General features: G+C 71.8%; 101 protein-coding genes, 1 tRNA gene and 1 pseudogene (1 of these 103 running past the window's edge). 41 read left to right on the plus strand and 62 right to left on the minus strand.

The window, feature by feature from the left end; genetic code table 11:
• The 6 genes from ABD841_RS09545 to ychF form a co-directional block, all read right to left on the minus strand.
• On the minus strand, positions 1-1,778 hold a 1,778-nt coding region (locus tag ABD841_RS09545; RefSeq protein ID WP_344969861.1), incomplete at its 3' end, for a type IV secretion system protein.
• A 56-nt stretch (positions 1,779-1,834) separates the two neighbouring features.
• On the minus strand, positions 1,835-4,327 hold the full coding sequence (locus ABD841_RS09550) for an ATP-binding protein (RefSeq protein WP_344969863.1): 2,493 nt from the start codon (positions 4,325-4,327) through the stop codon (positions 1,835-1,837).
• A 262-nt stretch (positions 4,328-4,589) separates the two neighbouring features.
• Complete coding sequence (locus ABD841_RS09555) at positions 4,590-7,397, minus strand: TcpE family conjugal transfer membrane protein (RefSeq protein WP_344969865.1); 2,808 nt, start codon at positions 7,395-7,397, stop codon at positions 4,590-4,592.
• A 47-nt stretch (positions 7,398-7,444) separates the two neighbouring features.
• Positions 7,445-7,720: a hypothetical protein gene (locus ABD841_RS09560; RefSeq protein WP_344970069.1), complete on the minus strand. Its 276-nt coding sequence runs from the start codon at positions 7,718-7,720 to the stop codon at positions 7,445-7,447.
• A gap of 151 nt (positions 7,721-7,871) precedes the next feature.
• Positions 7,872-8,903, minus strand: a complete 1,032-nt coding sequence (locus ABD841_RS09565) for a conjugal transfer protein (RefSeq protein ID WP_344969866.1) — start codon at positions 8,901-8,903, stop codon at positions 7,872-7,874.
• Between the two features lie 853 nt (positions 8,904-9,756).
• A complete protein-coding gene (gene ychF / locus ABD841_RS09570; RefSeq protein WP_344969868.1) occupies positions 9,757-10,845 on the minus strand; it encodes a redox-regulated ATPase YchF in 1,089 nt (362 codons plus the stop codon).
• Between the two features lie 227 nt (positions 10,846-11,072).
• Between ychF and ABD841_RS09575 the strand changes: the two genes are divergently transcribed.
• Positions 11,073-12,377, plus strand: coding sequence for a DNA recombination protein RmuC (locus ABD841_RS09575; RefSeq protein ID WP_344970071.1), 1,305 nt, complete (start codon positions 11,073-11,075; stop codon positions 12,375-12,377).
• Between the two features lie 121 nt (positions 12,378-12,498).
• Positions 12,499-13,023 carry a DUF6542 domain-containing protein gene (locus tag ABD841_RS09580; RefSeq protein ID WP_344969870.1) on the plus strand — a complete coding sequence of 175 codons (525 nt, stop codon included), beginning with the start codon at positions 12,499-12,501 and terminating at the stop codon, positions 13,021-13,023.
• A 216-nt stretch (positions 13,024-13,239) separates the two neighbouring features.
• On the opposite strand, the gene ABD841_RS09585 is transcribed toward ABD841_RS09580, so the two are convergent.
• On the minus strand, positions 13,240-14,211 hold the full coding sequence (locus ABD841_RS09585; protein WP_344969871.1) for a 4-hydroxy-3-methylbut-2-enyl diphosphate reductase: 972 nt from the start codon (positions 14,209-14,211) through the stop codon (positions 13,240-13,242).
• Positions 14,212-14,321: 110 nt separating this feature from the next.
• Here ABD841_RS09585 and ABD841_RS09590 point away from each other — a divergent pair, with 110 nt between their 5' ends.
• On the plus strand, positions 14,322-15,311 hold the full coding sequence (locus ABD841_RS09590; RefSeq protein ID WP_344969873.1) for a DUF8129 domain-containing protein: 990 nt from the start codon (positions 14,322-14,324) through the stop codon (positions 15,309-15,311).
• 26 nt (positions 15,312-15,337) lie between these two features.
• Entirely contained in the window at positions 15,338-16,546 is a 1,209-nt protein-coding gene (gene xseA / locus ABD841_RS09595) for an exodeoxyribonuclease VII large subunit (protein WP_344969874.1), read from the plus strand.
• Here the strand turns inward: xseA and ABD841_RS09600 are convergent.
• A complete protein-coding gene (locus ABD841_RS09600; RefSeq protein ID WP_344969876.1) occupies positions 16,524-16,994 on the minus strand; it encodes a GNAT family N-acetyltransferase in 471 nt (156 codons plus the stop codon). The genes xseA and ABD841_RS09600 overlap by 23 nt on opposite strands.
• 62 nt (positions 16,995-17,056) lie before the next feature.
• On the opposite strand from ABD841_RS09600, the gene ABD841_RS09605 reads away from it, so the two are divergent.
• Entirely contained in the window at positions 17,057-17,290 is a 234-nt protein-coding gene (locus tag ABD841_RS09605; RefSeq protein WP_344969878.1) for an exodeoxyribonuclease VII small subunit, read from the plus strand.
• 91 nt (positions 17,291-17,381) lie between these two features.
• Here the strand turns inward: ABD841_RS09605 and ABD841_RS09610 are convergent, their stop codons facing one another.
• Together ABD841_RS09610 and ABD841_RS09615 are read right to left on the minus strand one after the other, a co-directional pair.
• Entirely contained in the window at positions 17,382-17,930 is a 549-nt protein-coding gene (locus ABD841_RS09610; RefSeq protein WP_344969879.1) for a DUF4245 domain-containing protein, read from the minus strand.
• Between the two features lie 62 nt (positions 17,931-17,992).
• On the minus strand, positions 17,993-18,586 hold the full coding sequence (locus ABD841_RS09615) for a TetR/AcrR family transcriptional regulator (RefSeq protein ID WP_344969881.1): 594 nt from the start codon (positions 18,584-18,586) through the stop codon (positions 17,993-17,995).
• Positions 18,587-18,681: 95 nt separating this feature from the next.
• Between ABD841_RS09615 and glpX the strand changes: the two genes are divergently transcribed.
• Complete coding sequence (gene glpX / locus ABD841_RS09620) at positions 18,682-19,716, plus strand: class II fructose-bisphosphatase (protein ID WP_344969883.1); 1,035 nt, start codon at positions 18,682-18,684, stop codon at positions 19,714-19,716.
• Positions 19,717-19,829: 113 nt separating this feature from the next.
• Here glpX and ABD841_RS09625 read toward each other — a convergent pair whose 3' ends face one another.
• Positions 19,830-20,438: a DUF1707 SHOCT-like domain-containing protein gene (locus tag ABD841_RS09625; RefSeq protein WP_344969884.1), complete on the minus strand. Its 609-nt coding sequence runs from the start codon at positions 20,436-20,438 to the stop codon at positions 19,830-19,832.
• Between the two features lie 296 nt (positions 20,439-20,734).
• Here ABD841_RS09625 and ABD841_RS09630 point away from each other — a divergent pair, with 296 nt between their 5' ends.
• Positions 20,735-21,919: an MFS transporter gene (locus tag ABD841_RS09630; protein ID WP_344969886.1), complete on the plus strand. Its 1,185-nt coding sequence runs from the start codon at positions 20,735-20,737 to the stop codon at positions 21,917-21,919.
• 101 nt (positions 21,920-22,020) lie between these two features.
• On the opposite strand, the gene iolD is transcribed toward ABD841_RS09630, so the two are convergent.
• From iolD to ABD841_RS09665, 7 genes are all read right to left on the minus strand, one after another.
• A complete protein-coding gene (iolD, locus tag ABD841_RS09635) occupies positions 22,021-23,859 on the minus strand; it encodes a 3D-(3,5/4)-trihydroxycyclohexane-1,2-dione acylhydrolase (decyclizing) (RefSeq protein ID WP_344969887.1) in 1,839 nt (612 codons plus the stop codon).
• Positions 23,860-24,678, minus strand: a complete 819-nt coding sequence (iolB, locus tag ABD841_RS09640; RefSeq protein ID WP_344969889.1) for a 5-deoxy-glucuronate isomerase — start codon at positions 24,676-24,678, stop codon at positions 23,860-23,862.
• A 67-nt stretch (positions 24,679-24,745) separates the two neighbouring features.
• Positions 24,746-25,627 carry a Cgl0159 family (beta/alpha)8-fold protein gene (locus tag ABD841_RS09645; protein WP_344970072.1) on the minus strand — a complete coding sequence of 294 codons (882 nt, stop codon included), beginning with the start codon at positions 25,625-25,627 and terminating at the stop codon, positions 24,746-24,748.
• Between the two features lie 143 nt (positions 25,628-25,770).
• On the minus strand, positions 25,771-26,826 hold the full coding sequence (gene iolC / locus ABD841_RS09650) for a 5-dehydro-2-deoxygluconokinase (protein ID WP_344969891.1): 1,056 nt from the start codon (positions 26,824-26,826) through the stop codon (positions 25,771-25,773).
• Positions 26,823-27,833 carry a TIM barrel protein gene (locus ABD841_RS09655; protein WP_344969893.1) on the minus strand — a complete coding sequence of 337 codons (1,011 nt, stop codon included), beginning with the start codon at positions 27,831-27,833 and terminating at the stop codon, positions 26,823-26,825. Before ABD841_RS09655 ends, iolC begins: the two co-directional genes overlap by 4 nt.
• Positions 27,830-28,807 (minus strand): Gfo/Idh/MocA family protein, encoded by a 978-nt coding sequence (locus ABD841_RS09660; RefSeq protein WP_344969894.1) that lies wholly within the window; start codon positions 28,805-28,807, stop codon positions 27,830-27,832. Before ABD841_RS09660 ends, ABD841_RS09655 begins: the two co-directional genes overlap by 4 nt.
• A 90-nt stretch (positions 28,808-28,897) precedes the next feature.
• Positions 28,898-30,673 (minus strand): aminotransferase-like domain-containing protein, encoded by a 1,776-nt coding sequence (locus ABD841_RS09665; protein ID WP_344969896.1) that lies wholly within the window; start codon positions 30,671-30,673, stop codon positions 28,898-28,900.
• A gap of 67 nt (positions 30,674-30,740) precedes the next feature.
• On the opposite strand from ABD841_RS09665, the gene ABD841_RS09670 reads away from it, so the two are divergent.
• A complete protein-coding gene (locus tag ABD841_RS09670; protein ID WP_344969898.1) occupies positions 30,741-31,646 on the plus strand; it encodes a DMT family transporter in 906 nt (301 codons plus the stop codon).
• On the opposite strand, the gene ABD841_RS09675 is transcribed toward ABD841_RS09670, so the two are convergent.
• Complete coding sequence (locus ABD841_RS09675) at positions 31,603-31,890, minus strand: hypothetical protein (protein ID WP_344969899.1); 288 nt, start codon at positions 31,888-31,890, stop codon at positions 31,603-31,605. The two genes, ABD841_RS09670 and ABD841_RS09675, sit on opposite strands and share 44 nt — an antisense overlap.
• Positions 31,891-32,179: 289 nt before the next feature.
• Between ABD841_RS09675 and ABD841_RS09680 the strand changes: the two genes are divergently transcribed.
• The 7 genes from ABD841_RS09680 (at position 32,180) to ABD841_RS09710 (ending at position 42,389) form a co-directional block, all read left to right on the plus strand.
• Entirely contained in the window at positions 32,180-33,832 is a 1,653-nt protein-coding gene (locus ABD841_RS09680) for a fumarate hydratase (RefSeq protein ID WP_344969901.1), read from the plus strand.
• Positions 33,833-34,016: 184 nt separating this feature from the next.
• On the plus strand, positions 34,017-35,843 hold the full coding sequence (locus ABD841_RS09685; protein WP_344969902.1) for a serine/threonine-protein kinase: 1,827 nt from the start codon (positions 34,017-34,019) through the stop codon (positions 35,841-35,843).
• A 35-nt stretch (positions 35,844-35,878) separates the two neighbouring features.
• Complete coding sequence (locus ABD841_RS09690) at positions 35,879-37,558, plus strand: serine/threonine-protein kinase (RefSeq protein ID WP_344969904.1); 1,680 nt, start codon at positions 35,879-35,881, stop codon at positions 37,556-37,558.
• Between the two features lie 111 nt (positions 37,559-37,669).
• Positions 37,670-39,061 carry a class II fumarate hydratase gene (locus ABD841_RS09695; protein ID WP_344969906.1) on the plus strand — a complete coding sequence of 464 codons (1,392 nt, stop codon included), beginning with the start codon at positions 37,670-37,672 and terminating at the stop codon, positions 39,059-39,061.
• An 83-nt stretch (positions 39,062-39,144) separates the two neighbouring features.
• On the plus strand, positions 39,145-39,531 hold the full coding sequence (locus tag ABD841_RS09700) for a tautomerase family protein (protein WP_344969907.1): 387 nt from the start codon (positions 39,145-39,147) through the stop codon (positions 39,529-39,531).
• A 129-nt stretch (positions 39,532-39,660) separates the two neighbouring features.
• Positions 39,661-40,407 carry a 3-hydroxybutyrate dehydrogenase gene (locus tag ABD841_RS09705; protein ID WP_344969909.1) on the plus strand — a complete coding sequence of 249 codons (747 nt, stop codon included), beginning with the start codon at positions 39,661-39,663 and terminating at the stop codon, positions 40,405-40,407.
• Between the two features lie 35 nt (positions 40,408-40,442).
• Positions 40,443-42,389 (plus strand): helix-turn-helix domain-containing protein, encoded by a 1,947-nt coding sequence (locus tag ABD841_RS09710; protein WP_425581968.1) that lies wholly within the window; start codon positions 40,443-40,445, stop codon positions 42,387-42,389.
• Positions 42,390-42,626: 237 nt separating this feature from the next.
• Here ABD841_RS09710 and ABD841_RS09715 read toward each other — a convergent pair.
• Positions 42,627-42,839: pseudogene (locus ABD841_RS09715) on the minus strand (DNA-directed RNA polymerase subunit alpha C-terminal domain-containing protein); the annotation flags it as partial.
• A gap of 379 nt (positions 42,840-43,218) precedes the next feature.
• On the opposite strand from ABD841_RS09715, the gene ABD841_RS09720 reads away from it, so the two are divergent.
• From ABD841_RS09720 to ABD841_RS09730, 3 genes are read left to right on the plus strand one after another with little or no spacing between them, the layout of a single operon-like run.
• Entirely contained in the window at positions 43,219-44,538 is a 1,320-nt protein-coding gene (locus ABD841_RS09720) for an MFS transporter (RefSeq protein ID WP_344969913.1), read from the plus strand.
• A 21-nt stretch (positions 44,539-44,559) separates the two neighbouring features.
• Positions 44,560-45,588 carry an alpha/beta fold hydrolase gene (locus ABD841_RS09725; RefSeq protein WP_344969915.1) on the plus strand — a complete coding sequence of 343 codons (1,029 nt, stop codon included), beginning with the start codon at positions 44,560-44,562 and terminating at the stop codon, positions 45,586-45,588.
• Between the two features lie 11 nt (positions 45,589-45,599).
• Positions 45,600-46,982 carry a tannase/feruloyl esterase family alpha/beta hydrolase gene (locus tag ABD841_RS09730; protein ID WP_344969916.1) on the plus strand — a complete coding sequence of 461 codons (1,383 nt, stop codon included), beginning with the start codon at positions 45,600-45,602 and terminating at the stop codon, positions 46,980-46,982.
• On the opposite strand, the gene ABD841_RS09735 is transcribed toward ABD841_RS09730, so the two are convergent.
• Both ABD841_RS09735 and ABD841_RS09740 read right to left on the minus strand, forming a co-directional pair.
• The gene (locus ABD841_RS09735) at positions 46,967-48,943 is read right to left on the minus strand and encodes a glycosyltransferase family 2 protein (protein WP_344969918.1); all 1,977 of its coding nucleotides are present in this window, start codon (positions 48,941-48,943) and stop codon (positions 46,967-46,969) included. The two genes, ABD841_RS09730 and ABD841_RS09735, sit on opposite strands and share 16 nt — an antisense overlap.
• A gap of 60 nt (positions 48,944-49,003) precedes the next feature.
• A complete protein-coding gene (locus tag ABD841_RS09740; RefSeq protein ID WP_344969919.1) occupies positions 49,004-49,750 on the minus strand; it encodes an aggregation-promoting factor C-terminal-like domain-containing protein in 747 nt (248 codons plus the stop codon).
• 306 nt (positions 49,751-50,056) lie between these two features.
• Here ABD841_RS09740 and ABD841_RS09745 point away from each other — a divergent pair, with 306 nt between their 5' ends.
• From ABD841_RS09745 to ABD841_RS09755, 3 genes are read left to right on the plus strand one after another with little or no spacing between them, the layout of a single operon-like run.
• Entirely contained in the window at positions 50,057-50,731 is a 675-nt protein-coding gene (locus tag ABD841_RS09745) for a response regulator (protein ID WP_344969921.1), read from the plus strand.
• The gene (locus ABD841_RS09750; protein ID WP_344969923.1) at positions 50,728-52,224 is read left to right on the plus strand and encodes an ATP-binding protein; all 1,497 of its coding nucleotides are present in this window, start codon (positions 50,728-50,730) and stop codon (positions 52,222-52,224) included. Before ABD841_RS09745 ends, ABD841_RS09750 begins: the two co-directional genes overlap by 4 nt.
• Positions 52,221-52,769: a hypothetical protein gene (locus ABD841_RS09755; protein WP_344969924.1), complete on the plus strand. Its 549-nt coding sequence runs from the start codon at positions 52,221-52,223 to the stop codon at positions 52,767-52,769. Before ABD841_RS09750 ends, ABD841_RS09755 begins: the two co-directional genes overlap by 4 nt.
• Before the next feature lie 207 nt (positions 52,770-52,976).
• On the opposite strand, the gene phoH2 is transcribed toward ABD841_RS09755, so the two are convergent.
• The 14 genes from phoH2 to ABD841_RS09825 all read right to left on the minus strand — a co-directional run bounded on the left by phoH2 (position 52,977) and on the right by ABD841_RS09825 (position 67,069).
• Positions 52,977-54,299, minus strand: coding sequence for an RNA 5'-3' helicase PhoH2 (phoH2, locus tag ABD841_RS09760; RefSeq protein ID WP_344969926.1), 1,323 nt, complete (start codon positions 54,297-54,299; stop codon positions 52,977-52,979).
• Between the two features lie 248 nt (positions 54,300-54,547).
• Positions 54,548-55,315: an isoprenyl transferase gene (locus tag ABD841_RS09765; protein ID WP_344969928.1), complete on the minus strand. Its 768-nt coding sequence runs from the start codon at positions 55,313-55,315 to the stop codon at positions 54,548-54,550.
• An 82-nt stretch (positions 55,316-55,397) separates the two neighbouring features.
• The gene (locus ABD841_RS09770) at positions 55,398-55,922 is read right to left on the minus strand and encodes a hypothetical protein (RefSeq protein WP_344969929.1); all 525 of its coding nucleotides are present in this window, start codon (positions 55,920-55,922) and stop codon (positions 55,398-55,400) included.
• A gap of 40 nt (positions 55,923-55,962) precedes the next feature.
• The gene (locus tag ABD841_RS09775) at positions 55,963-56,919 is read right to left on the minus strand and encodes a DUF7064 domain-containing protein (RefSeq protein WP_344969931.1); all 957 of its coding nucleotides are present in this window, start codon (positions 56,917-56,919) and stop codon (positions 55,963-55,965) included.
• A 54-nt stretch (positions 56,920-56,973) separates the two neighbouring features.
• The gene (locus ABD841_RS09780) at positions 56,974-57,771 is read right to left on the minus strand and encodes a TIGR04222 domain-containing membrane protein (RefSeq protein WP_344969933.1); all 798 of its coding nucleotides are present in this window, start codon (positions 57,769-57,771) and stop codon (positions 56,974-56,976) included.
• Positions 57,772-57,893: 122 nt separating this feature from the next.
• On the minus strand, positions 57,894-58,415 hold the full coding sequence (locus ABD841_RS09785) for an SCO6045 C-terminal-like domain-containing protein (RefSeq protein ID WP_344969934.1): 522 nt from the start codon (positions 58,413-58,415) through the stop codon (positions 57,894-57,896).
• A gap of 13 nt (positions 58,416-58,428) precedes the next feature.
• The gene (locus ABD841_RS09790) at positions 58,429-59,244 is read right to left on the minus strand and encodes an MbnB/TglH/ChrH family RiPP precursor modification enzyme (RefSeq protein ID WP_344969935.1); all 816 of its coding nucleotides are present in this window, start codon (positions 59,242-59,244) and stop codon (positions 58,429-58,431) included.
• 106 nt (positions 59,245-59,350) lie between these two features.
• Positions 59,351-60,349: a TIGR04222 domain-containing membrane protein gene (locus ABD841_RS09795; RefSeq protein ID WP_344969937.1), complete on the minus strand. Its 999-nt coding sequence runs from the start codon at positions 60,347-60,349 to the stop codon at positions 59,351-59,353.
• Positions 60,350-60,564: 215 nt separating this feature from the next.
• Positions 60,565-61,527 carry a TIGR04222 domain-containing membrane protein gene (locus ABD841_RS09800; protein WP_344969938.1) on the minus strand — a complete coding sequence of 321 codons (963 nt, stop codon included), beginning with the start codon at positions 61,525-61,527 and terminating at the stop codon, positions 60,565-60,567.
• A gap of 234 nt (positions 61,528-61,761) precedes the next feature.
• A complete protein-coding gene (locus tag ABD841_RS09805; protein ID WP_344969940.1) occupies positions 61,762-63,561 on the minus strand; it encodes a phosphoenolpyruvate carboxykinase (GTP) in 1,800 nt (599 codons plus the stop codon).
• A 292-nt stretch (positions 63,562-63,853) separates the two neighbouring features.
• Positions 63,854-64,381, minus strand: a complete 528-nt coding sequence (locus ABD841_RS09810; protein WP_344969942.1) for a hypothetical protein — start codon at positions 64,379-64,381, stop codon at positions 63,854-63,856.
• Positions 64,382-64,559: 178 nt separating this feature from the next.
• The gene (locus ABD841_RS09815; RefSeq protein WP_344969943.1) at positions 64,560-65,837 is read right to left on the minus strand and encodes a C40 family peptidase; all 1,278 of its coding nucleotides are present in this window, start codon (positions 65,835-65,837) and stop codon (positions 64,560-64,562) included.
• Between the two features lie 197 nt (positions 65,838-66,034).
• Positions 66,035-66,535 (minus strand): transcription elongation factor GreA, encoded by a 501-nt coding sequence (gene greA / locus ABD841_RS09820; RefSeq protein ID WP_344969945.1) that lies wholly within the window; start codon positions 66,533-66,535, stop codon positions 66,035-66,037.
• Positions 66,536-66,640: 105 nt separating this feature from the next.
• On the minus strand, positions 66,641-67,069 hold the full coding sequence (locus tag ABD841_RS09825) for a DUF4307 domain-containing protein (RefSeq protein ID WP_344969946.1): 429 nt from the start codon (positions 67,067-67,069) through the stop codon (positions 66,641-66,643).
• Between the two features lie 226 nt (positions 67,070-67,295).
• Between ABD841_RS09825 and mca the strand changes: the two genes are divergently transcribed.
• The 3 genes from mca (at position 67,296) to ABD841_RS09840 (ending at position 68,817) form a co-directional block, all read left to right on the plus strand.
• Positions 67,296-68,180: a mycothiol conjugate amidase Mca gene (gene mca, locus ABD841_RS09830; RefSeq protein WP_344969947.1), complete on the plus strand. Its 885-nt coding sequence runs from the start codon at positions 67,296-67,298 to the stop codon at positions 68,178-68,180.
• A gap of 34 nt (positions 68,181-68,214) precedes the next feature.
• Positions 68,215-68,412: a hypothetical protein gene (locus ABD841_RS09835; protein ID WP_344969949.1), complete on the plus strand. Its 198-nt coding sequence runs from the start codon at positions 68,215-68,217 to the stop codon at positions 68,410-68,412.
• An 81-nt stretch (positions 68,413-68,493) separates the two neighbouring features.
• On the plus strand, positions 68,494-68,817 hold the full coding sequence (locus tag ABD841_RS09840) for a GNAT family N-acetyltransferase (protein WP_344969950.1): 324 nt from the start codon (positions 68,494-68,496) through the stop codon (positions 68,815-68,817).
• Between the two features lie 68 nt (positions 68,818-68,885).
• On the opposite strand, the gene ABD841_RS09845 is transcribed toward ABD841_RS09840, so the two are convergent.
• Positions 68,886-70,040 carry a hypothetical protein gene (locus ABD841_RS09845; protein ID WP_344969952.1) on the minus strand — a complete coding sequence of 385 codons (1,155 nt, stop codon included), beginning with the start codon at positions 70,038-70,040 and terminating at the stop codon, positions 68,886-68,888.
• A gap of 164 nt (positions 70,041-70,204) precedes the next feature.
• On the opposite strand from ABD841_RS09845, the gene ABD841_RS09850 reads away from it, so the two are divergent.
• The 3 genes from ABD841_RS09850 to ABD841_RS09860 are packed head-to-tail and all read left to right on the plus strand — an operon-like array spanning position 70,205 to position 72,818.
• Complete coding sequence (locus ABD841_RS09850; protein ID WP_344969953.1) at positions 70,205-70,498, plus strand: hypothetical protein; 294 nt, start codon at positions 70,205-70,207, stop codon at positions 70,496-70,498.
• A gap of 38 nt (positions 70,499-70,536) precedes the next feature.
• On the plus strand, positions 70,537-70,761 hold the full coding sequence (locus ABD841_RS09855) for a hypothetical protein (RefSeq protein WP_344969954.1): 225 nt from the start codon (positions 70,537-70,539) through the stop codon (positions 70,759-70,761).
• 20 nt (positions 70,762-70,781) lie between these two features.
• Positions 70,782-72,818 (plus strand): thioredoxin domain-containing protein, encoded by a 2,037-nt coding sequence (locus ABD841_RS09860; protein ID WP_344969956.1) that lies wholly within the window; start codon positions 70,782-70,784, stop codon positions 72,816-72,818.
• Positions 72,819-72,954: 136 nt separating this feature from the next.
• On the opposite strand, the gene ABD841_RS09865 is transcribed toward ABD841_RS09860, so the two are convergent.
• Both ABD841_RS09865 and ABD841_RS09870 read right to left on the minus strand, forming a co-directional pair.
• Complete coding sequence (locus ABD841_RS09865) at positions 72,955-75,108, minus strand: transglycosylase domain-containing protein (protein ID WP_344969957.1); 2,154 nt, start codon at positions 75,106-75,108, stop codon at positions 72,955-72,957.
• A 103-nt stretch (positions 75,109-75,211) separates the two neighbouring features.
• Positions 75,212-75,691, minus strand: coding sequence for an Lrp/AsnC family transcriptional regulator (locus ABD841_RS09870; protein WP_344969959.1), 480 nt, complete (start codon positions 75,689-75,691; stop codon positions 75,212-75,214).
• A 102-nt stretch (positions 75,692-75,793) separates the two neighbouring features.
• On the opposite strand from ABD841_RS09870, the gene hppD reads away from it, so the two are divergent.
• The 3 genes from hppD to ABD841_RS09885 all read left to right on the plus strand — a co-directional run bounded on the left by hppD (position 75,794) and on the right by ABD841_RS09885 (position 79,173).
• Entirely contained in the window at positions 75,794-76,903 is a 1,110-nt protein-coding gene (hppD, locus tag ABD841_RS09875; RefSeq protein ID WP_344969961.1) for a 4-hydroxyphenylpyruvate dioxygenase, read from the plus strand.
• 134 nt (positions 76,904-77,037) lie between these two features.
• A complete protein-coding gene (locus ABD841_RS09880; RefSeq protein WP_344969962.1) occupies positions 77,038-77,646 on the plus strand; it encodes an RDD family protein in 609 nt (202 codons plus the stop codon).
• Positions 77,647-77,724: 78 nt separating this feature from the next.
• Positions 77,725-79,173: a M1 family metallopeptidase gene (locus tag ABD841_RS09885; RefSeq protein ID WP_344969964.1), complete on the plus strand. Its 1,449-nt coding sequence runs from the start codon at positions 77,725-77,727 to the stop codon at positions 79,171-79,173.
• Positions 79,174-79,213: 40 nt separating this feature from the next.
• On the opposite strand, the gene ilvA is transcribed toward ABD841_RS09885, so the two are convergent.
• The gene (gene ilvA / locus ABD841_RS09890) at positions 79,214-80,422 is read right to left on the minus strand and encodes a threonine ammonia-lyase (protein ID WP_344969965.1); all 1,209 of its coding nucleotides are present in this window, start codon (positions 80,420-80,422) and stop codon (positions 79,214-79,216) included.
• 453 nt (positions 80,423-80,875) lie between these two features.
• Between ilvA and ABD841_RS09895 the strand changes: the two genes are divergently transcribed.
• Together ABD841_RS09895 and ABD841_RS09900 are read left to right on the plus strand one after the other, a co-directional pair.
• Entirely contained in the window at positions 80,876-81,253 is a 378-nt protein-coding gene (locus tag ABD841_RS09895; RefSeq protein WP_344969967.1) for a type II toxin-antitoxin system RelE/ParE family toxin, read from the plus strand.
• Positions 81,250-81,570 carry a helix-turn-helix domain-containing protein gene (locus ABD841_RS09900; RefSeq protein WP_344969969.1) on the plus strand — a complete coding sequence of 107 codons (321 nt, stop codon included), beginning with the start codon at positions 81,250-81,252 and terminating at the stop codon, positions 81,568-81,570. Before ABD841_RS09895 ends, ABD841_RS09900 begins: the two co-directional genes overlap by 4 nt.
• Positions 81,571-81,678: 108 nt before the next feature.
• Here the strand turns inward: ABD841_RS09900 and ABD841_RS09905 are convergent, their stop codons facing one another.
• Positions 81,679-82,860, minus strand: a complete 1,182-nt coding sequence (locus tag ABD841_RS09905; RefSeq protein WP_344969970.1) for an FIST signal transduction protein — start codon at positions 82,858-82,860, stop codon at positions 81,679-81,681.
• Positions 82,861-83,153: 293 nt separating this feature from the next.
• On the opposite strand from ABD841_RS09905, the gene ABD841_RS09910 reads away from it, so the two are divergent.
• Both ABD841_RS09910 and ABD841_RS09915 read left to right on the plus strand, forming a co-directional pair.
• Positions 83,154-84,551 carry a sigma 54-interacting transcriptional regulator gene (locus tag ABD841_RS09910; protein WP_344969972.1) on the plus strand — a complete coding sequence of 466 codons (1,398 nt, stop codon included), beginning with the start codon at positions 83,154-83,156 and terminating at the stop codon, positions 84,549-84,551.
• Positions 84,552-84,560: 9 nt separating this feature from the next.
• Positions 84,561-86,507, plus strand: a complete 1,947-nt coding sequence (locus ABD841_RS09915) for a hypothetical protein (RefSeq protein WP_344969973.1) — start codon at positions 84,561-84,563, stop codon at positions 86,505-86,507.
• Positions 86,508-86,685: 178 nt separating this feature from the next.
• On the opposite strand, the gene ABD841_RS09920 is transcribed toward ABD841_RS09915, so the two are convergent.
• Positions 86,686-87,108, minus strand: coding sequence for a DUF6292 family protein (locus tag ABD841_RS09920; RefSeq protein WP_344969975.1), 423 nt, complete (start codon positions 87,106-87,108; stop codon positions 86,686-86,688).
• Positions 87,109-87,668: 560 nt separating this feature from the next.
• Here ABD841_RS09920 and ABD841_RS09925 point away from each other — a divergent pair.
• Positions 87,669-88,094: a hypothetical protein gene (locus ABD841_RS09925; RefSeq protein ID WP_344969976.1), complete on the plus strand. Its 426-nt coding sequence runs from the start codon at positions 87,669-87,671 to the stop codon at positions 88,092-88,094.
• A gap of 16 nt (positions 88,095-88,110) precedes the next feature.
• Here ABD841_RS09925 and ABD841_RS09930 read toward each other — a convergent pair whose 3' ends face one another.
• Positions 88,111-89,250 (minus strand): cystathionine gamma-synthase, encoded by a 1,140-nt coding sequence (locus ABD841_RS09930; RefSeq protein ID WP_344969978.1) that lies wholly within the window; start codon positions 89,248-89,250, stop codon positions 88,111-88,113.
• A gap of 204 nt (positions 89,251-89,454) precedes the next feature.
• Positions 89,455-89,757 carry a hypothetical protein gene (locus ABD841_RS09935; protein ID WP_344969979.1) on the minus strand — a complete coding sequence of 101 codons (303 nt, stop codon included), beginning with the start codon at positions 89,755-89,757 and terminating at the stop codon, positions 89,455-89,457.
• Positions 89,758-89,895: 138 nt separating this feature from the next.
• Between ABD841_RS09935 and ABD841_RS09940 the strand changes: the two genes are divergently transcribed.
• Complete coding sequence (locus ABD841_RS09940) at positions 89,896-91,134, plus strand: histidine kinase (protein WP_344969981.1); 1,239 nt, start codon at positions 89,896-89,898, stop codon at positions 91,132-91,134.
• Between the two features lie 42 nt (positions 91,135-91,176).
• Here the strand turns inward: ABD841_RS09940 and ABD841_RS09945 are convergent, their stop codons facing one another.
• On the minus strand, positions 91,177-92,547 hold the full coding sequence (locus ABD841_RS09945) for a cystathionine beta-synthase (RefSeq protein ID WP_344969983.1): 1,371 nt from the start codon (positions 92,545-92,547) through the stop codon (positions 91,177-91,179).
• Positions 92,548-92,680: 133 nt separating this feature from the next.
• Between ABD841_RS09945 and ABD841_RS09950 the strand changes: the two genes are divergently transcribed.
• The 3 genes from ABD841_RS09950 (at position 92,681) to ABD841_RS09960 (ending at position 96,495) form a co-directional block, all read left to right on the plus strand.
• The gene (locus ABD841_RS09950) at positions 92,681-93,655 is read left to right on the plus strand and encodes an SGNH/GDSL hydrolase family protein (protein WP_344969984.1); all 975 of its coding nucleotides are present in this window, start codon (positions 92,681-92,683) and stop codon (positions 93,653-93,655) included.
• A 53-nt stretch (positions 93,656-93,708) separates the two neighbouring features.
• Entirely contained in the window at positions 93,709-95,058 is a 1,350-nt protein-coding gene (locus ABD841_RS09955; RefSeq protein ID WP_344969986.1) for an outer membrane protein assembly factor BamB family protein, read from the plus strand.
• Between the two features lie 216 nt (positions 95,059-95,274).
• On the plus strand, positions 95,275-96,495 hold the full coding sequence (locus ABD841_RS09960) for an acetyl-CoA C-acetyltransferase (protein WP_344969987.1): 1,221 nt from the start codon (positions 95,275-95,277) through the stop codon (positions 96,493-96,495).
• Positions 96,496-96,934: 439 nt separating this feature from the next.
• Here ABD841_RS09960 and ABD841_RS09965 read toward each other — a convergent pair whose 3' ends face one another.
• The 17 genes from ABD841_RS09965 to mfd all read right to left on the minus strand — a co-directional run bounded on the left by ABD841_RS09965 (position 96,935) and on the right by mfd (position 113,325).
• Positions 96,935-97,345: a PPOX class F420-dependent oxidoreductase gene (locus ABD841_RS09965; protein WP_344969989.1), complete on the minus strand. Its 411-nt coding sequence runs from the start codon at positions 97,343-97,345 to the stop codon at positions 96,935-96,937.
• Between the two features lie 70 nt (positions 97,346-97,415).
• Positions 97,416-97,643 (minus strand): DUF4287 domain-containing protein, encoded by a 228-nt coding sequence (locus tag ABD841_RS09970; protein WP_184545132.1) that lies wholly within the window; start codon positions 97,641-97,643, stop codon positions 97,416-97,418.
• A 185-nt stretch (positions 97,644-97,828) separates the two neighbouring features.
• The gene (locus ABD841_RS09975; protein ID WP_344969991.1) at positions 97,829-98,611 is read right to left on the minus strand and encodes a Bax inhibitor-1/YccA family protein; all 783 of its coding nucleotides are present in this window, start codon (positions 98,609-98,611) and stop codon (positions 97,829-97,831) included.
• 148 nt (positions 98,612-98,759) lie between these two features.
• Positions 98,760-99,143, minus strand: coding sequence for a winged helix-turn-helix transcriptional regulator (locus ABD841_RS09980; RefSeq protein WP_344969993.1), 384 nt, complete (start codon positions 99,141-99,143; stop codon positions 98,760-98,762).
• A 105-nt stretch (positions 99,144-99,248) separates the two neighbouring features.
• Positions 99,249-99,321 (minus strand) — tRNA-Leu (locus tag ABD841_RS09985).
• Positions 99,322-99,360: 39 nt separating this feature from the next.
• Complete coding sequence (gene def, locus ABD841_RS09990; RefSeq protein ID WP_344969994.1) at positions 99,361-99,921, minus strand: peptide deformylase; 561 nt, start codon at positions 99,919-99,921, stop codon at positions 99,361-99,363.
• On the minus strand, positions 99,918-100,454 hold the full coding sequence (locus ABD841_RS09995; protein WP_344969995.1) for a glycine cleavage system transcriptional repressor: 537 nt from the start codon (positions 100,452-100,454) through the stop codon (positions 99,918-99,920). Before ABD841_RS09995 ends, def begins: the two co-directional genes overlap by 4 nt.
• A gap of 103 nt (positions 100,455-100,557) precedes the next feature.
• Entirely contained in the window at positions 100,558-101,874 is a 1,317-nt protein-coding gene (locus ABD841_RS10000) for an NAD(P)/FAD-dependent oxidoreductase (protein WP_344969996.1), read from the minus strand.
• Positions 101,875-102,044: 170 nt separating this feature from the next.
• Entirely contained in the window at positions 102,045-102,845 is an 801-nt protein-coding gene (locus ABD841_RS10005; protein WP_344969998.1) for a uracil-DNA glycosylase, read from the minus strand.
• 312 nt (positions 102,846-103,157) lie between these two features.
• A complete protein-coding gene (locus ABD841_RS10010) occupies positions 103,158-104,252 on the minus strand; it encodes a hypothetical protein (protein WP_344969999.1) in 1,095 nt (364 codons plus the stop codon).
• A 234-nt stretch (positions 104,253-104,486) separates the two neighbouring features.
• The gene (locus ABD841_RS10015) at positions 104,487-105,446 is read right to left on the minus strand and encodes a Ppx/GppA phosphatase family protein (protein WP_344970000.1); all 960 of its coding nucleotides are present in this window, start codon (positions 105,444-105,446) and stop codon (positions 104,487-104,489) included.
• Entirely contained in the window at positions 105,443-105,997 is a 555-nt protein-coding gene (locus tag ABD841_RS10020) for a DUF501 domain-containing protein (protein WP_344970001.1), read from the minus strand. The genes ABD841_RS10015 and ABD841_RS10020 overlap by 4 nt, the downstream gene beginning before the upstream one ends.
• A 40-nt stretch (positions 105,998-106,037) precedes the next feature.
• Positions 106,038-106,451, minus strand: a complete 414-nt coding sequence (locus tag ABD841_RS10025) for an FtsB family cell division protein (protein WP_344970003.1) — start codon at positions 106,449-106,451, stop codon at positions 106,038-106,040.
• Between the two features lie 209 nt (positions 106,452-106,660).
• Positions 106,661-107,938 (minus strand): phosphopyruvate hydratase, encoded by a 1,278-nt coding sequence (eno, locus tag ABD841_RS10030; RefSeq protein ID WP_344970004.1) that lies wholly within the window; start codon positions 107,936-107,938, stop codon positions 106,661-106,663.
• 149 nt (positions 107,939-108,087) lie between these two features.
• Complete coding sequence (locus tag ABD841_RS10035; RefSeq protein WP_344970006.1) at positions 108,088-109,032, minus strand: nucleoside triphosphate pyrophosphohydrolase; 945 nt, start codon at positions 109,030-109,032, stop codon at positions 108,088-108,090.
• An 18-nt stretch (positions 109,033-109,050) separates the two neighbouring features.
• Positions 109,051-109,671: a SurA N-terminal domain-containing protein gene (locus tag ABD841_RS10040; RefSeq protein ID WP_344970008.1), complete on the minus strand. Its 621-nt coding sequence runs from the start codon at positions 109,669-109,671 to the stop codon at positions 109,051-109,053.
• Between the two features lie 27 nt (positions 109,672-109,698).
• The gene (gene mfd / locus ABD841_RS10045; protein ID WP_344970009.1) at positions 109,699-113,325 is read right to left on the minus strand and encodes a transcription-repair coupling factor; all 3,627 of its coding nucleotides are present in this window, start codon (positions 113,323-113,325) and stop codon (positions 109,699-109,701) included.
• Positions 113,326-113,468: 143 nt separating this feature from the next.
• Between mfd and ABD841_RS10050 the strand changes: the two genes are divergently transcribed.
• A complete protein-coding gene (locus tag ABD841_RS10050; RefSeq protein WP_344970010.1) occupies positions 113,469-114,197 on the plus strand; it encodes a class I SAM-dependent methyltransferase in 729 nt (242 codons plus the stop codon).
• A 74-nt stretch (positions 114,198-114,271) separates the two neighbouring features.
• On the plus strand, positions 114,272-115,343 hold the 5' portion of the coding sequence (gene cysC, locus ABD841_RS10055; protein WP_344970012.1) for an adenylyl-sulfate kinase. 158 nt of this gene lie beyond the right edge of the window; the window shows 1,072 of its 1,230 coding nt (coding positions 1-1,072); the start codon lies at positions 114,272-114,274; the stop codon falls past the right edge of the window.

Consider the following 115,343-nt stretch of genomic DNA (forward strand, 5'->3'; position numbering starts at 1 on the left):
CCGGCCTGCGCGTCGGTGTCGAGCGGCGCGGGCTGCGCGCCGGCCGGAACCCGGGCGCCCGAGGGCGTGGCCGGGGTGACACCGCCATCCTCGCCGCGGACCTTGCCCTGGGCGACCGCCGCGGCCGCCGTGGCGACGGAGGCTCCGCCGGCCATCGCGGCCGCCTGCAGGACCGGCTCCGCCTTGCGCATGCCCCAGCGGCCCGCCCTGACGGCCGCGACCGGCGGCAGCACGGACGCGGCCCGCTGCAGGGTCGGCGCGGTGGCCGCCTCGCCCAGCATCCTCGTGGTGATCGTGTGCCCGTCCATGGACGCGAACAGGTGCTGGAACGGCCGCCGGTAGAAGAACACCGCGATCGTCAGCAGCGCCATGAACATGACCTGCATGCCCCACGGCATCGCCGTGGAGATGATCAGCGCGTAGCCGTACACGAGCACGCCCAGGACGAGGGCCAGCACCGCCTGCCTGAGCAGCGTGCCGATCAGCATCTCCACCCAGCGCATGGCGATGATCCGCCCGGACCCGGGATGGACGCCGATCAGCAGGAAGACAGGCGCCAGGATCAGCAGCAGCAGGAAACCGACCTTGAGCACCAGCAGCGAGACCGCCACCAGGAAGATGAGCAACCCGGCGACCATGGCCGCCATGAAGGCGCCGATCGCGACCCCCAGGCGGTTGGTCCAGTCCTTACCCTGGAAGAGGAAGAAGATCGGCGTGTTCTGCAGCTTGTCGGCGACCTCCTCCTCGTATCGTTCCTGGTGCGCGCTCGTCGCGGCCGTCTGACCCGCCTTGAACTCGGCCGCGTCGGTCGTCTGGATCTCCAGCAGCTTGGCGCCGAAGTCCTTGATCACCGGGGCGTTGGGGTCGGCGGTGCCGAACTGGCCCATCAGCCACGGCTTGCAGACCAGGGTCGACCACAGCGCCTCGGAGTTCTGCTCGACGCCGGGCACGCCGTACTGGCCGTAGCCGCCACCCTTGACCTGCGGGTCGGGGTCGTTCCTGGTCGGCAGGCAGGAGGTGCCGCCCGCGCCGGGCAGCTCGGCGAAGGCGGAGTTGACCACCTCGCCGGTCTTGTCGGTGACGACCTTCCCCATCCCGGTGAAGTCGCCGGGCCGGCTGAAGAACCAGACCGCCACCGTGACCGCGAGAACCATCCAGATGACGCCCTCGGCGGTGGTGGTGGCGCGCTTGCGGATCAGCCCGTACCAGGCCAGCCAGACCGCGCCGAGGATGACCAGCGGACGCAGGTAGGGCCAGTACATCGCGTCGGCGAGGCTGATCACGATGTCGTCGACGACGTTCTTGATCGCATCCAGCGGGCCCTCGGTGGCCGCCGCCTGGTAGGTCGTGATGGTCAGCCGGTCCAGGGCCTTGGCCCAGGTGAAGACCGTGTTGGCCATGGCGTTGCCCATCACGGCCACGACGTCGTCGCAGCCGAGCTGGTGAGTGTGCCAGAACTGGCCGCTCATGCCGTAGGTGGCGTAGCTGCCCTTCTCCGCGGCGGCGGTCGCCGCCCCCGCCTGCCCCGCACCCGCCTGCCCCGCTCCCGGCTGGGCCGCCCCCGCCTGGGCCGCGTCCGGTGCCGACGGCTTGATCAGGCCGTCCAGGCCGCCGTCGACGACCTCCGGCGACAGGTCCGGCGACAGGTCGCACGGTGCCGCGGCGACGGCGGTGGACGTCTGCGCCGGGAACACCAGCGGCAGTGCGAGGAAGGCGGTCAACGCCACCAGCGAGATGGCGATCCGCCTGCGTAGTCGTCCCTTGCGGGAAGCCTTCACCTCACGGGAACCCCTCAGCCCCTGACGGGAACCTTTCAGCCCCTTGCGGGAGCCCTTCATGACCGCACCTCCAGCGCCGCAGTCCCCGGCCTACTGCCTCTGTCGCCCCCAGAAAGATCATGCACGTTCTCGTTGGGTTTGTCGTGTGTCGGATTCGTGTCCAGCCACTGCAGGAGCTCGTCCGAGATCAGGTCCACCCCGATACGGCCGGCACGGCCGTCCAGATCCCGGAAAATGCACTCACCGTTGCCCAGCGAGCGCAGCACCGCCTTGTGCTCCTCGGAGGGCTCCACCCCGAGAAGCGACATCACGTGCTCCACCTCGACCCGTTCGGTGGAGCGGAACGCGAACACCGACGACAGGCAGTTCGTCACCTGCTCGTTCAGTAGGTCGCCCGCGTTCTGTGAGACCAGCACCAGCGCCGTGTTGCGGGAGCGGCCCATCCGGCTGACCTCGGGCACCAGCTTGGCGCCCTCCGGCGTGGACGTGATCGCCCATGCCTCGTCCAGGAAGATCGCCTTGGGCGCCCGCCGGTCGAGGCCGTTCATCAGGCCCCGCGCGAACTGGGCGACCAGGTAGAGCAGCGCCACCGACAGCCGCTGCTCGTAGGAGTAGTCGTCACGGCCGGTGGAGGCGTCGGGCAGGGTCAGGCCGCCCAGGGTGAAGACCGTGGTCCAGCCCTCGGTGTCGATCTTGTCACCGCCCGACGGGTCGAAGCAGAGCCGCGCCAGGTGCATCTCCGACATGGAACGGAGCACCGCGCCCAGGTTCTTGGACGCGGCGTCGTCGGCCTGCTCCAGGAATTCGACGACCTTGCCCAGCGACGGATCGTCGGCGTTGGCGACCGCCGCGACCGCCTGGATCATCGCCGACTCCCGCTCCTCCGACATGCGCGGCAGCAGCAGGCGCAGCGTCTCGGTGGCCATCGTCTTCCTGGCCGCGATGTCGTCGCCGAACGAGAACGGGTCGAGCAGGCCCGGCGCCGCCGAGCCCAGCGGGATGATCCGCGCCTTCCTGCCCCGCTTCCGCAGGAGCTGGACCAGCGAGTCGGCGTCGCCCTTGGGGTCGATGACGGCGACCGTCACACCGCGCAGCGCCATCTGGTAGATCATCAGGAGCGCCAGCGTGGTCTTGCCACCGCCCGGCTCCCCGGTGATCGCGATGGCCGTCGGCCGGTTGCGCGTCGCCGCCACCAGCGGGTCGAAGTGCACGATGCTGCGGGCGCGGCCCAGGGTCTCCCCGATGTAGGGCCCCATCCAGCCCGAGCCGCTCTCGTCCGTACGGTCGCCCAGATCGACGGTGGCGGTCGCCATGCCGCCGGCGATGGTGCGCAGCGGCTGCCGCTGGGCGTAGGCGTTGACCCGGACCCGCTCGCCCGGCAGCGTCTCGCAGAACAGCGAGAACTGGTCGCCGGTGGAGTTGACGATGTCGATACCCATGTCACGGTAGTGCTCCACGACCGCCTCGACCCGCTGCACGCAGATCTCCTCGGTCGGGGCGGACACGATCAGCCGGTGCCAGCCGTAGACGAAGGGCAGGCGTTCCTTGGTGATGCCGTGTTCGAGCATCCGGGCCGCGTCGATCTGCTCGGCCAGCGCCAGCGGCGCCTCCGCCCCCGCCTCACGGATGTGGATGTCCATGTCACGGGCGTGGGCGAGCTTGCGCGCCACGTCCTTGCTGGCCTTCACCGGGGGGATCAACCGCATCCTGGAGCTGATCTCCACGGGGAAGGGAAGCTGGTCGGCGAAGTGCATCCAGGGCTCGCCGTCCGGGAAGGGCATCAGATCGGGGAAACGGGCGAAGGACAGGTACGCCACGTAGGAGTCACCCTGCGGCTGCTCGATCCGGAGCAGCGACCTGCCGTTGTGGATCTGGCCCTCGACCAACGACTCGATCTCGCCCTTGCCCCACCGCCGCTTGGGGCTGGCCGAGGCGGGCGGGTCACCGAGGGAGCCGGTCGCCGCGTGCTGGAACAGCCAGGCGATCTCGGTGGAGGTGGCGTGCCTGGCGTACAGGGCGCTGGCGGCCAGCGCCCTGCCCAGCCGCTCCGCCTGCTCGGACCACTTGGCGATCTCGGCCTTGGGAACGTGGTCGTCCTCGATGCCCAGGGCCTTCTCGCTGCGCTGGTAGATGCCGAAGAGCTGGGAGAGGACCCCGGCGCCGAGCTGCCGTCCCCGCGCACCGAGCCGCACGCCGAGGTAGACCTCCTTGGTCCAGAAGTCCTTGGCCCAGACGTGCCGGTACATGTCCTCCAGGTAGTCACGCCAGCCGGGCCCCTCGTCGGAGGTGGCGTTCAGTGCCATCGCCCACTCGGCGGCCGGGTAGGTCCGGTGCGCCACCCGCAGGTGCACCTCGGCGTCGGGCATCCGGATCGCGGCCAGCGCGATCGTGATGTTGGTGGCCAGGGCCTCCCGCTCCTCGGGCGTGATGAACTCGTAGCTCACGGTGGGGAGCCGGAAGTAGGCCCAGACCGACGAGTCGGTCAGCAGGATCCGGTCGTCGAAGTATCGGACGGCGAGGCGGCTGCGCGCCCGCGACGCGCGGCTCACCGGCGCTCCCCGGACGGCCGGGCACCCCGGGGGACGGCTCGGCGGGCGACCCGGCGGCCGGTCCGGCACGCGGCCTGCCGCCCGGCTCCCCGCCCGGCCGGGCACGTGGTCTGCCGCCCGGCCCGCCGTGCGGCCGGCCCGCCGTGACCGCGGGCTCGCCCGTCCGGCCCGGCCCCGTCCCGTCCTGCGCTGACCTCGTCGTCCCGCCCGCTCACCTGCACTTCGTCACGCCCGCTCACCGCGTCTCCTCGCGCCCGGGGGATCACTGGGCCAGTTCCTCCTCGCTGGGTAGACCCGCCTGCACTGCTCCGAATCCCGCCACGACGACTCCGGCCAGCGCCAGGTACGCCCGGCGGCCCGGCGCCCTCAGGTGGGACGGCTCCACCCGGCCGGCCCTGCCGGGGGCCAGCTCGTCTTCCCAGGGGACCCGCACGATCGCCCGGCACCTGCCCCGCGCGACCGCCTCGGCCTGCTCCACGTCGGCCATGCTCCGGCGACTGACCCCGTTGACGACCATGATCGCCCGTTGGCGGAGGTCGGCGCAGCCGTGCCCGTCGAGCCACTCGTAGGTCATGGCCACCGCGTCCGGCCCGTCCTCGCTGGCCGGGACGACCAGGACCAGTTGGTCGGCGTAGGGCAGGACCCGTGCGGCCAGCGCCGCCGCCGGGTCCATGACGATCAGCTTGTAGTGCCGGTCGAGCACGTCCATCGCCTGGGCGAGCCTCCGGTCGGAGAAGAGCGTGCGATCGGACAGGCGCTGCTCGGCGCCGGCGTCGCTGTCTCCGGCGAGGACCTCCAGCCCGGAGGCGCAGCGGCTGGTGTAGGAACGCATGCTCAGATAGCCGTTGACGTTGTCGAGACCGGCCAGCAGGGAGCTCAACGTCTCGGGCGACTCGCCCTGCACCCGGCGGGACAGCGCGTGGGTGCCGGTGCTGGCGTCGACCGCGAGCACCCGGTCCTCGCGGTAACGGGCGAGGGTGTGGCCGAGCATGAGCGCCGTCGTGGTCTGCCCGGCGCCGCCGGTGCAGCCGAGCACCACCACCCGGCGACTGCCGCTGAAGACCGCCCTGGTCCGCGCCTCATCCACCTCCGAGCCGTCCGTACGGCCTCCGCCGCCGGGCCCGATGACCACCTGGGCCAGTCGTCGCCAGCCGCCGGAGGAGTCGCGTCCGACCACCGACTCCACCCGGCGGACCTTGGCCTCGCCGTGGGACGGCCTGGGCACGGGCACCGCGGGCGTCACGGGATCGGCCTTGGCCGCCCCCGCGGGGACGGCGCGGATCGACATGCCGCCCGGCAGCCCCCCGCTCCTGGGGGTGCCGGTGCCCCGCTGCGCGCCCGCCGGCGGCTCGGGCGACCACGCCTTCGGCGTGTCGGCCTGCCGTCCGATCGGTGCGGGCTGCCCCCTGCGGTGCCGGCTCCGCGCGCCCTCCTCCACCTCCGCCGCCTCCTCGGCACGCCGCCCGACCGGGGCGGGCCCGACGAACCTCGGCACGAAGGAGGGGACGGCCGGAGCCGGGGGCCGCTCGGCGGGGTCGGGCACGACCGTGGGCCTGCCCACCGGGGCCACCCGGGTGGGCGCCGCCGGCTCGACCGGCTCCCGGTCCGCCGGGGTCTCGGCCACGGCCGGAGTCCGGGCCGGAGGTCCGGCGGCGGCCGGAGTCAGGACCGGTGGCTCGGCCGTCGGAGGCTCGGCCGCGGCCGGGGTCTCGGCCGCACGGTCCGGAACCACGGGCTCGGCCGGGGGCCGTACGGGGGTGACGGGTCGTGCGGGAGCCCGCCGTTCACGTGGCGGCAGTAGGCGTGACGGCTCGGCGGCCTCCGAGGGCGCGGCCCGGTCGGGCTGCGCGGCGGCGGAAGCACGCTGGGCCTCGGCGGAGGCGGCGAGCCTGCGCAGGCGCCGCAACGCCTCGGTGTCGATGGGCGCGACCGGAGTCTCGGCCGCCGGCGCCTGCTCCCGCGCGGGAGCGGCACCGGACACGGGAGCGGCACCGGACACGGAGATGGACCCGGTCGAGGCGGCGGGTGCCTGGCCGGCCGATACACCGGGCGATGTGGCGGGGTCTCGCCGGGACGAGCCCTCGACCGGCGCTTCCGGCGCGGGCGCGCCGGACTCGACGGGCGCGCCGGGCTTGGCGGAGGCGGCGGGGGCCACGGATGCCGGTGACGCCGCGGGGGCCGGGGTGACGGGCGTGGGAACTCCGGGTGCCGGGGTGACGGCCTCGGAAGCGCCGGGCACGGAAGGAGAGCGCACGGGCCCCGCAGACGAGGTGGGGACGGTCGCCGGAGGCACGACGGGCCCGGCCGCCACGGGCGCCACCGGGCCGACCGTCGCGGGCGCCACCGGCACAGCGGGTTCAGCCGTCGCAGGCGCCACCGGCGCAGCGGGCGCCACCGGAACGACCGCCGCGGGGATCGCGGTCTCAGCCGCCGCGGGCACGGCGGCCGGAGGGGCGGGGGAAACCGCGGCCTGGGGCTCGGCGGCGGGAACGGGACGGACGAGAGCCGGGGCGGTGCCCCGGCGAGAAGCACGGGCCCTGCCCCAGGTGGCGCGCTCGCGGGCGACCGGAGCCGTGGCGGCCGCCGCCGCGGCGGCGGCCACGGCCGGACGGACCTCACGGGAGCGCGAGGCGGATCCGCGCCGCGGCTGGGCGTGGCGAGCCTTGCGCGAGGACTTGACCCGGACCTCCGCCGCGTGTTGCGGCGCGGCCCGCCAGACCCGGGCGGTCAGCGCGATCTCGGCGGGTTCGGAGACGGGAGCCATCCGGCACCAGGTGCGCGGCTCACCCATGTAGCGCACCTGCGACTGCAGCAGCTCGGTCAGCCTCTTGCTCTCGATCACCGGCCGGGTGGAGAGCCACGTGACGACACCCGGCGGCACCAGGTAGACCACGTGCCACGGAGCCTCGAACGGCAGGCCGAGCAGGTAGAGCAGGAACGACCACGGGGCCAGCACTCCCACGAACCCACCGACCCAGACGATCGGGAGCGGCATCGGCAGCCGTAGGTCGTACAGCTTGTAGAGCCGCTTCTCGATCCTCCAGATATTGGTATACGTGGGCAGATCCACGTGATCCTCCTCTCAGCCTCTCCTAACGTGACCGTCCGGACGCGGTCTCAACCCCCCGAGATGCCCAGCGCGCCGGCGATCGCCTTGGCCGTCACCTCGATGATGTTCGGCACGTAGAAGATCACGCCGATGGCGATCGCGAGGATGATGAACTGGACGAACCGGGTGATCTCACGGGTGAAGAGGAAGAAGAGCGCCACCACCGAGACGATGGCGAGGAAGAGCGGCGCGAAGAAGCTGCGGAGGAAGTCGGCCAGACCTTCGGTGTTGACACCTTCCGGAGGAGCTGAGGGCTGAGCGAGCTCGAAAGCGCTCAGCAGCATGGTCTTGAGAATCACTTCTTGTCCTCCGTACTCACGATCGTGCTCGCCGGACGGCGACGGGCCCGCGGCGCGCACGTGGACGGCCGCACGACGGCGGCTCGTCGGTCAGGGGGGGTCTGCTCACTGTGGACCGGCACCGTTCGATCATGTGTTACCCCACAGACCGGTGTGCGCCGCGGATGTCCTTGACGAACCACTTGTCACCCTGCTTGACCATGGTGAGCAGGTAGGCCTGCTCCAGCTTGCCCCCCACCTGGCCGGGGTCCGGAGCGGTCGAGTCGGGGGACGGCGTCGGCCCCGAGGGCACGCCCCACACGACGGTGGCGGTCACCTCGCGGGTGGTGCCCCCGGCGAGCGGCACGACGAGCTCCTTGAGCGCCATGAAGGTGAACGCGCCGTCCAGTCCTTCGAGGGTGACCCCCGCGTCGGCGTAACGCTGCAGGGAGGCGGTGTCACCCGCGGCGTAGGCCTTGAAGAAGTCTTCCAGGGGGGTGCGGAGCTCCCGCTCGGCGGTGCCGTCGCGGTCGGGCGCGGCCTTGGGCGGCAGGTTGGCCGGCTCCGGCGCCGGCAGGATGCCCGGACGGCCGGAGACCACGAATCTCTCGGCGGCCCGGTCGTAGTAGACCGGCACGGACAGCAACTGCCGACGGTCCGAGGACTGGTAGGTGAGGGTGACGACGGCGTTGTCGGCGTCGACCACCTCGACCCCGTACGGTTGTACCGCTCCAGCGCTCATCCGGCCGAAGCCGTCCCACCCGAACTGGGCCTCGGCGCCCTCGGGGAGGTAGGGGGCCAGCCTGCCCGCCCTCTCCTGGGGGCGGGCGCCGTCGAAGTTGAGGTAGACCGCGGCGAACTGGATGGCGAAGGACGTGCCCTGGGTGGTGGGGAACCCGCTCTCGGAGACGGCGGGGGCGGTGCCGGCGGGGGCGCTCTGCCGGGTGAAGCGCTCGAACGGGGCGCGGACCCCGTTCACCACGATGACGACGATCAACGCCCAGAGGACGGCGCGGCCGGCCCACACCAGCCAGCGACCGCCACCGCCGGACCAGCGGTTGCGCGGCGCGCCCCGCCCGCGGGAGGAGGGCCGGTCGGGATCGAGATCGTCGGGGATGTCGGGGTATGCCGAAAGCTCGGGGTCTCCAGCGATCCGAGGATCACGCTGGACCGTCGACCTTCGAGCCATCACGCCTCCGCTCGCGCCAATCCCCCGGCTGGCGCGGTGTCGTATTGCTGCCGATCCCGTTAGCCATGGTGAAGACTTACTCTAGCCGCCTCACCGATTCTTCCAGGAAAGCCACGCCTATGCTGCAGGCATCGTGGTGACTGAGCAAACCAGGTCTGGATCCCCGGCGGGGCCGTCGATGTCGCCCCCGGGTGACGAAAAGCGCATTATCCCTGGCCAACGCGTGGGCCCATTACTCAAACGCCACCCATTGCTAACTAAACAGCCCCGGGACTGTCGCGACCAGCGCATTTAACGCGAAATCCATCACGTAGCGTCACAAGACGACAGAACGGTTCAGACCCCTCCTGTCGCGCGCCCCGCCCCATGCGGAAGGCCCTGTCCAGGGCCATGCGGAAGGCCCTGTCCAGGCCGGCACGGCGCCGTCCCGGTCGGCCGGAGGCTCCCCCGGGTGATGGCCTCCGGGGGCGGCGTCCGGGATCGGTCGGCCTTCCCCGGACGGATGACCACGCCCCCGAGTGGACGGCCCGCCACCCCGGGGTCCGGCGAAACGTCGGAGCCGTCCTCCGGATGCCGGGTGAGTGCGCGGGCCGTGGGACGGAGTTCACGGAGACGGCGCCGGCCAGGATCCAGCCGGCGTGGGCATGCTCGTCCGGCCCGACGTCGACGGGCTCGTCCGGCCGCTCGCGTACGGCGAAGACCCGCCGCCGGGATATCGGTGCGCGCCCGGCCGCTCGCGTACGGCGAAGACGACCGCCGGGAATCGCGGGATGCCCGGCCTCCCGGTTCACGGACGCCGACAGGACCGCCCGACCGGCTCCGTCACGGGTCAGGCGGCCTTCGCCGAGGGCGTTCAGACGTTGAAGCGGAACTCCACCACGTCGCCGTCGCGCATCACGTAGTCCTTGCCCTCGATGCGGGCCTTGCCCGCCTGGCGGGCGGCGGCAATGGAACCGGCCTCCACCAGCTCGTCGAAGGAGACGATCTCGGCCTTGATGAAGCCGCGCTGGAAGTCGGTGTGGATGACCCCGGCCGCCTCCGGGGCGGTGGCGCCCTTGCGGATCGTCCAGGCCCGGGTCTCCTTGGGGCCGGCGGTCAGGTAGGTCTGCAGGCCGAGGGTCTCGAACCCGACCCGGGCCAGCTGGGACAGCCCCGACTCCTCCTGGCCGACGGATTGCAGGAGCTCCAGCGCCTCGTCGTCGGGAAGCTCGACGAGCTCGGACTCGATCTTGGCGTCCAGGAAGACGGCCTCGGCCGGCGCGACGAGCGCGGACAGCCGGGCCCGCAGCTCCTCGTCGACCAGTTCGTCGGCGTCGAGGTTGAACACGTACAGGAACGGCTTGGCCGTCAGCAGGTGCAGGTCGCGCAGGTCCTTCGGGTCGATCCCCGCGCCCGCGGCCCCGGCGTACAGGGTCGTGCCGCCGTCGAGGAGCTTGACCGCGGCCTCCGCGGCGTCGAGCACGGCCTTGCGCTCCTTGTTGTTCTTGGCTTCCTTCTGCAGGCGGGGAATCGCCTTCTCCAGCGTCTGCAGGTCGGCCAGGATCAGCTCGGTGTTGATCGTCTCGATGTCGCGCTCGGGGGAGACGCCGCCGTCGACGTGGGTCACGTCGGGGTCGCTGAAGACCCGGATGACCTGGCAGACGGCGTCGGTCTCGCGGATGTTGGCGAGGAACTGGTTGCCCCGCCCCTGCCCCTCCGAGGCGCCGCGGACCAGCCCGGCGATGTCGACGAACTCGACCTTCGCCGGCAGGATCTTCGCCGACCCGAAGATCTCGGCCAGCTTCTCAAGACGCGGGTCGGGAACGCCGACGATGCCCACGTTGGGCTCGATGGTGGCGAACGGATAGTTCGCCGCCAGGGCGTTGGCGGTCTTCGTCAGCGCGTTGAAAAGCGTTGACTTGCCGACGTTGGGCAGTCCGACGATGCCGATGCTCAAGCTCACGTGAGCCGAGTTTACGCGGAATGACCCACTGCTACCCGCCGCGGCCAGGTCACAGAGCGGTACACCTCGCAGCCCGCGCCCCCTCACCCGGCCGTCGTCTCCCTGCCCGCGGCGGACGTGTTCCCCCAGGAGGGGACGCGTTCCACAGGGGGAAGGCCCGACCGGCCGCGAAGGCGTGTCGGCGCGCCGGAAGCGGCCGGGCCTGGAATCATGCCGGGGTGGACATCATGGCACTCGCCTTCCAGCTCGCCGTGGGACTCGCGGCGGGACTCGTGATCGGGTTCCTCCTCGGCCGGGCGCGTGCCTCCTCCGGAGCCACGGATGTCACCGCGCGCCTGGCCGACGCCGAGGCCCGCGCGAAGATCGCCGAGGAGAGGGCCGCCTACATCGAAGGTCAACTCTCCGACCGGTTCCAGGCCCTGTCGAGCAAGGCACTCGACGTCAACAACCTGCGCTTCCTGGAGCTGGCCGAGACGAAGCTGGCCGCCGGGCGGGCCGAGGCCGCCGGCGAGCTGGAGCGGCGCAAGCAGGCCGTCGAGCACCTGCTGGAACCGCTGAAGGACACCCTGGCCCGCGTCGAGGCACAGCTGCGTGACACCCAGCTCGGGCAGCGGGCCGCCCACGCCGAGCTGGCCAAGCACATCGACATCGTCCGCGAGAGCAACGAGCAGCTCCGCGCGCAGACGGACGTGCTGGTGCGAGCCCTGCAGCGGCCGGAGGCCCGGGGCCGGTGGGGGGAGCTCCAGCTGCGCAGGGTCGCCGAGATCGCCGGCATGCAGCGGTTCTGCGACTTCGACGAGCAGGCGAGCGTCACCACCGCCGACGGCGCGCTACGGCCCGACATGGTCGTGCGGCTCGCGGGCGGCAAGAACATCGTGGTCGACTCCAAGGTCTCCCTGGCCGCGTACCTGGAGGCCGCCGAGTCCGGCGATCCCGACCACCGGTCGAGCCGGCTCGACGCCCACGCCCGGCACGTGCGCGAGCACGTGGACCGGCTGGCCGCCAAGTCCTACTGGCAGGCGTTCAGCCCGGCCCCGGAGTTCATGGTGCTGTTCATCCCCGGTGAGGCCTTCCTCGCCCCGGCCCTGGAGCGCGATCCCGGCCTGCTGGAGTACGCCATGCGGCGGCGGGTCCACATCGCCACGCCCACCACGCTGATCACCATGCTCCGCACCGCGCAGTACGCCTGGCAGCAGGCCGCGCTCAGCGAGAACGCGCGGGCGGTCTTCGAGGTGGGCAAGGAGCTCTACGAGCGGCTGGGCAGCATGGGGCGGAACATGGAGGCGATGGGCCGCTCGCTGGGCCGGGCGGTGGAGGCCTACAACCGGACCGTCGGCTCCCTGGAGACGCGGGTCCTGGTGAGCGCCCGGAAGCTGAACGACCTGGGACTGGTCGACGCCGATCTGGACACGCCGCAGACGGTCGAGGACCTGCCCCGGGCGCTCACCTCACCCGAACTGCTGGCAGAAGAGGAGCCAAGCCCGTCTCTCGTACCACGGCAGAACGGTAAGTTGGCCAACGACCTGCCCTAGAAACTGTTCCCTGCCGACGCCGACGGCCGGACACTGGGGGCGGAGGGCGTTGGCGACGAGGGGCCGGGGGGCGACTGGTGGACGAGCGGGCCGGCGGGAAGCCGGTTGGCGGGGTGATCGCATGAATGGGCACTACCGGGGCACCGGCGTCCGGCTGACCGTCCGGGGTGCGGTGGCCCTCGTGCTGACGTCCACGCTCCTGGGCTACGTCCTGCAGGCGGTGTTCGGGCCGGCGACGCTGACCGGGCTGGCGTTCGCGGTCGGCTGCGTGGCCGCGGTGATGCTCGTGAACCGCCGTGATCTGCTCTCGCTGGTGGTCTCCCCACCGTTGATCTTCTTCGCGGCCACCGTGGCCGCCCAGGCGGTCCGCTCGCTGTTCGCGCCCACCCCGATCCAGGCCTTCGGCCTGGGCATGTTCACCGCCCTGTCCGGCCAGGCCCCGTGGTTGTTCGGGGGCTCGCTGCTGGTGTTGGTCATCGCCTGGCGGCGCGGCCTGACCCGGTGCGTACGCGAACTGCGTGACGAGCTGCGGGCGCCCAGAGCCGAGGTTCCCCGGCCCAGGAGCGGCGAGAGCGCCGCGTTCGCCCCCGAGCCGGAAGGCTACTTCGAGCCCAGGGTGTACGGCACGCCGCGCGAGGGCCAGTAGCCCGGGTACCCGCCGTCCGAGCCGGGGCCGGGCCGGACGCCGCGGGCACGGCCGGGGTCGTACGCCGACGACCGGAGCGTCCACGGTACGGGGTGGCGGCCCGTGCCGTCCCGAAGTGCAGGGCACGGTGCGCGATATGACGTCCCGGGACGTCCCGGGACGCGTGGCGACGGCACGAGACGTCCCGGGACGGTGGCCCGGGGCGCGGGGCGACGGTCAGACGGCGGTGACGCGCAGATCCTTGCGCAGCTCGTGCGGGAGGGCGAAGCGGACGCTCTCGTGGACGGACTCGACCTCCTCGACGTCCTCGAAGCCGTGCCGGGCCAGGCGGGCCAGGACTCCGGCGACGAGTTCCTCGGGGACCGAGGCGCCGCTGGTCACGCCGACCGTGGTGACGCCGTCGAGCCACTCGTCCTTGATGAGGGAGGCGTCGTCGACCAGATAGGCGGCGTCGGCCCCGTGGTCACGGGCGACCTCGACCAGCCGCTTGGAGTTGGAGGAGTTCTCCGAGCCGACGACGATGACGAGCTCGGCCTGGGCGGCGATCTCCTTGACGGCGACCTGACGGTTCTGGGTGGCGTAGCAGATGTCGTCGCTCGGCGGGTCGATCAGGTTGGGGAAACGCGCCTTGAGCCGGGAGACCGTCTCGGTGGTCTCGTCCACCGACAGCGTGGTCTGGGATAGCCACACCAGCCGCTCGGGGTCCTTGACCTGGACGGTGTCGACCGCCTGCAGGCCGTCGACGAGCTGGATGTGGTCGGGCGCCTCACCGGCGGTGCCTTCGACCTCCTCGTGGCCTTCGTGGCCGATGAGCAGGATGTCGTAATCCTGCGAGGCGAAGCGCTTGGCCTCGTTGTGCACCTTGGTGACCAGGGGGCAGGTGGCGTCGATCGTCTTCAGGCTGCGCCGGGCGGCCTCCTGGTGGACCGCCGGGGAGACTCCGTGGGCGGAGAAGACGACGATGGCGCCCTCGGGCACCTGCTCGGTCTCCTCGACGAAGATAGCTCCTCGCTCCTCCAGCGTCTTGACCACGTGGGTGTTGTGGACGATCTGCTTGCGGACGTAAACGGGGGCGCCGTACTGCTCCAGGGCCTTCTCCACGGTCTGCACCGCACGGTCGACCCCCGCGCAGTAGCCGCGGGGCTTCGCCACAAGTACTCGTCGGGTCGCGGGGGTCTTCGAAGTCATGCTCTTATGCTACGTGGAACGCTCACACAGGCTGCCCATATGTCCTATGAGCTCATACGGCACAGTCTTGGCACACTAGCCTTCTCATACAGACCTCCCAGGGAGACGACATGTCAGTCCCCGACATGATTCGCAATGTCACACAAAAGGCGAAGGACCTGCCGCTCCACATGCTGCAGACCGCGTTGAGCGGGGTCGGCCAGGCCCTGTCACTCGGCGGCAAAGTGCGGGACAAGATCAAGGGCCTCGCCGGCCAGGAGGAGGGACTCGACGAGTCCCATGAGAAGGCGGCCGACCAGTCGGTGGAGACCGCGGAGAAGGCCGAGGAGAAGCCCGCCCGCCGCGAGCCGATCATCTTCGCGCCGCGTCCCGAGAAGGCCGCGGACACGACCTCCTCCGCTGAGGGCAACGGCGTCAAGACCGCTCCCGAGCCGATCATCTTCAGCCCCGCCAAGCCCAAGCCCGCCGAGACCGCGACCGAGACCAAGCCCGCCGAGGTCAAGACCGAGACCGCCGAGACCACGGCCAAGCCCGAGCCCAAGGCCGCCGAGGCCAAGCCGGAAACCTCCCAGACGCCCGCCGGAACTGCCGAAACTCAGGTCGCCGAACCCGCCGCCAAGACCGCCGAGGTCGAACCCGAGCCCGAGACCAAGCCCGCCGAGGCCGCCGCCAAGCCGGAGACCAAGGCCCCGGAGACCGGGACCGCCGAGACCTCCGCCGTCGAGACCACGCCCGTCACCGCTGAGGTCCCCGCTCCCGAGGCCGCCGAGGTCCCCGCTCCCGGGGCCGAGGCGCCCGCGGGGGTGAAGGTGGAGGTCGCGCAGGTCGAGGTGGCGAAGCCGGAGAGCACGGACGCCGCCGCGGTCGAGGTGACCGAGACCCGGGTGGCCGGTCCCGAGGGCGCGCCGCCGGCCGACGTCCCGGCCGAGCCGATGCCCGGCTACGCGGGGCTGACCGTCGCCTCCCTGCGGGCCCGGATGCGCGGCAAGTCCGCCGAGCAGATCCGGGAGCTCCTGGCCTACGAGCGGGCCACCTCCGCCCGGGAAGCCGTCGTGCGCATGTACGAGAACCGCCTGGCCAAGCTGGAAGCCGCCGAATAGTCACGCCCGGCGCGTAGGCTCCGGCCATGACCTCGAAGACCACCCCCGAGCAGCCCCTCCCCGTCCGCACGGTGTTGCAGATGGTCGGCGGCTGGATCGGCAAGCTCGGCACCGTCTGGGTGGAAGGGCAGATCACCGAGCTGACCGCCCGCGGCGGCACGGTGTTCCTGACGTTGCGTGACCCGGTGGCCAACGTGTCCGCCCGGGTCACGTGCCCGCGCGGCGTCTACGAGGCGACCGTGCCACGGCCCGTGGACGGGGCCCGGGTCGTGATGCACCTGAAGCCGGACTTCTGGGTCAACAGGGGTTCCTTCGCGTTCACCGCGCTGGAGATGCGGCCGGTCGGGGTCGGCGAGTTGCTGGCGCGGCTGGAGCGGCTGCGCCGGCTTCTCGCCTCCGAGGGACTGTTCGGGGTCGACAGGAAGCGGCGGCTGCCGTTCCTGCCGGGCACGATCGGGCTGGTCTGCGGTCGCGACTCGGCCGCCGAACGCGACGTGCTGGAGAACTCGCGGCGCCGCTGGCCCGCGGTGCGCTTCAAGGTCGAGCAGGTGGCCGTGCAGGGCCCGTACGCCGTGGGCGAGGTCATCGAGGCGGTGCGGAAGTTCGACGCGGACGGCGAGATCGACGTGATCGTGATCGCGCGGGGCGGCGGCTCGATGGAGGACCTGCTGCCCTTCTCCGACGAGGCGCTGGTCCGGGCGGTGGCGGCGTGCCGCACGCCCGTGGTCAGCGCGATCGGCCACGAGCAGGACAACCCGCTGCTCGACCTGGTCGCCGACGTGCGGGCGTCGACGCCCACGGACGCGGCGAAGAAGGTCGTGCCGGATGTCGGCGAGCAGCTGGCTCTGATCCGGCAGCTCCGCGACCGGGGCCGCAGGGTGGTCGGCGGCTGGGTGGACCGCGAGACGGCCTGGCTGACCGCGGTCCGCTCCCGGCCCGCCCTCGCCGACCCGGTCCGTGAGATCGAGCGCCGGGCGGAGCAGGCCGAGCAGCTCAGGGACCGGGCCAGACGTGCCCTCACCGGTTCCCTCGACCGCGCCCAGGACTCGCTGGGGCACCTGCGTGCCCGCCTGGTGTCGCTCTCACCCGCCGCGACCCTGGAGCGGGGGTACGCGATCGTGCAGCGCCCCTCGGGCGAGGTCGTGCGGCTGGCGAGCGAGGTCGCCCCGGGCGACGAGCTGACGGTGCGCTTCGCCGACGACCGGATCACGGTCAGGAGCGATCCCGCCACGTGAGCGGGGGATAGCCGTCCTCGACGAAGCCGAGCGCCCGGTAGAGCGGCTCCCCGTCGGAGGTCGCGTGCAGGTCGACCTTGCCGATCCCCCTGTCGCGGTACCACCCCAGCAGGGCCAGCAGGATGGCCCTGCTGTGCCCCCGGCGCCGGTGGCGGGGGTCGGTGGTCATGCCCTGGACGTAGCCGTGGCGGCCGTCGGGCAGGGCGGGACCGGGGAACCGCTGGAAGATCAGGCCGATCCCGCAGGCGGCCAGGCCGTCCCCGGGGGCGTCCACCACGTAGACGGCCGTGTCGGGGTCGTCCAGGCGCAGGGCGAGGCTGTCGGCGTACGCCTCCTGCCACCCGCCGCTGACCGGGGCACCGCCGTCGCGGGCCATGCGGTCGGCGAGGATCTCGCGGAGGCGGACGAGCTCGGGGATGTCCTCGGGGGTCGCACCACGCACGCTCATCCGCACAGTTTCCCAGACGTGGGCTGGGTCACCGGCGGGCGGACGACCTCTAGGGTGGGGATGTGGCCGATGAGAAGACGACACCGTCATACGAGCAGGCGCGCGAGGAGCTGGCCGAGGTGGTCCGCCGCCTGGAGGCGGGCGGGCTGACGCTGGAGCAGTCGATCGAGCTGTGGGAGCGCGGCGAGAAGCTCGCGGCGCTGTGCGAGGAGTGGCTCCAGGGCGCCCGGGTGAAGCTCGCCGCCGCGATGGCCCAGCGCAAACAGCCCGACCTGTCGGGCGACAGCCCGTTCTGACCCGGCCCTTCGCGATCTCCCGGCCTGTCCCTGCGCGCCTTCCCCGGTTTCCGGCTGCTCCGGGAGGAGCGGACGGAAACCGGGGCCGGGGTCAGGGAGTGACCTTTTCCTGCTGTCTGAGGGAGCCGGCCAGGGTGGACAGTTCCTCCCAGGAGGCGGTGCCGGTGACGACGAGCGTCACGTCGGGGAGGAAACGGACGAGGGACCGCTGGTTCTTGTCCTCGCGGACGCGCTGCTCCCAGCTCACGCCGCCGATCCGGACGGTGCCGGTGACCGTGGAGGTGTTGGCCAGGCGGTTGGCGAACTCGGCCGCCGGCTTCTCGTTGCTCTCGGCGAGCATGGCGTGGGCGCGCTTGTCGTCGGGGCCCTTGGCCGTGGCGAAGCCGAGCCGCCAGGTGGCCGTGCCCTTCTCGTCGGTCGCCCTGGAACTGGTGGGCACCCACCCCGCGGGAACCCGCTCCGGCGCCCACACCTGGTAGGACGCGGCACGGCGCAGGTTGGCGAGGGAGATCGAGTAGTCGACCTCGGGGATGTGCTCCGTCCTGCTCTGCGGTGTGATCAGCAGGAAGACGCCGACGGCTGCCAGGCATACGGCCATGGCGAACGCGTAGGCGTAGAACCCCTGGGTGAACCTCTTCACGACTGTCGAGACTATCCGTTCGGGGAGGCAGTCCGGTCCGAAGGGCCGGTGCCGGGGCGCCCTCAGGGGCGGCGGATCTGCCCGATGATGGCGAGCACGTTCTCGACGAGCGCCCGGGAGGCGTCCTCGTCGTCGGAGAGGGCGACCTCGGAGACGGCGGCGGCCAGCGCGCCGGTGAGGACCACGACCAGCGCGCCCTCGTCGTCCTCGAAGAGGGCGGCGTTGCGCTTGGCCCACTGGCGCAGCCGGTCACGCATGATGACCTCGAAACCGGGAGGCCCGTCGCCGCGCAGGAACAGCGCCGAGATCTCCCGCTCGACCAGGCAGCCCTCCAGGTAGGCGCGGGCCCCGGCGACGAACAGCCGCATCGGGTCGGTCTCGCCCTCGGCGCGGGCCTCCTGGACGGCCTGTTTGGTCCGCTGGGTCTGCCGCGCCTGGAACTCCTCGAAAAGCGTGAGGTAGAGGTCGGCCTTGCCGGAGAAGTGGTGGTAGAGGCTGCCGACGCTCGCCCCGGCGCGGGCGACCACGTCGGTGACGCCGGCCTCGGCGAAACCGCTTGTGACGAAGATCTCCCTGGCGGCGGCCAGGAGCGCGACGCGTGTGGCGGCGCCTCGCTCCGAGGTCCGTGCTGTCACGCCTCTCACCAGCCATTCCATGTCGCTGCCCGTGGTGGGGACATTATCCTCCGCCGACCGGTCATCAGGGGGACAACTACGATCGTTGTATTAATCCACGAGAGGGGTTTCCCGCCATGTCCGATCAGACGTCCGTTCCCGCCGCCCTCGCCACGGGTGAGCACGCACCTGATCGCAACCTCGCCCTCGAACTGGTCCGGGTCACCGAGGCGGCCGCGATGGCCGCGGCCCGCTGGGTGGGGCGCGGCGACAAGAACGGCGCGGACGGCGCCGCGGTGAACGCGATGCGCCAGTTGATCAACACGGTGTCGATGAACGGCGTGGTCGTCATCGGTGAGGGGGAGAAGGACAACGCGCCGATGCTCTACAACGGCGAGTCCGTCGGTGACGGCAGCGGCGCCGAGTGCGACGTGGCCGTGGACCCGATCGACGGCACCCGGCTCACCGCGCTGGGCATGCCGAACGGCATCTCGGTCATCGCCGTCAGCGAGCGCGGCTCGATGTACGACCCGTCGGCCGTCTTCTACATGGACAAGCTGGTCACCGGCCCCGAGGCGGCGTCCTCGGTCGACATCAACGCGCCGGTGGCCGACAACATCGCCGCGGTGGCACGGGCCAAGGGCTGCTCCTCCTCGGACGTGACCGTGGTCATCCTCGACCGCCCCCGCCACGAGAAGATGATCCAGGAGATCCGGGAGGCCGGAGCGCGGATCAAGCTCATCACCGACGGCGACGTCGCCGGTGCCATCATGGCGGCCCGCGCGGGCACCGGCATCGACCTGATGCTCGGCATCGGCGGCACCCCGGAGGGCATCATCGCGGCCTGCGCCCTCAAGTGCCTGGGCGGCGTCATCCAGGGCAGGCTCTGGCCGCAGGACGACGCCGAACGGCGCCGGGCGCTGGACGCGGGCCTCGACCTCGACGCGACGCTCACCACCGACGACCTGGTCAGGTCGGACGACGTGTTCTTCGCGGCCACCGGGATCACCGACGGCGAACTCATGCAGGGCGTCCGCTACCGCGGTGGCCGGGCCGTCACCAACTCCCTGGTCATGCGCGGCCGGTCCGGCACGATCCGGAAGATCGAGAGCGAGCACCAGCTCTGGAAGCTGCGCGCCTACAGCGCGATCAACTTCGACAGCGCCGGCTGACCCGCGCAGCCCGGCGGCCCGGCCGGTCGCCGGAGCCGCGCGGCCGGGCCGCCGGTGACGGGCCGGGACCGGTCGGCGGCCGAAGCGAGAGCGGCCGGCGACAGACCGGGAGGTCAACGGCGGAACCAGGAGCGCCGGGGGCGTTTGGGCGCCTTGGCGACGATGCCGCCCAGCGCCACCAGGCCGGTGATCTCGATGATCGGACCATCGGGCGAGGCCGGGACCTGGTTCTTCTTCCCGCCCATGAAGGCCGAGGCGGGCATCTCGATCCGGACGCCCTCCGGGACGATGAGCGTGAGGGTCCCGGCCAGCACGGTGACCTGAAGGGTCACGTGGCGGGACTGCAGGAGCGCCTCGCGCAGGTCGAGCGTGACGTTGGCGCAGACGGCGGTGGCGGTGAACCGGGTGGGCACCACCCAGCGTCCCGAGCGCTCCTCGGAGCTGAAGAACGCCGCCACCGGCCGGACGTCGGTGCGCAGCGGCCGGGCCTCCGGTGGGAGCAGATCGGTGATGAGGGCTTCGAGCTCCCCGAACGTGCGGGCCCGGTAGAGGGCGTCGGTGCGTTCCTCGTGCTCGGTGTGGTCGAGCCGCCCGTCGGCGAGCGCGTCGCCCAGCACGGCGGCCACCTTCTCACGGTCGGCGTCTCCGGCCCGCAGGTCGGCGGGACGGATCTCGCGGTCGTTGCGGCGGACGGCGGGGGGACGGGGGCGGGGACTCTCCACCCTTCGACAATAATCGCCGCCGGTGCTTCGGAGGCGCGACCCGGTGCCTTGCCGCCCGGTCACGGCCGCCCCCATCACGGCCGCCCCCATCACGGCCGATCCGATCACAGAGCCGCCCCCGTCACGGCCGATCCGATCACGGCCGATCCAGTCACAGAGCCGCCCCCGTCACGGCCGACCCGGCAGCGGCGGCGGTCACCCGGCGGAATCGCAAGGTGATCACCCATTGACCCCCGGGTGGACCACCCATACCCTGGCGGGAACTTGAACCCCCCTCATGTTTCCTGGAGGTCGTCGTGCCGACCCCACGTGACCGGCGGGCGCGGGTGGCCACCTGGGCCGCGTTCTTCGTCCAGGGCCTCTGCTTCGCCACCCTGCTCACCCATGTGATCGACCTCCAGCACAAGTTCGAACTGAGTGACGGTGACCTCACCCTCGTCCTGCTCCTGGTGCCGGTGATCGCCGGTGTCGGGAGCGGCGCCGCGGGCCTGCTCACGAGCAGGTACGGCAGCGCCGCGATCCTGCGGGTCTCCCAGGTGGGCGTCTGCGCCGTCGTGGTCCTGTCGGGCTGGAACGACCGGCTCGCCGGTCTCTACGCGCTCAGCGCCCTGTTCGGCCTGCTGGTGGGGGCGGTCGACGCGGCGATGAACATGCAGGCGGTCGCGGTCGAGCGCCGGTACGGCATGAGCGTGCTGACCGGCTTCCACGCCGTGTGGAGCGTCGGCTCGATGCTGGGCGCCGGGATCAACTCGGCCTTCAGCGCCCTCGGCGTGGAGTTGGGCTGGGCCTTCACCGTCCCGGCGGCGATAGGCGCGGTGGTCTCGGTGGTCATGCTCCCCCGCCTGTACGGGCGGGACGAGGAGAATGTGCCCGAGCGGGCCACGGGGACGGCGCGGGCGGCCCGGGTGCCGTGGCGGCCGATCATCCCGCTCTGCCTGGCGATGGCGTTCCTGTACGTCGGCGACGCGGCGGTCTCCAACTACGGCACGGTCTACATGGAGAAGGCGCTGCACGCCGGCGGATGGCTGGTGCCGTTCGGCTACCTCGTCTACCAGGCGACCATGCTCCTGGCGCGGGTCCCCGGCGACCTCGCCGTGCGCAGGTACGGCCCGGCGCCCGTGGTCCGCGCGGGCGCGATCATCGCGGCGGCGGGCACGGTCGGCATCGTCGTCGCGCCGGGCGTCCCGGTGGCCGTGGTGGCGTTCGGGCTGGTCGGCATCGGTCTGTCGATCATCGCCCCCCAGTCGTTCTCCGCCGCGGGCCGCCTCAGCGCCGGGGCGGAGACCGCGATCGCGCGGGTCAACATGTTCAACTACGTCGGCTTCCTGGTCGGCGCCGCGGTGGTGGGCACCGTCAACGACGTCGTGAGCGCGCGTGCGGCGTTCATCCCGGCCGCGATCCTGGTCGGCCTGGTCGTCTTCCTCGCCGGAGGCTTCCGGCCCGCCCCGGAGCCCACCGCCCGCGGTGCCGCCCCGGCCTGAGACGGGAGGCCCGCAGACCTTCCCCGCCTGAGACGGAGGCGCGGAGACCTTCCCCGCCTGAGACGGAGGCCCGGAGGCCGTCCCGGGCGGGCGGAGACCGGTCAAGGACAAGGACGCTGGTCCCGTTTGGCCTCCTCGTAGGCGGCGCGGGCCGCGCGGACCTCCGGCAGGTCCGAGACCTCGGCGACCGGCACGTCCCACCAGGCGGTGGTGTCGGGGCCGGGGCCGGGAACCGTCTCGACGTACACGACGGTGGTCCCCGACGCCTCGCGGGCCTTGAGCAGGGCGGCCCGCAGCGTCGGAGGGTCGGCGGCGCGCAGCACCTCGGCCCCCAGGCTGGCCGCGTTGGCGGCCAGGTCCACCGGTAGCGGCGGGCCGTCCAGGTCACCCGAGGGGCCACGCATCCGGTAGGCCGTGCCCAGACGCCCGGCACCGACCGATTCCGACAGGTTGCCGATGGAGGCGAAGCCGTGGTTGTCGACCAGGACGATGACGAGCTTGACGCGCTCCTGCACGGCGGTGGCGATCTCCTGGGCCATCATCAGGTAGGAGCCGTCGCCGACCAGCACGAACACCTCGCGCTCCGGCGCGGCCAGCTTCACGCCGAGCCCGCCGGCGATCTCGTAGCCCATGCACGAGTAGCCGTATTCCACGTGGTACTGCCCGGGGTCCGAGGCGCGCCACAATTTGTGCAGGTCCCCGGGCATCGACCCGGCCGCGTTGACCACCACGCCGCCTTCGGCGACGTCGTTGAGCATGCCGAGCACGACCGGCTGGGTGAGCGCGTCACCGGTGGTGACCCGGGAGACGTGCCGCTGCCAGTCGCGGGTCAGCCTCGCCGCCCGGGCGGTCCAGCCGGGGTCGGCCCGCCAGCCGCCCGGGGCCAGCGCCCGCAGTGCCTGGCGGGCGTCGGCGACGAGCATCCCGCCCGCGTGCTTGGCCGCGTCGAAGGCGGCGATGTTGACGGTGAGGAAGGCCGCCTGGCCGAACAGGGTGCGGGAGGCGGTGGTGAAGTCGCTGTAGCGGGTGCCGATCCCCAGGACCAGGTCGGCCTCGCGGGCCAGCGCGTTGGCCGCCGCGGTGCCGGTGTGCCCGACGGCGCCGACCGCGCACGGGTGGTCGTGTGGCAGGACGCCCTTGCCCGCCTGGGTTTCGGCGACCGGGACGCCGTGCTCGTGGGCGAAAACGGCCAGCTCGGTCCAGGCCTGGCTGTACTTCACCCCGCCGCCGGCCACGATGAGCGGCCGGTGCGAGCCGCGCAGCAGCGCGTGCGCCCGCTCCAGCGCGGCCGGCTCGGGGAGGGGCCGGGGGATGTGCCAGACACGGCGGGCGAACAGCGCCTCGGGCCAGTCGTACGCCTCCGCCTGCACGTCCTGGGGCAGGGCGAGGGTGACCGCGCCGGTCTCGGCCGGGTCGGCCAGCACCCGCATCGCGCCCAGCAGCGCCGCGGGCAGTTGTTCGGGCCGGTCGACGCGGTCGAAGAACCGGGAGACCGGGCGCAGCGTGTCGTTGACGCTCGCCCCGGGCAGGCGGGGGTCTTCCAGCTGTTGCAGGACCGGGTCGGCGACGCGGGTGGCGAAGATGTCGCCGGGCAGCAGCAGCACCGGCAGGCGGTTGACGGTGGCCAGGGCCGCGCCGGTGACCAGGTTGGTGGCGCCCGGCCCGATCGAGGTGGTGCAGGCCAGGGTGGACAGCCGGTTGCGGGTGCGTGCGTAGCCGACCGCGATGTGCACCATGGCCTGTTCGTTGCGGGCCGGGTAGTAGGGCAGGGCGGCGCTCGTGCCGGCGCCCTGTTCGGCCAGGGCCTGGCCGATGCCGGCGACGTTGCCGTGGCCGAAGATGCCCAGACAGCCGGCCACCAGCCGGTGCTGTTCGCCGTCGCGCTCGGTCCACTGGTTGGCGAGGAACCGCACCAGTGCCTGAGCCACCGTGAGTCTCATTCACAACGCCTTCGTCATCGGAACCCTGGGGTCGATCGGCTGCTCCGCCCAGGAGGTGCGGACCCACGCGTGCCGGGGGTCGTCGCAGCAGGCCATCGACCGTTGCCCGGCGGGCCCGGCCAGCACGTTCAGGTAGTACAGGTCGTAGCCGGGGGCCGCCATCGACGGGCCGTGGTAGCCGTGCGGGACCAGGACCACGTCACCGCTGCAGACCTCGGCGAGGACGTCGTGGGTGCCGTAGACCCGCTGGTAGCCGGGGCCGCCCTCGAAGTAGTAGATCTCCTCCAGCACGGCCTCGTGCTCGGAGAGGGTGTCGTGCTTGTGCGGTGGGTAGGACGACCAGTTGCCGCCGGGGGTGAGCACCTCCACCGCGACGAGTTTGTCGCAGTCGAAGGCGTCCGGGGCGCAGAAGTTGTTGACCTGCCGCGTGGCCTGCCCCGCCCCTCGTACCTCGACCGGGACCTCGTGCGCCGGACCGTACCGGACCGGGAAACGGTGGGTCGCGCGGGCCGAGGGGAACGCGAAGCGGCCCTCGCCGGTGATCCGGACGATCGCGCCGATCGGCAGGTACGCGAAGTCGGTCACCGCGTGGAAGACCGAGGTCCTGCCGTCCAGCACGAGCCGCACGCCGTCGCACTCGATCACGCACGCGCCCGACAACGGCAGGACGAGCATCTCCTCGTCCTCGGTGGCGAACTCGACGCTCTCACCGGACAGGCAGAGCAGGCGGAGCCCGGCGTAGGTCCATCCGGCCGACTCGGGAGTGATCGACAGCGCCCAGGGCGCCCGCACGGTGCTTCCTGCCGGGATGAAGGTCATGGCTGCTCCTCGCATGGCGGCTCGCCGTGGCACGACCCACCGGCGCCGTACCGGCCTGCTCGCTCGGTCATGCCACCTCCAGCATGGCCACGGCGGTGTCGACGGCCGCGGCCACGTCGTCATCGGAGGGGTACAACAACGCGCGGCCCACCACAAGACCCCGGACCCCGGGAAGTCGCAGAGCCTTGCGCCAGGCGGCGTAAGCCTGCTCCGGCGTGTCGCCGGGATCACCGCCGAGGAGCAGTGTGGGAAGCGTGGTGGCGCGCATCACCCGTTCCATGTCCTCGACCACGGGGATCTTCAGCCACGTGTGCGCGGAGGTGGCGCCGAGCCCCTGGGCGACGTGCACGGACCGGATGACGCCCTCGGGTGACAGGTCGTGGGCGACCGCGCCGCTCACCCGGCGGGACCAGAACGGTTCGACCATCGCGACCAGGCCGTGCCCGGCCAGCTCGGTGATCGCCTGGGCGCACGACTCCAGGGTGCGGGCGGTGGCGGGGTCGTCCAGGCCGATCCGGCAGAGCATCTTGCCGCCGTCCAGGCGTCCCCGGACGATCGAGGACGTGTCGTAGGCGGTGAACCGGTCGTCGAACTCGAAGGTGGAGCCCTGCAGGCCGCCCCGGTTCATCGAGCCGATGACGATCTTGTCGTCCAGTGCGCCGAGCAGCATGAGGTCCTCGACGACGTCGGGGGTGGCGAGCAGCCCGTCCACACCGGGCCTGGCCAGGGCGATCATGAGCCGGTCCAGCAGTTCGACCCGGTCGCCCATGGCGAAGGGGCGACCGCCGACGCCGACGGCACCCCTGGCCGCGTGGTCGGCGGCGATGACGAGGATCCGGTCACGTCTCTCCAGCAGCCCTCTGCGCCGCCGCGCCGCCGCGGCCTCCGCGATCCGCTCGGGGAAGCGCGCCCGCGTCTCCAGCAGCATCCGGTGGTCCTCCTCCCGCATGACCCCGGCCGCCCGCACGCCACCATCCGGTCGCACGCCGCCATCCGGTCGCACGGCACCGCCAGGTCGCACGGCACCACCCGCCCGCGCGCCACCGCCCGGACGTACGGCGCCGCCCGCCCGGACGTCGCCGTCCGCCCCGCTCACCGCGCGCCCCCGGTGTCCGGCTCCGCCGCGCGCCCGGCGGGCGAGAGCACGTCGCGCGGTGGTTCGCCGGGTGCGGAGCCGTCCGCCGGAGAACCGCCAGGGGAGAGCTCGTCGACGGGGCGCCCGTCGAGGACGGCTTCGATCTCGGCGAGTACGGGCATGGCCGGGGCGCAGGCCAGGCGACCGGCGACGATCGCGCCGGCCGCGTTGGCCAGCCGCAGCGTCCGCTCGAGCGGCAGCCCGGCCAGCAGACCGTGACACAGCGCCCCGCCGAAGGCGTCACCCGCGCCCAGCCCGTTGACCACCCGCACCGGCACCGGCGCCACCTCCACCGTCTCGCGCGCGGTCATCCCCAGCACTCCGCCGCTGCCCTGCTTGATCACCGCCAGCTCCACCCCGGCCGCCAGCAAGGCCTCCCCGGCCGCGTGCGGCTCGGCGCGCCCGGTGGCCACCGCCGCCTCCTGCACGTTGCCCACCGCCACCGTGACCTGCCCCAGCGCCGCCCGCACCTGCTCTGCCGCCTGCTGCTCACCCGCCCAGAACATCGGCCGGTAGTCCAGATCCAGCACGGTCAACGGCGCCCGGCCCCGGGCCCGCCAGGCCGCGAAATGCGCTGCCCGGGACGGCTCCTGCGACAGTCCCGTCACCGTCGCCCAGAACACCCCGGCCCCGGCGACGGCCGCCAGATCCAGTTCCTCGGCCCGGATCTGCAGATCCGGCGCCGTGGGAGACCGGTAGAAGAACAGCGGGAAATCCTCCGGCGGCCGGATCTCGCAGAACGTCACCGGGGTGGGCAGGTGCGCCACCGCACTGACATACCGGTCGTCGACCCCGTAACCGCGCAACGCGTCGAGGATGAACAGGCCGAACGGATCGTCCCCGACCCGGGTGATCACCGCGCTGGCCCGGCCCAGCCGGGCCGCGGCCACCGCCACGTTGGTCGGGCTGCCGCCCAGATACTTGCCGAAGGTCTCCACCCGCCGCAGCGAGACCCCCACCTGCAGCGGGTAGACGTCCACCCCGACCCGCCCCATCGTCAGCACCTCGATCATGCCGTCCCCTCGCCCGTCCCCTCGCCCGTCTCCCGGCCGGGTCCGGCGGGCCCGCCCGGCCCGGCGGAGCCGTCCGGTCCGGCCGGTGCTCCCGGTCCGGCCGGTGCTCCCGGTCCGGCCGGTGCTCCCGGTCCGGCGGGCCCGCTCAGCCCGGCGGAGACAGTGGGCAGGGCCCGGAGGTAGGCCAGGCCGGTGCGGACGTCCCGCCCGGGATCGGCGTGCTCGCCGGTCACGATGACGTCCTGCTCCAGCACGTACCAGCCGTCGTAGCCGGCCGCCGTCAGGGTCGCGACGATGCCGGCCACGTCCACGTCGCCGTGGCCCAGCGGGCGGTACAGGCCCCGGGCCACGGCCCGGGTGTAGCTCAGGGCTCCGGCGCGCACCCGGCCCGCCAGGGCGGCGTCGACGTCCTTGAGGTGCACGTGCGCGATCCGGCCGGCCGCGCGCGCGGCCAACGCGCCCGGATCGGTGCCGCCGATGAGCAGGTGACCGGTGTCCAGGCACAGCGGCACGGTGCTGCCGGCCAGCACCCGGTCGACCTCCTCGCCGGTCTCGACCATGGTCCCGACATGCGGGTGCACCACGAGCAGGCGGCCCGCCTCCTCGGCCTGGCGCCCGATCCGGTCCAGGTTGCCCAGCAGGGTCCGCCAGCCGTCCGCGTCCAGCGACGGCCTGCCGTCGTAGCCGTCCACGCCGGTCGCGGCGGCCACGACCACCGCGGTGTCCTCGTCGGAGGCGGCCAGCGCGGCCCGGATCCGCGGCGACGGGTCGCGGGCGGGGTCGTGCAGGACGACCGGGACGAACCCGCCGACCGCCCGCAGCCCGTAGCCGGCCAGCAGTGCCCGACGGCGCTCGGGCTCCGGTGGCAGGAACCCGTCCGGGCCCAGCTCGGTGGCCGTCAGGCCCAGCCCGCGCATCTCGGCCAGGACCCGGTGCGGGGGGAACTGGTACCCCCACCCCGGCACCTCGCACACCCCCCAGGAGATCGGCGCTCCGGCGACCCTCACCCGGACACCTCCTCCAGGCGCACCGGCCGCCCCGCACGCCGGGACAGCTCCGCCGCCTCGGCGACGTAGAGCGCGGCCAGGGCGTCCTCGACGGTGCACGGGCTCTCGCGCTCGCCCCGCGCCGCCGCCAGGAACGCGCCGAGTTCGGCGATGTAGGCCGCCTCGAACCTCGTGGCGAAGTCCGGCCAGGGCTCGCCCGGCGGTTGCAGTCCTTCCGCGCCGGTCAGCGGAGCGCGCGGGTCGAGGCCGACGACCTGGGTCCGCAGGGTGCCCGCCAGCTCCATCCTGACGTCGTACCCCCCGCCGTTGTAGCGCGAGCCCTGCAGGGTGACGAGCGTGTCGTCGTCCAGGGTGAGCAGCGCGGCGCTGTTGTCCACGTCGCCGGCCTCGGCGAAGAAGGCCGCGCCGCGGTTGGCGCCGGTCGCGTAGACGCTCTCCACCTCGCGGCCGGTGACCCAGCGCAGGATGTCGAAGTCATGGATGTGGCAGTCGCGGAAGATGCCGCCCGACAGCGGGACGTAGCCGGGGGCGGGCGGGCCCGGGTCGGCGGTGACCATGTGCACCCGGTGCAGCGCGCCCAGCTCGCCACCGTGCAGCGCCTCGCGCGCGGCCGTGTAGCCCGCGTCGAAGCGCCGCTGGAAGCCGATGTGCACGACCGTGCCGCTCTGCCTGACCGCCTCCAGCACCTGCAGGGTCTCCGTCACGCTCGGCGCCACCGGCTTCTCGCAGAGCACCGGCACCCCCTTGGCGCAGGCGCGCATGACCAGCCCGGCGTGGGTCGCGGTGGGGGTGGCGATGACCACCGCGTCGGCGTCGAACGCGTCTCCCACCTGGGCTCCGAACCGCGCGGCCACCTGCGCCGCGCGCTCTTCGTCCGCGTCGCTCACCACCAGCTCGCCGACCCGGGGATGCGCGGCCAGGGTCGCGGCGTGGAACGCCCCAATCCGCCCCAGGCCCATCAAACCAACACGCATATCGCCTCCGAGGGAGAAAGCGGTCGATCTCCAGTTCTAGGCGAACACGTCTGCGGCGTCAAGAATTTGTCAGGACATTCTGATGATCTATCAACCCGTATGACACCACGCGTGGGACCGTACCCGCAGGCGAGCGCCGGACACGGCCCCGCCGACCGGCGCCGGACCGGGCGGACCGGGCGGCGGTCGGCGGGCCGGGCCGGGTGACGGTCGGCGGGCCGGGCCGGGTGACGGTCGGCGGGCCGGGGCCGTGCCGACGGAACCGCGGTGCCCGGCGGGCGGACCGGGCGGCGGTCGGCGGGCCGGGGCCCTCGCGAAGGAGCGGATCACCTCGTCGGCGCGGTGCACGGGAAGGCGGGCGAAGCCGATGACCAGGGCGGGCGGGCCCGGGGCGTGCCGTGTGGCGCTCACCGGCTCGGCCGCCAGGCCGCAGGCCCGGGCCGCGTCGACGGCGCGGCGCTCCTCCCAGCCGCCCGGCAGTTCGGCGAACAGGTGAAGCCCGGCCGAGACGCCGTGCACGGCGACCTCGGGGAGGTGCTCGCCCAGGGCCCGAACCAGGGCGTCCCTGCGGGCGCGGTACTCCCGGCGCATCTTCCTCAGATGCCGGTCGTAGCCGCCGGTCCTGATGAAGTCCGCCAGGACGTACTGGTCCAGCACCGGTGATCCCAGATCCAGCTCCCCGCGGGCCACCCGCACCGCCTCGGCGACCTCGGGCGGGGCGGCCACCCAGCCCAGGCGGAGTCCGGGCGCCAGAGCCTTGCTGACGCTCCCGACCAGGACCACCCGGTCCGGGGCGAGCCCCTGCAGGCAGCCCACCGGATCGCGGTCGAAGCGGAACTCGGCGTCGTAGTCGTCCTCCAGGATCGTCGCACCGGTCTCGGCGGCCCACGCGATCAGTTCGGCGCGGCGGGCGGGTGAGAGCACGACCCCGGTCGGGTACTGATGCGCGGGCGTGAGCAGCACCGCCCGGGCCCCGGTCAGGGAGAGGGCCCGCGTGTCGACGCCCTCGCCGTCCACCGGGACCGCGACCAGGTCGCCGCCGGCGGCGCGGAGCAGCGGGAGCTGGCGCAGGCTGGTCGGGTCCTCGACCGCCAGCAGGATCCGGCCGGGACGAGGAGCGGGGTGCGCGTTGCGCAGCACGAACCAGTCGAGATCGTGGCGGGCCCGGCCCGGCGGGAAACGTCCGGCCAGCGCCTGGACGGTGAGGCTCAGCCCCTGGGCCACCCCGCCCACGATCACCAGGTTGCCCGGGTCGACGTCGGCCGCGCGGACTCTCCCGAGGTAGGCGGCCAGTTCCCGCCGCAGGTCCGGTACGCCCCCCGGGTCGCCGTAGTCCAGCGCGTCGGCGGGCAACGTGGCGAGCGTGCGCCGCAGCGAGGCCAGCCACCGCTCCCGGGGGAAGGAGCCCAGGTCGGGTGAGGTGGCCCGGCGCCCGTAGTACGGCTCGCGGGCCTCGGGAGCGCCGGCGCCGTACGCCGGGCGGGGGTGGGACGGCGCGCCACTCGGTGAGCTGGGATCACCGCGGGGTGGTGACGCGCCGTCCGACGGCTGGGGCGAGCCGCCGGGGCCGGTGAAGCTGGACGGTTCGGACGGGCCCGGCACGTGGGAGGGGAGGCGGCTCACGGCCGGGGCCACGACGGTGCCCGCGCCGACCCGCGAGATCAGGAAGCCTTCGGCCACGAGCTGCTCGTAGGCCTCCACGACCACGCCCCGGGAGAGCCCGAGGTCCCTGGCCAGCTCCCTGCTGGCGGGGAGCCGGACCCCGGCGGCCAAGCGACCTCGTCGTACGGCCTCCCGGAGTTCGCGGGCGATCTGGGCGGCGATTCCGCCTGCCGCCCGGTCGACGGTGAGATGCAGGTCGGCCAATTGGTCCTCTGTTCCGTCGGGTCATTGGACCCGGCAAGGGAGCCATTGGCTTCCTAGCATCCCCCATATGAGGGTAGATGTCAGTATCACCTCCTCTTGCCGATGGGATGTTCGCGGCCTGGGCGAGGCTGCGGGGGCGATGTTCCTGGTGGGCACTCTGGCGGGAGTGTCGGGGGTGATCCAGGACTATCCGGTCTACGGTGGCCAGGCCCTGCGCTACTTTCTGGCCGCCGTGATCCTGATCGCCCTCGCCCAGGCCGGGGGGCTGCGACCGGTGCCGCTCACCCTCCGGGAGACGGCGCTGCTCGTGGCGCTGTCCCTGACCGGACTGGTGTTGTTCAACGTCTGCGTCATCGAGGCCACCCGGCACGGCGGCCCGGCCTTGGTGGGGACCGTCCTCGGGACCGTCCCACTGGCGCTGGCCCTGCTCGGCGGCCGCCCGTCCCCGCGAATCGCCGGGGCGGCCGCGGTGGTGGTCGCCGGGGCCACGGTCGCCACCGGGCTCGGCAGCGGCGGCCCGGCCGCCCTGCTCTGGTCGCTGGGCGCGCTGGCCTGCGAGGTCTGCTTCTCCCTGCTGGCCATCCCGCTGCTGCCGAAGCTGGGCGCGGTCCGCGTCTCGGCGTACTCGGCGGCACTGGCCGTGCCGCTGCTGGCGGTCGGCGGCCTGCTCGCGGACGGTGCCGCGATGCTCCGGCCGCCGACCGCCGCCGAGGCGCTGGGGCTGGGGTACCAGGCGGTGGTCGTCACCTGCGTGGCCTTCTTCCTCTGGTACGACGCCCTGCCCAGGCTCGGCCCGGGAGTCGCGGGGCTGTTCGCGGGGCTGATCCCGGTCGGCGCCGTCGCCACCGGGGCGGTCCTCGGGCTCGGTACGCCGACCGCGCCCGATCTGCTGGGAGCCGCCCTGGTGGTCACCGGCATCGTCATCGGCCTCAGCGCGGGGTCTCCGCGGGCGGCTGCGCCGCCTGGTCCGTGATCGCGGTGGACGCGGCGGGCTGCGCCGCCTGGTCCGTGATCGCGTCGAGTGCGGGCGACGGCATCTGCTCCGGCACCAGGGGAGGCAGCTCCGGCGCCCCGCCGGTGATCACATTGAGCGCGGCGGGCCACTGCGGCGTCTGGCCGTGGATCCCGGTGAGGACGAGCGTTATCAGTGACACCGCCAGTCCGGTGATGATGATCACCCCGATTATCGCGAGCATCACGACATGTGAAGTCTCCATGATCGCCTCCGGATGGTCGCCACCGTGCTTTCGCCGGATGGCTCCGCCCGACATTTCATCTGCTCCTACCTGTCATCTTCGGACTCCCCGTGACGGCGGACGCCATGGTGGTCCAATGCTTGGGTCAAGCTGATTTGCCCTTCCATGCCGCCCGGAGGCCCGGGGGAAACCCCGGGGACAGGCCCCCGGGAAGCCCCGCCGTCCTCCTGGAGACCCCCGCCGGGAGGCGCGACGGGAGGCCGTACCCTCTAGGAGGACTGGAGAAGGCTCCCACGGAGGATCGACGACGATGCCCGAGTTCGACTACACCGACCTGCTTCCCATGGGACCGGATGAGACGGAGTACCGTCTCATCACCACCGAGGGGGTGCGCGTCGTCGAGGCGGCGGGGCGCAGGTTCCTGGAGGTCGAGCCCGAGGCGCTGCGGCTGCTGACCGAGACGGCGATCCATGACATCTCCCACTACCTGCGCTCGTCCCACCTCGCCCAGCTGCGGAAGATCATCGATGACCCCGAGGCGAGCGGGAACGACCGCTTCGTCGCCCTCGACCTGCTGAAGAACGCCTCGATCTCGGCCGGTGGCGTGCTCCCGATGTGCCAGGACACCGGTACGGCCATCGTCATGGGCAAGCGCGGGCGGCACGTGCTCACCGACGGCGCCGACGCCGAGCACATCTCCCGCGGTGTCTACGACGCCTACACCAAGCTGAACCTGCGCTACTCCCAGATGGCCCCGCTCACCATGTGGGAGGAGAAGAACACCGGCTCCAACCTGCCCGCGCAGATCGAGCTCTACGCCGAGGACCCGGGCGGCCACGCCGACGAGTACAAGCTGCTGTTCATGGCCAAGGGCGGCGGCAGCGCCAACAAGTCGTTCCTGTACCAGGAGACCAAGGCCGTGCTGAACGAGAGGCGGATGCTCCAGTTCCTGGAGGAGAAGATCCGCTCGCTCGGCACCGCGGCCTGCCCGCCGTACCACCTGGCGATCGTCGTCGGCGGCACGTCCGCCGAGTTCGCGCTGAAGACGGCGAAGTACGCCAGCGCCCGCTACCTGGACGCCATCCCCACCGAGGGCTCCCCCACCGGTCACGGCTTCCGCGACGTCGAGATGGAGGCCAAGGTCTTCGAGCTCACTCAGAAGCTCGGCATCGGCGCCCAGTTCGGCGGCAAGTACTTCTGCCACGACGTCCGCGTCATCCGCCTCCCCCGGCACGGCGCCTCCTGCCCCGTCGCCATCGCGGTCTCCTGCAGCGCCGACCGGCAGGCGCTGGCCAAGATCACCCCCGAGGGCGTCTTCCTGGAGCAGCTGGAGACCGACCCCGCGAGGTTCCTCCCGGAGACCACCGACGAGCACCTGTCGGACGACGTGGTCAAGATCGACCTCAACCGCCCGATGCCGGAGATCCTGGCCGAGCTGACCAAGTACCCCGTCAAGACCCGCCTGTCGCTGACGGGCCCGCTCGTGGTCGCCCGCGACATCGCCCACGCGAAGATCGCCGAACTCCTCGACGCCGGCGGCGAGATGCCGCAGTACCTCAAGGACCACGCGGTCTACTACGCCGGTCCGGCCAAGACCCCCGAGGGCTACGCCTCCGGCTCCTTCGGCCCGACCACCGCGGGCCGCATGGACTCCTACGTCGAGCGCTTCCAGGCCGCCGGCGGATCCATGATCATGCTGGCCAAGGGAAACCGCTCCAAGCAGGTCACGGACGCCTGCAAGACGTACGGCGGCTTCTACCTCGGCTCCATCGGCGGCCCCGCCGCCCGCCTCGCCCAGGACTGCATCAGGAAGGTGGAGGTCCTGGAGTACCCGGAACTGGGCATGGAGGCGGTCTGGAAGATCGAGGTCGAGGACTTCCCGGCCTTCATCGTGGTCGACGACAAGGGTGAGGACTTCTTCGCCGACACCACCGGTCCCGTCCTGACCATCGGCCGGCGCTGACCGCCGGAGCCGCCCCGACGCCGACCGCCGGGGCGGTCGGCGGTCCCGGCGGAGGCCCGGCCGACGGGAGACCGTCACGGAGCGCTTCCCAACTGTTACAAGCATGAAAATCTGACAGAAGATCGCAAGAAGATTCGGCCCGGTCTCTACTGGTCTCATTACGCAAATCGGTAAGCTGCACAGCATGCGTGCGCCGCCCGGATACCTCCTTGCAGCGCGCTACCGGCTGTCGGAGCCGGTTGGGCGCGGCGGCATGGGCACCGTATGGCGAGCACACGATGAGTTGCTCAACCGTGAGGTGGCAGTCAAGGAGGTCCGCCTCCCACTGGTCCTCGACGAGGATCTCCGTGCCGAGCTGTGTGCCAGGACCGAACGCGAGGGCCGGGCCACCGCCATGGTGGCCCATCCCTCGGTCATCACCGTCTTCGACGTCGTCACCGAGGACGAGCGTCCCTGGATCGTGATGGAGTTGCTCCGCGCCAAGTCACTGGAGCAACTCCTGCAGGGCTACGGCCCGCTGCCGCCACGCCAGGTGGCGGAGATCGGGCGGCAGGTCCTCGGCGCGCTGCGCGCCGTGCACGCCAAGGGGATCCTCCACCGCGACGTGAAGCCCAGCAACGTGCTCGTGACCGACGACCGCGCGGTGCTCACCGACTTCGGCCTGGCCGCCCTGGAGGGCGACGTGTCGATCACGCAGGCGGGCATCGTGCTGGGCTCGGCCGGATACATCGCCCCGGAGCGCGTCCTGGGCGCCAAGGCCAACCCGGCCGCCGACCTGTGGTCGCTCGGCGCGACCCTCTACACCGCCGTCGAGGGTCGCGGCCTGCACGGGCGCCGTACGGCCGCCGCCGCGCTGGCCGCCCTCACCAGCGGTGAGCCGATCCCGATGGAACGGGCCGGACCGCTGACCCCGGTGTTGCAGGGCCTGCTCACGATCGACCCGAACGCGCGGCTGGACGCGGTACGGGCCTCGCTGATGCTCGCCCGGGTGGCGGCCGGCGGCACGGCCGACGAGGCCTTCACCAAGCCCGTGGCCGCGCCGGAGGCCCGGCCCGGAGGCGACGGCGGGCCCCAGGACGGCCTGCCGCACAAGGGCGAGGGCAGGTTCAGCAGAATGCTGCGCAAGACCCGGAGCCGGCCCGGCACCCAGTCGCGCGGAAGTGCGGGAGGATCGGCGCCCGCCCCGGCGCGCGGGCCCCAGGGCGGGTCCGGCGGCACCTCGGGCCGGCCCTCCGGCGGGTCCGGGAGCGGGTCCGGGAGCGGGTTCGGCACCGAGCCGCGGCGCAGGTCACCGAGTGGATCCGGCGCCGGTTCGTCGGGCGGGCCCGACAGCTGGTTCGGCGCGAGCTCGTCGGGCGGGCCCGACAGCTGGTTCCGCGCGAGCCCGTCCCGTACCGGCGGGACCGGGCCACGCGAGAACCCGCCTGCCGGGCCCCAGGGTCCGCCGACCGGAACCTGGCAACACCGGTCCCAGGACCGGCTCGACGAGACCTCGCCACACCGGATCCAGGGCCCGCCCACCGGAACCTGGCAACACCGGTCCCAGGACCGGCTCGACGAGACCTCGCCACACCGGATCCAGGGCCCGCCCACCGGAACCTGGCAACACCGGTCCCAGGACGGGCTCGACGCCGAGGCCGCGCGCAGGGCCGAGGGCAGGGCGGACAGGGGCACGGGGAACATCGCCGTGCCTCCCTTCGGCCGTCGCCCGCAGCACCGCGGAGTGCACCGGATCGGCTCCGCTCCGTCACCGTCGCCGCGTCCCTCGCCCCCCGGCACGTCCCCTCCCCCGCCGAGGCCGACGCAGGCACAGGGACAGGGACAGGGACAGGGACAGGGACAGGGACACGAAGCCGCGCCCCGCGTGCAGCGACGTCCCGGTGAGGGCGTTCACCGGAAGCCGACGCAAGCCTCGCAGTCCTATCGCCCGCTTGTCCGTTTTATGACACCCTTCATAAGGTTGATACTCCCCCGCCTCCTGTGGCCGAGGGAGCTCCGCAAGCGCGGGTAAAGCGCTTCTCAAGGTGGAATGGCTATCTTCTTCTCATGCCGGAACAGCAGATGCGCGTGCTCGCGGACCGTTACGAGCTGATCGCACCGCTCGGCCGGGGCACGATGGGCACGGTCTGGCGTGCCCATGATCGTTCCCTCGGCCGCGAGGTCGCGATCAAGGAGATCCGCCAGGAGCCAGGGCTCACCGAGGGCCAACGCGCCGAACTGCGGGAACGTATGATCCGTGAGGGTCGTACGGCCGCCCGCATCAGCCACCCGTCGGTGGCCACCGTCCACGACGCGATCGTCGAGGACGGCAGCCCCTGGATCATCATGGAGCTCGTGCAGGCCCGCTCCCTGGAGCAGGTGATCGAGGAGGAGGGGCCGCTCCCGCCCCGCCTGGTCGCCGAGATCGGGGTCGACCTCCTGGGGGCGCTGCGCGCGGCCCATGCCCAGGGGGTGCTCCACCGCGACGTCAAGCCCGGCAACGTGCTGATCACCGAGAGCGGCCGGGTGGTCCTCACCGATTTCGGCATCGCCAAGGCCGAGGGCGACACGAGCCTCACCAAGACCGGCATGGTGATCGGCTCCCCCGGATACACCGCGCCCGAGCGGGCCCGCGGCGAGCACAACGGGCCCGAGTCCGACCTCTGGTCGCTCGGCGCGACGCTGTACTTCGCGGTGGAGGGCCGCCCCGCCTACGAGCGGGCGTCGGTGGCGGAGACGCTGGCCGCGCTGATGAGCGAGCAGGTCGACCCGCCGACCCAGGCGGGGCCGCTCCGCCCGGTGCTGGAGCAACTGCTGGAGAAGGACTACCGGCTACGGCTGACCGCCGCCCAGGCGAGCGTGATGCTCCGCGCCGTCGCCGAGACCCCCTCGCACCTGGCGGACTCGCTGCCGGCGGAGCCCCCGCCCGCGCCCGCCCCGGCGTCCACCGTGACCCCGCCCCCGGCACCGTCCGCCCAGGCTCCGGCGGCCCCCGCGGCTCCGGCCGCCGCAGGCGAGGGGGGCCCGGCGGAGAGCGCCGACGACGGTGACGGCGACGACTTCGACGCCAACCGCACCGTGGTCGTCATCCGCCCCAAGGGCGGCCTGCGCATTCCCGCCGGTCCGGCGCCCGCCGCGGATTCCTCGGCGGCCTCGTCCACCGCCCCGTCCTTCCCCGCCTCGTCACCGGACGGTCCTCCGGTGGCCGGGCCGGGCGCCCCGGCCGCGCACGAGCTCGGGACACCGGTCGCGGGACGGCAGGGCCCTCCGGGGCTCGGCACCCCGGTCGCGCGGCGGCCCGGATCGCCCGACGCTCCTCCGGCGGGCGGGCCGGGGATCGGGCCGTCCGACACGCCGCCGCACGGCTTCCCCTCGGCCGCGAACGGGCTCGGGACGCCGGTCGCCGGCCGTCCGGGCCCCGCGGGACCGCCGTACGGGCCCTTCCCCGGCGAGCCGGCGGCGGACACCGCCATGATGCCCGGTCTCGACCCGGCGGGCGGCCCACCCTCGCCGGAGCCCTGGTCGCAGCCGGGCCCCGAAGCCGCCAACGGGGGCTACGGCCGGCCCCCCGGCCTGGGGACCGACCTGTTCGCGATCTCCGGCCAGAGCGGCCCCACGGCCCCGGGCAGCCCGGGGCAGCAGCAGTCCTCGTCCTCGAAGAGCAGGATCGGCATCCTGGCCCTCATGGGCGTCGCGGCCATCGCCCTCGTAGTGATCATGATCCTGGTGGTGGCGGCCTTCGCCTGACGCGACCGGGGCGGCTCCGGCCGCCCCGGAGCGGGGCGAGGTGACCGGTCCGGCCGAGGCGCGGGCAGGGTGTCCGGTTTGATCCGTCCGGCAGGACGCAGACTGGTAACCATGAGCGAGTATCGGATCGAGCATGACTCGATGGGCGAGGTACGGGTTCCGGCGGGCGCGAAGTGGCGGGCGCAGACCCAGCGGGCGGTGGAGAACTTCCCCGTGTCCGGACGCGGCCTGGAGAGCGCGCACATCGCCGCGCTCGGCCTGATCAAAGCGCTCGCCGCCGAGGTCAACGCCGAGCTCGGGGTGCTCGACAAGGAGCTGGCGCAGGCGATCGCCGAGGCCGCGACCGACGTCGCGGAGAACGAGTGGGACGGCGAGTTCCCCGTCGACGTCTTCCAGACCGGCTCCGGCACCTCGTCCAACATGAACGCCAACGAGGTGATCGCCACCCTCGCCGAGGAACGGCTGGGCCGCCCCGTCCACCCCAACGACCACGTCAACGCCTCGCAGTCGTCCAACGACGTCTTCCCCACGTCCATCCACGTGGCGGCCATGATCGAGGTGACCTACCACCTGATCCCCTCGCTGCGCCACCTGGCCACCGGGCTGCGGGCCAAGTCCGCGGAGTTCGAGCAGGTCGTCAAGGCCGGCCGTACGCACCTGATGGACGCCACCCCGGTCACGCTGGGCCAGGAGTTCGGCGGCTACGCCACGCAGGTCGACAACGCCATCGCCCGGGTGCGCAGCGCGCTCCCCCACATGGCGCAGCTCCCGCTGGGCGGCACCGCGGTCGGCACCGGAGTCAACACCCCGCCCGGCTTCGCCACCAAGGTCATCGAGAAGCTGCGCGAGGCCACCGGGCTGCCGTTCTCGGAGGCCCCCGACCACTTCGAGGCGCAGGGCGCCCGGGACGCGATCGTGGAACTGTCCGGCCAGCTCCGCACGGTCGCGGTCTCGCTCAACAAGATCGCCAACGACCTGCGCTGGATGGGGTCGGGCCCGCGCACCGGGCTGGGCGAGATCAACCTGCCCGACCTGCAGCCCGGCTCCTCGATCATGCCCGGCAAGGTGAACCCCGTCGTCCCCGAGGCGGTGACCATGGTGGCCGCCCAGGTCATCGGGAACGACGCGGCGATCGCCTTCGCCGGCGCCGCGGGCAGCTTCGAGCTGAACGTGATGCTCCCGGTCATCGCGCGCAACGTCCTGGAGTCGGTGCGGCTGCTCGCCGGCGTCTCCCGGCTGCTGGCCGACCGCTGCGTGCACGGCATCACCGCCAACGTCGACCGCCTGCGCGAGTACGCCGAGTCGTCGCCGTCGATCGTGACGCCGCTCAACCCGTACGTCGGGTACGAGGAGGCGGCCAGGATCGCCAAGCAGGCCCTGGCGGAGCGCAAGACGATCAGGGAGGTCGTCATCGAGCGCGGCCATGTCGCCAACGGCACGTTCACCGAGGAGCGCCTCGACACGCTGCTCGACGTGCTGTCGATGACCCGGCCGCCGGCGTAGCCCGCCCGTCCGTCCGCGCCCTCCGGCGGCCCTCCGGAGGGCCGCCGGAGGGCACCGGAAGGAGACCTGGAAGACTCTGCGGCATGCCTCAGATCAAGTTCTACGGCCGCCGCGACGTCTGGTCGGACCGGCGGCAGGAGCTCTCCGACACCGTCCACGGCTGCCTGGTCGACGTATGGCGGCTCCCCGAGGACAAGCGGTTCCACCGGTTCCTGCTGCTGGACCCGGAGGACATGATCTGCCCACAGCGTGGTGAGCGGTACGTCATCGTGGAGATCCTCGGTTTCACCGGCCGGTCGGACGAGGCCAAGCGGGAGCTGATCCGCGCCCTGTTCGCCCGCGCCGAGAAGGACCTGGGGCTTACGGCCGACGATCTGGAGGTGGTGATCCTGGAGTCCCCCAAGGTCAACTGGGGCATCCGCGGTGTGCCGGGCGACGAGCTGGAGCTGACCTACCCGGTCACCGTCTGAGCGCGCCGCGGCGCCACCGCGCACGCCGGCATGCGGTGTCGCCACGCGGCGCCGCCACACAGGGAGTGCCCGGAGTATGTGGCCGGGCGACATGTGCCGGGGTTCGGGCCATTGCCTAGATTCAGCAGCATGATTGACCTAGCCGGCCGGCGGGCCGTGGTGACCGGTGCGGGCAGCGGGATCGGGCGCGCCTGCGCGCACCGGCTGGCCGCCGCCGGGGCGCATGTGGTGGTGGTCGACGTCGACGCCGAGTCCGCGGCGAAGGTGGCGGCCGAGGTCTCGGGGACGCCCGTCGTCGCAGACCTGTCGGCGCCCGACTTCGTGCGGGAGATCCCGCCGGGCGCCGACATCGTGGTGAACAACGCCGGGTTCCAGCACGTCGCCCCGGTCGAGGAGTTCCCGCCCGAGGTGTTCTCCAAGATCCTCAAAGTCATGGTGGAGGCGCCGTTCCTGCTGGTCCGGGCGGCCCTTCCGGGGATGTACGAGCGCGGATGGGGACGGATCGTCAACGTCTCCTCCATCCACGGGCTCCGCGCCTCGCCGTACAAGGCGGCGTACGTCACCGCCAAGCACGCGTTGGAAGGGCTGTCGAAGGTCGTCGCCCTCGAAGGCGCGGCGCACGGGGTGACCTCCAACTGCGTCTGCCCCGCCTACGTCCGGACGCCCCTGGTGGAGAACCAGATCGGCGCGCAGGCCGGGACGCACGGCATCAGCCGGGACGAGGTGGTCGAGCAGATCATGCTGGCCCCCGCCGCGATCAAACGGCTGATCGAGCCGGAGGAGGTCGCCGAGCTCGTCGCCTACCTGTGCGGGCCGCACGGCTCCTTCATCACCGGGGCCTCGCTGCCCGTCGACGGCGGCTGGACGGCCCGCTGAGCACCACCCGCCGCGCCGGTCCGACAATGGACGGCATGAGCGGCGCACAGGTCTTCCTCGAACTGCTGGCCCGGGAGGCCTCGGCCGTGGAGTTCGAGGGACCTGTGCTCGCGGCGCGGACGGCCGGCGCCGACCCGGCGACGCTGGCCGAGCTGGAGGAGGCCAAGCTCGCCGCGTTGAAGGTGCGGGCGCTGCTGCGGCGCAGGGCCAGGCGCGAGGCGGAGCTGTCGGCGCTGTTCGACACGGCGGGCGACCTGGCCGGGCTGCGCGACCTGGACGCCGTCCTGGAGGCCATCGTGCACCGGGCCAGGCAGCTGCTCGGTACCGACGCGGCCTACATGACCCTGCACGACCCCGAGCGGGGCGACACCTGGATGCGGGTGACCGACGGTTCGGTGTCGGCCAAGTTCCGCGCGCTGCGGCTCGGCATGGGCTCCGGTCTCGGCGGGCTGGTGGCGCAGACCGCCACGCCGTACGCGACCGCCGACTACTTCGCCGACGAGCGCTTCCGCCACAAGAGCGACATCGACGACGCCGTGCTGGAGGAGGGCCTGGTCGCCATCCTCGGCGTGCCGCTGAAGCTGGGCGCGCGGGTGATCGGGGTGCTGTTCGCGGCCAACCGGAGCGTGCGCCCCTTCACCCAGGACGAGGTGGTGCTGCTCGGCTCGCTGGCGGCGCACGCGGCGGTCGCGATCGACAACGCCCGGCTGCTCCAGGAGACCAGGAACGCCCTGGAGGAGCTCAGCGAGGCCAACCGGCAGGTGAACGCGCACAGCGAGGCCGTGGAGCGCGCCGCGCTCGCGCACGACCGGATGACCGGGCTGGTGCTGCGCGGCGGTGGGGTCGAGGACGTGGCCGCGGTGGTGACGGAGGTGCTCGGCGGCTCGCTGACCGTGCTCGACGACGCCGGGCGGCCGATCGCCGGGGACGCGGGCGTGCTGGACGAGGGCGCCCCCGGCGCGGGCGCCGACGGCCCCGGCGCGGGCACGGGCACAAGCGCAGGCACGGGCACGGCGCGGGAGCCGAGGACGGCGGCGGAGGTGATCGCGGAGGCCGCGCGGTCGTCCAGGGCCCTGGGACGCACAGTGCGCCGGGGGGACCTGCTGGTCGCGTCGGTGGACGTGGGGGCCGAGCCGCTGTGCACGCTGGTGCTGCGCAACGGCGGCTCGGTCTCGGACGCCGACCAGCGCATCCTCGAACGGGCCGCGCTGGTCACCGCGCTGCTGCTGCTCTTCCGGCGCACGGTGGCCGAGGCGGAGGGCCGGGTCAGGGGCGAACTGCTCGACGACCTGATCTCCCGGCCCGGCCTGGACGGCCTGGCCGAGCGGGCCCGGCGGGTCGGGGTGGACCTGGACGCCGACCACGTGGTGGTCGTGGTCCGCCACGGTGGGGGGCGCGAACGCGCCGCGTTCTGGGCGTCCTCCCACGCCGCGCTGCACCACGGCCTGGCCGCCCAGCGCGGGGACGAGGTGGTGCTGCTGCTGCCCGGCGACCGGCCGGGACCGGTCGCCAAGCGGCTGGCGGCCGAGCTGAGCGCGTCCCTGGGACACCCGGCCACCGCGGGCGCGGGCGGCCCCGTACGCGGCCCCGCCGAGGTGGGCGCGGCCCACCGGGAGGCCCAGCGCTGCGCCGACGCCCTGGTGGCCCTGGGACGGGCCGGGGAGGGTGCCGGCGCCGCCGAGTTGGGCTTCGTCGGGCTGTTGGTGGGCGAGGGGCGCGACATCGGCACGTTCATCGCCTCGACGATCGGCCCGCTGGTCGACTACGACGCCCGCAGGGGCACCGCCCTGGTGCGGACGCTCACCGCCTACTTCGGCACGGGCGGCTCGCTGGCCCGGACGAGCGAGGCGCTGCACATCCACGTCAACACCGTCACCCAGCGCCTGGACCGCATCGGCCGGCTCCTCGGCGAGGGCTGGCAGACACCCGACCGCGCCCTGGAGATCCAGCTCGCCCTGCGCCTGCACCGCCTGCGCGGCTGAACCCGCCCGATCGGCGGATTCACCCCGCCGGGTCCCACCCGGAGGGCCAGGTCACCGGCCCCGGCCGCCCGGAGCCAGATGGGGCAGGGGGAAGGTCACGAAGGTGGGGGACGGGCCTTCCCACGACCATGCCGCGTGGTCGGCTCCGGCGACGGCCAGCAGGTGGCCTCCGGGGTGGAAGGCCACCGTGCAGATCATGTCGACGAAGGTGGCACGTGTGCGGGGGACGTCGTGCGGGCGCAGGGACAGGTCGACGTCGGCGAGCCTCTGCTTGATCTCCTCGACGCTTTCGCGGCCGATGCCCGCGATCGCCAGCAACTCCTCATCGCTGTGGGCGGCCAGTTCACCGCATGTGTGAATGCCCTCGCGCTTCAGGCGGTTGTACGAACGGACCGTGAGGTCGAGTTCCTCGATGGGCAGAGCTTCGTTACGCCGCAATGCCGCGTCCGTCACCATGCGTTCTCCTTGAGATCACGCTCTCCCCGGGGAGAGGGTCCCGCCACCCTTCCGGGGTGTCAACTCGCGCCGGCCCGCGGGACGTCCTCCCGGGCGCGGTCCGGCGGCCCGGACTCCGCCGGCGGCGCGCACGCGCTCTTCGCCCACGGGGATCGCCGCCCGCGGGTCCCCGCCGGACGGCGGCTCCCGCCGCCGGTCCCGTTCCCCGCCCCGGCATGCCGCCCGCCCGGACCGCGGAGACCCGGAATCCGCCGGGCCCGGCCCCACACAGGATTCCCGGCAGGTATGGGGATCGGACCCATAGGAGTGACGTCCGTCACTACGTACGGTGGCCGGAATCCCCCCCCAACAGCGATCCTTCGTGGTGAGTGAGATGGCAGAGAAAAACCGCACGCCCATCGGAAAGATCGTCGGTGCGAGCCTGATCGGCACGACGATCGAGTGGTACGACTTCTTCCTCTACGGCTCCGCCGCTGCGCTGATCTTCCCGAAGCTGTTCTTCCCCGAATCCGAACCGCTCACCGGCACCCTCCTGGCGTTCCTGACCTACGCGGTGGGCTTCGTCGCCCGCCCGCTGGGCGCGCTGGTCTTCGGACACTACGGCGACCGGCTGGGCCGCAAGAAGCTGCTGGTCGTCAGCCTGCTGTTGATGGGCGGGGCGACCTTCCTGATCGGCTGCCTGCCCACCCACGCGGCGATCGGCACGGCGGCCCCGCTGCTGCTGACCGCGCTCCGGCTCGTCCAGGGTTTCGCCCTCGGCGGCGAGTGGGGCGGCGCGGTGCTCATCGTCTCCGAGCACGGTGAGGCCGAGCGCCGGGGCTTCTGGGCCTCCTGGCCGCAGGCGGGCGCCCCGGGCGGCAACCTGCTGGCCACCGCGGTCCTGGCGGTGCTGGCCGCGGTCCAGACGGACGAGGCCTTCCAGAGCTGGGGCTGGCGCATCCCGTTCCTGCTCTCCGGCGTGCTGGTGCTGGTCGGCCTCTGGATCCGGCTCTCCATCAGCGAGTCGCCGATCTTCCAGCAGGCGGTCGCCAACCGCAAGCCCTCCCCCTCCCTGCCGATCGTGGACGTGATCAGGTACCACTGGCGGGACGTGCTCATCGCGATCGGCGCCCGCTTCGCCGAGAACGTCTCCTACTACGTGATCACCGCGTTCGTGCTGGTCTACGCGACGAACGCGGTGCAGCTGAGCAAGCCCATGGTGCTCAACGCGGTGCTGATCGGGTCGGCCGTGCACTTCGTGTCGATCCCGATGTGGGGTGCGCTCTCCGACCGGCTCGGCCGCCGGCCCGTCTACCTGATCGGCGCCGCCGGGGTGGGCCTGTGGGCCTTCGCGTTCTTCCCGCTGATCGACACCAAGAACTTCGCCGCGATCACGTTGGCCGTCACGGTCGGACTGATCCTGCACGGCGCGATGTACGGACCGCAGGCGGCGTTCTTCTCGGAGCTCTTCGCCACGAGGATGCGCTACTCGGGCGTGTCGATCGGCTCCCAGCTCGCCTCGATCGTCGCCGGCGGCCTGGCTCCGCTGATCGCGGTGGCCCTGCTGGACGCCTACGGGTCGTCGTTCCCCGTCATGCTGTACGTGCTCGGTTCCGCCGTGCTCACCCTGATCACCGTTTATGTCGCACGCGAGACCCGGGGGCGCGACCTGGCCACCCTCGGCAGCGCCGACGAGACCACGACCACCCGCTGACCCCCTACGGAGAGAGATCTGATGCACATCGAGAGCCGACGGGTGCCCACCGCCCGGATCACGCAGAACGTCCTGTCGGTGGCCGGGGACGGCGCGCCGGGGGACGGTGAGACGGTCCTGTTCGTGCACGGCAACGTGTCGAGTTCCGTCTTCTGGCAGGGCACGCTGCTCGGCCTGGCCGAGGCCGGTCACCGGCCGCTCGCCGTCGACCTGCGGGGCTTCGGCGAGACCGACCCCGCCCCGGTCGACGCCACCCGCGGGCTGCGCGACTACGCCGACGACGTGCTCGCGCTCCTGGACGCCCTCGGGCTGGACGGGGTCCACCTGGTCGGCTGGAGCATGGGCGGCGGCGTGGTGCTCCAGGCGCTGCGCGACCGGCCGTCCGCGGTGCGGAGCGTCACGCTGGTCAACCCGATCTCACCGTACGGCTTCGGCGGCACGCACGGCGCCGACGGGACGCTGAACCACCCCGACGGCACCGGCGGCGGGGCGGGCGGCGCCAACCCGGACTTCGTCAAGCTCCTGGCGGCCGGTGACACCTCGGCCGACTCGCCGGTCTCGCCGCGGAACGTCCTGCGCACCGCGTACGTCAAGCCCGGCACGGAGATCGAGGACGAGGACGCGCTCGTCGCGTCCATGCTCTCCACCCGGACCGGCGACGACCACTACCCGGGTGAGGTGGTCACCTCCGAGCAGTGGCCGGGGGTGGCCCCCGGCACGCGCGGGGTGCTGAACGCGTTCGCGCCGACGCACTTCCGCCTGGACGACCTGCACACGATCGACCCGAAGCCGCCGATCCTGTGGATCAGGGGTGAGGCCGACGTGATCGTCTCCGACACCTCGCTGTTCGACCTGGCCCATCTGGGGGCGCTCGGCGTCGTCCCCGGCTCGCCGGGCACCCCGGCGCAGCCGATGATCGCCCAGACCCGGGCCGCCCTGGAGCGTTACGGCGACTACACCGAGGTCGTGCTCGACTGCGGGCACAGCCCGCACATCGAGCGCCCCGAGGAGTTCCGCGCCGCCCTCGCCGACCACCTGAAGCGGAGTTGACGGTGTTCATGATGGGTTCATGGCGACGCAGGCGCGTCGCGGGCGCGGCCTTACCGGGCAGGGCCGCGGGGGCCGGGGCCGTGGCCGTCGTTGCCGTCGTCGCGCTGGTGGGGGGCGCGCCGGCGGCCGGGGCCGGGACCGTTTCCGGGCACTGCGCCCGGCTGGACCGGGTGGCGGTGCCCGGGGCCGAGCACCAGGTGAAGGCGTGCCTGGACGATCTCACGACGGCGGGCACGACCGTCTCCGGGCACACCGACCCGTCCGACTGGGCGGGGCTGCACCCCCCGGGAGCGGTCAATCCCAAGGGCGTGCCCGGTATCCAGATCGACGGCTACTTCCCCGACAGCTCGACCTTCAACACGACCCACGGCTGGAACCACGACTCGCAGTTCGTGCTCCGTCTGCCCGACAGGTGGAACGGCGGGCTGGTGGTCGCGGGCACCCCCGGCAACCGGGAGCAGTACGCCAACGACTTCACCATCTCCGACTGGGCGCTGGCCAAGGGCTACGCCTACGCGGTGACGGACAAGGGCAACGTCGGCGTCACCTTCTACCGCGACGGCCGCAGGCCGGGAGACGCGATCGCCGAGTGGAACCACCGGGTCACGCAGGTCGCGCTGGCGGCCAAGGCCGTCGTCGCGCAGCGGTACGGCAGGCTCCCGGAGCGGACCTACGCCGCGGGCATCTCCAACGGCGGTTACCTGGTCCGCTGGCAGCTGGAGAACCGGGCCCGGCTCTACGACGGCGGGATCGACTGGGAGGGCACGCTCTGGCGGGTCAAGGGCGACAACCTGGTCAACTTCCTCCCCCCGGCGCTGCGCGCCTACCCGAAGGGCGACACCCAGGCGATGTACGACGCCGGGTTCGCGCGGGGGTCGGAGTTCCTGTGGCCGTTCCACCACCAGTACTACTGGGATCTCACCCAGCGGGTCTACCGGGAGGAACTCGACCCCTCCTTCGACGGCGAGACCGAGGCGGGCACCCCCTTCTGCGCCTCGGGCACACCGGCCTGCGACGCCGACTACGACTACGACGCGCGCAAGCCGTACGCGGCGGTACGGAAGATCGGGCTCACCGGCCGGATCGGCAAGCCGCTGATCACGATCCACGGCACGCTGGACACGCTGCTGCCGATCTCCCGCTCCGGTGACGTCTACGCGGAGATGGTCGGCGGGCAGCGGCCGTTCCGCTACTACCGGATCACCGACGGCACCCACGTGGACAGCCTGCACGCCGCCTACCCCGACAGGATCCGCCCGCTGCTGCCGTGCTTCCGCAGCGCGTTCGAGGCCATGGAGAGCTGGGTGGAGCGGGGGCAGAGCCCGCCGCCGAGCGCGACCCTGCCCAGGCCCTCCGGCGGGGACCTGTCCAACGAGTGTCAGCTGACCATGTAGCGGCGCTGCACCGTGCGGGTGACCCGGACGGCGTTGCGGACGCCGGGGACGCGCAGGGCGATCCGCTTGAGCAGCGGGTACCAGGGCTCGGGCGGCCGGGCGGCGGCGGACCGGCGGAGCTCCACCCGGCCGCCGCGGCTCATCTCGATCTCGAAGCGGAGCCCCACGTCCATGCCGTCCACCCGCAGGTACGGCGCCCAGGAGCCGGGGGCGAGGTAACCGTCGCGGTGCAGCAGCCGGGTGGGGATCTTGGCGATCAGCCGCCCGGCCAGCTCCCCGGGCACCCCCGGCTCGACCAGCGCGGGCGCGGAGACCTCACGCTCCCGGCCCTTGATCTGGCGCAGCACCAGCTCCGCGGGCGGGCCCCCGCTCGGCGGCACGTACGGCACCGGGACGACGACGAAGACGTGCTTGCGGTGCCGGGTGACCGTCGTCCCCGGTGACACCAGGACGATCGACTCGGGAAAGGAGCGGGGCTCCACGCAGACCCCCAGCTCCCCCTGGTCCGACCACCAGGGGATGATCAAGCGCCGGGAGTGGCCGGCGAGCATCCCGGTGCAGTTCAGCGGGGACCCGGTCACCCGGGTGCGCGCCTGGTGGGAACCGCTGAACATGCGGACGTGGATCTCCCAGAGCCCCGCGGGCAGCGGCCCGCCCAGGGCTGCCGAGTCGGCGTCCAGCCGGGCCGTACCGGTGACCTGGAGCCGGATCCCGTTGCGGTGCCTGCAGCGGACCATCGAGCACCGCACCGGCAGGAAGTGGATGACCCCGCTCTCCTCGTGCCTGATGTAGACCTCGAAGCGGGCCCGCGCGGCGGCCTGGCTGACGTCGGCGAGCTCGGGCGGCAGGCGGAGCCCGTCCAGGGGTACCGGTGGCTCCCAGAGCAGGCCGTCCTCGCCGTACGGGATGAAACGCATCGGGCTGCCGTCGGCGCGCATGATCTCCACGGTGAGCCCCATGGTGAACGCGCCTTCGTCCCAGACGACCTCCTTGAGGTCGGCTTCCAGGCGGACGCCGCGCATGGCGGCGGCGAACACGACGAGCTGGTCGAGCCTCCCCGCGCGCAGCAGCGCCGCGCGGGCTCTCAGGTGGACCGGGAGGTGGACGTCCAGGCGCGGCGGGAAGCGCCGGATGACGAGTTCGCGCAGGGTCGTGAAGGTGGCCGCCCGGCCGACGGACGACGTGGCGAACCTGGTTCCGCCGAGCCTGCGCAGCACCGCGGTGCGGAACCAGTGGGCGTACATCCGGTCCCGCTGGCGCCCCTCGGGCACCTCCTCGTCGATGATGTCGAGCAGTTCGCACAACTCGGCGACCCATTCGTGCGGATCGGCGGGCGGCTCCGGCGGCTCGGTGACGTGGCAGCAGACCTGGTCGGCCAGGATGGAGACGACCTTGGCCCGGAGGTAGGCCCGGACCACGAAGGCCTGCTCGGCGAGGTGACCGCCGGGGTCGGTGAAGTTCAGCGCCTCGTTGTCCAGGAACGCCCGGCGGTAGAGCTTGTGCGGGGTGAGCACTCCCAGCAGGCGGTCCTTGAGGATGTCGGCGCGCTCGCGGTTGGCCGCGAAGGCGAGTGCGGGCGGCCGGCGGTCACTGGCCAGGCGCCCGACGAGGATGTCGGCCTCGGCCTCCACGGCCCGCCGGTACATGGCCGCGAGCGCCGTCCGCTCCAGCCGGTCCGTCTGGTTCATCAGGTAGATGTACTCGCCCCTGGCGACCATCAGCCCGACGTTGCGGCCGCGCATCGGCGAGCCGGTCGGCGTCAGATGGAGGACCTTGACGTTGGACCGCACCGCGGCGACGGCGTCGAGCCGCTGCTGGATCCCGTCGTCAGAGCCGTCGTCGGCGAAGATGACCTCGTAGTCCTCGGAGGCCATCGACTGCTCCAGCACCGACCGGATGCAGTCGTCGGCGCCATCGCCGGGGTTGCGCACCGGCACCACCACGCTGACCTTCACGTCCATGCGGCCAAGGGTGCGATGCCCGGGGCCGGCAGGCGGTCAGACTTGCCGACTCCTGGTCTCTCAGTACCAGCCCTTGGCCTGGGAATGGGCCCAGGCGCCGCAAGGCGTACCGTAGCGGCCCTTGATGTACGTGAGACCCCACTCGATCTGGGTGGCCGGGTTGGTCTGCCAGTCGCTGCCGGCGCTGGCCATCTTGTGGCCGGGCAGGGACTGCGGGATGCCGTAGGCGCCGCTGGAGGTGTTCATCGCACGCTCGTTCCAGCCGCTCTCCTTCGTCCAGAGCTTCTCCAGGCAGCCCCACTGGTCGGCCCAGCCGCGGGCCTCCAGCATCTGCTTGCCGATGGCCTTGTTGCCGGTCGGGTTGGCGGTGCCCGGCGGGAGGCTCTTGGGGTCGAAGCCGCCGCCGCCCGGGGCCTCCTCGACGATCTCGACCTGGCTCAGCGGGGCGCGGTTCTCCCGTTCGGCGGCGAGTTTGTCGGCCCGCAGCGCCTGCGCCGCCTGGGCTTTGAGCATGTCGGACTGGAGGTCGGAGCCGAACGGGTCGTCGCCGAGGACCTGGGCCATCTCGTCGAGGGTGAGCGGGTCGGCGGTGGCCGCGGCGTTCTCCATCGCGGTCTGCACGGTGAAGGCACCGCCGCCGACCACGAAGAGGAAGGCCGCGCCGAGGATCATGACACGCTTGGGGGACAGCGCTCCCGAGGCCTTGGCCTTGTTCCTGGCCTTGGCCGGGCGCCGGGCCGGCTGGCGGGCCGCACGGCGGCTGCGGGGCGGCTCGCGCTCCTCGAGGTGCGGTGATCCTGAATTCACGACCTATGAGCTTGCCGTGCACAGGGGGGTGGTCCGCAACCGGAACGCGACAGTTGGTTGGGGTCCTCAGGAACCTCTCAATGCTTTTTGCCCAGCTCATTGCCCAGTCACTAGGGCTTTCCTTACATGGAGCATACCAATGTGATTTTGGTCACACTTTCTGGATAAAACGGGGCTTTACGTACTGTGGCGGCCGGAGCAGCACCGCCAATCGCGCTTCCCGTGCGTCCTTCGACTACTGTTCGCCTTATGTCACGGTTTCGTGACGCAGCAGGCGCTATCACCCGTTGGAAGAATAATTACCTGGTGGCTGGCATCCTTCTCGTAGAAGACGACCCCTCGGTCCGCACCGGACTCGAACTCGCGCTGTCCCGGCAGGGCCACTCCGTGACCTCGTACGCCAGCGGCGAGGAGGCCCTTGAGCACATCAAGGCACGCCGCCCCGAGATCGTCGTCCTGGACGTGATGCTGCCCGGGATCGACGGGGTCGAAGTGTGCCGCCGCATCCGCCGGATGGACCAGCTCCCCGTGATCCTGCTGACCGCCCGCGGCGACGACCTCGACGTGGTCGTGGGACTGGAGGCGGGGGCCGACGACTACGTGGTCAAGCCGGTCGAGCCCCGCGTGCTGGACGCCCGCATCCGCGCCGTCCTGCGCCGGGTGGAGTCCGTCGCCTCCGACCGCATCACCTTCGGCGACCTGGTCATCGACCGGGGGGCGCTGAAGGTCTCGCTGGGCGGGCGCGAGGTCCACCTGACCCCCACGGAACTGCGACTGCTGCTGGAGCTCGTCCGCCATCCGGGCCAGGTGCTCAACCGCAGGTACCTGCTGCGGGCCGTCTGGGACCACACCCACGTCGCCGACTCCCGGCTGGTGGACGCGTGCGTGCAGCGGGTGCGCGCCAAGATCGAAAGAGTGCCCGCCGAGCCCGAGTTCATCCACACGGTCCGCGGGTTCGGCTACCGCTTCAGCCCGCCGTGAAGCTCCTCTCCGCCGCGAAACTCCTGCCCGCCCTGAAGCTCTTCCCCGCCATGAGGCTTCTCCCCACCGCCAAGCTCCGGCCCACCGTGAAGCGCGCGTACACCGGCCTGCGCGGGCGCCTGGTCATCACGTTCACGCTGATCGCCGTCGCGGCCTCCTCGCTGGTCGCGGGGATCGGGTACGAGCTCGTCAAGCGGAACGTGATCAACCGTGCCGAGCAGGTCGCGGTGGGCGACGTGCGCGACATCCTCGAAGGCACCAGGGTGCCCCTCGGCACGCTCTGGCCCGGCGACAGCCCGCCCACCAACGAGGAGATCGGCGCGCTGCAGAAGAGCCTGCGCCCGCAGGGGGGCAGGGTGGTGGTCCGTTACGAGGAGTACCTCTACCCGGACGGCGACTTCAGCGTGCGGGACGTTCCCTCGGACCTCGGCGCCCGGGCCACCCGGCGGCTGGTCTCCAAGCGGCAGGTCATCCACGGGGCCATGTGGTTGATCATCGGTACCCCGGTCTGGCGCATCGAGCCCATCCACACCGCCCAGCCCACCGGGATGAGCGTCTTCGTCTTCGTTCCCCTCGCCGACGAGGAACGGCTGCTGATCGGGCTGCGACAGCCGCTGGCCGCCGCGGGGGCCATCATGCTCGTCATCGCGCTCGCCCTGGGGCTGGTGTCGGCGCAGCGGGTGCTGCTCCCGGTCCGCCGGCTCGGCTCCGCGGCACGCGCGCTGGGCGCCGGTCACCTGGACACCCGGCTGCCGGTCCACGGCCAGGACGAGCTGGCCGAGCTGACCGCCACCTTCAACGACACCGCCGCCGCCCTGGAGAAGAGCGTCTCCGAGCTGCGCGCCCTGGAGGCCATGTCCCGCCGCTTCGTGGCCGACGTCTCCCACGAGCTGCGGACCCCGCTGACCGCGATGACCGCGGTCACCGACATGCTCTCCGAGGAGGCCGAGCGGTTGCCGGACGAGCCCGCCGCGGCCGTACGGCTGGTGCTGCGGGAGATCGAGCGGCTGCGCACCCTGGTGGAGCAGCTCATCGAGGCGAGCCGGTTCGACTCGGGGACGGCCAGACTGAACGTGGACACCGTGCACATCGTCGACGTGATCTGGGACTGCCTGGAGGTGCGCGGCTGGTCGGACCAGGTGCGGGTGAACGTGCCGCAGGGGCTTACCTTCTCCCTCGACCCCAGGCGCTTCGACGTCATCGTGGCCAACCTGGTGGGCAACGCCCTGCGCCACGGCGAACCCCCCGTCATCGTGACCGCCCGCAGCACCCCCGACGGCCTGGAGGTGAAGGTGCGGGACCACGGCAAGGGCATTCCGGAGAAGGATCTACCGCACGTGTTCAACCGCTTCTACAAGGCGGGCGCCCGGGGCGACGGCAGCGGGCTCGGCCTGTCCATCGCGCGGGCCAACGCCCAGCTCCACGGGGGAACGATCTCGGTCCGCCCGGAGCGGCCCGGCTCCCTCTTCACGGTCTGGCTCCCGCCGTCATGAGGCGGCTGGCCCGCCTGCTCGCCGCCGTCCTGCTGGTCGGCGGGTGCGGCATCTCCCCCACGGAGGTCCAGGACCACGGCCGCCCTCCGGTGATCAGCTACAGCCCGACGTGGGTGACGGTCTACCTGCTCCGCGACGGCCGGCTGGAGCCGACCAAGATACCGGTGGTCTCCGACTCGGCCAAGAACATCATCGACACGCTGTTCCGGGCCGGCAAGCAGCCGCCGGACCCCGGGCTGACGAGCGCGCTCAACGAGTTCACCCACTACGACACCAAGACGACCCGGTACTCCAGCACCACGCAACAGCGCAACGACCCGGACGACAACCTGGGTTACCGGCTGAACGTGATCATCACGGGCGAGGGCAGCATCTCCAAGGCGGGCCTGGCGCAGATCACCTGCACCATCCGGCAGAACAAGCAGGAGAGCATCTGGAGCGTCGAGGTCACCCGCCTGTTCCCGGGCACCCCGGAGTCGATGGGCGAGCACACCTGCTTCGAGTTCCGCAACCTCGCCGCCGAGGGGGTACGCCTGCCCCCCTGACGGCCTCTCCGGTCCGGAGAGGCCGGGATTCCCGAGGCGTCCGTGGGCCCGTGAGCCGGCGCGCCCGACGGGGCGACCGGACGGAAAGCGGAACCGAACGGGGGCACGACCGGACGAAAGCGAAACCGGACGGGAGGCGCGGCCGAACGGAAAGCGGGCACGGCCGCCCGGCCGTGCCCGCCTCCCGCGGTCCGTCGTGCGGCGCCGCTACATCGTGATGTCCTCCAGCATCTCGGTGACCAGCGCGGCGATCGGCGAGCGCTCCGAGCGGGTCAGCGTGACGTGCGCGAACAGCGGGTGGCCCTTGAGCTTCTCCACCACCGCGACCACACCGTCGTGCCGGCCGACCCGCAGGTTGTCGCGCTGCGCGATGTCGTGGGTGAGCACGACCCGCGAGTTGGCGCCGATCCGGCTGAGCACCGTGAGAAGCACCCCGCGCTCCAGCGACTGCGCCTCGTCCACGATCACGAAGGCGTCGTGCAGGGAGCGCCCGCGGATGTGGGTGAGCGGAAGCACCTCCAGCATGCCGCGGTCGATGACCTCCTCGATCACTTCGGGCGTGGTGACCGCCCCGAGGGTGTCGTAGACGGCCTGCGCCCAGGGGCCCATCTTCTCGTTCTCGGTGCCGGGCAGGTAGCCCAGCTCCTGGCCGCCGACGGCGTACAACGGGCGGAAGACGATGACCTTGCGGTGCTGGCGGCGCTCCAGGACCGCCTCCAGGCCCGCGCAGAGGGCCAGCGCGGACTTTCCGGTACCGGCCCGCCCGCCCATCGAGACGATGCCGACCTCGGGGTCCATCAGCAGGTCGAGCGCGATCCGCTGCTCGGCGGAGCGACCGTGCACGCCGAACACCTCGCGGTCGCCGCGCACCAGGCGCACCGACTTGTCGGGCAGCACCCGGCCCAGCGCCGACCCTCTGCTGGACAGCAGCCGCAGGCCCGTGTGGGTGGGTAGTTCCCGGGCTTCGAGCAGGTCGGCGGTGCCGTGCTCGAACAGCGTCTCCACGTCCTCGGTGGTGACCTGGAGCTCGGCCATGCCGGTCCAGCCCGACTCCACCACGAGCTCGGCGCGGTATTCCTCCGCGGCGAGGCCGATGGAGGCGGCCTTCACGCGCATCGGCAGGTCCTTGGAGACCAGTACCACGTCCTTGCCCTCCGCGGCCAGAGTCCGGGCCACGGTCAGGATGCGGGTGTCGTTGTCGCCTAGCCGGAAGCCGACGGGGAGGATGGACGGGTCGCTGTGGTTGAGCTCGACCCGGATGGTGCCCTCGCCGATCGGCATGGGGTCGTCCAGCCGTCCGTAGGTCACCCGGAGGTCGTCGAGGTACCTCAGCGCCTTGCGCGCGAAGTAGCCGAGTTCTGGATGATGGCGCTTGCCCTCCAACTCGGTGATGACGACGATCGGGATGACGACCTCATGCTCGGCGAAGCGGCTCATCGCCGCGGGATCCGCCAGGAGGACCGAGGTGTCCAGGACGTACGTACGCCGGTTGGTGGCCGGCGACGTGGGTGAGGACGAAGGGTTTGCCACGCGTTCTCCCCCGGGCGCCAAGGACGGCGCCCTGCCATGAGCTGGGATGCGGACCGGACCCGGGCCCGCGGACGCGACCGTCGAGCAGGCACCGGCGACCGGCCCTCCTCAGCGGTTCGTGACGCAAAGGCGGGCCCTCTCCGGAGTAGGCGAGCTGCGCTCTCCTACTTCTTACGGTACGTCCTGAATACCCGTCTTCCAATGGCGCAAGCCTGTCCGAAAGGGGGAGTTCACATGCTGTTTTCGTTTCAGGAGCCGTACCGTCGGTGCCGCGCGGCGTAGGAACGGAGAGCCCGCAGGAAGTCGACCCTGCGGAAGTCAGGCCAGTAGGCCTCGCAGAAATAGAACTCGGAGTGGGCACTCTGCCAGAGCAGGAATCCGGAGAGCCGCTGCTCTCCCGAGGTCCGGATGACCAGATCCGGGTCGGGCTGACCGCGCGTGTAGAGATGTTCCGCGATGTGCTCCACATCGAGGACCTCGACGAGGTCTTCGATGCTCGCGCCCTTGCTGGCGTGCTCCTGGAGGAGGGAGCGCACCGCATCAGCGATCTCACGCCTTCCTCCATACCCAACGGCAACGTTCACAATCAATCCCGGACGATGCGATGTCGTCTCTTTTGCGTTTTTCAGGACACGAGCCGTGTGATCCGGCAAAAGATCAAGCGCGCCCATGGGTTTGATGTGCCAGCCGTCGTCGACGAGCTCCTGGACCACGTCCTCAATGATCTTCATCAACGGTTCCAGCTCGTCCTTGGACCGGTTGATGTTGTCGCTGGACAGCAGCCACACGGTGACGACCTCGACCCCCGCCTCCCGGCACCAGCCGAGCAGCTCGGAGATCTTGTCGGCGCCCTTGCGGTGGCCGCGGCTCACGTCGGAGATGCCCATCGAGCGCGCCCAGCGCCGGTTGCCGTCGACGATGACACCGACGTGGCGGGGAACCATCTCCTTCTGGAGGGACAGCTTCGCCTCCAGCCTGCGCTCGTACAACCGATAGACGAGATCGCGCACGCCCATAGGAGCCCCTCCCCTCAGCGCCCACTCTTGATTGGGACGCTGACAGGCAATTATCGTCGCCCTGCGGACCTGTCTGCCCCCTCTATTGACTTCCGGGCGAGGTGCCCGACTTCTGCGGCGCCAGGCACTCCTCGGCCTCGGCGACGAGGGAATCGACGAAGACACCCAGCTCAGCCGAGGTGAGAACGGCCCGCAGGCCCATCCCGCCGCCGGCCCACGCCTCCACGAACGCTCTTCTGGCGAGCCGCCATCGCCCGGCGGGTCCGCGCCGGGCGGGGACCCAGATCGGGACGGTGCGCAGGCGGCAGCGGAGCTCACCGCCGCCGACGACCCCGGTGCGCGTCCGGTAACGAAAGGCGAACAGTTCCTCGCCGTCCGGGAACCGGTCGTCGGGGTCGGGCCACTGCGAGCCGTCGCCGGCGCGGGCCTCGGCGACCCCGCGCGCCAGCCGGGTGAGCAGCCGGCCGCACCGCTCGCCCACCGTCCCGTACAGCGTGCCGTCGCGGTGGAGTCGCAGCGTGACCTCGTACGGCGTGCCGTCGCCGTCCCGGCACACCACCGGTGTGACGGTCAGATACGAACCGTCAAGACAACGCAGTCCCCCCACTTCAGAGAGGGTATCCCCGGCACCGGCCGGGAAAACGTGATCACCCCCACGGGTGTCCGCGCCACCCGGGCGGCTGGTGCCACTCGGTCCAGCCGTACCCCGAGCGCCCGTCCTCGGCCTCGAACCGGCACAGTGCCCGCGGGAAACGGGCGGTCAGGCCGTCCGGCGACGTCATGGCGACCGGGGCGAAGGCGACCGGGACGGCCGCCATCGGGAGCCCGGGCACCAGCAGCCGCGACCCGGCGGGCAGGCCGTCCTCGCCGAACGCGCTCGTCGCGGTGAAACCCTCCCGGTGGCCGATCTCCCCGCCCGGCGGGACCGTGAAGCACGGCCAGGGCAGCTCGTAGCCCGCGTTGGCCCGCATGCCGTGGAAGGACGTCCCGTCGTCGAGCCGTCCCGAGCTCCACAGCCACGAGACCTGCCACCAGTCGCGCTCGCCCCAGCTGTGGTCGCGCTCGCCGTGCCCGGAGAAGGCGATCTCCTCACCGCCCACCCTGATCGTCCCGGCGACCTCGCAGGGGATCTCGTAGCGCGGGATGAAGCTGTACGGGTACGCCCCGCCGACGGTCGTCCACTCCAGGTCGAACCCCAGTGAGGTCGTCGGAGCCCCCGCCGGATCCTCGTACGCCCGGGCCGGGTCGCCCGGCACGGCCGCCACCGTGGCGTCCAGGGTGAGCCGGAAGGACCGCAGGGACGCGGTGACCTCGTGGGTGGCCCGGTAGCCTTCGCCCGCCACCGAGAGGTCGGGCCCGGGCAGCGGGGCGTGGTTGTCCGCCAGCAGCACCGTGGGCCGGTCCCTGCCGACCAGGCACGCCCAGTACCAGGCGCGGTTCCAGTTGGGGTACAGGCCCAGGCGGACGTAGCCGGCGACCGAGCCGTCCTCGGCCGCGAAGTCGAGGTAGACGGACTCGCTCCACAGCGGCTCCGCCCCCACCGGGTGCAGCCCCTCGTCCTCTTCGCGCAGGGCCCACGTTCCGTGATCAACGATCTTCACCACGACCGCTCCGATGCAGATGCAAGCGCTTGATCGGTTACCGGACCAACCTAGCCGTCAGCCGCCCCCGCCGCAGCCCCCGCCGCCACCGCCGCAACCGCCCGACCCGCCGCCGGATCCGCCGTCGCCCCACGAGCCGCCGCAGCCGCCCGTGGAGGAGCCGGAGGCCGCCGAGGACCCGGCCCGGCGCCCCTGGGCCTTGCGGGGCCGGTGGAGCCTCCGGGACTCCGGGGGAGGCGGCGGGCCGCCCATGGACAGGACGGCGCACAGGTCGTCGTCCTTCATCTGGTGCAGGCCGTACAGGGCGATGCCGAAGAGGTTCAGCGCGTCCGTGGCGACCCGGTCGCGGGAGCGGGGCGGCAGGGACCTGTCCTCCCGGTGACGCAGGCGGTAGTGGGCCAGCGCGGTCTGCCCGATCCGGTTGGGGTGGGTGGGGTCGGCCCGGCCGGAACCGGGGGGGTCGATCAGCCCCAGCTCCCGCAGCCGCGTGACCAGCTCGGCCGTCGCGGGCCCCTCCGCCGCCTCCCGCCGCACCTCCCAGACCGGCACGCCGTCGGGCCTGGCTTCGAGCAGGGCGAGGATCCCGGCGGCCACCGGGTGGGGGGACCGGGCGGGACCGGTGCCCACCCTGGTCAGCTCCCCGCTGCGCCGGGCCCGGACCGCCTTCCCCTCGACCAGCTCGGCCAGCGCGGTGTCGAGGACCCGGGATCGCCCGCCCGCCAGCATCGCGAGATCGTACGGCGTCAGGTCGGGCCCCTCGTAGGAGCGGGTGGAGTGCCTGGCCAGACGGAGCGCGAACAGGCCGGTCACCACCAGAAGCGCGACGGTCACAACGATGATCTGGACGGTGTCCATGACGACCTCCGGGAGAACACCCTGCACGAGGTTCACTACCCCGTGGACGAACGGGGGAGGCCGGAAGTTTCAGCGGCGCCGGAAAGCCGGATCCCGTGGTCGAACGGGAAAGACCGGAGCCCTCAGCGGCGCCGGAAGAGCCGCGACCACCGGCCGGGCGCGGGGCCGGGCTCCCGGTCGGCCGGCGCCTCCGGCAACCGGCCCGCGGCGCGGAGCCGCTCGGCGAAGTCGCGGACGTCGGCGTGGGAGCCGCCGGGCGGCTTGGGACGGCCCCGGGCGTAGGCCTCGAACTCCCGGGCGAAGTCGCCGCCGAGCGCCTCGACCAGGTCGGGCCGGTGCCTGGCCACAATCCGGCGCCGCTTGGCGATCAGGCTGTACTCCTGGACCCGCAGCCGCTGCCGGTCGAACCCGGGCGGCGCCTCCCGCCCGGCCACCAGGGAGGCCAGCAGCTCGGCCTGGGCGCTCGCCAGAGCCTCACGGGCGGCGTTCCCCGTCTCGGCCTCCCCGCCCGCCGCCCCGGCCCGCTCAGCCCCGGCTCCGGCCCCGGCCCGCTCAGCCCCGCCCCCGGGCCGCCCGCCCTGCGCCGCGGACCGCCGGTCCTCCCCCTCGGGTCGCTCGCGCTCCGGCAGCGGGCGCCCTGACACGGGACGGCCGTTCTCAGACACGGGCCATCGCGCCGCGGATCCGGCCGAGCTCCGCGTCGAGCGCGTCGTCGCTGGGGTAGTCGTCGTCCCATTCGAGCAGCACGCCGGGCGGGTCGACCCGTGCGCACAGCTCGGACAGGATGCCCAGCACGTCGTCGGGGACGTACGCGGTGTGGGTGTCGTGCCACAGGCCGTCGCGGGAGTGACCTCCGGCGACGTGGACGTAGGCCAGCGCGGACAGCGGCAGGCGGTCGAGCGCCTCGGTGGCCGACAGGCCCAGGTTGACCTGGTTGGTGTAGAGGTTGGCCACGTCGATCAGGAGCCCGACACCGGTCATCTCGACCAGCTCGCCGAGGAACTGGGCCTCGGTCATCTCGTCCTCCGGCCAGCCGAACAGCGCCGCCACGTTCTCCAGCGCCAGCGGGACGGGCAGCGCGTCCTGCGCCCGCCGCACGTTCTCGGCGACGACGGAGAGCGCGGCCCTGGTACGCGGGACCGGCAGTAGGTGACCGGCCTCCATGCCGCCCGCCCGGACGAAGGCGAGATGCTCGCTGACCAGGGGCGCCTCCAGGGCTCGCGCGCAGGCCGCCAGGTGGGCCAGCCGCCCCGGGTCGGGGGGTTCGGCGCCGCCGACGCCCAGCCCCACCCCGTGCGGGATCACCGGCGTCCCCCGGCCGCGCAGCACGCGCAGCGACTCGGGGAGCCGATCGGGTCGCACGTTCTCCGCGATGACCTCGACGAAGTCGACTCCGGGCAACCGCTCCACGGTCAGGTCGATCTCCGGCCGCCAGCCGATGCCCACACCCAGCGCCCGAGGCTCAGCCGCCATCGGACCACCACCTCCGTTCCCGCTCCACGATCGTCCGGGTCGCTCCGCCGTCGCCCTCCCGGTCGCCTCGCCGGAGGCCGGACCTCCGAAAGGGCGCGGGAAGGGCTCATCCGCCGCACCCACCACCGCACCCACCACCGCAGCCGGACCCGGACCCGCAACTGGACCCGCCGCCCGAGTCGCCCGACCCGCCCCCGGAGTCGCTTGATCCACCGCCGGAGTCGCCCCACCCGCCGGAGCCGAAGTCGCCGCCCCCGCCGAAGGAGGAGTCGCCCCCGCTCCCGCCCCCGCAGGCGCCCGCGGCGCACCCGGCCGAGCCGTTCGCGGCGCCGCGCTCGAGCTCCTCCTGCAGGTGGGGGTCGCCGAGCTCGCCCAGCCCGTACAGGGCGACGGGAACGCCGACGGCGAAGGCCAGATCGGGGGTGACGGGGCGGGCGCCCGGCACGTGGGTTCTGCGGGCGGCGCCGAGCACGTCGTATCCGGTCCTGCTCAGCACACCGCGCAGCATCCGCCGGTAGCGGAAGTAGGTGGTGAATCCTCCGATCCCCGCTATCACGTATATGAGCGGCGTGATGATGCCGAAGATCCCGGTGGAGGCACCGGAGACGAGGATACCCAGCACCACGGCCACCGGGAGGAACGAGACGGCCAGGAGCCGGTTCAGCAACGTCCGCGCGTGCCCCATCGCCCCGTCGGGGATGATCAGCCCCAGGCCCAGCAGGCGGTAGCGCAGCCCTTCCATCTCCCGCCCCTCCGCCACCGCGCGGCGCAGCTCCCCCAGGCCGCCGGAGCCGCCGCGGAGGCGGAGGGCCTCCATGACCGCGTGCTCGATCGGGTCGGGGGACGGCGCCGCCCCGGCGACCAGGCTGATCTGGCCGCCTCGCGACACCCGGACGGCCCCGCCTCTGGACAGCAGGGCGATCGCGGTGTTGATCACACGGCGCGGGCCGCCGGAGAGGTACGCGAGCTCGTACGGGCTCAACGGCCCGCCACGGTAGCCGGACACCGTCGAGCGGACCCGGTTGTGCTCGCGGACCACGGCCACGCCCGCGGCGTTGACGAGCGCGCTGAGAATGAATGCGACGACGAACAGGGCGACGTGCATGTCCGCCTCCTGGGGGACGGGGGGAACGGGCCGTACGGGTCACGTCCCGGGTAAAGAAGTAGACGCGCGGGGCGGGGCATAAGTTTCGGTCCTCTTCAGGCCGAGTCCGCCTCCGCCCGGCCGCCCCCGCCGGTCCGGCCACGTGGAAGGCCGGGCACGCGGGAGACGGGCACGTGGAAGGCCGGGCACGCGGGAGACGGTCACGCGGGAGACGGTCACCCGCCGCAGCCGCCGCACCCACCGCCGCACCCGCCGCAGCCGCCGTCGCCCTCGCCCCAGCAGCCCGAGCCCGACTCGCCCGTACTCGACGACGGGGAGCCACCCCCGCAGAACCCGGTGGCGCACCCGTCCTCGGCCCGGGCGGTCTCACGTCCGAGCTCCTCCCGCAGGATGGGGTCGCGAAGCTCGTCCAGCCCGTACAGGGCGATGGGGACGGCGACGGCGAAGGCCAGGTCGGGGGTGACGGGGCGGATGCCCTTCCGGTAGGTCCGGCGGGCGGAGTCGAGCGCGTCGCGCCCGGCCCGGCTCAGCACATCGCGCAGGGCGCGCCGGTGGTCACGGTGGGCGATGCCTCCGCTCGTCCCGGATACCAGGCCGACACCCGCGGCCGTGATGAATATCCCGCTGGCGGTGATGCCCTTGCTGCCGGGCTCATGGGTGACGAACGCGCCGATGAAACCGACCACGTGAGCGACCAGCCCGAGGATCGAGACGACGTGGAGCCGTTTCAGCGGTTTCCCGAGGCGGTCCAGCGCGCCGTCGGGCACGATCAGGCCCAGTTTCAGCATGCGGTCGTTCAGCTTCCGCATCGCCGGTCCCTCCGCCATCGCACGGCGCAGTTCCCCGAGGTCGCCGGAGCCCCCCCGGACCCGCAGAGCCTCCATGAGTGCCTGCTCCATCGGGACGGGGGACGGCGCCGCCCCGGCGACCAGGCTGACCCGGCCGCCCCGCGACACCCGGACGGCGCCCACACGCGACAGCACGGCGATCGCGGTGTTGACCACGCGACGCGGGCCGCCGGAGAGGTACGCGAGGTCGTACCGGTACAGCGGCCCGCCGTAGTAACCGGAGGTGACGGCCCGGACCCGGGCGTATTCCCCGCGCACCGCCGAAGCCGAGGCCCAGATGGCGCCGACCAGGCCGAGAACGGCCGCGGCGAAGATCAGGGCGACAAGCATGCCCGCCTCCTCTGCGAAAGGGGAAACGGGCTACGCGCCGTACCCGTCTGAATCGGGTAGACGCGAGGAAGACCACAGAAGTTCTGCCCGGCCGGCGGCGCCCCGGGCTCCCGCGGGCGCGGTCCCGGTACGGGCGGTACGGGCGGAGCGGGCCGGCAACCGTCCGGGTCGCCGAGGTGAACGGCGGACGGCGCGCCCGGCCGGGCGAGAGGCTTCCCGGCCGGGTGAGAGGTCTCAGCCGAGGCGGGCGACGAGCGCCTCGTACTCCTCCCAGAGCTCCTTGGGCAGGTGGTCGCCGAAGGTCCGGAAGAAGTCGGGGATGAGCGCCGCCTCCTGCCGCCACACCTCCTCGTCGACGCTGAGCAGCGTCCGCAGGTCCTCCCCGGAGATGTCGAGGCCCTCGGTGTCGAGCTCGGCGGGGAGCAGGCCGATCGGGGTCCGCACCGCCTCCGCCCGGCCGTTGAGGCGGTCGACGATCCACTTCAGGACCCGGCTGTTCTCCCCGAAGCCGGGCCAGATGAACTCGCCCTTCTCGTTCTTGCGGAACCAGTTCACGTAGTAGATGCGCGGCAGCCGGGCGCCCTCGCGCTGCCCGATCCTGATCCAGTGGGCGAAGTAGTCGCCCATGTTGTAACCGCAGAAGGGCAGCATCGCGAACGGGTCGCGGCGCAGCTCACCGACCTTGCCCTCGGCGGCGGCGGTCTTCTCCGAAGCGATGTTGGCCCCGATGAAGACGCCGTGCTGCCAGCTCAGCGCCTCGGTCACCAGGGGCACCGCGCTGGCCCGGCGCCCACCGAACAGGATCGCGGAGATCGGCACCCCCCTGGGGTCCTGCCACTCGGGGGCGATCGTCGGGCACTGCCCGGCCGGGACGGTGAAGCGGGCGTTGGGGTGGGCGGCGGGCTCCGGGCTGTCCGGGGTCCAGTCGCGGCCCTTCCAGTCGGTCAGGTGCGCCGGGGGCTCGTCGGTGAGGCCCTCCCACCACACGTCGCCGTCGTCGGTGAGGGCGACGTTGGTGAAGATGCTGTTGCCCCAGAGCGTCTTGATCGCGTTGGCGTTGGTGGACTCGCCGGTGCCGGGGGCGACGCCGAAGAAGCCCGCCTCGGGGTTGATGGCGTGCAGGCGGCCGTCCTCGCCGAAGCGCATCCAGGCGATGTCGTCGCCGATCGTCTCGACCTTCCAGCCCGGGATGGTCGGCTGGAGCATGGCCAGGTTCGTCTTGCCGCAGGCGCTCGGGAAGGCCGCCGCGACATAGCGCGTCTCCCCGGAGGGCGGGGTGAGTTTGAGGATGAGCATGTGCTCGGCCAGCCAGCCCTCGTCGCGGGCCATCGTGCTGGCGATGCGCAACGCGTAGCACTTCTTGCCGAGCAGGGCGTTGCCGCCGTAGCCGGAGCCGTAGGACCAGATCTCGCGGGTCTCGGGGAAGTGGCTGATGTACTTGGTGGCGTTGCACGGCCACGGCACGTCGGCCTGGCCGGGCTTCAGCGGGGCGCCGACCGAGTGCACGGCCTTGACGTAGTCGCCGCGCTGCTCGATCAGCCGCAGGGCGTCCTCGCCCATCCGGGTCATGACGCGCATCGACACGGCCACGTACGGCGAGTCGGTGATCTCGACGCCGAGCTGTGAGATCTCGCCGCCCAGCGGGCCCATGCAGAACGGCACGACGTACATGGTCCGGCCGCGCATGCAGCCCCGGAAGATCTCGCCGAAGGTCCGGCGCATCTCGGCGGGGGCGATCCAGTTGTTGGTCGGGCCGGCGTCCTCCTCGCGCTCGGAGCAGATGTAGGTCCTGTCCTCGACACGGGCGACGTCACTGGGGTCGGAGGCGGCGTAGAAGCTGTTCTGCCGCTTGGCCAGGCGCTTGAGGGTCCCCCGCTCGACCAGCAGGTTCGTCAGGCGCGTCCACTCGGCTTCGGAGCCGTCACACCATTCGATCCGGTCCGGCTGGGTCAGCTCGGCGATCTCCTTGACCCACTCGGCCAGCTCGGTATGAGTGGTCGGGCTGGAGGCGGTTACGTCCACGGTAACGGACACTGATGGGGCTCCTTTACACTTCTCCGGGCCAAAGCATCATCAACGACGAAAGCACACCGAATCCAATTGGCGTAGACCAGTGAATTAGGGCGACCAGGCGTTGCGGCGGCCCCCGGTCCGACCATGACCGGCGGCATATAGCCTGGCAGGAGGCACGTCGTTCCGGTGTGCCTACCCAAAAGAAGCGAGATTAAAGAGAGCCTTTCCGGCAGTGGTATAGGCCACCGACGGTGGTCTAAACCAATTCCCCGACAGGTTCAGACCAATTTCCCGGCGATTTCCCCTCCTGTACTCAGGAATTGACGTCGGGACCCGCGGCCCGCACCCGGTCGACATGCTGGAGCGCGTCTCGCAGATCGGCCAGCCAGGTGTCGGTGTGCTTGCCCACCAGGCGCACACACCAGGCGAGCGCGTCACTCCGGCTGCGGGCCACCCCGGCGGCGACGAGGGTGTCGAGCACGCGGCGCTCCGACTGGCGGAGCCTGGTCATCACGGGCACCGAAAGTGTGGTGAACATCACTTTCTCGTCGCCCACGGCGACGCCCCAGGAGACCTTCCGGCGGAAGCGATGCTCGGCCTCCAGGGCGATCTCGACCCGCCGCTCCCTGCTCTCCTCGCGGAAGCGCTGGATGCCGCCCTCGACCGTGGCGGCGCGCTCGGCCTCGGAGACGTCGTCCCCGAATTCGGGCGCCGGGAGCCTGCCGATCACCGTGATCTCCTCGCGGTCCAGCACGATCTCGGGGCGCCCTTCGAACCACTCTCCGGGCAGCCGCCCGGAGAACCAGCCGCGCAGCTTTTCCGCTGCTTCTTCATTATTCATGTAATCGAGATTACAACTCCGCTACGGGGGAGGCCAGTGCCGCTCCCGGGGCCCCGGCGGTGTTCCCGGAGTCCGGGAACGGCGACGATCCACCCCTGTGCTGCGGGGACTGCGCGAGCGCGGGAAGGCGAAGACCGGACGCGGCTCGTCCTCTCCGTGCCCGCGCTGCGGGCGAGGCCTAGCGGACGCGGGCGGCGACCGTCGGGCTGATCCGCACGGCCCCCGCGAAGTTCCGGGTGGTGACGGGGCTGATCTTGACCACGTCGCCGGTGCGGGGGGCGTGCAGCATCTTGCCGTCACCCCAGTAGATCGCCACGTGCGAGACGTAGCCGGGGTTGGTCGGATCGTGCCGCCAGAACAGCAGGTCACCGGGCTGGGCCCGGTCGAGCGGGATCTGCGGGCCCGCGACGAACTGCTGGTGCGTCACGCGGGGGACCTTGATCCCCGCCTGGGCGTAGGCCCACTGAACCAGGCCCGAGCAGTCGAAGGTGTCGGGCCCCTCGGCCCCCCAGACGTACGGGCGGCCGAGCTTGCCGGCCGCGGCGGTGAGCGCGGTCCGGATCTGGTCGGCGGTCATGAAGGAGGACGCCGACCAGGTCGTCCGGCGGGGGGTGACCAGAACCGGGTTGATCACCGCGATCTGCCCGTCCTTGGGCAGCAGGCGCAGCAGGGTGCGGCGCAGCTTGGCCGAGTCGGTCTTGGGGGCGCTCACCACGAGCGCGTTGTTCTCCGGGATGCCCAGCGCGCGGGCGGTGTCACGGGAGACCACGGCGTCGATGGCGCCCATGCCCATCGTGGCGTAGGCGCCCACCCGCAGGCTCCGCCCGGCGGTGACGAAGGTCTTGCCGAGCGGCATGCCTCCGTCGTTGCCGAGCACGAAGGAGACGGCGACCTCTCCGGCGGCGATGTTGCGCCACAGGCGGTCGGAGCGCGCGGTGGGCGCGGGGGTGTAGGCGCGGAAGGTCGAGGGGTTCACCCCCAGCGTCTGCACCCGCTTGCCGTCCAGGATCACCTCGGCGGCATCGGCGCGCTCCACCGCGCGCACCCCGGAGACCTGGGCGATCCGCGCCACGACCTCGGCGCTGAGCGGCTTCTGCGTGACGACGAACAGGTGCGGCTGCCGCATCGAGGTCAGCGGCGCCACCGGGGCGGGCGTGGACGGGGCCTGGACCGCGCCGCCCTGGACCGGGGCCGCCGAGCGCGCGGGCAGTGCCCCGTCGACGGGCCCCGTGGCGACGGACGTGCGTACGGAGACCTCCTCCGGGCCCGGCTCCGGCATCTGGGCGAGGACCGCCAGGTCGGTGACGAGCACGGCGACGAGAAGGACGGCGATGACCGGGACGGAGCGTCTCATCACCCGGATGGTGCGGTGGCCGTACCGGAAGCGGGGGCGGTAGGCGAGATCCATGCGGGCCTCGCGGATCACGTCGGAGAAACGCGTCCGCCGCTCGAACACGACATCTCCCCTTCCCCACCGTAACCAGCCCTACGAGGGTGCCGCACCCGGCGCGATGATGCACGCGAACACGGCAAAACACGACCAACCCGCAATGCGGTGGTCGTCATCGTCGAATCCCCGGACCCGTGAACCCTGCCATGACACAGCGATCCGCCGGGACCGACATCCCGGCGGATCAGTGGAGTCAGGTGAGGTCAGTTGCCGATGTACGGCACGGCCTCGATGATCTCGACCGTGTTCGAGCGGCCGTTCGGCATGGTGTAGGTGGCCTTCTCGCCGATCTTCTTGCCGTTGATGGCCGCGCCCAGAGGCGACTTGGGCGAGTACACGTCGATCGGGGCGCCGCTCTCCTCGCGGGAGGCCAGCAGGAAGGCGACCTCCTCGTCCTCACCCTCGAAACGGACGGTGACGGTCATACCAGGACCGACCACGCCCTCGGTGCGGGGCGCCTCGCCGACCTTGGCCGAGTCGAGAATCTGGCGGAGGTGGAAGATGCGGGCCTCCATCTTGCCCTGCTCGTCCTTGGCGGCGTGGTAGCCGCCGTTCTCCCTCAGGTCGCCCTCTTCGCGGGCGGCCTCGATCTTCTTGGCGATGTCGACGCGCCCGGGCCCCGAGAGGTACTCAAACTCCGCCTTCAGGCGGTCGTACGCCTCCTGAGTGAGCCAGGTGACGCTCTCGTTGTGGGAGTCGGCCACGGGTTCTCCTTGCTTCCTCTTTGGGGGCTTCCTACATGGGTAGCGCACGGTCGAATCTCGAAAGGCTAACAAGTTAACCGTTCGAACGCTTCCCCAAATGTCTCACTATACGAGATGGCAGTAGTGCACGTGAGCCGAAGTGGCCTGAGCACTGGTCTCTAGCCGTTCGGTAAGGCGCGCATGCCCCTCGCCGGCGGGGATCTCGACCTCCCTGCTGCCGACCTCGACATGATCGACATCCGTGGCCCGCAGCCGGCAGAGCGCCGCCCGGTCGGCCGGTTTGAACACCTCGAAGGTGATCTGCACAGAATCGCCGCGACTGACGTCGAAGGCGATGACCTGGTCGATGACCTCGGTGTCTCCCTTCGACGCCCACATCACGTAGCCCCACCCTCCGGCGCACACGGCGCACAGGATCGCGATCACCACGTGGACGACGAGCCGCCCCCGGCGCTCCGGACGGTCGGGGAAGTCGCCCGGGGTGCCGAGAACGGGACCGTCGTACCGGCCCTTCCCGGCCTCGCTGGTGGCCATGACGGAATCTCCCTGCACTACCTCGGCGTTGTCCGAGACAATTGTCCCCTGCGGGGGCCTTGCCCTCGTGACCGCCCAAGAGAAACTAACCTCTCTCTAGAGTGAATCAAGCCAAGGGAGCGTACGGCACCCCGGCGAGCCGAACGGGCGGCACGGTGAGGCGGGCCGCCCGCGAGCCGACACCAACGAGCCGAAGCGCGACCGATATAGAGGAGAGACCGAGCCCGTGAGTGCACCACTCAGGCTGATGGCCGTTCACGCGCACCCCGACGACGAGTCGAGCAAGGGTGCCGCCACGATGGCGCGCTATGTCGCGGAGGGCGTGGACGTGCTGGTATGTACTCTCACCGGGGGAGAGCGCGGGTCGATCCTGAACCCGAAGATGGAACGTCCGGACATCCTTGAGAACATCGCCGAGGTCCGGCGGCTGGAGATGGAGCGCGCGCGCGAGATCCTCGGCGTGCGGCAGCGCTTCCTGGGGTTCGTCGACTCGGGCCTGCCCGAGGACGAGAGCGAGCCGCTGCCCGAAGGCTGCTTCGCCCTGCAGCCGCTGGAGGTCGCCTCGGCACCGCTCGTCGCCGCGGTCCGCGAGTTCAGGCCGCACGTCATCCTCACCTACGACGACGACGGCGGCTACCCGCACCCCGACCACATCATGACCAACCGCGTCTCGGTGGAGGCCTTCGAGGCGGCCGGCGACCCCGACCGCTACCCGGGCGCCGGCGAGCCCTGGCAGCCCCTCAAGCTCTACTACCACATGGGCTTCACCAAGGACCGGTTCGAGGCGCTGCACGAGGCGATGACCGCCCGCGGCATCGGTTCCCCGTACGCCGACTGGATCTCCCGCTGGGAGGACCGCCCGCAGAAGTGGCCGGTGACGACCCGCGTGCCGTGCGGCGACTACTTCGAGACCCGTGACAGGGCGCTGCTCGCGCACGCCACGCAGGTCGACCCCGACGGCTTCTGGTTCGTCTGCCCGATCGAGCTGCAGCGCGAGATCTGGCCGACCGAGGACTACCACCTGGCCCGCTCGCTCGTCGACATCGAGCTTCCCGAGGACGACCTGTTCACCGGCATCCACGCGGAGGAGGTCTCGCCCGCCTGCCACTGACACGACCACGGGGTGGCGGTGGCAGACTTGAAGTGTGATTGCATTCGACACCGTCACCCAAGGTGACGTCAGCCCCGGTCTGGTGGGGTTCCTCGTCGTCGCGGGGCTCGGGCTCGCCCTCTATCTCCTCATCAAGTCGATGCGGAAGCAGATCTCCAGGATCGAGGTCCCCTCCGAGGCCGAGATCCGCGACGAGCTGCGCGAGCAGAACGGCAGCACCACCGCCTCCTAGGCCGCGTCACCCCAGACCTCCGCCCACCGCGGTCGCCGCGCCGGCCCCTCGCCGCGCCGGCCCATACCCCCGAGGACGGCAATGGCCGACAACGACATCAAGGTCTCCGACAACCCCGGAGCTTCCCGCTTCGAGATCCTGGTGGACGGTGAGATCGCCGGATTCGCCGCGTACCGCCTCCGGGCCGGGAAGATCATTTTCACCCACACGGAGATCGCCTCGGAGTTCGAGGGCAAGGGCCTGGGCAGCCGCCTGGCCGTGGGCGCCCTGGACGCCGGCCGCTCGGCGGGACGGTCGGTCGTGCCGCTGTGCCCGTTCATCGCCGGATACATCCGGCGCCACCCCGAATACCGGGACCTGGTGCCCGACCACTACGCCGACCTCCTGGAGGAGGAGACCTCCTGACGGAGCCTCCCGCGAAGCCCTCCGGGCGCCGCGGCGGGCCTCCCGGGGCCGGCGGGGACCTTTGAGGGTCAGCCGTCGGACGAGTGAGACCAGGCACGCTCCAGCGCCTTGGGCAGACCCCAGCGGCCCAGCGGGGTGAGCACCTCGGTGCGGTCGACGATTCCCAGGCACGCCCAGAGCGGGGTGACCGAGCTGAAGAGCGTCTCGGCGGCCTCCAGGTCCTCCGGCTCGTCCAGATCGACGTCGATGTCCTCCGACTCGGCGATGAGCCGGGCGATCCGCTCGGGCGAGGCCAGTACCCCCGGACCGCGCCTGGCGAGCGCGGCGACCGCGGCCAGCCAGTCGGCGTGGTGGATGGCGCACAGCGCGGCCAGCACCGCGTCCTCGTGGCTGAGCTCATGGTCCAGGTCGGAGAAGACCTCCAGCCGGTCGTTCTCCTCGGGCAGGTCGGAGATCGGCCCCGCGATGCCCGCCGTGACGCTCAACCAGAGCTCCTCGTCGTCGGCGGGCAACGGCTCGCCCTCGTACCCCGCGCAGGCCCGCAGCACGTTGCCGGGGTAGCCGGGCCGGGTGAGCACCTCGCGCAGCCGCGCGGCCGCGGCCCGCAGCTCCCTGACAGGCCGCTCCGGGGCGGGCAGCTCGGCGAGGATGCGGCGCAGCTCGCTGAGCGCGAACGCCTCCTCCTCGTCCCAGGCGGCGACGAGTTCCTCGTCCTGCTCCTCGCTGACCGCGTCCACGGGCACCCGCCCGTCGGGCAGCGGGCTGGACAGCCAGCTCTCCTGGATGCCGGTGTATCGCTCCCTGGCCGCCTCGTCGCCCCGGGCGAGCGCGTCGGGGTCGATCTCCCCGGCGGTGACCCGCTCCTCCAGGTAGGCGACCAGCCGGGCGAACATCTCCCGGCCGACCGGACCGCGCTCGTCCTCCTCGGGCCAGACGAAGAAGCCGCGGGTGAGCAGGAGCGGCTCGGTGCCCGTGGACTCCATCCAGCGTTGTACGTCCCCCACCGTGGCGACACCGGACTCGATCGCGCCGAGCGTCGCCTTGGCGGACTCCCAGAAGGGCGGCGAGAGCGGGTTCCCCGCCGCCATCAGCGCCCGCCGCAGGTCGGGGAGGGCCACCAGCGCCACCCCGGACGGCACCGCGAGCAGGGCACGAGCCACATCACGCCGGGTCAGCCCGGAGGCCGGCCTGCCGGCGTGCACACACACGAAGTCGAGATCCACGTGCAGTGAGCCTACGCCCGAAGTCTCATGAGCACACCTCCCCCACCGCCCGGCCCGTCCGGGACGGGACGTGCCGCCGCTGATCTCCGTCCGCCACCGGTACCGCGGGATTCCTGTGAGCAGCTGAGAGCGCGACGTAGTCTGACGCCATGAAAGGTGGTGTCATGAGCGCTCAGCCTGTCCACAGCGGCCCAGCGGATGGCCCCAGGGTGCCACGCACGATCGGCGGCATCTCCAGCGCCTTGCGAGGCAGCCGCCGTGCTCAGTTCTTCGCCGAACTTCTCGAAGCCCAGCAGGGCCCTGAGCTGGATGGCGTGCTCAACGCCTGGTGGGGGCGGACGATGCTCGACACCGATCCCGACCGTGACCGCATCCGAGCGGCGGCCGAAGCTGGGACTCTTCCCACTACCACCATGGACGAGGTCCTACGCCGACGGCAGGAGCACGGCGTCCAGTGAACGAAGATGGCCTATGACCTGTGGTCCCGTCCGAGGCCGTGGCTGACACGCTCGCCGACCCATCGGTCTCGGCCGAAGTGTTCTCGACTGTGGCGGCACTGACCGTTGCCATCTGCGAGGACCCGTGGCTCACTGGCAGTGACCAGGTCGGAGCCGACCCCGACTGGCGCGAGATCCTCATCCCCAAGGGATACGGCATCGCCGAATACCGGATCGATCGGAAGAATCAGCAGGTGCTCCTCACCCGCGTCGTCCTGTTCTGACCGTGTGAGAGCCTGGCCTTATGAACAGGCTTGGCAGTGCGACCTCCCCCTACCTGCTCCAGCACGCCGACAATCCCGTCGCGTGGTTCGAGTGGGGTGAGGAGGCCTTCGCCGAGGCCCGGCGGCGGGATGTGCCGCTGCTGATCTCCGTCGGTTACTCCGCCTGCCACTGGTGCCACGTGATGGCCCACGAGTCGTTCGAGGACGAGGGCACGGCCTCGCTGATGAACGAGCACTTCGTCAACGTCAAGGTCGACCGCGAGGAGCGTCCCGACGTCGACGCGGTCTACATGGCCGCCACCCAGGCCATGACCGGCCAGGGCGGGTGGCCGATGACGGTCTTCGCCACCCCCGAGGGGCACCCCTTCTACACCGGCACCTACTTTCCCCGGCCGCAGTTCCAGCGGCTGCTGGCCGGCGTCTCCAGCGTCTGGCGGAACGACCGGCAGGCGGTGCTGGAGCAGGGCTCGAAGATCGTGGAGGCGCTGAACGAGCGCTCGGCGCTGCCGTCCGGACCGGTGCCCACGCCCGGCACGCTCGCGCTCGCGGTGCACAGCCTGGCCGAGTCCTTCGACCCGGTGCGCGGCGGTTTCGGCGGGGCGCCCAAGTTCCCGCCGTCGATGGCGCTGGAGTTCCTGCTGCGGTACGCCGCCGGGGCGGGCGCCCCGGGTGGGGAGGGCGACCGGGAGTCGCGGGCGACCGCGACCGCGGCGACGACGATGGCGAGCCGGACGCTGGAGGCCATGGCCAGGGGCGGCATCTACGACCAGCTCGGCGGCGGCTTCGCCCGGTACAGCGTGGACGCCGGCTGGGTGGTGCCGCACTTCGAGAAGATGCTCTACGACAACGCGCTGCTGCTGCGGGTCTACGCGCACTGGTGGCGCTCCACCGGCTCGGTCCTGGGCCGGCGGATCGCGCTGGAGACGGCCGACTGGCTGCTGGCCGAGATGCGCACCCCCCAGGGGGGCTTCGCCTCGGCGCTGGACGCCGACAGCGAGGGCGTGGAGGGCAAGTTCTACGTCTGGACGCCCGAGGAGATCCGCGAGGTCCTCGGCGAGGAGGACGGCGCCTGGGCGGTCGCCCTGTTCGAGGTGACCGGGACGTTCGAGCACGGCACCTCGGTCCTCCAGCTCCTGGCCGATCCCGACGACGCCGAGCGGTTCGCCCGGGTCCGCTCCGCGCTGCTGGCCGCGCGGGCCCGGCGGGTGCGCCCCGGCCGCGACGACAAGGTGGTGGCCGCCTGGAACGGCCTGACCGTCGCCGCCCTCGCCGAGGCGGGCGCCCTGTTCGACCGGCCGGACCTGGTGGAGGCCGCGCGGGCGGCCGCGGTGCTGCTCGACGAGGTCCACCTGGACGGTGACCGGCTGTTGCGCACGTCCCGTGACGGCCGGGCGGGCACCAACGCGGGTGTCCTGGAAGACTACGCCGACCTGGCGGAGGGCCTGCTCACCCTGTACGGGGTGACGGGCGAGACCCGCTGGTTCCACCGGGCCGGGTCTCTGCTGGAGGCCGTGCTGACCCGCTTCTCCGACGGCTCGGGCGGGTTCTTCGACACCGCGGACGACGCCGAGCGGCTCTTCCAGCGCCCGCAGGACCCCACCGACAACGCCACCCCCTCCGGCCAGTTCGCCGCCGCCGGGGCGCTGTTGTCGTACGCGGCGCTGACCGGCTCGGCCCGGCACCGGGAGGCGGCCGAGGCGGCCCTCGGCACGGTGACGGTCCTGGCCGGCAAGCACGCGCGGTTCGCCGGCTGGGGCCTGGCCGCGGCCCAGGCGGCCGTCTCCGGCCCGATCGAGGTCGCGGTCGTGGGCCCGGCGGACGACCCCGCGACGGCGGCCCTGCACCGGGCGGCCCTGCTCTCGCCCGTGCCGGGCCTGGTCCTGGCGCTCGGCGAGCCCGCCGCGGAGGAGGTTCCGCTGCTGGCCGGCCGCGGCCTGGTGGGCGGCGCGCCGGCCGCCTACGTCTGCCGCGGCTTCACCTGCAGGATGCCCGTCACCACCCCCGCCGCGCTGAAGGCGGAGCTGGCGGGGGCCCGGCCGCCCGGGGAAGGCGTCTGACCATCCGGGGAGGGCGCCCCCGTCCGGGAGGGGCGCCCAGCCGCCCGGGGAGGGCACCCGACCGTCCGGGAGAGCGCCCGGCCGTCCGAGAAGGGCGCTCAGCCGTCCCGGAGGGCGCCCCGTCCGGGACGGGCGCTCAGCCGTTCGGGGAGAGCAGGGTGGAGTCGCCGAGGCCGCGGCTCGGCCCCGCGCCGGTGTCCTGCTCCTCCAGCTCGCCGTCGCCACCGTCACCGCCGTCACCGCCGTCGCCACCGGTGTCGGGGGCCGAGGTCTGGTCGGGGGCGGGGGTCTGCTCGTCGGGCCCGGCGCTCGCGTCGGGGGCCGGGGTGCCCGTGTCACCGGGGACCGGCGATCGCGTGCCGACGCCCTGATCGTCACCCTCGTCGGCGGGGTAGCCGACGCCGGGGTCGTCACCGTAGGGGAGGTAGCCGTAGGTGGACGGCTCCTTGAACTCCTTGACCGGCTTGCCCGCCATCGCCTCGGTCATGAAGGCGCGCCAGATCTGGGCCGGGTAGGTGCCGCCGTACAGGGCGCTGCCGTCCACCGTGACCGGCTTGTTGTCGTCGCGGAACATGTTGACCGCCACCGAGAGCTGCGGGGTGAACCCGGCGAACCACACGGCCGCCGACTCGTCGGTGGTGCCGGTCTTGCCCGCCACCGGACGGTCGTAGAGGCGGGCGGCCGCGCCGGTGCCGGCCTCGACGACCTGGGTCAGCGCGTACGTGGCGTCCACCGCGGTCTGCTCGCCGAAGGCCCGCTCGCCCTTGGTGGAGCTCTTCGTGGTCCGGCCCCCGGCATCGGTGACCGAGCGGATCACGTGGGCCTCTCGGTGGACGCCCTCGGCGGCGAAGGTGGCGAAGCCGGAGGCGTTCTGCACGGCGCTCACCGAGGCGACGCCGAGCGGGAGCGTGGCGGCCCCCCGGTGCGGGTCCAGCTGCTCGGCGGGGATGCCGGCGTCTTCGGCGACCTTGAGGACCTTGCCGAGGCCGACTTTCTGGCCCAGGTCGACGAAGGCGGTGTTGACCGAGCTCTGGGTCGCCTCGACCAGGTTGATCTGGCCGTAGGAGCGACCGCCGGAGTTGGGGATGTCGGTGCCGGCCGAGGCGACGCGCAGCGGCGAGTTGCCGTCGACCCGGGTGTCGAGGCCGAGGCCGTTCTCCAGGGCCGCGGCCAGCGTGTAGGCCTTGAAGGTGGACCCGGCCTGCACCTTCGCCGAGAAGGAGTTGTCGAACTTGTTGGCGGTGTAGTCGCGGCCGCCGTAGAAGGCGAGGACCTCGCCGGTGGCGGGGTCGACGGCGGCCAGCCCGGTGCGGACCTTCTTCGGGGTGCTCTCCGGCAGGACCGAGGTGACGGCGCGCTCGGCGGCGGCCATCAGATCCTTGTCGAAGGTCGAGACGATCTTCAGGCCGCCCTGGTTGATGACCTCGTCGGTGTAGCCCCGGCGCTTGAGCTCGGCCGTGACCTGGTCGAGCATGTAACCCTCCTGCCCCTTGGGCGTGAAGATCGCCCTGGGCTTCCTGAGGGTGGGGAAGGTCACCCGGGCGGCCTCCTCGGGGGTGACGGCCCCGGTCGTCACCATCCCGTCGATCACCGACCTCCAGCGTGCCCTGGCGGCGTCGAGGTCGGTGCCCCGCGGGTCGGCGAACCGTGAGGGCTGCTGGATGACGGCCGCGAGGTACGCGCTCTCGGCGAGGGTCAGCTTGCCGACGTCCTTGCGGAAGTAGGCGTCCGCCGCCGCCTGGACGCCGTTGGCGCCCCGGCCGAAGTAGATCGTGTTGAGGTACTGCTCCAGGACCCAGTCCTTGGACTTCGACTGGTCCACCTTCAAGGAGATCATGACCTCCTTGAGCTTGCGGACGATGGAACGTTCCTGGCTGAGGCCGCTGTAGTAGTTGCGGACCATCTGCTGGGTGATCGTCGAGCCGCCCTGGACCTGGTTACCGGTGAGCGTGGACCACATGGCGCGGAAGGTGCCCCGCAACGAGACGCCCTGGTCCTCGTAGAACGAGCGGTTCTCGGCGGCGATGACCGCGTTTTTGAGGCTCTCCGGGACCTTGGCGAGCGCCACGCTCTTGCGGTTGACGCCCTGCCTGGCGAGCACGGTCCTGCCGTCGCGGTAGTAGATCACCGAGCCCTGCGCGGTGGCCTTGGGCTGCGTGCTGTCGGGGATGGGGGTCATCGCCCACACCACCCCGAGCAGGCCGGCCACCGAGACGACGGTGACGCCGAAGACGATGAGCGTGATCCTCAGGAACTTCCTCCTGGGACTTCCCGTCCCGCCCTTTAGCACGCGTGACCCCCCGATCGGAACCGCCGCGACCCTTGTCGGCCGCAGGAACCGTTAAGGGTAAACGATGGATAACGGTGTGTGGTCTCTGCTTGACATGGTACGGCTACCCCTTCCCCTTGCGCGGGACATCGGCCACCAAAGGCAGAACTCGGTATGGCACAGGAGTGTCCAAGGCGATGACCGACGAGGTCCTGACCACGCCCCGGACGTCAACGATCAGGTCAATTACCCGCTGCAGATCGGCATTGCTGCGCGCCACCACCCGGCAGTGCATGTCGTCGCCACCGGTGATCGTGTGCACCTCCAGCACCTCCGGGATCGCGGCGAGCTGGTCGGCCACCGGGTCGTGCCCGCTGACCTGACGGATCTGCAGGGTCACGAACGCGGTCACGTCGTAGCCGAGCGCGGCCGGGTCGACGTCGGGGCCGAAGCCGGTGACCACCCCCCGGGCGATCAGCCGGTCGAGCCGCGCCTGCACGGTCCCCCTGGCCACGCCGAGCCGCCGCGAGCACTCCAGCACCCCCAGCCGGGGCTCGGCCGCCAGCAGGGCGATGAGCCGGGCGTCGAGTTGATCAATCGTCATGATGTACAAGAACTCCGCTCTGACCGGAGAGTAGGTGTGCATATTGTCCATCGAATCAAGTGAGTGTTGCACAACCCGGCCACCAAAACAGACAGTTGTCGCATGAGCGACAACTTCCCTGTGAACGGTATGGACGCCGTGGTCTTCGCCGTGGGCAACGCCAAGCAGGCCGCCCACTACTACTCCAGCGCGTTCGGCATGCGGCTCGTGGCCTACCGGGGCCCGGAGAACGGCAGCCGTGACGAGGTGGCGTATGTCCTCACCTCGGGAAGCGCCAGGTTCGAGTTCCGCGCCTCGGTGCGCCCCGGCACCGACCTCGCCCGGCACGTGGCCGAGCACGGCGACGGTGTGATCGACCTGGCCATCGAGGTCCCCGACGTGGAGGCGGCCTACACCCACGCGCTCGCCCAGGGGGCGCGCGGGCTGGTGGAGCCGCACGTGCTGGAGGACGACCACGGCAAGGTGGTCGTCGCGGCGATCGCCACCTACGGCGAGACCCGGCACACCCTGGTCGACCGCTCCAACTACACCGGCCCGTACCTGCCCGGATACGCGGCGGCGAAGCCCGTCGTGGCCCCCCCGGACGTGCGCAACGGCCGCCTGTTCCAGGCCGTCGACCACTGCGTCGGCAACGTCGAGCTCGGCAAGATGGACGAGTGGGTGGAGTTCTACCAGCGGGTCATGGGCTTCACCAACATGGCGGAGTTCATCGGCGACGACATCGCCACCGAGTACTCGGCGCTGATGTCCAAGGTGGTCGCGGACGGCACCCGCAAGGTGAAGTTCCCGCTCAACGAGCCGGCGATCTCCAGGAAGAAGTCGCAGATCGACGAGTACCTGGAGTTCTACGGCGGCCCCGGCGTGCAGCACATCGCGCTGGCCACCAACGACATCCTCAGCACCGTGGACTACATGCGCGCGGCCGGCGTGGAGTTCCTCGACACCCCGGACTCCTACTACGACGACCCCGAGCTGCGCGCCCGCATCGGCGAGGTCCGCGCGCCGATCGAGGAGCTGAAGAAGCGCAGGATCCTGGTCGACCGCGACGAGGACGGCTACCTGCTCCAGATCTTCACCAAGCCGGTGCAGGACCGTCCGACGGTCTTCTTCGAGCTCATCGAGCGGCACGGCTCGCTCGGCTTCGGCAAGGGCAACTTCAAGGCGCTGTTCGAGGCGATCGAGCGCGAGCAGGACCGCAGGGGCAACCTGTAACCGCGGCCCGGATGGGAGACGGCCTCCCCCCGGCCCGGCCGGGGAGCGGTCCGCGACCCGCCCCGGGGCAGTGCAGGGGCAACCTGTAACCGCCGTTGGCTTTGCGATGGCGGTCCCGTGGCGATCAAGGCTTCATGGGATCAGTACCGACACCGCCGCCGCCGGACGAGCCGGGGCCGGGCCCGTCACCGGGGCCCGGCCCGGGCTACGGAGGCCCCGCGCCGGGCCCCGGCTACGCCCCCGGCCCCGGCCCCGGCTTCGACTACGGCTACGCCCCCTTCGGCGGGCCGCCCGGCCAGGGTCCGGGCCCGGAGCCCATGCGGCTGGGCGGGCGCTGGCGCCGCCTGTTCGCGGGCCTGCTGGACATGCTCGTCATCGGCCTCATCTCCTCGCCGTTCACGTACCAGACCGTCACCACGGTCACGAACCCCGCCGGCGGCGTCTCGATCGAGGTGCCGTACACGCAGACCCTGCTGGTCTCACTCATCGGCTTCCTGTACTACTGGTTGCTGACCGCCTTCTGGAACGGGCAGACACTCGGCAAGAAGGTCTTCCGCCTGCGGGTGGTCGACGTCGCCGGGGGGCGGGCCGGCGTCGCCCAGGCCGCGCTCCGCCAGCTGGTGGCGTGGGTGATGTACGCCACCTGCTGCCTGGGGTGGATAGATCTGGCATTCATCCTTTTCCAGCCGCGCAAGCAGGCCGTGCACGACCTCGCGGCCAGGACGCTTGTCGTAGACGCCTGATCAGCCCAGGTCACGGGCGGTAGTGTGCCCTGTACGGGGCCCGGTTCGGTCCGGGCCGGGACAGGGGGGCTTTCAGGTATGGTGTCCAGCCGGCTGGTCGTCGCGGCGACCGCCACCGTCCTCGGCGCGCTCGGTACGGCCGCCTGCGCGGCCTCGAACGGGGACAGCGCGCCGGGACCGGCCGCGAGCTCGGCCACGGGTCCCGACTCACCGGCCGCGAAGAACGTCGGCGCGCCGGGGATCGGCGACCCCGACTTCCCGACGGACGGCAACGGCGGCTACGACGTCGGCCGTTACCGGCTCAAGCTCGGCTACGACCCCTCGGCCAAGCACCTCACCGGGGTCGCGGCGATCGAGGCGAAGGCCACCCAGGAGCTGGCGAGGTTCAACCTCGACCTGTCCGGATTCACGATCAACAGGGTCACCGTCGACGGCCGGCCCGCCCGGTACGAACGGGCCAAGGACGAGCTCACCGTCATCCCGGCCGCGCCCGTGGCGGACGGGGCGGACTTCACCGTCGAGGTCGCCTACGCCGGGGAGCCCAAGCCCGTCAGGAACTCCTCCAACCTGGGCACGTACGGCTTCATCCCGACCGAGGACGGCGCGTTCGTGACCTGCCAGCCCAACGGGGCGCGGACCTGGTTCCCCGGCAACGACCACCCGCTCGACAAGGCGCGCTACGACTTCGAGATCACGGTGCCCAAGGGGGTGACCGCGCTGGCCAACGGCGAGCTCGTCGGCGCGCCGAAGACCGCCGGGGGCAAGACGACCTTCGTCTGGCGTGAGGACGACCCGATGGCCAGCTACCTGGCCACCATGACGCTGGGCAAGTTCGAGCTGCGTCAGGGCAAGACCGCCTCGGGCATCAGGAACCTCGTGGCCGCCGACCCGAGGTTCCGCGGTTCGCTGGACAAGCTGTACAAACTGTCGGGGGAGATGACCGACTACTGGAGCACGGTCTTCGGCCCCTACCCGTTCGACTCCACCGGCGGCGTCGTCGACGACTTCCCGGCGGGCTACGCGCTGGAGAACCAGACCAAACCCATCTACGGCGGGTTCGACCCGGACGAGGACATCATCAGCCACGAGCTGGCCCACCAGTGGTTCGGCAACAGCCTGACCGTCAAGCGGTGGCGGGAGCTCTGGCTCAACGAGGGCTTCGCGACCTACGCCGAATGGCTCTGGTCGGAGCACAAGGGGCGCGCGACCGCCGAACAGCTCTTCCGCAGGAACTACGCGGCCCCCGCGAACGACCCCATCTGGAGCTACCCGGCGGGCGAGGCCAAGCCGGACGACCTGTTCAACAACTCCGTCTACGTCCGCGGCGGCATGACGCTCCACGCCCTCAGGCAGCGCATCGGCGACGCGGCGTTCTTCAAGCTCCTGAAGGACTGGAACACCGAGCACAGGTACGGTCACGTCACGACCGCGGAGTTCACCGCGCTGGCGGAGAAGATCTCCGGCAAGGACCTCGACGCGCTCTTCGACGCCTGGCTGTTCACCCCGAAGAAGCCGACCACCTGGTGACGCCGCCCGCCGCGGGTCCGCAGGCTCGCGGACCCGCGGCTCACCCGATGACGATCTTGTACCCGTCCGCCCGGAGGGTGCCCAGCACCTCCTCCGAGTGGGCGGGCCCCCTGGTCTCCAGCTGGAGCTGGACCTCCACGTCCCCGGGATGCATGCCCAGCCGCTCGTGCACGATGTCGAGCACGTTCGCGCCGAGCTCCGCCATCCTGGTCAGCAGCGCCGCCAGCGCGCCCGGCCGGTCGGAGAGCGGCACGCGCAGGGTGAGGTAGCGTCCGGCGGCGGCCAGACCGTGCCGGAGGACCTTGGCCAGCAGCAGCGGGTCGATGTTGCCGCCGGAGAGCACGGCGACCACGGGGGGCTCGAAGACCTGCGGCTGGGCCAGGATCGCGGCCACCCCGGCCACCCCGGCGGGCTCGACGACCTGTTTGGCGCGCTCCAGGCAGAGCACCAGCGCCCGGGAGATGTCGCTCTCGCTGACCGTGACGACGTGGTCGACCAGGTAGTGGATCAGCTCGAAGGGCAGCTCCCCCGGCCGGCCCACCGCGATGCCGTCGGCCATCGTGACGGCGGGCTCGACCTCGACGGGGTGCCCCGCCGCCAGCGAGACCGGGTAGGCGGCGGCCTGCTCGGCCTGCACGCCGACGATCCGTATGCCGGGCCGGAGCGACTTGGCCGCGAGCGCGACCCCCGCGGCCAGCCCACCGCCGCCCAGTGACATCACGATCGTGCCGACCTCGGGGAGCTGCTCCACGATCTCCAGTCCGATCGTGCCCTGCCCGGCGATCACGTCGGGGTGGTCGAAGGGGTGGATGAACACCGCCCCGGTCCGCTCGGCGTGCTCCCTCGCCCGGGCCAGCGCGACGTCCACGGTGTGGCCCGCGAAGATCACCTCGGCGCCGTAGGAGCGGGTCGCGGCGACCTTGGGCAGCGGCGCCCCCTCCGGCATGTAGACCGTCGCCCCGGCGCCGACCAGGCCCGAGCCCAGCGCCACCCCCTGCGCGTGGTTGCCCGCGCTGGCCGCGACCACGCCCCGCCGCCGCTCCTCCTCGCTCAGGTGGGCGATCCTGACGTAGGCCCCGCGTATCTTGAACGACCCCGACCGCTGCAGGTTCTCGCACTTGAGGTGGACGGGCCCGCCGACGACGCCGGAGAGCACGTGGGAGTGGAGGATCGGCGTGCGCAGGGCGACGTCGGCCAGCAGCTCACGCGCGGCGACCACGTCCTCGAAGGTCACCCGGGAGTCGGCCATGCGGGCCATCGTACGCGCAGGGCGGGACCTCCCGTCCGGTCGAGTTTCGCCGGGCACCCACGTCGAGCGCGGAGGCTCAAGGGCGGGAGAAGCAGCCGGGCAGAAGGCACCGCGGGTCTCACCGACGTCCATGACCGCTCGGCCGCCCATGGAGTGGGCGGCCGCATACCCGGCCGGGCGGGAACTCCTGCGAACACGATCAGCGACCGCGAAACCCGCTCCGGCGTCCGCCGGGGTCAGGGCCGGTCGGCGGGCGGGCGGAGAAGACCAGGACCGAGGCGGTGAAGCCGTGGACGTGGTTGTGGCCGCCGACGGGGCCGATCTCGCCGGCGGCGAAGAAACCGGCGGCACCGACGACGTCCCTCTCCTCCGCACAGCGATCGGCCGTTTCCCCACTCGATCACCACACGGAAGTTTAGGATATTCTAAATATCGGTTGGAGTTGGGAGCAGCGTGGGCGAATGGGAGATCCTTCTCACCAGGGAGGTGGAAGAGTTCCTCGACGTACTCCATGAGACCGATCAGGAGTCACACAAACTGGTCAACCAGGCGATCCTGATCCTGGAGCGCAGCGGCCCGGCCGAAGGGCGACCTTTGGTGGACAGCGTCGCGGGATCCAAGATCTCCAACATGAAGGAGCTTCGACCTGGATCCGCGGGTCGTAGCGAGATCCGGATCCTGTTCGTCTTCGACCCGTGGCGAGCGGCGATCCTGCTGGTCGCGGGAGACAAGGCAGGCAATTGGGAACGCTGGTACCGGGAGGCGATCCCGAGAGCCGAGCGGCTATATGAGATCTACCTGGTGGATCGGCAGAAGGAGATGACGCAGTGAGCAGCCATCGCGGGTGGCGGGAGAGCGGCCATCTGGAGCGCGCGATCGAGACCGCGGGTGGTCCGGAGCGGTTCGAAGCGGAGGTCCGGCGTCTACGAGACGAAAACCAGGCATGGCGCCTCGCCGAGATGCGCAAACGGCGCGGGCTCACCCAGAACCAGGTCGCGGAGAGCATGGGTGTCTCGGTCGGGCGGGTATCGCAGATCGAGAGGGGCGACGTGTCGACGCGTGAGGTCCTGGATCGATACGTGGCCGCGCTCGGGGGCACCCTCAGGCTCATCGCCGACTTCGGCGACGAGCAGCTCAAGGTCGGCTGACCACCCGGCGATCCGCGCGGAGGACGACCGACGACATACCGGCAGGCGCGAACACGCCTCGGGGCGAGACCGCCGATCCGCGGCAGCCGGCCCTGGCGCCTGCGGAGATCAGGGCCGGTCGGCGGGCGGGCGGGCGGAGAAGACCAGGACCGAGGCGGTGAAGCCGTGGACGTGGTTGTGGCCGCCGACGGGGCCGATCTCGCCGGCGGCGAAGAAACCGGCCACGCCGATGGGCCCGAGGGTGTCGCGGACGGCGACGGCGTCGTGGTTGGAGTTGCCGAACATGGCCGAGCCGCGACCGTTGCAGGAGAACAGCAGAGCGCCGTCGACCCGGCCGAGCTGCTCGCGGTGAGAGTCGAGCAGCTCGTAGAGGTCCTCGTCGGCGGTGGCGGCGTCGCGGACCTGGAAGCGGACGGTGCGGCCGATCTCGACGACGTCGCCGATGGCGACCGCCTCGCGCTCGGGGTCGATGCCGAGCACGCCCCGGATCAGGAAGTCGCCGCGCTCGTGCCGCTCGGCGTACTCGTCCATGGCGACGCCGATCTGCAGGCCCGAGGCGACCAGGTCGCGGTCGTCCTCGTCCAGCGCGGTGACGATCTCCTCCAGCCGCGCCAGGGCGGGCTGGCCGGCGAGTTCGAGGAGGAGGTTGTCCTCGGCCTCGGTGACGGCCATCGTGGGACCGATCGGGCGGCACCCCTGGCTGACCACGGTGCTGACGTTGACCGGGCCGCTGAGCAGCACCCCCACGGCGCCCTCGCTGTGGACCTCCCCGTCGGCGAAGAGCCGCACCGCGCCGCGGCCCTGGATGGCGTTGGCCAGGCCGCCGATCAGCGGCAGGTCGCCCAGGACCTCCCCGGAGCGCTCGACGAAGCCGTCGGTGGGGAAGCTGTAGGGGTCGGCGAACAGGATGGCGGCCCGGTCGTCGGGACGGCGCTCTGGCAGGCCGACCACGACGAAGCGGTCGTCGGCCCGGAACGTGTCGAGCGCGAAGGTCGTCAGCCGGGCCCCTTCCAAAGTGGCGGCCCACGCGCTCACCGCGGGGGTCACCTCGACCCCCTGCCCGTCGCCGATGACCCCGGTGGCGCTGCATCCGAGGACGGCGGCGCCGGGGGCGATGCTCATCGCGCGCAGCCCGGCTCGGGAGACCTCGTCGGGATCGTCCCCGCAGATGAAGAAACAGATCAGGTCGGCCGGACCGGACAGTCCGGACAGGGCCTGGCGCACGGCGGTCTCGGCTGCGGCGACCAGATCGGACCCCACCGCGAGGCCATCGGCGAAACGGCTCGTCATCAGCGCCACTCGTCTCGCCTCTCCCTCATGTCTGACGGCTCGCCCGCAGGGCGCGTCTGCGACCCCGCCCGGGGCGTGCCGTGATTCGTCGTGACGTTACTGTGAAATTCCGTTCGGAGGCTTCCCCCGGAGCCCGTCGTGAGTCACACCCCGGGAGCTTTCCCGAAGCCTTGTCTTGGAGCGATTCTCCCCACTGCGGGGGCATGCACTCGCATGGACCATCACGCAATCGTCAAGATCCGCGAGAGGGAGGAGAGTGCCGGATCGGGCGCGGGGGACGTAGTCTCGATCCTGTGCCTCAAATCCCAGAGCCACGTACTCTGCGCGAACTACGCGCGAGCGGCCATATCCACCGCACGGTAAAGGCCGAGATCCGTGAGAACCTCCTGGCCAGGCTCAGGGCCGGAGAGCAGCGGTTTCCCGGCATCGTAGGTTTCGACGACACCGTCCTGCCGCAGCTGGAGCGCGCGCTGCTCGCCGGGCATGACCTGGTCCTGCTGGGTGAGCGCGGCCAGGGCAAGACCCGGCTCATCCGCACCGTGACGGGTCTCCTCGACGAGTGGACGCCCGTCGTCGAGGGCTGCGAGATCAACGACCACCCCTACGCGCCCTCGTGCGTGCGCTGCCGCCGCCTGGCGACGGGCGCGGGCGAGGAACTGCCGATCTCCTGGAAGCACCGGGAGGACCGGTACGGCGAGAAGCTCGCCACCCCCGACACGTCCGTCGGCGACCTGATCGGTGACATCGACCCGATCAAGATCGCCGAGGGGCGCACGCTCGGCGACCCGGAGACCGTCCACTACGGCCTGGTGCCCCGGAGCAACCGGGGCGTCTTCTCCGTGAACGAGCTGCCCGACCTGGCCGAACGGATCCAGGTGTCGCTGCTGAACGTGCTGGAGGAGCGCGACATCCAGGTCCGGGGCTACAACCTGCGCCTGCCCCTGGACGTCCTGCTGATCGCCAGCGCCAACCCCGAGGACTACACCAACCGCGGCCGGATCATCACTCCGCTGAAGGACCGCTTCGGCGCCGAGATCCGCACGCACTACCCGCTCTCGATCGAGACCGAGCTGGTCCTGATCCGCCAGGAGGCCGCGCTCGGCCAGGTGGGCGCCGACCTGCCCGACCACCTGATCGAGGTGATCGCCCGCTTCACCCGGATGGTGCGCGAGTCGACCGCCGTCGACGCGCGGTCCGGGGTGTCGGCCCGCTTCTCCATCGCGGCCGCCGAGACCGCCGCCGCCTCCGCCGTACGACGTGCCGCGCTGACCGGCGAGGAGCACGCGGTGACCCGGGTCGCCGACCTGCCGGGAATCGTGCACACGCTCCGCGGCAAGGTGGAGTTCGAGGTCAGCGAGGAGGGCCGGGAGACCGAGGTCCTCGCGCACCTGCTCCGCCGGGCCGTGGCCGAGACGTTCCGGCGCACGCTCGGCGGTACGGACCTGAACCCGCTGCTGGAGAAGTTCTCCGACGGCGTCCAGGTCGAGTCGGGGACGATGGTCCCCGCCGCCGAGCTGCTGCGCAGGATCGGCCCCGTCCCGGGCCTGGCCAGGATCATGTCCCAGCTCGGCATCGGCGACGAGTCCCCGGGACACGCCGCCGCCGCGCTGGAGTTCGCGATGGAAGGGCTCTACCTCCTGCGCCGGCTGTCCAAGGACGAGGTGGACGGCACGGCGGTCTACCGCACCTGAGAGGCCGGCATGAGCTACCGCTACGGCGAGTACCGGGACGGGCCCGACCCCCTCGCTCCCCCGTACGACGTCCGCTCGGCGCTGGACCGGATGGGTGACGCCATCCTGTCCGGCTCCAACCCGGGCCACGCGCTGCGTGACCTGCTCAAGGAGGGCCTGCCGGGCGCGCCGGACCGGCGCGGGCTCGACGAGCTGCTGCGCGAGGTGCGGCGCCGCCGCCGTGAGTTGCGCGAGCGCGGGCGTCTGGACGGCACGCTGGAGCGGGCCAGGGCGCTGCTGGACAAGGCGATCGGCCAGGAGCGGGCCGAGCTGTTCCCGGACCCCTCCGACGACGCCCGGATGCGCGAGGCGGAGCTGGCCGCCCTGCCCGACGACACGGCGAGCGCGATCCGGGAGCTGAGTGACTACCGGTGGCGCTCGGCGGCGGCCCGGCAGACCTTCGAGGAGCTGCGCGACCTGCTGCGCAGGGAGGTGCTCGACAGCCAGTTCCGGGGCATGCGGCAGGCGCTGGCCAACCCCGACCCGGCCGCCATGGAGCGGGTCGGGCAGATGATGTCCGACCTGAACGACATGCTCGACCGGGACGCCCGCGGCGAGCACACCCAGGCCGACTTCGAGGAATTCATGTCGAAATATGGAGACATGTTCCCGGAGTCGCCGCGGAACCTGGAGGAGCTGGTCGACACCCTCGCCCGCCGGGCGGCGGCCACCCAGCGCCTGCTGGCCTCGCTGACTCCCGCCCAGCGGGAGGAGCTCAACCAGCTCATCGACCAGACGCTGGAGCAGGCCGGGCTGGCCGAGCAGATGCGCCGCCTGGGCGAGTCCCTGTACGCCCGCCGTCCCGACCTCGCCTGGAACACCCCCGAGCGGATGAGCGGCGACGAGCCCATGGGGATGTCCGACGCGGTGAGCGCGCTGGACGAACTCGCCGACCTGACCCAGCTGGAGGCCGCGCTCCGCCAGGACTACCCCGGTGCGAGCATGGACGACATCGACGAGGCGGCGATCCGGCGCGCCCTGGGCCGCGCCGCGGTCGACGACCTGGAGGCGCTCAAGCAGATCGAGCGCGAGCTGGAGCGGCAGGGCTATCTGCGCCGCCAGCGCGGGAAGCTGGAGCTCACGCCCAAGGCCGTCCGCCGCCTCGGCGAGACCGCGCTGCGCCGCGTCTTCTCCTCCCTGGAGGCGGGCCGCCGCGGCGACCACGACCAGACGGACGCGGGCTCGGCCGGGGAGCTCACCGGCTCCGCACGCCCCTGGCGGTTCGGTGACGAGCAGCCGATCGACGTGGTCCGCACGGTCGTCAACGGTGTGCGGCGCGGCGGGAGCACCGGGACGGTACGCCTGTCGGTCGACGACTTCGAGGTGGCCGAGACCGAGCGGCGCACGGCGGCCGCGGTGTGCCTGCTGGTCGACCTGTCCTACTCGATGGCGCTGCGCGGCACCTGGGCCGCCGCCAAGCAGACGGCGCTGGCCCTGCAGGCGCTGGTCGCCGCCAAGTTCCCACAGGACGCGGTGCAGATCATCGGCTTCTCCAACTACGCCCGCGTGCTGCAACCCGACGAGCTGGCGGGGCTGGAATGGGACATGGTCCAGGGGACGAACCTGCACCACGCCCTGCTGATCGCCGGACGTCACCTGGACCGCCACCCCGACTTCGAGCCGGTCGTGCTCGTGGTCACCGACGGTGAACCCACCGCCCACCTGCGACGCAACGGCTCGGCCGCCTTCGAGTGGCCGCCCACCCAGGAGACGCTCGAACTGACGCTCGCCGAAGTCGACAAGATGACCCGGCGCAGGGCCACACTCAACGTGTTCATGCTCGCCGACGACGAGCGGCTGAAGGAGTTCGTCAACGAGGTCGGCCGGCGCAACGGCGGCCGTGTCTTCTCGCCCGGCGCCGACCGCCTGGGCGAATACGTCGTCAGCGACTTCCTGCGCGCCCGCCGCTCCCGCTGACCGCCGCTCCCGCTGACCGCCGCGCCTCCCGGCGGCCGTCGGGAGGCGGGAGGCGGCTCAGCCGTACGCGAGCCGGCCGGTTCCGCCCGTGCCCCTCCGGCGCTGGCCCGGTGCGCGCCGGCGAGGCGCGGTGGCCTCGCTCTCGCGCACCGGCGGCCCGCCTACCCGGCGGCCCGGTTCACCTGCCGGCGTAGGCGACGTAGGCGTTGAGCGCCAGGTCGAAACCGTCGCGGTAGTGGCGGTAGGAGCGGTAGCAGGGCCGCCAGGCCGTGCTGTTGCCGACTCCCGCGCGGGCGTCGGCGACCGCCGCGGGGAGCCGCTCGGGGGAGAGCAGGAGGCCGCCGCCGAGGTAGCGGGCGTCGGCCAGCGTCGTCGGGGTGTCGCGGTCGCCGCCGAGGTAGCGGCCGCGGCGCCAGCCGCTCTCCTCGTCCCAGACCAACGCGTCGCCACCGGTCAGGCGGACGGTCACGGTGCGCGGGTCGCAGGGGCCCTCCCACCAGTCCTCGACCTGGTCGCCCAGCGCCTCCACGACGCGACCGGCGTAGAAGGCGGGCTGGTGCCGCCACTCATCGGTGTACGGCTCGACATGTTTGACACCCACGGCGGGCACTCCCTCGTGCCATTGTGCTTCTTCTCCGACGGGACGCCCGCCCGGCACGATCGCGGCAGCACCGCCGGCGACCTCATCACGCGGGAACGGGCCCGCCAGTGATCCTACTCACCCCATCGGGATGGTCAGGGCGAAATGGGAAGATCGATCATCCCCAATGACCTATATCACTCCTTGACCAATACGTTACCTCTCCGCAACAACTTCTCCGTTCGGCATCCCGTCTCTTCTTGTGTAAACGGCATGAGACGTCCGAAGGGAAGAGAAAAGTGAGTCCGATGGTCGCGGGAGTCCTCGTGGCGCTGATGCTCATCGGTTGCGTGTGTTACGAACTGTGCCTGGTGCCGGTCCGCGACAGGCACGACACCATCGAAGGCGACTGACCGGTTCCGCCGCGCGACGACACCCGAGGACACTCGTCCACCCCGCCCAAGAACATTCACCCGCTTCCCCGAAATATCGTTCAAAAGAACATTCAGGAAGGCCAGCGGCCCGAAAAGGCTCACGCGAGCCGTATCCGGAGGAGATCACCGGAGACTAATGTCTGGCGCATGACCAACCTGCTGCTCTGGTTGCACATCGGTTTTTCGATCTTCGCGCTCGGGCCGGTGACCGCCGCCACGATGTCCACTCCCAGGTTCATCCGCGCCAAGGATGTCAACGTCCTCCGGTACCTCCACAAGACCACACGCATCTACGGCATCGCGTCCATCGGCGTCTTCCTGTTCGGGCTGATCCTGGGCCGGGAGTTCCTGGGCAGGCCGTACCTGTCGGCCTCCATGACGCTTTTCATCGTCGCGGCGGTACTGCTGGTCATGATCGCCCGCGACCAGGGCAGCGCCATCCGGGTTCTCTCCAGCGAGAACCCGGATGACGACGCCAAGGTGCAGACCGGGCGGGTCGCCGCCCTCTCCGGCGTGGTCGCGCTGATCTGGATCGTCATCCTGGTCCTGATGGTCTGGGGCGACCCGAGCTGACCACACCGGGGCGCCGCTAACCCAGCGCCTGGCTGAGGTCGGCGAGCAGGTCGTCGACCGACTCGATGCCGACCGAGAGGCGGACCAGGTCGGCGGGGACCTCCAGCGGCGAGCCCGCCGCCGAGGCGTGGGTCATCCGGCCGGGATGCTCGATCAGCGACTCCACGCCGCCGAGCGACTCGCCGAGGGTGAACAGCCTGGCCCGGTTGCACACCTCGACCGCCTCGGCCTCACCCCCGGCGACCCGGAAGGAGACCATGCCGCCGAAGCGCCTCATCTGCTTGGCGGCCACCTCGTGGTCGGGGTGCTCGGGCAGGCCCGGGTAGAGGACCGAGATCACCCGCGGGTGGGCGAGCAACAGGTCCGCCACGCGTTCGGCGTTGTCGCAGTGGCGCTCCATCCGCACCCCGAGCGTCTTGAGCCCGCGCAGCGTCAGCCAGGCGTCGAACGGCCCGGCCACCGCGCCCATCGCGTTCTGGTGATAGGCGAGCTGCTCGCCCAGGCCCTCGTCACGCACCACGAGGGCGCCGCCGACCACGTCGGAGTGGCCGCCGACGTACTTGGTGGTGGAGTGCACCACCACGTCCGCGCCCAGGGCCAGCGGCTGCTGGAGGTACGGGGAGGCGAAGGTGTTGTCCACCACGAGCAGCGCCCCGTTGTCGCGGGCGAGCTCGGCCAGGGCGGCGATGTCGGCGATGCCGAGCAGCGGGTTGGTGGGGGTCTCCACCCAGATGATCCTCGTCTTCTGGGTCATGGCCGCCGCGACCGCCGGAAGGTTGTTCAGCGGGACCGGGTCGTAGTGCAGTCCCCAGCGCTCGTGAACCTTCGCGAACAGCCGGTAGGTGCCGCCGTACGCGTCGTTCGGGATGATGACGTGGTCACCCGGCTTGCAGACCGTGCGCAGCACCGTGTCCTCGGCCGCCAGGCCCGAGGCGAACGCCAGGCCCCGGACACCGCCCTCGACCGCGGCCATGGCCTGCTCCAGAGCGGTCCTGGTCGGGTTGGCGGAGCGGCTGTACTCGTATCCGGCGCGCAACCCGCCCACGCCGTCCTGCTTGTAGGTGGACACCGCGTAAATCGGCGGAACGACGGCCCCGGTGTAAGGGTCGGGCTCCTGACCTGCGTGGATGGCCAACGTCTCGAATCCTTGGTTCATATCGCCAACGCTACTCGCAAAAGCCGCGGCCACCGCGGCATGCCGCTACGTCCGCCCCGTCCGGCGGACGCGCGCCGGCATCCGCCGACCGGCCCGTGGTCCGCCCCCCAGCGAGCCACGGGCCGGTCGGCGTCCCGGGCGGCGGTCCCGCAACCGCCGTGCGTCCCGGGACTTTCCCGGTGGGTCCTCACACCCGATGGATTCTCACGCCGCCTGCGGTTCCCGGTCCTCGGCACGGCGCGCCGGCAGCGGTACCACCCCGCCGCCCACGCCCCCGTCCCACACGGTGTCCGCCGCTTCGCGGCCCGCGGCCCGCACGCCCTCTTCCCGCGCTCCCCACGCCCGCCGTGCCTCCCACGCGGCGATCGGCGGCGCCTGGATGTGACGGCCGCTGCCGCCCTGGGCGTGCTCACCGTTGATCCGCGAGAGCAGGACCGGGTCGGCGAGCGTCAGAGCGACGGCGACCACGAGCCCCAGAGCAAGTACCACGATCCCGATGACGGTCATCTCCCACTCCCCTTCGACACGTCAAGCATCGGCGACGACCCCCCTGTTCCACCTCCGCTGAAGGACCGGTCCGGCAGGGGACCTCTCGGCCGAACGGCTGATATGACATGTCCACCGTCCGGCCTAGGCTCAGGGAGCGTGGGGGAAACACACCGGATCGTCTACTGGATCAAGAGGCTCAGCGAGATCGCCCTGATCGGCTGGCTTCTGCTGCTGCTCCTGATCGACCTCATGGTGACGATCGCGGTGACCGACGCCGGACCGGGCGCCCGCTGGCTGGTCCCCGTATGCGGCGCGGTGGGAGTCCTGGCCGTGCTGTGGCGCCGCAACAGGCGGGTCGGCGGGTTCGTCGCCCTGATGGCGGTGTCGTTCGCGGCCACCCTGATCATCGCGAGCACGGGCGACGACGGCTCACCCGGCCTGGCCGAGACCGGTGCCCTGCTGATCCTCACGATCGGCGGGCTGCGCGCGATCGAGCCGGTCCGGCGGGCCGCCGTGTTCTCCCTCGCGGCGATGGTCGTGCTTGAGGCCTCGGCCGCTCGCGTGAACCAGGCGGAGGCGTCGGTGGGCATCGGCTTCCTGCTCTTCGTCGGCTGGTCGTTCGCCGCGGGGATCGGCGCCTACCTCCGCTTCCAGCTGGAGCGCCGCCGGGAGGCCGTCAGCGCGGTACGGCGGGCCGAACGTCTGGAGCTCGCCAGGGAGCTGCACGACCTGGTCGCCCACCACATCACCGGGATCGTCGTACAGGCCCAGGCCGCCAAGGTCGTCGCCGAGCAGAAGCCGGAGGCCGTGCTCCCCGCCCTGGAGGCGATCGCCGGCGCCGGGGCCGACGCGCTGACCTCGATGCGCCGCCTGGTCAGCGTGCTGCGCGCGGAGGACGAGGCCGCCCGCTCCCCCGGCAGCACACTCATGGACATGCGCACCATGGTCGAGCGCTTCTCGGCGGGCGGCCCGCAGGTCGCCTTCGACATCGGGGCGGGCATCACCGACGAGACCCTGGCCCCGGAGGCGATGACCACGCTCCACCGCGTCCTGCAGGAGTCGCTGACGAACGTGCGCCGGCACGCCCCGGACACCGGCTGGGTCGAGGCGGACCTCAAGCTGACCGACGGCTCGGATCTCCGCGCCTGGGCCGAGAGCACGGGCGCGCAGGCGCGGGGGCAGCGGAACGCGCGTGACGACGCGCCCGCCGCCGGACGGACCGTACGGTTGCGGGTGCGCAACTACGGCTCGGCGGCCGACACCAGGATCTCCCGCCTCGGGGGTGGCTTCGGCCTGGTGGGCATGGCCGAGCGCGTCGAGGCGCTCGGCGGCCGCCTCGTGGCCGGTCCCACCCCCGCGGGCGCCTGGGAGGTCATGGCCGAGGTCCCCGTCTAGCCCGGCGAGGGGACCGCCCGGTGCGCCCGGCCGGGGACGGGGCTAGCGGTTGGCCAGGAAGGCCAGCAGGTCCTGGCGGGTGAGCAGGCCGACCGGCTTGCCGTCGTCGAGGACGACGGCGGCGTCGGCCTTCTCCAGCGCCTCGACCGCGATGGAGACCGGCTCCCCCGCGCCGAGCGTCGGCAGCGGCTGGGACATGTGCTCGGCCAGCGGGTCGGTGGGCCGGACCCGCCCCCGGTAGAGGGCGTCGAGCAGGTCGCGCTCCAGGATCGAGCCGACCACCTCGGCGGCCATGACCGGCGGCTCCTCCTTCATCACCGGGAGCTGTGAGACCCCGTACTCGCGCATGATGGAGATGGCCGTGTCGACCGACTCGTGCGGGTGGGTGTGCACGAACTCCGGCAGGCCGGAGCCCTTGCCGCGGAGCACGTCCTTGACCAGGCCCTCGTCGGTGGAGGTGGTCAGGAAGCCGTAGTCGGCCATCCACTCGTCGTTGAAGATCTTCGACAGGTAACCCCGGCCGCCGTCCGGCAGCAGCACCACGACCACGTCGTCCGGGCCCGCCTCCCTGGCCACCTGGAGCGCCGCGACCGTGGCCATGCCGCAGGAGCCGCCCACCAGCAGCGCCTCCTCGCGGGCCAGGCGCCTGGTCATGCCGAAGGAGTCCTTGTCGGAGACCGCGATGATCCGGTCGCAGATCGTGGTGTCGTAGGTGGCGGGCCAGATGTCCTCGCCCACGCCCTCGACCAGGTACGGCCTGCCGGTGCCGCCGGAGTAGACCGAGCCCTCCGGGTCGGCGCCGATGACCTTGACCCGGCCGCCGGAGACCTCCTTGAGGTAGCGCCCGGCGCCGCTGATCGTGCCGCCGGTGCCGATGCCCGCCACGAAGTGGGTGATCCGCCCCTCGGTCTGCTCCCAGATCTCGGGGCCGGTCGAGTGGTAGTGGCTGTCGGGGTTGTTGGGGTTGGAGTACTGGTCGGGTTTCCAGGCGTTCGGCGTCTCCCTGGCCAGCCGGTCGGAGACCGAGTAGTAGGACTCGGGATGATCGGGCGCGACGGCCGTGGGGCAGACCACGACCTCGGCCCCGTAGGCCCGCAACACCGAGATCTTGTCCTGGGCCACCTTGTCGGGCACCACGAACAGGCACCGGTAACCGCGCTGCTGGGCCACGATCGCCAGGCCGACGCCCGTGTTACCGGAGGTGGGCTCCACGATCGTGCCGCCCGGACGCAACTCTCCGGACCGCTCGGCGGCCTCGATCATGCGCACCGCGATGCGGTCCTTGACCGAGCCGCCGGGGTTGAAGTATTCCACTTTTGCGAGCACCTGGGCCGGCAGGCCCTCCGTCACCGCTTTCAACCGGACGAGAGGGGTGTTGCCCATCAACTCGACGAGTGAGTCATATACGCGCACCGGGATGATCACCTCGAAATACCGAAGCTCTGTCAGCTTGTTCTCTTGATCGCCGTGATCCCGTGGGGGTGGCGGGGACTCGGCTGGCCTTTCAAGGCAACGCTACCGCCCCGTACGGAGGGAGCGACGCCACGTGATCTGGACGCCCGGGGCGGTGCGGACCGCCCGGCGCATCGCGGCCGCCGCGGCGATGGGCGGAGGGGGGATCACCGCGCTGGGCGCGGCGACCTACGGCCTGCTGCTGGCCGAGGCCCTGGTGGCCCGCCGCATCGTGGGCCGGCCGCACGGTATGGAGGGACCACCCTCGGACGGCGTCTACGGCGCCTTCGCGGGCGAGCCGATCCGGATGGTCATGCTCGGCGACTCGACGTCCGTCGGCCTGGGCGCCGCCGAGCCCGGCGAGACGCCCGGCGTGCTGATCGCCCACGGCCTGGCGGTGATCGCCGAGCGGCCGGTGCGGCTGACCGTGGCGGGGAAGTCCGGAGCGGCCTCCGCACAGCTGGGCGACCAGGTGGACGAGGCGCTGAAGGCGCGGCCGGAGATCGCGGTCATCTTCGTCGGCGCCAACGACATCACCACGCAGACGCCGCCCGCGCAGGCCGTACGGCACCTGCAGAAGGCCGTGCGCAGGTTACGGGAGGCGGGTGCCGAGGTGGTCGTCGGCACCTGCCCCGACCTGGGCACGGTCCGGCCGATCGCGCAGCCGCTGCGCTGGGTGACGCGCCGCTGGAGCCGGCAGCTCGCCGCCGCCCAGACGGTCGCCGTGGTCGAGGCGGGCGGGCGGACGGTGGCCTTCGCGGACCTGCTGGGACCGGAGTTCGACACGAACCCGACCGAGTTGTTCAGTCTTGATCGTTACCACCCATCTGCTCAAGGTTATCTACAGGTTGCTTACGCGGTGCTACCTTCTGTATGCAGTGCGTTGGAACTGTGGCCAGATTCGCGGATCCAGCGCACTGAGTCGATCTACCTCGCGGCGGCCAAGGCCGTGGAGGAGCCCGGCGCCGAGGTCTCCGCGACCCGTGTCGCCGGCCGAGCGACCGGCACCTACGGACGATGGGTGACCATGCTCCGCCGGCGGCCCGGGGCGCAGCCCGACGACGCCTGAGAGCGGTTACCCTCCGCGGCGGAGCCGTTACGCCTCGCCCCCATTGGAGTGGAATGCCCGTGATCCGGCCCCTCGCGAACCCGGCCCTGGTGCTCGCCGGAGCCCTCGCCCTGACCGGCTGCTCCGGCAGCGAAGCGGCCATCCCGGACCATCCCACATGGCACAACGCCGAGGTGAACGCGGTCAGCCGCACCGCCTCCGCCGCCGGCGTCGCCGCCACGACCTCCCTGAAGCCGGACGGCACGCTGGAGACGGTCGCCCTCGACCTCGCCACGGGCAGGAAGCTGTGGTCCCACCCGGCGACCATGGCCGGCCGCCTGCCCGGCATGGGGGTTCCCGCCCCGGCGATCGTGGAGACCGCCCCCGGGCAGGCCGTCGCGGTGGCGGTCGACCCCACCCGGCAGGGCCGCTGGAACGCCACGCTCGTCGGCCGCGACGCCCGCACCGGCGAGCGCCGGTGGAGCCGCCCGGTGCACTCCACCTTCGGCCCGCAGCGGTGCGGCAGGCTGGTGTGCGTCTCCGAGCACACCGCGCTCACCGGCGCCCGGGTCTCCGTGCTCGATCCGGCCACCGGCGAGACCAGGTGGAAGCTTTCCGGCATCGCCGAGGTCGAGTGGTCCGACGACTCCCGCGCGGTGTTCCTGCGCCTGGCCCGCCATCCCGTCCTGGAAGCGCGCGACCTGAAGAACGGTGAGGTCGCCTGGCGCCTCCCCGTCGAGCAGGCGCTCGGCGCCGGGGTCGACCTGTCGGGCGGCTGGTCGTTCGGCGCGACGGCGAGCAACCTCATCGGCTACGTCGCCCCCTACACCAACCCGAAGACGGGCAGGGTCTCCGCCTTCGGCCTGTTCTCCGTCAAACTCGCCGACGGCACGGTCAACTGGATGCGCCCGTCGGTGGTGCGCGTCTACCCCAGCGGCAGTCCCGCCTTCGCGCCGGTGGTCCGCCCCGTCGACCAGCAGGGCCGGTACGGGGGGTTCGCCCGGCTGGACGCCGAGAGCGGCCGGGTCCTCGGGCAGATCCCGGTCACCCAGGTTCCCGAGGCGGGCTGGTGGCTGGCGTTCCCGTCCCGGATGGAGAAGCTCGGCTTCCTGCGGCACGGCAAGCCGGGCGACGCCTTCGACCTCGCCACCGGCCGCAGCGCCGAGGTGAAGAACGAGCGCGGCTGGTCCTTCTGCGTGACCGACCCCAAGCCGCTCCCGCTCAAGGACCAGACCCCGGGTTTCTACTCGGTGGCCTCACTGTGCGAGTTCCGCCTCGCCGACGGTGCCCGGGTCTCCGGCTCCGGCGCCCCGCCGACCTGGTTCACCGGCAGTCACGGCGGCTGGCGGATCTGGCGCGACGAGAAGGGCGGCCTCCACGGCATCAAGGACGGCGCCGGTACCGCCCCGGGCATGTACGGCTAGATCTGCCACACCCCCGCCCCGGGCATGTACGGCCAGGTCTCCCACACCCCCGCCCGCGCCCCTCCGTACGCTCTCCCGGCGTCGGGCACCGCCGCGGGGCGGAGTCCTTGTGCGTCCAGTACAAAGTTCTGTTCCGGAGGGGCCCCGGGGCGTGGCTTCCGGCATACCGCGCGGTACGCTCCGCTGGAGGACTGAAAACGAACCCAGGAGAGCCACATGCCCGAGGCAGTCATCGTCGCGACCGCGCGCTCGCCCATCGGACGCGCCTTCAAGGGGTCCCTCAAGGACATCCGTCCCGATGACCTGACCGTACAGATCATCCAGGCCGCGCTGGCCAAGGTCCCCCAGCTCGACCCGAACACCATCGACGACCTGATGCTGGGCTGCGGCCTGCCGGGCGGCGAACAGGGCTTCAACATGGGCCGGGTGGTGGCCACCCTGCTCGGTCTGGACGGCGTGCCGGGCACCACCGTCACCCGCTACTGCTCGTCCTCGCTGCAGACCACCCGGATGGCGCTGCATGCGATCAAGGCGGGTGAGGGCGACGTGTTCGTGTCCGCGGGCGTGGAGTGCGTCTCCCGCTTCGCCAAGGGCAACTCCGACTCGCTGCCCGACACGCAGAACCCGCTCTTCGACGACGCCCGCGCCCGGTCGGCCAAGGCCGCCGAGGGCGGCGGCGAGGTCTGGCACGACCCGCGCGGGGACGGCCGGCTGCCCGACATCTACATCGCCATGGGCCAGACGGCGGAGAACCTCGCCGGACTGAAGGGCATCTCCCGCCAGGAGCAGGACGAGTTCGGCGTCCGCTCGCAGAACCTGGCGGAGAAGGCCATCGCCAACGGCTTCTGGGAGAAGGACATCACCCCGGTGACCCTGCCCGACGGCACCGTGGTCAGCAAGGACGACGGCCCGCGCGCCGGCACCACCTACGAGGCGGTCTCCCAGCTCAAGCCGGTCTTCCGGCCGGACGGGACCGTCACCGCCGGCAACTGCTGCCCGTTGAACGACGGCGCCGCCGCGGTGATCGTGATGAGCGACACCAAGGCCGCCGAGCTGGGCATCACCCCGCTGGCCAGGATCGTCTCCACCGGTGTGACCGGCCTGTCCCCCGAGATCATGGGCCTGGGCCCCGTCGAGGCCTCCCGGCAGGCCCTGGCCAGGGCGGGCATGTCCATCGGCGACGTGGACCTCGTGGAGATCAACGAGGCGTTCGCCGCCCAGGTCATCCCGTCCTACCAGGATCTCGGCATCGACATCGACCGGCTCAACGTCAACGGCGGGGCCATCGCGGTGGGCCACCCCTTCGGCATGACCGGCGCCCGCATCACCTCCACGCTGATCAACAGCCTGGCCTTCCACGACAAGTCGATCGGCCTGGAGACCATGTGCGTCGGCGGCGGGCAGGGCATGGCCATGGTCCTGGAGCGCCTCAGCTAGTGCGGCGGGCGAAACCCCTGCCGGGTCGCCGGTCGTCCGGGCTCGGCAGGCGACGGTTTCCCGGACCCGGCGGGTTCTTCCGGTCACGGCACCGGTGGGCCGGGTTCGGGTTCCCGCCGCGCCGGTGAGGCGCCTACGGCGTCAAACACCTGGCCGACGCCTCGGCGATCCCTCGGTTGACGGCGCGGAGTCCCGGCATCAGGACACCGGACCGCAGGCCCCGGCGGGCGGCCGCGGGCGACGGCTCCGGCGCGAGGCCGTGCGCCGGAGCGGAGGGCGCTCACCGGTGCGCCCTCGTCCTGCCGGTAGCCGAAAGACTGCCGGCGCACCCCGGGCAACCGCCGGGCCACCGCCCCGCTCGCTCGACCAGCCGAGGTCCGGGCCGAGTTCCGCGGGATCCGGCGGTTGCCCGGGACGTGCCGACCGTCGACAGGGCTACTCAGCCGTGGACGTCGGGCCCGGCGCGGGTGATCTCTATCCTCACGATCACCCGCCGGTCCCGCTCCATGGCGGCCCGGTAGTCGTCCCAGTCGGGGTGCTCGCCGGAGATGTCACGGTAGTAGTCGACCAGGGGTTCCATCGCCTCGGGCAGCGAGACGACCTCCGCGGTCCCCTCCACCTGAACCCACGGTCCGAAGAAGGCATCGGTCGTCACGCAGAGCGTCACCCGTGGGTCCCGGCGCAGGTTGCGGACCTTCACCGCGGTCTCCCGGCTGCTGACGACCGCCTTCCCGTCGGCGTCCACGCCCACGGTGACCGGCGAGAGCTGCGGACGCCCGTCGGCGTGCCAGGTCAACATGACCGCCCGATGGTTGTCGCGGAGGAACGTGCGGGCCTCGTCAAGATCCATGGGTCCATCATGCTCTCACACGGCGAAGCCCGCACCACTGGGGCGGCGCGGGCTTGGCGGGTTAGACGGCTTACAGGTGACGGGTACGACGGTGCCGCTCGTGCTCGTGCACGATCGCGGCGGCGTAGCCGTGGGACAGCCCGTGCTCATCGGCGAGCCAGTTGGCGCGCTCTTCGCAACGTAGGAAAGCCGGGCCGTTGTCGATAGCTTGGAACCACTCTGGGAGTGCGCGTCCCGTGATGTCCGGAACCCTGGCGATCAGCTTGTTCTGCGTCTCCAGCGAGTGGTTCAACGACATGAGCACCTCCACGGATAGGCTCCTTTGCTCGACAGTGCATCACGAATGCGCAGATAGCAAGCCCTCAGGCGCTGTCTTCCACTGCAATTCGTCAATCTCCTGTCGCCCTGTGTTCACCGGCGTGCCCGTTCCCGGACGCGAAAAACCCCGCCGAAGGCCTGCTCCGGCGGGGTTTCCCACGTGTGCTAGTCGTTGCTCGTGAAGTAGCTCAGGAAGCGCAGGATCTCCAGGTAGATCCAGACCAGGGTGACGGTCAGGCCGAAGGCCATCAGCCACGAGTACTTCTCCGGGGCGCCGGCCCGCACGCCGCGCTCGACCTCGTCGAAGTCGAGCAGCAGGAAGAAGCAGCCGACCAGGATGGCGGCGATGCTGAAGACGTAGGCCAGCGGGCCGCCCGAGCGGATGCCGATGCCGTCCTCGATGAAGAAGCCGGCGACCAGGTTGACGAGCATGAGGCCCATCAGGGCCAGGCCGGCGGCCACGACGAACTTGGTGAACTTCGGCGTGACCCGGACGATGCGCAGGGCGTACACCGTCAGCATCGCGCCGAAGGCCAGCGCCGTGCCGACCACCGCCTGGAAGACGATGCCGTTGTACAGGTCGTTGTACACGTGGCTGACCACGCCGACGGCCACGCCGTAGGCGACCGAGTAGCCGAGGATCAGCACCGGGTTGGTGCTCTGCTTGAACGAGACGATCAACGCCAGCACCAGGCCGACGAGCACACCGGCGATCATCGCGCCCACGCCCAGGTTGAGCGCCCAGGCGGCCGCCGCCGACACGACGAGCGTGCCCAGCGTGATGAAGCCGCGCACGACCACGTCGTCGATCGTCATCGTCCGTTGCGCGGGCGGCGCGTAGGACGGCGCGTCGTACATGCCCTGAAGCTGCTCGGGCGTCGGGACCGGCCCGCCCCAGGCCTGCTGGCCCTTGGCTTGCCGACTGAAAATGGGGTTCTTACTCTCCATCGCTGCCTCCACGCTGCGACCTACGCGATCAGCGTATTAGATCGGTTGTCACACGGCCGTATCGTGCTGGTATCTAAAGTTGTTCAGGTGGCCGTACGGCTACCGCCGCTGCTGTCAACGAACGGCACCCGGACCTGGTTCCCGGTCCTCACACCCGACTCTCCACCCTCTCGTCGAAGACCCGCCGGGACGTCTCGACCTCGTCGAGGTGGCGCTGGGCCCACTCGCAGATGGCGGCCACGGCGACGAACAGCTCACGTCCGATCGCGGTGAGCACGTACTCCACCCGCGGTGGCGAGGTCGGGTGGACGGTGCGCTCGACGACGCCGTCGCGCTCCAGGGAGCGGAGCGTGCGGGTCAGCATGCGCTGGTTGATCCCCTCGACCCGGGCCTTGAGCCGGGAGAAACGCTGAGCCTCGGCCCCCAGGGCGGCGATCACCAGCATGGACCACTTGTCCCCGACACGGTCGACCATCTGCCGGGGGACACCGCCGGCCCGGAACACCGCCTCCAGGTTCGCCTCGCTCCCCATGGTTACTACTTTATACCAAGTAACCCCGAATCGGCAGCGGGCCGAAAAACAGCCCATGACCGCATTCTCACTGGTCACGGGCCGAAAGTTAAATAGGCAATCTTGTGCCCCCGGAGGGACTCGAACCCTCACTCGAACCCTTTTAAGGGGTTTGCCTCTGCCATTGGGCTACGGGGGCGCCGCAATCATACGGAACAGAACACGCATACGTAACTGTTCACGCCATCCTTCTCTTCACCCTCTTCTCCAATCGGCGGACCGCCCACGCTCCAGGGACCCGGTCAAGGAATAGCACACCGTCGAGATGGTCAAGCTGATGCTGGATGCACCGGGCTTCGAAAGCGTCGGCGTGGACGGTGAGAGAGGCTCCGGTACCGGGGTGTTCACCGCGGACGGTGATGCGTGTGGCGCGCGGGACGTCGCCCACGAGACCCGGGACCGACACGCAACCCTCGCGGGCGGGCTCCCAGCGGGAGGCCGCGACGAGGCGCGGGTTGGCCATGACAAGCTCTCCGGCGCACGAACGTGCCCGGGGATGGCGGGAGACGTCGACCGAGAGCAGGCGCCAGCCCACGCCTATCTGAGGGGCCGCCAGGCCCATGCAGCCACGCGAGTGGCGCATGGTGGCCAGCAGATCGGCGGCGACGGCGACCACGCGGGGATCCGCCGGATCGACGGGATCCGCCCGGGAGGTCAGGAGGGGGTGGGGGGCGCCCACCAGGGGGCGGGGCGTGCCGCTCGCGAGCGCGGTCCCGCGCGCCGGCCGGAAGGCCGTCACAGCACGTCCGGGTCGGCGGGGCGGAAGGTGATCCCCGAGCCCAGGCCGGCACCCGTCTCGGCCAGGTCGCGCATGAGACCGGCCACGTCCACCTCGGCGCGCAGGCGGACATCGGCGATCAGGACGTAGAGGGTGCCGCACAGGCGGCCGGTCATACCGGTGATCTCACCACCCGCGGCGGCGAGCACCCCGGCGACCGCGGAGATGATGCCGGGACGGTCGGGCCCGTGGAGGGTGAGGACATAGCACAGGCCCGCGGGCCCGGCGGGCCGGGAATCCGCAGCGGGGTCCTCGTCGGCGCCGCGCCGGGGCTCGCGGCGGGACCCGATCTCGGTGGTGGTGACGACCAGGCCGGGGAAGGCCGAGGAGGGTGGGACGGTGCCGGAGACCAGCATCATCATCGCGACGTGGCCGCCGAGCAGCGTCATCGCCGAATCCTCGATGTTCGCCCCGTACCGGGCGATCGCCGAGGTCACCTCGGCGATCGTGCCCGGCCGGTCCGTTCCCAGCACCGTCACCGCTGACCGCCCCACCCGCGGACCCCTCCCTGGCCGACCGGGGCTCAGGGAACGGGCGCGGAGATCAGCGACAAGTCCGGATGAGGCCCCAGCTACTGCTACCTGGGGTGCCGGGGACTCAGGTCGTCGCCGCGGCGCGGAACTCCGCGCGCGGCGCCTCGATCTCTCCGAGCGAGACGGTCTCCCGCTTGAAGAAAAGCGCCAGAGTCCAGTCCGCCATCACACGGACCTTGCGATTGAAGGTAGGCACCCGCGACAAATGGTAGGTGCGGTGCATGAACCATGCAGGAATTCCGCGAAGCTTGACCCCGTAGACGTTGGCGACGCCCTTGTAGAGGCCCAGGCCGGCGACCGATCCGACATACCTGTGGCGGTAATCGACCAGTTCCTTACCGTGGATCTGGCGGGTGATGTTGTCGGCGAGCACCTTGGCCTGCCGGACGGCGTGCTGGGCGTTGGGCGCGCAGTACTGGCCCGGGTTGGTCACGTCGGGCACCCCCGCCACGTCACCGGCCGAGAAGGCGTCCTTGACGCCGGCCACGGTGAGGCGGGTGGTCGTCTTGATCCGGCCGCGCTCGTCCAGGGGCAGGTCGCCCGCGTTGACGACCGGGCTGGGCTTGACGCCGGCGGTCCACACGATGGTGGCCGACTCGAACTCCTCGCCGTCGGAGAGCTTGACCAGACCGCCCTCGCACGACTCCAGGCGGGTGTTCATCTTGACCTCGATGCCACGCTCGCGCAGCTGCTCGGCGGTCCACTTGCCCATCTCGGGACCGACCTCGGGGAGGACGCGGTCGCTGGCCTCGACAAGGACCCAGCGCAGGTCCTCGCGCTTGATGTTGCGGTAGTAGCGGATGGCGTCGGTCGCCATGTCCTCCAGCTCGGCGAGCGCCTCGATGCCCGCGAAGCCACCGCCGACCACCACGAAGGTGAGGGCGCGCTTGCGCAGGGCCTCGTCCTCGTCACTCTCGGCGCGGTCGAGGAGCGCCAGCACACGGTTGCGCAGCGCGATCGCCTCACCGACCGTCTTGAAGCCGATGGCGGCGTCCGCCAGGCCGGGGATGGGGAGCGTACGGGAGATCGAGCCGGCGGCCATGACCACGATGTCGTACTCGATCTCGTGCGGGGTACCCACGTTGGGCGCGAAGTCGAGGGTCTTGGAAGCGTGGTTGACCTTGGTGACCTTGCCGTTGAGGATCGTCGCCTTCTTCAGGACCCGCCGGAGCGGGACCACCACGTGCCGGGGCGAGAGGTTGCCCGCCGCGGCCTCGGGGAGGAAGGGCTGGTAGGTCATGTGGGATTCGGGGGTCAGGACGGTGATTCGCACGGTGCCATCGCGCAGTTCCTTGCGGAGCGTGTGCTGCAGGCGCAGCACGGTGTAGAGGCCGACGTAGCCTCCGCCGACGACCACGATGTGCTTGGAGTTGCGATCCACGACGACGTCATCCTTAGGTTCGAGGCTTGTGAAACCTTTCACAAGCATACGTCCGACCATCCGATCACACCAGCCGGGGGTCGGGAAACTTGCTCGAAATTTCCGCTACCCGCTAGAAACGATGCACTTTCGCGTAAGAATTCCGCACGATCTTCTCTTTGTGATCGATTTCACAAGCCCCGGAGCACGTTTGCCCTGCTGAAGAGCGTGTCGAGCATCTCGGCGGTCACCCGGCCGGTGAAAGTGTTCTGCTGGCTGGGGTGATAGCAGCCGAGAAGATACGCCGACCTCCCGTCCGGCGAGGTCAGCGGCACTTCGGCACCGTGCCCGAACGGCGGCCGGGGCCTCGGCAGGGCGTACCCGGCGTCCTTCAGCGCCGGCCAGAGCGCCTGCCAGGCGAAACCCCCCAGTGCGACCACCACGCGCAGGCTCCCGGAGACCAGCGCGATCTCCCGGGCCAGCCACGGGAAGCAGGCGGCCCGCTCCGACGGGTCCGGCTTGTTGGCCGGCGGGGCGCACCGGACGGCGGCCACCATACGCGCACCGACCAGGCGCTGGCCGTCGCCGGCTCGGACGCTGGTCTCCTGCACGGCCATGCCGGTGCGGTACAGCGAGGCGAACAGCCAGTCGCCGCTCCGGTCACCGGTGAAGATCCGCCCGGTCCGGTTGCCACCGTGCGCGGCCGGAGCCAGGCCGACGATGAGGACCTCCGGCTTCTCCTCGCCCCACCCGGCGATGGGGCGCCCCCAGTAGGTCTCCGCGGCGAAGGCCCGCCGCTTGACCGTCGCGGCCTCCTCGCGCCACTCCACCAGTCGCGGGCAGGCCCGGCAGACCGACTGCGCGGCGGTGAGTTCGGCGAGCGTACGGCTCGACTCCGCCAGTTCCCGCACCTCGGCGGGGTCGCGGGCGACGGGCGTGGCGGGCGTGGCGGGGTCGCCGGGCCAGCCGGATCCGGGAGGAACGTAGGTCATGCCTCGATGGTGCCCGACGTGGCGGACCGCCCAGCCCCACGGTCGCACGCACAGCCCCACGATCGCGCACCCCACGGTCACGCAGCCCTGCGGTCGCGCAGCCCCGCGGTCGTACCGCTCCCGGTTCGCGCGCCTCGAAGCGGGGCGGGGGAAGCAAGAGGTGGAGGCCGGAAGCGGAGGGCGGGAGGCGCGAGGTGGCGCCCGGGAGCGGGACCGGGAAAACAAGAGACGGCGCCCGCAGGATGCGGGCGCCGCCTGTTTCACGTCCGATGCGACCCGGCGCCGGGCGCCGGGCGCATGACCTCGGTTCCGCTAGGCCGCCGTGGAGGTGGCAGCCGGGGCGGGGGTCTGCGTCTGCGTCGGGGTGGGAGTCGGGGTCGGGGTCGAGGACTCAGCGGGCTTGCACGTGACCTTGCCCTCGACGGTGCCGGTGGTCGGGCCGTGGTACAGGTCGATCGCGCGCTTCGCGGTCCCGGACGCCGAGGCGTTCCAGGAGTCGCTCACGGTCTGGCGCTGCGGGCCGTGGCCGCTGAAGTAGACGCTCTGCCAGTCACCCGGGACACCGTCGCGGACCCAGCGGTACTTCACGTGACCGCGGCCGTGCGAGGCGCTGATCGTGCCGGTGAAGGTGCGCGTGACCGGGCAGGTGCCCTCGTAGGCGGACGGGGCGTCGACCGACGCCCAGACCTTCGGCGAGTCGTCCTTGCACCGGATCTTGAAGTAGGCGCGGTTGGAGGAGTTCTCGACCGGGTCGACGATCTCCAGAGCGGCCCAGCCCCTGAAGTCGTCGCGCGGCTTGAACACGTGGACGACCTTGCGGGAGTCGCTGACACGGACGGCGTCACGGTCGACAACGTGACCGTTGACGATCCAGCGGTAGTGCACCCAGCGAGGGCTGGAGGTGGTGATGCGGCCGATCAGGGCGGCTTCGCAGTTGCCCTCGTCGACCCAGACGGTGGCGCCGATGCCGGGGTTGACGACCTCGTGGCCGCCGTCGTGCCCGCCGCCGCCGCAGGAGACCGAGAAGCGGCCCTTGCCGGAGGTGGCGCCGCGCGGGGCGAGGACCTGGACGGCCTGCCACCCCTTGACGTCACCCTTGAAGGTGGCCTTCTCCTTGACGGTGAAGCTCTTGACACCCTTGCCGCGGAAGGTGAAGGTCTTCACCTTGCTCTTCGATCCGTCGCCGCGCAGCCACCGGTAGGCGACCGTGGTCTTGCCCTTGACGGCCTTCACCTTGATCTTCGAGGAGAAGGTCACGTTGACGGGGCAGTCACCCTTGTAGTTCGAGGGGGACGCCTTGGGCGTGCCGGCCGAGACCGCGGGCCTCGGCTTGGCGGCGGCGGAGGCCGGCGCCGCGCCCGAGCCGCCGGCCGCCGCCGCGGGCGTGGCCAGTAACCCTGTCGCCATCGTCGCCAGCATGGCCGCGCTGGCTCCCGCCGCGGCTAGCTTTCGTGCTAGTCCGGATTTCATGAGGGGTTGCTCCGTTCGGGTTGGAAGCATAAAAGCGCCCCAGGAGACGGTTGCCGCCCCGACACCAGCTGTGCCGGGCCCCACGGCAAAGCCTCGCTAAAGCTCCTTTACCTAACCATAGAACGCGAACGATGCTCAATACCGCGTAATACGACCATTGTCTAGATCTCGTTACGACTTTGCGGCGGACCAGGCGATGCCATCGAGAATGTCACGCTCGCTGACGACCACCTCACCGAATCCGTACCTCGCCATGACGCGGTCCAGAATGAGCGCGCCCGTCCCGATGACGTCGGCCCGGCCCGGGTGCATGACGGGAATGGCGGCCCGTTGCGCGCCGGTCATTCCCAGCAGGCGCTGGGCGATTTCATGAACATCGTGTGCCGTGATTCGCGCGTGGTGGATTTTCTTCGGGTCGTATTCCGGCAGGCCAAGCGCTATTCCCGCGACGGTGGTGACGGAGCCGGCCAGCCCGACCAGGGTCAGCGCCCGCTCCACCGGCACCTCGGCGGCGACACGGTCGAGCGCGTCGTCGATGTCGGCGGTCACCGCCTCGATCGCCTCGGCCGACGGCGGGTCGCCCGCGTCACGGAGGTGGCGCTCGGTCAGCCGGACGCACCCGATGTCGACCGAGATGCCGGCCTCGGCGTGCGTCATGCCGAGCACGAACTCGGTCGAGCCGCCACCGATGTCGACCACGAGGTACGGCGGGCGGGTGCCCTCGGGGGTCGGCAGACCGGTCTCGAACGAGAAGTGGACCAGGTCGTGGGTGGCTCCGGTGAACGACAGTTCGGCCTCCTCGTCCCCCGTGACCACCTCCGGCTCCACCCCGAAGATCCCGCGGACGCCGTCCACGAACTCCTGCCGGTTGGTGGCGTCGCGCGTCGCGCTGGTGGCCACCACGCGGATCGCCCCGGCCCCGTGCCGCTCGACGAGCTCGGCGTAGCCGCGCATCGCGGCGAACGTGCGCTCCAGCGCCTCGGGGGCCAGCCTGCCGGTCTTGTCGACCCCCTGGCCCAGGCGGACGATCTCCATCCGCCGCTCGACGTCGGTCAGCCTGTCGTGGCCGATGTCGGCGATGAGCAGGCGGACGGAGTTGGTGCCACAGTCGATCGCGGCGACGCGGATCACGGGGTCTCCTTCGGGGATTCGGCACTCGCGGGCTGGAACGGGTCTTCCTGCTCCCCGGCCGGGCAGCACGGGCCGGCGGCCCACCACTCGCCGATCGCGTCGAGCGCCTCGCGGCCGAAGGGATTGCTCCCGGGCACCGCGAGCTCGTGGCCGACCAGGGCGTGCAGGCACTTGACCCGGGTGGGCATGCCCCCGGCGCTCTGCATGTCACGCGGGAGCGGCTCCAGACCCTCTTCCGCGGCGGCCTTGTCGCGGCGCGCGATGTAGTCGTCGTGGGCGGCCCGGTAGGCCGCGGCCAGCTCCGGGTCATGGGCGAGCCTGGCCTGCATCTCGCGCATCGTCCCCGACGTTTCGAGCCTGCCGATGGCCGAGGCGGCCTTCGGGCAGGTCAGGTAGAAGGTCGTGGGGAAGGGCGATCCGTCGGGCAGCCTCGGAGAGGTCTCTACGACGTCGGGCAGCCCGCACGGACAGCGGTGCGCCACCGCGCGCAGGCCTCGCGGCGTCCGGCCGAGCTGCCGCCCCACCGCCGCCACATCGCGATCATCCACCATTCGTGACACCCCCTGAAAGACGACATCCAGGGTATCGGCGTCATCCGGCGGCCTTGGCCGCCTTCTGGCCCGTACCGCTGTCGGCGGCCTTGACCGAGTTCCACAGCGTCTCGTACCACGGCGGCCTCGCGGCGGCCTTCTTCGGGGCCCCGGCGGCGCCCTTGGCCGGCGCGGGCGACTTGCCCATGACCACGTAGCACTTCTGCCCGGGGTCGCAGTAGTACAGCCGCTCCCTGGCCTGGCGCTTGATGTAGCCGGGGTCCTGCAACTGCTTGAGGCGGTCGTCCAGAGCCTTGATCGCCGCCTGCTCCCTGGCCTTCTCCTGCTCCAGCTGGGCGATCTGGCGACGCTGGGCGATGTACTCCCTGATCGGATAGGCCAGGCTCATCGCGATCGCGCACACCACGACCGCGAGGACCGCGGCCCGTCCTGTCAGCTGCGGCCGTTTCGCCATGCGCCCCTCCCCGTCCACACTCCGGCGGTGCCGTCCTCCGTGCCCGGTACGGCGGCCCCGACACCGGCGGACGGCGGATTCACCCGCGGTCTCCCGGCGGTGCGCGACCGTGTTCACCCGCGGTGCGGCTTACGCCCGGAATCGGACGCAAGCCGCGAGACGAAACTACCGCCGCGGGCGCGGGAAGACCGCGCGACCCGCGTGACGAGCTACCGGCGGAAGCGCGGGAAAGCCGAGCGACCCGCGTAACGGGCCGCGTCGTCCAGCTCCTCCTCGATGCGGAGCAGCTGGTTGTACTTGGCCACGCGGTCGGAGCGGGCCGGGGCGCCGGTCTTGATCTGGCCGCAGTTGGTGGCCACGGCGAGGTCGGCGATCGTGGTGTCCTCGGTCTCGCCGGAGCGGTGGCTCATCATGCAGCGGTAGCCGCTGCGGTGCGCCAGGTCCACGGCGTCGAGGGTCTCGGTGAGGGTGCCGATCTGGTTGACCTTGACCAGCAGCGCGTTGGCGGTGCCCTCGGCGATGCCGCGGGCCAGGCGCTCGGGGTTGGTCACGAACAGGTCGTCGCCGACGAGCTGGACCTTGTCGCCGAGCGCCTCGGTGATCGCGTGCCAGCCCTCCCAGTCGCTCTCGTCCAGCGGGTCCTCGATGGAGACGAGCGGGTAGTTCGCGACCAGGTCCTCGTAGAAGGCGATCAGCTCGGTGGCGGACAGGCCCTTGCCGTCGATGGTGTAGACGCCGTCCTTGTGGAACTCGGAGGCGGCCACGTCGAGGGCCAGCGCGACGTCGTCACCGGGCACGTAGCCGGCCTTCTCGATGGCGACCAGGATGAGGTCCAGCGCGTCGCGGTTGGAGGGCAGGTTCGGTGCGAAACCGCCCTCGTCGCCGAGGCCGGTGGCGTAGCCCTTCTCCTTCAGCACCGACTTCAGGGCGTGGTACACCTCGGTGCCCATCCGCACGGCCTCACGGAACGTCTCCGCCCCGATCGGGGCGATCATGAACTCCTGGATGTCGACGTTGGTGTCGGCGTGCGCGCCACCGTTCAGGATGTTCATCATCGGCACGGGCAGCACGTGCGCGTTGGGCCCGCCGAGGTAGCGGAAGAGCGGCAGCTCCGCGCTCTGCGCGGCGGCCTTGGCCACGGCCAGCGAGACACCCAGGATGGCGTTGGCGCCCAGACGCCCCTTGTTGGGCGTGGCGTCCAGATCGATCATGACCTGGTCGATGCTGCGCTGCTCGGCGGCGTCGAACCCGATGATCTCCTCGGCGATCTCGTCGGTCACCCCGAGGACGGCCTTCTCCACGCCCTTGCCGCCGTAGCGCCGGTCACCGTCGCGCAGCTCGACGGCCTCGAACTGGCCGGTGGACGCACCGCTGGGAACCGCGGCGCGACCCTGGCTGCCGTCGTCCAGGAGGATCTCGACCTCGACCGTCGGGTTGCCCCGGGAGTCAAGGATCTCGCGGGCGGTGACACCCTCGATGGAAGCCACGAAGCGCTCCTAAAGTCGCAGGACAGTTTGCCTCAGAAGCCTATCGAGGACTACTTGCCGGTACGGCGACGGGCACGCCTCCGGAAGGCGACGGCGACCGGTCGGGCAGGGGCCGGACGCGATCGGGAGCCGGTCCCGCGGCGCGACGGTCAGACCCGCCGGTCCCGGACCCGGTCGCGGTAGGCGCGGGCGACGGCGCGCAGCTCGGCCTCGGGGTCGAGACCGGCCTCGTGCGCCCGGCGGACGAGCTCGAAGAGCCGGGCGCCGATACCGTCGGCCGGGACGTCCTCGGGCAGGTCGGCGGAGGCTCCGGCGCGCTCGGCGCGGCGCAGGAGCTGGGCGGCCAGGGAGAGCGCGGGCTGCCCCATCGGGACGCCGTCGACGGCGGAGCCGGAGTCGCCGCCGTTCTTGGCGGCGCGCTCGGCCGCCTTGATGGTCTCCCAGTTGGCGCTGACCTCGTCCGCGCCCTCGACCTCGGTGTCGGCGAAGACATGCGGATGGCGGCGGACGAGCTTGGCGACGATCCCGTCCGCCACGTCGTCGACGTCGAACCCGTCGGCCCGGTCACGGGCGACCCGCGCGTGGAAGACGATCTGTAGCAGCAGGTCGCCGAGTTCCTCGCGGAGCGCCGCGTGGTCGCCCTCCTCGATGGTCTCCAGCACCTCGTATGCCTCTTCGATGAGGTAGGGCGCCAGCGACTCGTGGGTCTGCCGGGCGTCCCACGGGCAGTTGACCCGGAGCCGGTCCATCACCGAGACCAGGTCGAGCAGCCGCGCCCCGGGCAGGTCGTAGGAGCCCGGCACGACCTCGATCACCGGCGGGTCGTCGAGCGCCACCGCGGCGTAGCCGATGGAGCGCATCAGCTCCTCGTCGGCCTCCAGCCACACGACGGTCGCCGCGCGGGCCTCGCGGACCAGCGCGGCGGGATCCGGCGTGACGACCTCGACCTCGACACCGGCCTCGGCGAGGTAGGGCAGGAGCGGGTGCCCGGCGGAGCCGGTGCGGACCGGGCCCTCCTCCAGGACCTGCCAGGCGCGGCGGCTGAGCAGCCCCGGGGCGACCCGGGGCGAGGTGGTGACGACGATCAGCGGCATGGCCCCGAAGCTCTGCTGCTACTGCGCCTGGGCGACGGCGGGGAGCTTGCCGAAGCGGCCGCTGTCGACGAAGACACTCGGCTGCTCCTGGCTGCGCCGCTCGTTGATCACGCCGTACCGCGGGTTCCAGACGATCTTCACGGCCTGCAGGTCCTTGAGCGCCTGCTGCTCGCCACGCTGGAGGGCGGCCTCGTCGTTGCCGCCGCCGTACTTGGCGGCGAGCTTGGTGATCATGATGCTGGACTTGACGAAGTCACGCCCGTACGAGGGCGCCACGGCCTGCTGAAGGAGCTGCTGCTCAAGCTGGGCCTGGCCGCCCACGCCCGCGATCGCCTGGTCGACCTCCGCCTCGGTGACCGTCACGCCCTTGCTCTCCGCGGCCTTGGCGCGCTGCTTGGAGAGGGCGAGCTGGTAGAGCACGAGCTGCGGGACGCTGTCCTGGAACTGCAGCTGCGAGGGCGAGGCATTGATCTTCGCCAGCGCGGCCTCGTACTCCCGCACGTTCCTGTCCAGCTCGCTGGTGGAGATCCGCTCCCCGCCCACGACGGCGGCGGCACCGGCCTGGTTCGGAGAGCAGGCGGTCAGCGCGACTCCCGCGGCGGCGACCGCCAGGATGACGCGCACTCGAGTCGACTTCACATGCGTTCCCTTCACGACAAACGCCGCTTACTTTACCTGCACGCCCTCGAGGAACATGGCCTCGACGAGATCGCCACACCACTTGAGCAGATCCAGGTCGCGCAGCGGCTGACCGCCCAGGGGCCTGGTCTTGGGGGCGGGCACCAGCAACGTACCGGCCGCCTGCTTCAGCAGCGCCTTCGGGTACAGCCGTTGGAGCCTGACCTGCTGGGAGTCTTTCAGCTCCACCGGCGCGAACCGTACGTTCTGCCCCTGGAGGGTGACATCGGTGAGCCCGGCCTTGCGGGCGCGGATGCGGAACCGGGCGACCTCGAGGAGGTTCTCGACCTCCTGGGGCGGGCGGCCGTAGCGGTCGGTGAGCTCGTCGCGCACCGCGCCGATGTCGGAGTCGGAGCCGATCGCGGCGATCCGCTTGTAGGCCTCCAGGCGCAGCCGCTCGGAGGTCACGTAGTCGTGCGGGATGTGGGCGTTGATCGGGAGCTCGACCTTGACCTCGGGCCGCTCCTCCTCCTGATAGGTGCCCGAGAGCTTGGCCTTCTGCTCCTGCACGGCCTCGGCCATCATGCGCACGTACAGGTCGAAGCCGACGCCCGCGATGAAGCCCGACTGCTCGGCGCCCAGGATGTTGCCCGCGCCGCGGATCTCCAGGTCCTTCATCGCCACGTACATGCCCGCGCCCATCTCGGTGTGCTGGGAGATGGTGGCCAGGCGCTCGTGGGCGGTCTCGGTGAGCGGCTTCTCCGGCGGGTACAGGAAGTAGGCGTAGCCGCGCTCGCGGCCCCGGCCGACCCGGCCGCGCAACTGGTGGAGCTGGGACAGGCCGTAGTTGTCGGCCCGGTCGACGATCAGGGTGTTGGCGTTGGGCACGTCCAGGCCCGACTCGACGATCGTGGTGGAGACGAGCACGTCGTACTCGCGCTCCCAGAAGCCCACCATGATCTTTTCGAGCTGGTGCTCCTGCATCTGGCCGTGCGCGACGGCGATCCTGGCCTCGGGCACCAGCTCGCGCAGCGTGGCGGCGACCCTGTTGATGCTGGCGACGCGGTTGTGGACGAAGAAGACCTGCCCGTCGCGCATCAGCTCGCGCCGGATCGCGGCGCCGATCTGCTTCTCGTCGTACGGGCCGACGAAGGTGAGGATCGGGTGCCGCTCCTCCGGCGGGGTCAGGATCGTCGACATCTCCCGGATGCCGGTGAGGCCCATCTCCAGCGTGCGCGGGATGGGTGTGGCGGACATGGCGAGCACGTCCACCTGCGTCCGCAGATGCTTCATGGCCTCCTTGTGCTCGACGCCGAACCGCTGCTCCTCGTCGATGATGATCAGGCCGAGGTCCTTGAACCTGATCTCCGGCGAGAAGAGCCGGTGCGTGCCGATCACCACGTCGACCGAGCCGTCGCGCAGGCCCTCGACGGTCGCCTTCACCTCGGCGTCGGTCTGGAACCGCGAGAGCGGCCTGACGTTCAGCGGGAACCCGGAGAAACGCTCGGCGAAGGTCGACAGGTGCTGCTGGACCAGCAGCGTGGTCGGCACCAGGACCGCGACCTGCTTGCCGTCCTGCACGGCCTTGAAGGCCGCCCGCACCGCGATCTCGGTCTTGCCGTAGCCGACGTCGCCGCAGATCAGCCGGTCCATCGGGACCGGGCGCTCCATGTCGCGCTTGACCTCGTCGATGGCCTCCAGCTGGTCGGCCGTCTCGGCGTACGGGAAGGCGTCCTCCATCTCCCGCTGCCAGGGGGTGTCGGGCCCGAAGGGGTGCCCGGGGGAGGCCATGCGCGCGGAGTAGAGGCGGATGAGCTCGCCGGCGATCTCCTTGACGGCCTTCTTCGCCCTGCTCTTGGCCTTGGCCCAGTCGGCGCCGCCCATCCGGTTCAGCGTGGGCGACTCGCCGCCGACGTAGCGGGTGACCTCGTCGAGCTGGTCGGTGGGCACGTAGAGCCGGTCGCCCTTGGCGTACTCGATCACCAGGTACTCGCGGGTGGCGCCCTGCACGGTCCGCTGCACCATCTCGACGTAGCGGCCCACGCCGTGCTGCTCGTGCACCACGTGGTCGCCGACCTTGAGCTGGAGCGGGTCGACCATGTTGCGGCGCCGGGACGGCAGGCGCCGCATATCCTTCGTGGACGCCTTCTGACCGACCAGGTCGAGATGGGTCAGCACGGCCAGGGTCGGGGTGACGAAGCCGTGCTCGACCAGGCCGGTGGTGACGTGGACGACCTTCGGGTCGGGGGCCCGGTCCAGGCCCGGCACCAGCCGCGCGGGCAGGTCGACGCCCTTGAGCAACTCGACCATGCGCTCGGCGGGGCCGTGGCCCTCGCTGAGCAGGACGACGACCTTGCCTCCGTCCAGCCAGCCCTTGATGTCGGCCAGCGCCCGCTGGGTGTCGCCGCGGTAGGCCTCCGCCTCACGCGCCCCCAGGACGATCGCGCCGCCGGGATCGCCGCCCGGGCCGCCGGCGTCCGGGGCCCCGCCGAGACCGCCGAGACCGCCGAGACCGCCGAGGTCACCAGGGTCGCCGAGGTCGCCGGCCGGGTCACCGCCGCCGAACGGCGCGATCGACCACCAGGGCTGGCCGAGCTCGCGCGCGTGGTCGCGGATCTCCTCCAGGGTGCGGAACGCCGCCGCCCCCAGGTCGATCGGCGCCTCCCCACCGGACGCCGCGTTGATCCAGGACGCCTCCAGGAACTCCTGGCTGGTCCGCACCAGCTCGTCGGCGCGCCCGCGGATCCGCTCCGGATCGCACACGAAGACCGCGGCGTGCTCCGGCAGGTGGTCGATCAGCAGGTCCATCTCCCCCGCGAGCACCGGCGCGAACGCCTCCATGCCCTCCATCGGGATGCCGTCGGCCAACTGCTGGAGGATCTCGGCCAGTGACGGATGGCGCTCGGCGAGCTCGCGCGCCCCACGCCTGACCTCGTCGGTCAGCAGCAGCTCACGGCAGGGGGCGGCGAACAGGCCGCCCTCGGCGACTTCGAGCGAGCGCTGGTCGGCGACCTTGAACCAGCGGATCTCCTCCACGGTGTCGCCCCAGAACTCCAGCCGCAGCGGGTGCTCCTCGGTGGGGGGGAAGACGTCGAGCAGACCGCCCCTGACGGCGACCTCGCCGCGCTTCTCCACCATGTCGACCCGGTGGTAGCCGTTCTCCACGAGGCTGTGGACGACCTCGTCGAGGTCGGCCTCGTCCCCGGCCCGCAGCCGCACCGGGCGCAGGTCGCCCAGGCCCCGCACGATCGGCTGGAGCAGCGCCCTGACCGGCGCGACGATCACGTGCAACGGGCCCGCGGCGACGTCCCCCTCCACCGGGTGGGCCAGCCTGCGCAGCACGGCCAGACGCTGGCCGACGGTGTCGCTGCGCGGCGACAGGCGCTCGTGCGGCAGCGTCTCCCAGGCGGGGAAGACGGCGACGGTGCTCTCGTCCAGGAGGCTGGTGAGCGCCGCGGCGAGGTCTTCCGCCTCGCGCCCGGTCGCGGTCACCGCGAGCACCGTCCCGGGTGCGTCCCGGGTGCCCTCCCTGGCCAGCGCGGCCACCGCGAAGGGCCGCAGCGCCGGCGGCGCGACGAGCGCCACATCGGACGGGTCGCCCTCGCGGACGTCCCGCAGCACGGAGGCCAGCCTCGGCTCACCAGCGACAAGGTCAAGAAGACCGGAAAGGCTCATCAGAATCGCCCACAGCCTCACGACGGCAACACGACAGGCCCCCGGCCGCGAGGACACGGGGGGTACTCGACCAAGGCTACTTGGCTTGGGACCATCCCTCGTAGGGGGTGACGAATCGTGCGTAGTTTACTACTCTCTGTGACATGGCAGAGGTGAGGTCGGTCGTCGACCGAGACGACCTGTTAAGTCGGCGGATCCGGGAGCAGTGGGCCGGCCAGCTCGGCCGGCGGCTCGACATCCTGGTCGCGGGGTGCGGCTGGCCCGAGCCGCTGGACCTGTCGCAGATGCAGACCCGGGTCATCGGGATCGACGAAGACCACCCGGCGCTGCGGGCGCGCACGTCCACCCGGGACGACCTGGACTCGTGGGCGCTGGGCGACCTGCGCTCCGTGCCCGTGCCGCCGCGCGCGTTCGACGTCGTCTACGTGTCGTTCCTGCTGGAGCGGATCGAGCACCCCGAGCTGGTGCTCGACCGGCTGCTCACCGGCCTGCGCCCCGGCGGCCTGCTGCTGGTGCGGATGCGCGACCGCGCCTCCGCGTACGGGACGTGCGATCGGCTGATGCCCGCGGCGCTGCGGCGGGCGCTGTGGCCCCGGTTCGCCCCGCCCGGCGCCGTGGGCCCGCTGCCCGCCGTCTACGAGCAGGTCGCCTCACGCGAGGGCATGCACTCCTTCTGCCTGGTACGCGGGCTGATAGTGACCGAAGACGTCTTCGGCGTCAGCGGGCCCGCGCTCCGGGGACCTCTGGGTAAGCTTGCCCGCGCCGCCTGCTCGACGGTGGAGACCCTGTCCAGGGGACGCCGGCCCGCCTCTCACGACGAGATAACCATGGTGATCCGCAAGCCCCAGAGCCACTTCGCCCGGTTGATCTGAGGTTTCTCCGGGCCGGAGGGGTCCGGCCTGAGCGGGCGCGGCCAGGAAGTCCGACAATCGGGATTGTGGAGCAGATGACGGCGCCTTTCGAGTGGACCCCCGACGCCCGCGAACTCGCCGACCTGGAGCTGCTGCTGTCCGGCGCCTTCAGGCCGCTGACGGGCTTCATGAGCTCGGCCGACGCGCACTCCGTCGACCGGCACGGCGTGCTCGCCGACGGCACGCGCTGGCCCGCGCCGGTCACCCTCACCCTGCCGGACGACCACCCGGCCGCCCCCGGCGACCGGATCACGCTGCGCGACCCGGAGGGCGCCGCGCTGGCCGTGCTGACCGTCACCGGGCGCGAGGACGGCCTCGTCTCAGGCCCGGTCGAGGGCCTGGACACCCCCGAGCACGGGCCCTTCGCGCGGCTGCGCCGCACGCCGGCCGAGGTGCGCAAGGAGCTGGGTGACGGGCGGGAAGTCCTGGCGGTCACCATGCGCGGGCCGCTGGACGACCTCGGCGAGATCGTGGCGACCGCGGAGGAGCTGGAGGCGACGATCCTGCTGCTCCCCCTGGCGTTCGGCGAGGGCGGCCCCGCGGTGGTCCGCGCCGCGCTCAAGGCCCGCGACCGGCTGCCGGAGGGCACGCTCCTGGCGGTGGTGCCGCTGGCCCCCCGGGAGCAGGCCGTCGACCTGGAGCTGCGCGAGCGCGTGGCCGAGGCCTACGGCGCGACGGAGCATCTGGCGGGACCCGAGCCCGTGACCCTGCCCGGGCCCCCGCACCGGCGGGGGCTGGTGGTCTTCTTCACCGGGCTGTCCGGGTCCGGCAAGTCCACGATCGCCCGCGGGCTGCACGACGCGCTGCTGGAGCGCGGCAGCCGCACGGTGACCTACCTCGACGGCGACGTGGTCCGGCGGCTGCTCTCCGCGGGGCTGACCTTCTCCAAGGAAGACCGCGACCTCAACATCCGCCGGATCGGGTTCGTCGCCGCCGAAGTGGCCAGGCACGGCGGGCTGGCGATCTGCGCGCCCATCGCGCCCTACGCCGCCACCCGCGACGAGGTCCGCGCGATGGTCGAGGCCGTCGGCGCCGACTTCCTGCTGGTGCACGTCTCCACGCCCCTGCAGGAGTGCGAGCGCCGCGACCGCAAGGGGCTGTACGCCA

It is taken from the genome of Streptosporangium fragile (assembly GCF_039534445.1).
GTDB lineage: Bacteria > Actinomycetota > Actinomycetes > Streptosporangiales > Streptosporangiaceae > Streptosporangium > Streptosporangium fragile.

Excerpts from the sequence above, each read along its gene's own strand:
- ABD841_RS09675 (WP_344969899.1), bottom strand. The coding sequence starts at position 31,890 with ATGGAGACTTCACATGTCGTGATGCTCGCGATAATCGGGGTGATCATC.
- ABD841_RS09880 (WP_344969962.1), top strand. The coding sequence starts at position 77,038 with ATGGGATCAGTACCGACACCGCCGCCGCCGGACGAGCCGGGGCCGGGC.
- ABD841_RS09765 (WP_344969928.1), bottom strand. The coding sequence starts at position 55,315 with ATGGGCGTGCGCGATCTCGTCTATCGGTTGTACGAGCGCAGGCTGGAG.
- ABD841_RS09645 (WP_344970072.1), bottom strand. The coding sequence starts at position 25,627 with ATGCGGGAGGAGGACCACCGGATGCTGCTGGAGACGCGGGCGCGCTTC.
- ABD841_RS09700 (WP_344969907.1), top strand. The coding sequence starts at position 39,145 with ATGCCTCAGATCAAGTTCTACGGCCGCCGCGACGTCTGGTCGGACCGG.
- iolC (WP_344969891.1), bottom strand. The coding sequence starts at position 26,826 with ATGATCGAGGTGCTGACGATGGGGCGGGTCGGGGTGGACGTCTACCCG.
- iolD (WP_344969887.1), bottom strand. The coding sequence starts at position 23,859 with ATGAGACTCACGGTGGCTCAGGCACTGGTGCGGTTCCTCGCCAACCAG.
- ABD841_RS09780 (WP_344969933.1), bottom strand. The coding sequence starts at position 57,771 with ATGGACACCGTCCAGATCATCGTTGTGACCGTCGCGCTTCTGGTGGTG.
- ABD841_RS09710 (WP_425581968.1), top strand. The coding sequence starts at position 40,443 with ATGAGCGGCGCACAGGTCTTCCTCGAACTGCTGGCCCGGGAGGCCTCG.
- ABD841_RS09850 (WP_344969953.1), top strand. The coding sequence starts at position 70,205 with ATGAGCGCTCAGCCTGTCCACAGCGGCCCAGCGGATGGCCCCAGGGTG.
- ABD841_RS09980 (WP_344969993.1), bottom strand. The coding sequence starts at position 99,143 with ATGGGGAGCGAGGCGAACCTGGAGGCGGTGTTCCGGGCCGGCGGTGTC.
- ABD841_RS09720 (WP_344969913.1), top strand. The coding sequence starts at position 43,219 with ATGGCAGAGAAAAACCGCACGCCCATCGGAAAGATCGTCGGTGCGAGC.
- ABD841_RS09660 (WP_344969894.1), bottom strand. The coding sequence starts at position 28,807 with ATGCGTGTTGGTTTGATGGGCCTGGGGCGGATTGGGGCGTTCCACGCC.
- ABD841_RS09840 (WP_344969950.1), top strand. The coding sequence starts at position 68,494 with ATGGCCGACAACGACATCAAGGTCTCCGACAACCCCGGAGCTTCCCGC.
- hppD (WP_344969961.1), top strand. The coding sequence starts at position 75,794 with ATGAGCGACAACTTCCCTGTGAACGGTATGGACGCCGTGGTCTTCGCC.
- ABD841_RS09870 (WP_344969959.1), bottom strand. The coding sequence starts at position 75,691 with ATGACGATTGATCAACTCGACGCCCGGCTCATCGCCCTGCTGGCGGCC.
- ABD841_RS09560 (WP_344970069.1), bottom strand. The coding sequence starts at position 7,720 with ATGCTGCTGAGCGCTTTCGAGCTCGCTCAGCCCTCAGCTCCTCCGGAA.
- ABD841_RS10010 (WP_344969999.1), bottom strand. The coding sequence starts at position 104,252 with ATGGCGACAGGGTTACTGGCCACGCCCGCGGCGGCGGCCGGCGGCTCG.
- ABD841_RS09680 (WP_344969901.1), top strand. The coding sequence starts at position 32,180 with ATGCCCGAGTTCGACTACACCGACCTGCTTCCCATGGGACCGGATGAG.
- ABD841_RS09930 (WP_344969978.1), bottom strand. The coding sequence starts at position 89,250 with ATGAACCAAGGATTCGAGACGTTGGCCATCCACGCAGGTCAGGAGCCC.
- ABD841_RS09965 (WP_344969989.1), bottom strand. The coding sequence starts at position 97,345 with ATGGATCTTGACGAGGCCCGCACGTTCCTCCGCGACAACCATCGGGCG.
- ABD841_RS09755 (WP_344969924.1), top strand. The coding sequence starts at position 52,221 with ATGAGGCGGCTGGCCCGCCTGCTCGCCGCCGTCCTGCTGGTCGGCGGG.
- ABD841_RS09975 (WP_344969991.1), bottom strand. The coding sequence starts at position 98,611 with ATGGAGAGTAAGAACCCCATTTTCAGTCGGCAAGCCAAGGGCCAGCAG.
- ABD841_RS09565 (WP_344969866.1), bottom strand. The coding sequence starts at position 8,903 with ATGGCTCGAAGGTCGACGGTCCAGCGTGATCCTCGGATCGCTGGAGAC.
- ABD841_RS09670 (WP_344969898.1), top strand. The coding sequence starts at position 30,741 with ATGAGGGTAGATGTCAGTATCACCTCCTCTTGCCGATGGGATGTTCGC.
- ABD841_RS09615 (WP_344969881.1), bottom strand. The coding sequence starts at position 18,586 with ATGGAATGGCTGGTGAGAGGCGTGACAGCACGGACCTCGGAGCGAGGC.
- ABD841_RS09860 (WP_344969956.1), top strand. The coding sequence starts at position 70,782 with ATGAACAGGCTTGGCAGTGCGACCTCCCCCTACCTGCTCCAGCACGCC.
- ABD841_RS09600 (WP_344969876.1), bottom strand. The coding sequence starts at position 16,994 with ATGAGCGTGCGTGGTGCGACCCCCGAGGACATCCCCGAGCTCGTCCGC.
- ABD841_RS10035 (WP_344970006.1), bottom strand. The coding sequence starts at position 109,032 with ATGCCGCTGATCGTCGTCACCACCTCGCCCCGGGTCGCCCCGGGGCTG.
- ABD841_RS09725 (WP_344969915.1), top strand. The coding sequence starts at position 44,560 with ATGCACATCGAGAGCCGACGGGTGCCCACCGCCCGGATCACGCAGAAC.
- mfd (WP_344970009.1), bottom strand. The coding sequence starts at position 113,325 with ATGAGCCTTTCCGGTCTTCTTGACCTTGTCGCTGGTGAGCCGAGGCTG.
- ABD841_RS09590 (WP_344969873.1), top strand. The coding sequence starts at position 14,322 with ATGTCAGTCCCCGACATGATTCGCAATGTCACACAAAAGGCGAAGGAC.
- ABD841_RS10050 (WP_344970010.1), top strand. The coding sequence starts at position 113,469 with ATGGCAGAGGTGAGGTCGGTCGTCGACCGAGACGACCTGTTAAGTCGG.
- ABD841_RS09915 (WP_344969973.1), top strand. The coding sequence starts at position 84,561 with ATGAGCTACCGCTACGGCGAGTACCGGGACGGGCCCGACCCCCTCGCT.
- ABD841_RS09810 (WP_344969942.1), bottom strand. The coding sequence starts at position 64,381 with ATGAATAATGAAGAAGCAGCGGAAAAGCTGCGCGGCTGGTTCTCCGGG.
- glpX (WP_344969883.1), top strand. The coding sequence starts at position 18,682 with ATGTCCGATCAGACGTCCGTTCCCGCCGCCCTCGCCACGGGTGAGCAC.
- ABD841_RS09935 (WP_344969979.1), bottom strand. The coding sequence starts at position 89,757 with ATGACCGTCATCGGGATCGTGGTACTTGCTCTGGGGCTCGTGGTCGCC.
- ABD841_RS09575 (WP_344970071.1), top strand. The coding sequence starts at position 11,073 with ATGGCACTCGCCTTCCAGCTCGCCGTGGGACTCGCGGCGGGACTCGTG.
- ABD841_RS09905 (WP_344969970.1), bottom strand. The coding sequence starts at position 82,860 with ATGACGAGCCGTTTCGCCGATGGCCTCGCGGTGGGGTCCGATCTGGTC.
- ABD841_RS09800 (WP_344969938.1), bottom strand. The coding sequence starts at position 61,527 with ATGCTTGTCGCCCTGATCTTCGCCGCGGCCGTTCTCGGCCTGGTCGGC.
- ABD841_RS10025 (WP_344970003.1), bottom strand. The coding sequence starts at position 106,451 with ATGGCGAAACGGCCGCAGCTGACAGGACGGGCCGCGGTCCTCGCGGTC.
- ABD841_RS09735 (WP_344969918.1), bottom strand. The coding sequence starts at position 48,943 with ATGGACGTGAAGGTCAGCGTGGTGGTGCCGGTGCGCAACCCCGGCGAT.
- ABD841_RS09795 (WP_344969937.1), bottom strand. The coding sequence starts at position 60,349 with ATGCACGTCGCCCTGTTCGTCGTCGCATTCATTCTCAGCGCGCTCGTC.
- ABD841_RS09955 (WP_344969986.1), top strand. The coding sequence starts at position 93,709 with ATGCCCGTGATCCGGCCCCTCGCGAACCCGGCCCTGGTGCTCGCCGGA.
- xseA (WP_344969874.1), top strand. The coding sequence starts at position 15,338 with ATGACCTCGAAGACCACCCCCGAGCAGCCCCTCCCCGTCCGCACGGTG.
- ABD841_RS09585 (WP_344969871.1), bottom strand. The coding sequence starts at position 14,211 with ATGACTTCGAAGACCCCCGCGACCCGACGAGTACTTGTGGCGAAGCCC.
- ABD841_RS09695 (WP_344969906.1), top strand. The coding sequence starts at position 37,670 with ATGAGCGAGTATCGGATCGAGCATGACTCGATGGGCGAGGTACGGGTT.
- iolB (WP_344969889.1), bottom strand. The coding sequence starts at position 24,678 with ATGACCTTCATCCCGGCAGGAAGCACCGTGCGGGCGCCCTGGGCGCTG.
- ABD841_RS09825 (WP_344969946.1), bottom strand. The coding sequence starts at position 67,069 with ATGGCCACCAGCGAGGCCGGGAAGGGCCGGTACGACGGTCCCGTTCTC.
- ABD841_RS09705 (WP_344969909.1), top strand. The coding sequence starts at position 39,661 with ATGATTGACCTAGCCGGCCGGCGGGCCGTGGTGACCGGTGCGGGCAGC.
- ABD841_RS09885 (WP_344969964.1), top strand. The coding sequence starts at position 77,725 with ATGGTGTCCAGCCGGCTGGTCGTCGCGGCGACCGCCACCGTCCTCGGC.
- ABD841_RS09580 (WP_344969870.1), top strand. The coding sequence starts at position 12,499 with ATGAATGGGCACTACCGGGGCACCGGCGTCCGGCTGACCGTCCGGGGT.
- ABD841_RS10005 (WP_344969998.1), bottom strand. The coding sequence starts at position 102,845 with ATGACCTACGTTCCTCCCGGATCCGGCTGGCCCGGCGACCCCGCCACG.
- ABD841_RS09690 (WP_344969904.1), top strand. The coding sequence starts at position 35,879 with ATGCCGGAACAGCAGATGCGCGTGCTCGCGGACCGTTACGAGCTGATC.
- ABD841_RS09960 (WP_344969987.1), top strand. The coding sequence starts at position 95,275 with ATGCCCGAGGCAGTCATCGTCGCGACCGCGCGCTCGCCCATCGGACGC.
- ilvA (WP_344969965.1), bottom strand. The coding sequence starts at position 80,422 with ATGGCCGACTCCCGGGTGACCTTCGAGGACGTGGTCGCCGCGCGTGAG.
- ABD841_RS09925 (WP_344969976.1), top strand. The coding sequence starts at position 87,669 with ATGACCAACCTGCTGCTCTGGTTGCACATCGGTTTTTCGATCTTCGCG.
- ABD841_RS09970 (WP_184545132.1), bottom strand. The coding sequence starts at position 97,643 with ATGTCGTTGAACCACTCGCTGGAGACGCAGAACAAGCTGATCGCCAGG.
- ABD841_RS10020 (WP_344970001.1), bottom strand. The coding sequence starts at position 105,997 with ATGGTGGATGATCGCGATGTGGCGGCGGTGGGGCGGCAGCTCGGCCGG.
- ABD841_RS09790 (WP_344969935.1), bottom strand. The coding sequence starts at position 59,244 with ATGGCGGCTGAGCCTCGGGCGCTGGGTGTGGGCATCGGCTGGCGGCCG.
- ABD841_RS09730 (WP_344969916.1), top strand. The coding sequence starts at position 45,600 with ATGGGTTCATGGCGACGCAGGCGCGTCGCGGGCGCGGCCTTACCGGGC.
- ABD841_RS09685 (WP_344969902.1), top strand. The coding sequence starts at position 34,017 with ATGCGTGCGCCGCCCGGATACCTCCTTGCAGCGCGCTACCGGCTGTCG.